This is a genomic window from Polyangiaceae bacterium, from assembly GCA_016715885.1.
Taxonomy (GTDB): Bacteria; Myxococcota_A; Polyangia; order Polyangiales; family Polyangiaceae; genus Polyangium.
Map to the genome: position 1 here is coordinate 230,686 of JADJXL010000022.1, position 95,119 is coordinate 325,804.

Annotated in this window: 72 protein-coding genes and 4 pseudogenes; 34 read left to right on the plus strand and 42 right to left on the minus strand. The window is 60.2% G+C overall.

Features of this window, described 5'->3' with window-relative positions; genetic code table 11:
• Nucleotides 1-335: 335 nt before the first annotated feature.
• Complete coding sequence (locus IPM54_33060; GenBank protein MBK9264603.1) at nucleotides 336-629, plus strand: hypothetical protein; 294 nt, start codon at nucleotides 336-338, stop codon at nucleotides 627-629.
• Nucleotides 630-647: 18 nt separating this feature from the next.
• Nucleotides 648-914 (plus strand): hypothetical protein, encoded by a 267-nt coding sequence (locus IPM54_33065; protein MBK9264604.1) that lies wholly within the window; start codon nucleotides 648-650, stop codon nucleotides 912-914.
• A 308-nt stretch (nucleotides 915-1,222) separates the two neighbouring features.
• Here IPM54_33065 and IPM54_33070 read toward each other — a convergent pair.
• Nucleotides 1,223-2,374 (minus strand): annotated as a pseudogene (locus IPM54_33070) (DUF2169 domain-containing protein).
• Here IPM54_33070 and IPM54_33075 point away from each other — a divergent pair.
• The gene (locus IPM54_33075) at nucleotides 2,344-4,074 is read left to right on the plus strand and encodes a DEAD/DEAH box helicase (protein MBK9264605.1); all 1,731 of its coding nucleotides are present in this window, start codon (nucleotides 2,344-2,346) and stop codon (nucleotides 4,072-4,074) included. The pseudogene IPM54_33070 and the gene IPM54_33075 overlap by 31 nt on opposite strands.
• Nucleotides 4,075-4,085: 11 nt before the next feature.
• Here the strand turns inward: IPM54_33075 and IPM54_33080 are convergent, their stop codons facing one another.
• A complete protein-coding gene (locus IPM54_33080; protein ID MBK9264606.1) occupies nucleotides 4,086-5,600 on the minus strand; it encodes an NAD(P)-binding domain-containing protein in 1,515 nt (504 codons plus the stop codon).
• A 180-nt stretch (nucleotides 5,601-5,780) separates the two neighbouring features.
• Here IPM54_33080 and IPM54_33085 point away from each other — a divergent pair, with 180 nt between their 5' ends.
• From IPM54_33085 to IPM54_33100, 4 genes are all read left to right on the plus strand, one after another.
• Nucleotides 5,781-8,078, plus strand: coding sequence for a VCBS repeat-containing protein (locus IPM54_33085; protein ID MBK9264607.1), 2,298 nt, complete (start codon nucleotides 5,781-5,783; stop codon nucleotides 8,076-8,078).
• A 188-nt stretch (nucleotides 8,079-8,266) separates the two neighbouring features.
• Complete coding sequence (locus IPM54_33090) at nucleotides 8,267-8,431, plus strand: hypothetical protein (GenBank protein MBK9264608.1); 165 nt, start codon at nucleotides 8,267-8,269, stop codon at nucleotides 8,429-8,431.
• 220 nt (nucleotides 8,432-8,651) lie between these two features.
• A complete protein-coding gene (locus IPM54_33095; GenBank protein MBK9264609.1) occupies nucleotides 8,652-9,668 on the plus strand; it encodes a hypothetical protein in 1,017 nt (338 codons plus the stop codon).
• A 26-nt stretch (nucleotides 9,669-9,694) separates the two neighbouring features.
• The gene (locus IPM54_33100) at nucleotides 9,695-10,540 is read left to right on the plus strand and encodes a hypothetical protein (GenBank protein ID MBK9264610.1); all 846 of its coding nucleotides are present in this window, start codon (nucleotides 9,695-9,697) and stop codon (nucleotides 10,538-10,540) included.
• Nucleotides 10,541-11,028: 488 nt separating this feature from the next.
• Here the strand turns inward: IPM54_33100 and IPM54_33105 are convergent, their stop codons facing one another.
• From IPM54_33105 to IPM54_33165, 13 genes are all read right to left on the minus strand, one after another.
• Nucleotides 11,029-13,833 (minus strand): PQQ-binding-like beta-propeller repeat protein, encoded by a 2,805-nt coding sequence (locus tag IPM54_33105; GenBank protein MBK9264611.1) that lies wholly within the window; start codon nucleotides 13,831-13,833, stop codon nucleotides 11,029-11,031.
• Nucleotides 13,830-14,954 carry a hypothetical protein gene (locus tag IPM54_33110; GenBank protein MBK9264612.1) on the minus strand — a complete coding sequence of 375 codons (1,125 nt, stop codon included), beginning with the start codon at nucleotides 14,952-14,954 and terminating at the stop codon, nucleotides 13,830-13,832. Before IPM54_33110 ends, IPM54_33105 begins: the two co-directional genes overlap by 4 nt.
• Nucleotides 14,951-16,021, minus strand: a complete 1,071-nt coding sequence (locus tag IPM54_33115) for a hypothetical protein (GenBank protein ID MBK9264613.1) — start codon at nucleotides 16,019-16,021, stop codon at nucleotides 14,951-14,953. The genes IPM54_33110 and IPM54_33115 overlap by 4 nt, the downstream gene beginning before the upstream one ends.
• A 76-nt stretch (nucleotides 16,022-16,097) precedes the next feature.
• Nucleotides 16,098-16,445 (minus strand): helix-turn-helix transcriptional regulator, encoded by a 348-nt coding sequence (locus IPM54_33120; GenBank protein MBK9264614.1) that lies wholly within the window; start codon nucleotides 16,443-16,445, stop codon nucleotides 16,098-16,100.
• Between the two features lie 256 nt (nucleotides 16,446-16,701).
• On the minus strand, nucleotides 16,702-17,256 hold the full coding sequence (locus IPM54_33125; protein MBK9264615.1) for a hypothetical protein: 555 nt from the start codon (nucleotides 17,254-17,256) through the stop codon (nucleotides 16,702-16,704).
• 73 nt (nucleotides 17,257-17,329) lie between these two features.
• Entirely contained in the window at nucleotides 17,330-17,842 is a 513-nt protein-coding gene (locus IPM54_33130) for a gamma-glutamylcyclotransferase (GenBank protein MBK9264616.1), read from the minus strand.
• 62 nt (nucleotides 17,843-17,904) lie between these two features.
• The gene (locus tag IPM54_33135) at nucleotides 17,905-18,432 is read right to left on the minus strand and encodes a hypothetical protein (protein ID MBK9264617.1); all 528 of its coding nucleotides are present in this window, start codon (nucleotides 18,430-18,432) and stop codon (nucleotides 17,905-17,907) included.
• Between the two features lie 81 nt (nucleotides 18,433-18,513).
• Nucleotides 18,514-18,858: a hypothetical protein gene (locus tag IPM54_33140; GenBank protein ID MBK9264618.1), complete on the minus strand. Its 345-nt coding sequence runs from the start codon at nucleotides 18,856-18,858 to the stop codon at nucleotides 18,514-18,516.
• Nucleotides 18,859-18,873: 15 nt separating this feature from the next.
• On the minus strand, nucleotides 18,874-19,269 hold the full coding sequence (locus IPM54_33145; GenBank protein MBK9264619.1) for a hypothetical protein: 396 nt from the start codon (nucleotides 19,267-19,269) through the stop codon (nucleotides 18,874-18,876).
• Nucleotides 19,266-20,687, minus strand: coding sequence for a hypothetical protein (locus IPM54_33150; protein ID MBK9264620.1), 1,422 nt, complete (start codon nucleotides 20,685-20,687; stop codon nucleotides 19,266-19,268). The genes IPM54_33145 and IPM54_33150 overlap by 4 nt, the downstream gene beginning before the upstream one ends.
• An 806-nt stretch (nucleotides 20,688-21,493) precedes the next feature.
• The gene (locus IPM54_33155; protein MBK9264621.1) at nucleotides 21,494-21,547 is read right to left on the minus strand and encodes a hypothetical protein; all 54 of its coding nucleotides are present in this window, start codon (nucleotides 21,545-21,547) and stop codon (nucleotides 21,494-21,496) included.
• A gap of 763 nt (nucleotides 21,548-22,310) precedes the next feature.
• Nucleotides 22,311-23,042 carry a hypothetical protein gene (locus IPM54_33160; GenBank protein MBK9264622.1) on the minus strand — a complete coding sequence of 244 codons (732 nt, stop codon included), beginning with the start codon at nucleotides 23,040-23,042 and terminating at the stop codon, nucleotides 22,311-22,313.
• Complete coding sequence (locus tag IPM54_33165; GenBank protein ID MBK9264623.1) at nucleotides 23,039-26,002, minus strand: SAM-dependent DNA methyltransferase; 2,964 nt, start codon at nucleotides 26,000-26,002, stop codon at nucleotides 23,039-23,041. The genes IPM54_33160 and IPM54_33165 overlap by 4 nt, the downstream gene beginning before the upstream one ends.
• 227 nt (nucleotides 26,003-26,229) lie before the next feature.
• Between IPM54_33165 and IPM54_33170 the strand changes: the two genes are divergently transcribed.
• A complete protein-coding gene (locus IPM54_33170; GenBank protein MBK9264624.1) occupies nucleotides 26,230-27,213 on the plus strand; it encodes a tetratricopeptide repeat protein in 984 nt (327 codons plus the stop codon).
• Between the two features lie 100 nt (nucleotides 27,214-27,313).
• Nucleotides 27,314-27,709 (plus strand): cupin domain-containing protein, encoded by a 396-nt coding sequence (locus tag IPM54_33175; protein MBK9264625.1) that lies wholly within the window; start codon nucleotides 27,314-27,316, stop codon nucleotides 27,707-27,709.
• Nucleotides 27,710-27,764: 55 nt separating this feature from the next.
• Here the strand turns inward: IPM54_33175 and IPM54_33180 are convergent, their stop codons facing one another.
• Nucleotides 27,765-27,950, minus strand: coding sequence for a hypothetical protein (locus IPM54_33180; protein ID MBK9264626.1), 186 nt, complete (start codon nucleotides 27,948-27,950; stop codon nucleotides 27,765-27,767).
• Between the two features lie 88 nt (nucleotides 27,951-28,038).
• Nucleotides 28,039-28,740: a hypothetical protein gene (locus IPM54_33185; GenBank protein ID MBK9264627.1), complete on the minus strand. Its 702-nt coding sequence runs from the start codon at nucleotides 28,738-28,740 to the stop codon at nucleotides 28,039-28,041.
• A gap of 322 nt (nucleotides 28,741-29,062) precedes the next feature.
• Here IPM54_33185 and IPM54_33190 point away from each other — a divergent pair, with 322 nt between their 5' ends.
• Together IPM54_33190 and IPM54_33195 are read left to right on the plus strand one after the other, a co-directional pair.
• A complete protein-coding gene (locus IPM54_33190; protein ID MBK9264628.1) occupies nucleotides 29,063-30,196 on the plus strand; it encodes a DUF2341 domain-containing protein in 1,134 nt (377 codons plus the stop codon).
• 600 nt (nucleotides 30,197-30,796) lie between these two features.
• Complete coding sequence (locus IPM54_33195) at nucleotides 30,797-31,366, plus strand: hypothetical protein (GenBank protein ID MBK9264629.1); 570 nt, start codon at nucleotides 30,797-30,799, stop codon at nucleotides 31,364-31,366.
• Between the two features lie 7 nt (nucleotides 31,367-31,373).
• Here IPM54_33195 and IPM54_33200 read toward each other — a convergent pair whose 3' ends face one another.
• Nucleotides 31,374-32,495, minus strand: a complete 1,122-nt coding sequence (locus IPM54_33200) for an AAA family ATPase (protein ID MBK9264630.1) — start codon at nucleotides 32,493-32,495, stop codon at nucleotides 31,374-31,376.
• A gap of 72 nt (nucleotides 32,496-32,567) precedes the next feature.
• On the opposite strand from IPM54_33200, the gene IPM54_33205 reads away from it, so the two are divergent.
• The 8 genes from IPM54_33205 to IPM54_33240 all read left to right on the plus strand — a co-directional run bounded on the left by IPM54_33205 (nucleotide 32,568) and on the right by IPM54_33240 (nucleotide 45,636).
• On the plus strand, nucleotides 32,568-33,218 hold the full coding sequence (locus tag IPM54_33205) for an RNA ligase family protein (GenBank protein ID MBK9264631.1): 651 nt from the start codon (nucleotides 32,568-32,570) through the stop codon (nucleotides 33,216-33,218).
• Between the two features lie 191 nt (nucleotides 33,219-33,409).
• Nucleotides 33,410-39,799, plus strand: coding sequence for a HAMP domain-containing protein (locus IPM54_33210; protein ID MBK9264632.1), 6,390 nt, complete (start codon nucleotides 33,410-33,412; stop codon nucleotides 39,797-39,799).
• Nucleotides 39,800-39,844: 45 nt separating this feature from the next.
• Nucleotides 39,845-41,950 (plus strand): response regulator, encoded by a 2,106-nt coding sequence (locus IPM54_33215; protein ID MBK9264633.1) that lies wholly within the window; start codon nucleotides 39,845-39,847, stop codon nucleotides 41,948-41,950.
• A gap of 28 nt (nucleotides 41,951-41,978) precedes the next feature.
• On the plus strand, nucleotides 41,979-42,428 hold the full coding sequence (locus tag IPM54_33220) for a hypothetical protein (GenBank protein MBK9264634.1): 450 nt from the start codon (nucleotides 41,979-41,981) through the stop codon (nucleotides 42,426-42,428).
• A gap of 5 nt (nucleotides 42,429-42,433) precedes the next feature.
• A complete protein-coding gene (locus IPM54_33225; GenBank protein ID MBK9264635.1) occupies nucleotides 42,434-42,694 on the plus strand; it encodes a hypothetical protein in 261 nt (86 codons plus the stop codon).
• A 26-nt stretch (nucleotides 42,695-42,720) separates the two neighbouring features.
• Nucleotides 42,721-43,011, plus strand: a complete 291-nt coding sequence (locus IPM54_33230; GenBank protein MBK9264636.1) for a hypothetical protein — start codon at nucleotides 42,721-42,723, stop codon at nucleotides 43,009-43,011.
• Between the two features lie 231 nt (nucleotides 43,012-43,242).
• The gene (locus IPM54_33235) at nucleotides 43,243-44,649 is read left to right on the plus strand and encodes a hypothetical protein (GenBank protein MBK9264637.1); all 1,407 of its coding nucleotides are present in this window, start codon (nucleotides 43,243-43,245) and stop codon (nucleotides 44,647-44,649) included.
• A 153-nt stretch (nucleotides 44,650-44,802) separates the two neighbouring features.
• A complete protein-coding gene (locus IPM54_33240; GenBank protein MBK9264638.1) occupies nucleotides 44,803-45,636 on the plus strand; it encodes a metal-dependent hydrolase in 834 nt (277 codons plus the stop codon).
• A gap of 13 nt (nucleotides 45,637-45,649) precedes the next feature.
• Here IPM54_33240 and IPM54_33245 read toward each other — a convergent pair whose 3' ends face one another.
• Nucleotides 45,650-46,267 carry a nucleotidyltransferase domain-containing protein gene (locus IPM54_33245; protein ID MBK9264639.1) on the minus strand — a complete coding sequence of 206 codons (618 nt, stop codon included), beginning with the start codon at nucleotides 46,265-46,267 and terminating at the stop codon, nucleotides 45,650-45,652.
• Nucleotides 46,268-46,381: 114 nt separating this feature from the next.
• On the opposite strand from IPM54_33245, the gene IPM54_33250 reads away from it, so the two are divergent.
• On the plus strand, nucleotides 46,382-47,893 hold the full coding sequence (locus tag IPM54_33250) for a hypothetical protein (protein ID MBK9264640.1): 1,512 nt from the start codon (nucleotides 46,382-46,384) through the stop codon (nucleotides 47,891-47,893).
• A gap of 187 nt (nucleotides 47,894-48,080) precedes the next feature.
• Entirely contained in the window at nucleotides 48,081-48,632 is a 552-nt protein-coding gene (locus tag IPM54_33255) for a hypothetical protein (GenBank protein MBK9264641.1), read from the plus strand.
• Nucleotides 48,633-48,645: 13 nt separating this feature from the next.
• On the opposite strand, the gene IPM54_33260 is transcribed toward IPM54_33255, so the two are convergent.
• The 8 genes from IPM54_33260 to IPM54_33295 all read right to left on the minus strand — a co-directional run bounded on the left by IPM54_33260 (nucleotide 48,646) and on the right by IPM54_33295 (nucleotide 55,057).
• Complete coding sequence (locus tag IPM54_33260; GenBank protein ID MBK9264642.1) at nucleotides 48,646-49,392, minus strand: hypothetical protein; 747 nt, start codon at nucleotides 49,390-49,392, stop codon at nucleotides 48,646-48,648.
• A gap of 519 nt (nucleotides 49,393-49,911) precedes the next feature.
• Nucleotides 49,912-50,340 (minus strand): DUF86 domain-containing protein, encoded by a 429-nt coding sequence (locus tag IPM54_33265; protein MBK9264643.1) that lies wholly within the window; start codon nucleotides 50,338-50,340, stop codon nucleotides 49,912-49,914.
• Entirely contained in the window at nucleotides 50,337-50,702 is a 366-nt protein-coding gene (locus IPM54_33270; protein ID MBK9264644.1) for a nucleotidyltransferase domain-containing protein, read from the minus strand. The genes IPM54_33265 and IPM54_33270 overlap by 4 nt, the downstream gene beginning before the upstream one ends.
• Before the next feature lie 182 nt (nucleotides 50,703-50,884).
• Nucleotides 50,885-51,373, minus strand: a complete 489-nt coding sequence (locus tag IPM54_33275) for a hypothetical protein (protein ID MBK9264645.1) — start codon at nucleotides 51,371-51,373, stop codon at nucleotides 50,885-50,887.
• A gap of 752 nt (nucleotides 51,374-52,125) precedes the next feature.
• Entirely contained in the window at nucleotides 52,126-52,815 is a 690-nt protein-coding gene (locus IPM54_33280; GenBank protein MBK9264646.1) for a hypothetical protein, read from the minus strand.
• Nucleotides 52,816-52,988: 173 nt separating this feature from the next.
• Complete coding sequence (locus IPM54_33285) at nucleotides 52,989-54,134, minus strand: N-acetylmuramoyl-L-alanine amidase (GenBank protein ID MBK9264647.1); 1,146 nt, start codon at nucleotides 54,132-54,134, stop codon at nucleotides 52,989-52,991.
• On the minus strand, nucleotides 54,127-54,378 hold the full coding sequence (locus IPM54_33290) for a LysM peptidoglycan-binding domain-containing protein (GenBank protein ID MBK9264648.1): 252 nt from the start codon (nucleotides 54,376-54,378) through the stop codon (nucleotides 54,127-54,129). The genes IPM54_33285 and IPM54_33290 overlap by 8 nt, the downstream gene beginning before the upstream one ends.
• Nucleotides 54,359-55,057: a hypothetical protein gene (locus tag IPM54_33295; protein ID MBK9264649.1), complete on the minus strand. Its 699-nt coding sequence runs from the start codon at nucleotides 55,055-55,057 to the stop codon at nucleotides 54,359-54,361. The genes IPM54_33290 and IPM54_33295 overlap by 20 nt, the downstream gene beginning before the upstream one ends.
• Before the next feature lie 184 nt (nucleotides 55,058-55,241).
• Between IPM54_33295 and IPM54_33300 the strand changes: the two are divergent.
• Both IPM54_33300 and IPM54_33305 read left to right on the plus strand, forming a co-directional pair.
• Nucleotides 55,242-55,850, plus strand: a pseudogene (locus IPM54_33300) (DUF938 domain-containing protein).
• A 79-nt stretch (nucleotides 55,851-55,929) separates the two neighbouring features.
• The gene (locus tag IPM54_33305) at nucleotides 55,930-56,640 is read left to right on the plus strand and encodes a hypothetical protein (protein MBK9264650.1); all 711 of its coding nucleotides are present in this window, start codon (nucleotides 55,930-55,932) and stop codon (nucleotides 56,638-56,640) included.
• A gap of 15 nt (nucleotides 56,641-56,655) precedes the next feature.
• On the opposite strand, the gene IPM54_33310 is transcribed toward IPM54_33305, so the two are convergent.
• Nucleotides 56,656-57,459: a methyltransferase domain-containing protein gene (locus tag IPM54_33310; GenBank protein ID MBK9264651.1), complete on the minus strand. Its 804-nt coding sequence runs from the start codon at nucleotides 57,457-57,459 to the stop codon at nucleotides 56,656-56,658.
• 329 nt (nucleotides 57,460-57,788) lie between these two features.
• On the opposite strand from IPM54_33310, the gene IPM54_33315 reads away from it, so the two are divergent.
• Nucleotides 57,789-62,729 carry an AAA family ATPase gene (locus tag IPM54_33315; GenBank protein MBK9264652.1) on the plus strand — a complete coding sequence of 1,647 codons (4,941 nt, stop codon included), beginning with the start codon at nucleotides 57,789-57,791 and terminating at the stop codon, nucleotides 62,727-62,729.
• Between the two features lie 21 nt (nucleotides 62,730-62,750).
• Here IPM54_33315 and IPM54_33320 read toward each other — a convergent pair whose 3' ends face one another.
• The 6 genes and pseudogenes from IPM54_33320 to IPM54_33345 all read right to left on the minus strand — a co-directional run bounded on the left by IPM54_33320 (nucleotide 62,751) and on the right by IPM54_33345 (nucleotide 78,198).
• The gene (locus IPM54_33320) at nucleotides 62,751-63,509 is read right to left on the minus strand and encodes a glucose 1-dehydrogenase (GenBank protein MBK9264653.1); all 759 of its coding nucleotides are present in this window, start codon (nucleotides 63,507-63,509) and stop codon (nucleotides 62,751-62,753) included.
• 120 nt (nucleotides 63,510-63,629) lie between these two features.
• Nucleotides 63,630-72,572, minus strand: coding sequence for an amino acid adenylation domain-containing protein (locus IPM54_33325; GenBank protein MBK9264654.1), 8,943 nt, complete (start codon nucleotides 72,570-72,572; stop codon nucleotides 63,630-63,632).
• A 492-nt stretch (nucleotides 72,573-73,064) separates the two neighbouring features.
• A pseudogene (locus IPM54_33330) lies at nucleotides 73,065-74,400 on the minus strand (cytochrome B6).
• A 323-nt stretch (nucleotides 74,401-74,723) separates the two neighbouring features.
• Complete coding sequence (locus tag IPM54_33335) at nucleotides 74,724-76,010, minus strand: hypothetical protein (GenBank protein MBK9264655.1); 1,287 nt, start codon at nucleotides 76,008-76,010, stop codon at nucleotides 74,724-74,726.
• Nucleotides 76,011-76,030: 20 nt separating this feature from the next.
• Nucleotides 76,031-76,666, minus strand: coding sequence for a hypothetical protein (locus IPM54_33340; protein MBK9264656.1), 636 nt, complete (start codon nucleotides 76,664-76,666; stop codon nucleotides 76,031-76,033).
• An 8-nt stretch (nucleotides 76,667-76,674) separates the two neighbouring features.
• Nucleotides 76,675-78,198 (minus strand): collagen-like protein, encoded by a 1,524-nt coding sequence (locus tag IPM54_33345; protein ID MBK9264657.1) that lies wholly within the window; start codon nucleotides 78,196-78,198, stop codon nucleotides 76,675-76,677.
• Between the two features lie 153 nt (nucleotides 78,199-78,351).
• Here IPM54_33345 and IPM54_33350 point away from each other — a divergent pair, with 153 nt between their 5' ends.
• The 4 genes from IPM54_33350 to IPM54_33365 all read left to right on the plus strand — a co-directional run bounded on the left by IPM54_33350 (nucleotide 78,352) and on the right by IPM54_33365 (nucleotide 82,856).
• Nucleotides 78,352-79,554, plus strand: a complete 1,203-nt coding sequence (locus IPM54_33350) for a metallophosphoesterase (GenBank protein MBK9264658.1) — start codon at nucleotides 78,352-78,354, stop codon at nucleotides 79,552-79,554.
• A gap of 254 nt (nucleotides 79,555-79,808) precedes the next feature.
• Nucleotides 79,809-81,182, plus strand: coding sequence for a serine/threonine protein kinase (locus IPM54_33355; GenBank protein ID MBK9264659.1), 1,374 nt, complete (start codon nucleotides 79,809-79,811; stop codon nucleotides 81,180-81,182).
• 10 nt (nucleotides 81,183-81,192) lie between these two features.
• Complete coding sequence (locus IPM54_33360; protein MBK9264660.1) at nucleotides 81,193-82,206, plus strand: hypothetical protein; 1,014 nt, start codon at nucleotides 81,193-81,195, stop codon at nucleotides 82,204-82,206.
• Between the two features lie 41 nt (nucleotides 82,207-82,247).
• Nucleotides 82,248-82,856 carry a hypothetical protein gene (locus IPM54_33365; protein ID MBK9264661.1) on the plus strand — a complete coding sequence of 203 codons (609 nt, stop codon included), beginning with the start codon at nucleotides 82,248-82,250 and terminating at the stop codon, nucleotides 82,854-82,856.
• A 161-nt stretch (nucleotides 82,857-83,017) separates the two neighbouring features.
• Here the strand turns inward: IPM54_33365 and IPM54_33370 are convergent, their stop codons facing one another.
• Entirely contained in the window at nucleotides 83,018-83,995 is a 978-nt protein-coding gene (locus IPM54_33370; protein ID MBK9264662.1) for an alpha/beta fold hydrolase, read from the minus strand.
• A gap of 1,404 nt (nucleotides 83,996-85,399) precedes the next feature.
• Between IPM54_33370 and IPM54_33375 the strand changes: the two genes are divergently transcribed.
• Nucleotides 85,400-85,885 (plus strand): hypothetical protein, encoded by a 486-nt coding sequence (locus IPM54_33375; GenBank protein ID MBK9264663.1) that lies wholly within the window; start codon nucleotides 85,400-85,402, stop codon nucleotides 85,883-85,885.
• An 18-nt stretch (nucleotides 85,886-85,903) separates the two neighbouring features.
• Nucleotides 85,904-87,124 (plus strand): hypothetical protein, encoded by a 1,221-nt coding sequence (locus IPM54_33380; protein ID MBK9264664.1) that lies wholly within the window; start codon nucleotides 85,904-85,906, stop codon nucleotides 87,122-87,124.
• A 152-nt stretch (nucleotides 87,125-87,276) separates the two neighbouring features.
• Here IPM54_33380 and IPM54_33385 read toward each other — a convergent pair whose 3' ends face one another.
• Both IPM54_33385 and IPM54_33390 read right to left on the minus strand, forming a co-directional pair.
• Nucleotides 87,277-87,771 (minus strand): hypothetical protein, encoded by a 495-nt coding sequence (locus IPM54_33385; GenBank protein ID MBK9264665.1) that lies wholly within the window; start codon nucleotides 87,769-87,771, stop codon nucleotides 87,277-87,279.
• Nucleotides 87,771-88,355 (minus strand): hypothetical protein, encoded by a 585-nt coding sequence (locus IPM54_33390; protein ID MBK9264666.1) that lies wholly within the window; start codon nucleotides 88,353-88,355, stop codon nucleotides 87,771-87,773. Before IPM54_33390 ends, IPM54_33385 begins: the two co-directional genes overlap by 1 nt.
• A 105-nt stretch (nucleotides 88,356-88,460) precedes the next feature.
• Between IPM54_33390 and IPM54_33395 the strand changes: the two genes are divergently transcribed.
• Entirely contained in the window at nucleotides 88,461-88,655 is a 195-nt protein-coding gene (locus IPM54_33395) for a hypothetical protein (protein MBK9264667.1), read from the plus strand.
• Nucleotides 88,656-89,100: 445 nt separating this feature from the next.
• Here IPM54_33395 and IPM54_33400 read toward each other — a convergent pair whose 3' ends face one another.
• The 3 genes from IPM54_33400 to IPM54_33410 all read right to left on the minus strand — a co-directional run bounded on the left by IPM54_33400 (nucleotide 89,101) and on the right by IPM54_33410 (nucleotide 90,664).
• Entirely contained in the window at nucleotides 89,101-89,595 is a 495-nt protein-coding gene (locus tag IPM54_33400; GenBank protein ID MBK9264668.1) for a hypothetical protein, read from the minus strand.
• Nucleotides 89,595-90,026, minus strand: a complete 432-nt coding sequence (locus IPM54_33405) for a hypothetical protein (GenBank protein MBK9264669.1) — start codon at nucleotides 90,024-90,026, stop codon at nucleotides 89,595-89,597. The genes IPM54_33400 and IPM54_33405 overlap by 1 nt, the downstream gene beginning before the upstream one ends.
• A 395-nt stretch (nucleotides 90,027-90,421) precedes the next feature.
• Complete coding sequence (locus IPM54_33410) at nucleotides 90,422-90,664, minus strand: hypothetical protein (GenBank protein ID MBK9264670.1); 243 nt, start codon at nucleotides 90,662-90,664, stop codon at nucleotides 90,422-90,424.
• A gap of 515 nt (nucleotides 90,665-91,179) precedes the next feature.
• On the opposite strand from IPM54_33410, the gene IPM54_33415 reads away from it, so the two are divergent.
• Nucleotides 91,180-92,043 carry a hypothetical protein gene (locus IPM54_33415; protein MBK9264671.1) on the plus strand — a complete coding sequence of 288 codons (864 nt, stop codon included), beginning with the start codon at nucleotides 91,180-91,182 and terminating at the stop codon, nucleotides 92,041-92,043.
• Nucleotides 92,044-92,243: 200 nt separating this feature from the next.
• Here the strand turns inward: IPM54_33415 and IPM54_33420 are convergent, their stop codons facing one another.
• Nucleotides 92,244-92,432, minus strand: a complete 189-nt coding sequence (locus IPM54_33420; protein MBK9264672.1) for a hypothetical protein — start codon at nucleotides 92,430-92,432, stop codon at nucleotides 92,244-92,246.
• Between the two features lie 4 nt (nucleotides 92,433-92,436).
• A pseudogene (locus IPM54_33425) lies at nucleotides 92,437-93,175 on the minus strand (crotonase/enoyl-CoA hydratase family protein).
• A 197-nt stretch (nucleotides 93,176-93,372) separates the two neighbouring features.
• Between IPM54_33425 and IPM54_33430 the strand changes: the two are divergent.
• Both IPM54_33430 and IPM54_33435 read left to right on the plus strand, forming a co-directional pair.
• Nucleotides 93,373-93,891, plus strand: a complete 519-nt coding sequence (locus IPM54_33430; protein ID MBK9264673.1) for a superoxide dismutase family protein — start codon at nucleotides 93,373-93,375, stop codon at nucleotides 93,889-93,891.
• Nucleotides 93,867-94,742 carry a phytanoyl-CoA dioxygenase family protein gene (locus tag IPM54_33435; protein MBK9264674.1) on the plus strand — a complete coding sequence of 292 codons (876 nt, stop codon included), beginning with the start codon at nucleotides 93,867-93,869 and terminating at the stop codon, nucleotides 94,740-94,742. Before IPM54_33430 ends, IPM54_33435 begins: the two co-directional genes overlap by 25 nt.
• The last annotated feature ends 377 nt before the right edge of the window (nucleotides 94,743-95,119 follow it).

A 95,119-nucleotide genomic window follows, 5' to 3' on the forward strand; every position in this document is an offset into this window, starting at 1 on the left:
CGGGGGGGGGGAGGGGGAGGGGGGGGGGGGGGGGGGGGGGGGGGGGGGGGGGGGGGGGGCGCGGCGCTGCCTCGGATTCATCCTGTGCCAGATGCACTTCTGCGAGGATGCGCGCCCCAAACCGCCTCCATAGTGGCATCTTCTTCGATGCGTCCGCCGGCAAATACCCCACGATCGCGTTTTGCTCCCCGGGCAGCCAAATCAAGCACCGCACGAACATCCCGCCGAATACCTCGCGCTTCTGGTAATGCCTTCCGAGCAAAAGCGCCCTCTGCATGTGCGAATCGATGTAGTTCGGCGGTAACCCCGTCTTTTCCTGGACAAACGCCTCTCGAATGCGCGCCGTCAATTCGTCGCTCACCCCCGGCGCCGCGGACAAACCCGGCGTCGTCACGAAGTCCTTGGCAACTGCAACCGCTGCTCGAAGTTGCTCATCGGTCTGCGTGATGACCGGCACCGCCGTCGACATCGCCGCCTTCAGCGCCTCGAATTCGTCAAATGGCAATTCCAATTCACCCGCCAAAAGCACCGTGGGCGGGACGAACATACCGTTTTGCTCGTATGCAGCAGCGAACGCTTCGTCGAGGCCTTTCGCATCCATGCGAGGCGCTTTCGCGAATGCTTCGTGACAATGGCTCACGCTCGTCATGGCGTCGGCGTCGTGCCACACGAGATGTAACGATTCACGTGCGTTTTCCACGTGTTCGTGCCCGGCAGAACCATTCGTACCGCGCGACGCACCATTCGGTGCTCCTCTCGCCCAGACGCTTTGCGCCGTATCCGATCCCGGCGCCATCGATACCGGTGGCGGCGGTGGCGCGTATGTCGGTGGAGGCATCGGTGACGCTTGTGGTGTCTTGATTTCCTGCATCGTCGGTGCGCTCGCCGGGCTCTGCGTCGGCAATGTCACTTGACCCATCGCGATTGGCGCAGGAGGTAGCCCCGACAAACCACCTGGCCCGAATGGCAATGCACCATCGTCGCATTTACGAAGAGCCGGCGGCGCGCAATCGACACTGCTTGCTCCGACAAACGGAATCGCCGGCCCCTTCGCTTTCGCCCCAAAGGGCGCAATCATCGTCATCGCCGCAAACTCTTCTTCGTCCACCATTCCTGGTGGAATCGTCAGCACGAGGTCATCGTCGAGCACATCGGCATCGGGTTCGTCCAGCGATACCGAAATGCGCCCCGCTTCGGTCGCGTGACGGAGGCCAATGCTACCTCGCCAAACCACACAGCAAATGCCTCGATCCGAATCGATCCACAAGGTATCCGCCACGAGCATCACGTCTTCCCGCTCGCCCGACGCCCGAAACGCGACCGCTCGCGGACAAATTCCCGGCAATCGAGTGACGAGCTGTGCATGCACCGGATGCAAGTGTTCCAGGAGAAGCTGTTCGTCGGGACGAATGCTCGGCAATTGCTGATCAAGCGGAGCTGCCTGAAAGTAGGCGAAATCGAGCCCCTCGGGGAGCGGCCGTTCTTCCCATCCTGGCTGCGAAATGTGCCCGGACAAACGATCGAGGCCTTCGGTTCGTCCAGGCCATGTCGGCGCGATGGGACCATAACCAATGGGCGCAAATGTATCCGATCGTTTGACGACGTATGTTTTGGGTGGCTGCAAGTTCGGCACGGACACGAGGCCAAATGCATCAGGTGCTGCATCGAAGCTCATGCCCACGGGGTTTGGCGTGTCCGCACCTCCCGCCGCGCGCGTCCAATCCAGCGCCATTTTTGAAAAACGCGGCCCTTCGAGCATCCGCTGTTCGGGCAACCGAAATCCTCGATCACACCACACTTCGATCGACTTTGAAAAAACGCCGACACCGAGCTTCGTCACGAGCGAGCGCACCGTCTGTTTGGCCGGTGCATACGCATGCCCCACGAGCATCACATCGGCCCGCGGCTTGTACGGCACTTTATCGCTCGGAGCCACCAGCACAGCATGCACGTCGCGTTTGACGAACTGATCCTGATCGCAGATCGCCTCTTGTTCCGGCGCGAGCTTGCATTCGCCAGGTTCGAGCATGAACGTCGCTTTGACGACCACCGTTTGCGCGTACGTCCCCGCGGCCGATTGCCAGACAAACCCCGTGACTCGCATTGGGCACGACGACACGATTTCCATGACTCGCGACGCTACATGAGCACGCATGCCCGGGGCAAACCTTTTGTTTGTCGCGGTATCGATCGCCAGCACGCACCGCCAAACGGCCGACGTGGACCATGGCTCCGCCCGCTCGCGACCACTTTTCCCGAATGAAACGTGAATTACGGTGCGACTGGAACGAAAATGGAAAAATTCGTCCAGCGTGCACGTCTCGAACGTGCTACGTCTCGCCGATGGAGCGCAAGTCAGACACTTCGGCAGCATCGAAAGCCGCTGAGACCGACGAAAACTTTTCGTCGCTCGGTCTTTCCCCTGCCACGTTGGCGATGATCGAACAGCTTGGGTTCGAAAGACCGACCCCGATTCAGGCCCAAACGATTCCGCTGCTGCTGGAGGGCCGAGATGTTGCAGCTCAGGCTCAAACGGGAACGGGTAAAACGGCGGCGTATGGCTTGCCGCTCGTGGAACTGGTTGATCCCGAACACATGCGCGTGCAGGCGTTGGTCCTTTGTCCGACGCGAGAATTAGCCGTACAGGTTTCCGAGGCCGTTTATTCGTTTGGCAAATCGCAACGCATTCGAGTGCTCCCGATTTATGGAGGACAGCCGATCGATCGCCAAATTCGAGTGCTCGCGGCGGGGACGCACATCGTTGCAGGCACGCCGGGCCGCATTCTCGACCACATTCGACGCGAAACGCTCGATTTGTCGCACGTGCGCACCGTGATTCTCGACGAAGCGGATGAAATGTTGGCGATGGGGTTCATCGAGGACATCGAAACGATCTTGGGAAAACTTCCTCCCGAGCGACAAACTGCACTGTTTTCCGCGACGATGCCCGGCCCGATTGCGCGTTTGTCGAAGCGGTATTTGCGCAATCCGCAGCGTATCAAGACATCTTCGGAAGCGAAGAACGTGCCCATCATTCGGCAGACGTTTTACCAAGTCGCGCCGGCGCAAAAAATGGATGCGCTTTTCCGAGTGCTCGATATGGAGACGCCCGGCCCGACGATCATTTTTTGCAGCACGAAACGGGCAACGGAAGAGGTCGCCGAGAATTTGCGTGGGCGGGGGTGTTTGGCCGATGGTCTGCACGGGGACCTCAATCAGCGAGACCGTGATCGCGTCATGCGGCGTTTCAAAGAGGGCCGCGTCGAGCTGCTCGTGGCGACCGACGTCGCTGCGCGAGGGCTCGATATCGAAACCGTGACGCACGTCATCAATTACGATATTCCCACGGACGTCGAGTCCTATACGCATCGTATTGGACGAACCGGGCGTGCGGGGCGCGAGGGCGACGCGATTACGCTCGTAACGCCGCGAGAAATTGGGCAGCTTCGGTTCATCGAGCGATCCACGAAGGCGCAAATTCAGGCCATGCGCTTGCCGACGGACGCGGACTTGGCGATGCGCCGTCGGGAAGTCATGAAAAAATCGCTGGTGGAGGCGATTGAAGCAGGCGGGCTCGAAGCGTATTTCGCCATTGCCGAGGACCTCGTCAAAGAGCACGGTGCGACACCGGTCGTTGCGGCGGCGCTGAAGTTGATGGGGGCGCAAGACCAAGGCAATGCCGCCGAGCCTACCATGGCCATGGCTGCGCCAGCGGCGTCTCGACCCGAAGGAGGTATGGCGCGGCTGCTTCTCACCATGGGGCGGCGTGATGGCCTTCGGCCGAGCGACCTCGTTGGGTGCATTGCGAATGAAACGGGTTTGCCCGGGCGCGAAATCGGCGCGATCGATATTTTTGAATACGAATCCTGCGTCGAAGTTCCGGAAGGGCGTGCAGAGGATGTGACCCGGGCACTTTTGGGCACGACGCTGCGCGGGCAAAAGGTGCGGGTCGAACGAGTGAGCGGCGCGGCGGTGGAAAAGCGCCGCGCATCGGACGTTCCGCCTGCGAGGCAAACGCGGCCGCCGCCGCCCAAAAAGCCTCGCCGGGCACCGAATGCTCGTTCCCGGGACTAGTCACGCGCGGGTCAATTGGCAAATGGCACGGGCCTCTGGGGGCTCGTGCGCGAGCTTCGCGCGCGCTCGTATTCGCGCACGACGTCGCGATAATCTTCTGCCGAATACGGCCCGACGATCTCGAGCAAGGCGTTTTTCTTGCGGTATGGATTCAACCCCAAATCCATCAAGAGCACGTCCAAGTATTGATGAAAGCGAGTGGCAATGCCGTACGAACGCGACGGCTCGAAAAGACCATTCTGCCTTTTCCAATCACGAACGTGCTCCATGGCCCGCTCCATTTCGTCGGCGGAAGGCAACGTCAGATCCCCGCGCAGGACGGCCGACGTCCAAAGGGTGCCGATTTCCACGCCCGGAACGTGCAAGAATCCATGATTGAATCCCGCGAAAGCGAGCCGTGGAATGCGTGGATGAACGAGGTGGCGGTACAGTTGCGTGCCGTCCGGTTCGGACTCCATCCACGTGCGATAGGGTTCGGGTAGAAATGGAAAGCCCGGGGATTTGTGCCCGATGGCGAGCGCCACGAGATCGCAAGGAATTTCGCGTCCGTCCTCGAGGAGCAATGCATTTTTCGAGAGGCCCTTGATTTCGCCGCGGCAAGGCAAAATCTTTCCTTGGATCACGAACGGGTAATAATCGTCGGGGGCGAGCGCGACGGCAGCACGCATTTGATAGGGGATCGATTCATCGGGCTCGAGCAGCCGCATGCGTTTTTGCACTTCGGGGTCTCGCCACAACGAATGCAGCCCGGTTTGCGCCCGAACGACGAGCGTAATCATTTTCCAGAAACCGGATACTGCGGGCGAAAATCGTTCGTGTAATGCGGCCTCGATGGCATTCGGGTGCACCCACGCTGGAAGCATGGCCGTGCTCATGCGTCCGAACATGACATTGGCCATGTGTACGCCGAAAATTTCGCGCGGCAAAAGCCACCTTGGTGCACGGAAAACATGATGCACCTTGGAGCCTCGTTGTGCGGCGAACGAGGCCATGTCGACGGCGCTCTTTCCAAACCCCACGACGGCGACGCGTTTGTCTCGCAAAACATCGAGATCGCGGATGTCTCGTTCGGTGAGCACTTCGCCCTGGAATTCGTCTCTACCGGGCAGTTCCAGCGCGGGTTTGTCTTGCGAATAATGGCCCACGGCGACGATGACGAAATCAAAAAGTTCGGAGTTTTTTCCATCCGGCGAGTTTGTCTCGACGGTCCATCCCTTGGGCTCTTCGCGGAGGGCCGTCACTTCGTGCTGAAGGCGGACATCGATGCCGAAGTGATCGACGGCGGCCTTCAAGTAGCGGCGAATTTGTTCACCTGTGGGATGAAGGTCGGGTTTGAAGGGCCAGGGGAAATCCGCGAATTGGTAATGCTTGTCGATGTTTTGGAGGCGGACTTCGGGGTACGCGAGGGCCCAGATGCCACCGATCGTATTCGAGCGTTCGAATACGACCACATCGAGGCCCGTTCGCATGAGAACTTGGGCAGCGGCGATGCCCGAGATGCCTGAACCGATAATGGCAATGCGCATGGAGCGCACATAACATATCGAAACGTCAACGGCATCCGTAATTTCGGATGGAGCACGAGCTCGACGTCGGAAAGTTGTTGCGTTTTCGCTTTTCTTACGCTCGCGCTTCACTTACGATGACCCTCCACCAATCTCTTTTCAGTGGGGTCAATGATGCGAACTTCGAGAGCTTTGGGTCTTGTGGCGGTCGGGTTGTTTTTGGGCGGAGCGGGATTTGCCTGCGGATCGAGCGGCAATACGTCGCTCACGTGTTCACCCGCGTGTGGTCCCGGGCAGACGTGCTCCAATGGCCAATGCGTTCCTACCGGTATGGGCGGTTCCGGAGGCACCGGAGGGGAATCCGGCGGCTTTGGCGGCTCCGGCGGTGAGCTCTTTCCCGATGCCGGATGTCCTGCTTCGCAAACGTGCCAGGATACGTGCTGCCCAGCCGGTGAAATATGCGGCCTCGGTGTCGCGTGCGTGCGCGAGCAGCCGCCCTGCACGACGAACGACGAATGCCTCTTCGATAGCTATTGCAGCGGTGGCGTGTGCATTCCTTACGGAATACCGGCCGGCCACGATAACGATGATACGTGCGTATCGAACGTGTCGATCGACTCCATCGTCCCGTCCGAGCAATGCCGCTGGACCGGCCCGCCCGATGGCGATGCGCATCCCAATCATTTCCACGTCATGGCGACGCCCGTCGTCGTGGATTTCGATTTCGACAGCGACCCGAAAACGCTAACGCCTTCGATCGTCTTTTCGTCGTTTCCTACCCAGAATTCGTATCAGAACCCCGGCGTCATGCGAATCATCAGCGGCAAAGATTGCAGCCAGCAGTATAGCTTCGATGCCCCCGAAGATGCCACGATGTCGCCGGCATCCGTTGCCGTGGGTGACCTCGATGGCGATGGCCATGCCGAGGTCGTCGCGGCTCGTCATGGTGGCGGCGTGATTGCATTCCGATTCGATCCCGCGACCAAGACGTTCGGAACTCTTTGGCGATCCGGAACGTGCGCGGGCGGCATGGGCCCACCTTCGACGCCGGATACCACGGGCGGCACGGATAAATGGAGCGGCCCGTCCATTCATGACCTCGACGACGACGGGAAACCCGAAATCATATATGGTGCCACGGTTTATCGAGCCGACGGGTGCCTCGTGTCGGATTCGCTCGGCTTTCCCGTCTACAGCAAGGGTCTCGTGCCGGTCATTGCAGACGTCGATGAAGACGGCAAAATGGAGCTCGTACGGGGCAACGCGATTCACGAGTGGAATGCTGCGATGAATGACTGGGTTGCCGAGCCCTATTTCAATGCCGGCGCGCTCAGTGCGGGGCAAGTGGCCGTCGCGGAAATGGGCAACTTCCCGGTTGCAGCGTTTGGCGGTCAGGATCGTGCGGAGGTCGTGGTCGTCGCGGGCGGGCACGTGCGAGTGCAAACGATCGAAGGGACCGTGGTTTTTGGTCCGATCACCATTCCAGGCGGCGGTACGGGAGGTTTGCCGACGGTGGCCGATTTCGATGGTGATGGGCGTCGTGAATTCGCGAGCGCTGGTGGAACGCGTTACGTCGTTTTCGACTTCGATTGCCTCGCCGGCGGTGACCCCGCAAAATGTGGTGGACAATCGATCGAAACCGGGATTTTGTGGTTACAACCGTCCCAAGATGCAAGCTCCAACGTGACGGGATCGAGCGTCTTCGATTTCGATTACGATGGCAAGGCCGAAGCCGTGTACGCCGACGAATGCTTTTTGCGCGTGTACGATGGCACGACGGGCAAGGTCATCTACAGCGTAGCTCGTTCGTCCGGAACGACCTATGAAAATCCGGTCATCGTCGACGTCGACGGCGATTACCACACCGAAATCGTTTCGGCGGTGAACAATTACGCCGGAGGGCTCGGTTGTCCCGCGACCGATCCGCTGTTCCCGAATGCGATGTTTTCGCAGAATCACGGTATCGTGGTTTTGCGCGACGAACAGGAGCGCTGGGCGGCTTCGAGGCCCGTGTGGAGTCAGCATGCTTATGCGGTGACGCACGTGGGCGACTTGGGACAAATACCGAAGACGTCGAGTGTGGCGCTCAATTGGAAAGACCCCGCGCTCAACAATTTCCGGCAAAATGTGCAAGGAGACCTCGAGGCGCTCGGAACGCCGGATCTCACGGCAGGCGGTGACGTGGGCGCCGTGAAATGCACCGGAACGGTTGCCACGATTGAAGCTCGTGTTTGCAATCGCGGGACGCTTCCCATGGTGAGCGGCACGGAGGTGAGTTTTTATGATGGCACGCTTCAAGGACCGCTCTTGTGTACGGCGCAAATCCCGGTGGCGCTCGCCGTGGCCGAATGCACCATCGTGAATTGCCAGGCGGATCTTGGCGGCAAGAAGGTCGACATTTACGTGCGCGTCGATCCGCAGGGACAAACCAAAGAATGCCACGAAATCAACAACGACGCGCTTTATCGCGGCGTGGAATGCGGAGCCATTCCGAATTAGGGCATATTCAGCAGGTCGCAGTGCGGCTGCTGCACCTCACTCCTTGACTCCTCTCCCCGGCGTAAAACGCCGCGGAGAGGGGAAAGGACGCTCACCTGGGTCGACTGCATCCGGTGAGCGAAGCAAACCTGCAACGAGTGGCGAAGCGAAAACGAAGCGTCGAAGGGTAAGCGTGGCTGCGAGTTTGCATGAATGGCAAGAGCTTGTCATTCGTTCACCGCACGATCGCAAGCTCGAACGTGGGCATTCATATTTCGATTGACGGCGTGCGAGACATGCGCATCTCGTCGATCATCGAGCGTCCTGTGACGGCTTGGTTCGTGTCGCAGAATTTGTACTCGCGGTGCCGGTGATGATACACATCGTTGGTGATGGCGAGTTCGGCTTGCTGGGTCTGCAAAACAACGGGTCTGCAATCTTGACAAACTTGCGAGTGATCATGCGCATGACGGCGACGATTCGTTGCGGCTCAAAGAATGTGGAGTCGAGCGAGTGGTCGATTGACAAGTTCGTCCACGAGTGGGATAGAACCGAGTGGCTCACATGAGGGGACGCAGAAATTACGCTTGGGTAGTGGCTTTGGGGATCGCGCTTGGGCTCTGCTCTGGCAATTCGCAGAACGTATGGGCTCAAACGAAAAAAGGTGCGAAGGCGCCGACAGGGAAAACGGCGGCGCCGGCCGATCCTGCGACGGTTGAATTCGAAAAACACTTCGCGGCGGGGCAAGCTGCGGCGAAAGCGAACCGTTGGGATGCGGCTCGTCAGGAATTTTTGCTGGCTCTCGACTTGAGGCCGGATCATGCGGGAACCGTGGCGCTGCTCGCGCAGGCCGAGATGGCGACGGGGCGGCATCGTGAGGCAGCCGAACACCTGCAGATCTTTTTGGATTACGCGGTGGGTCTCAGTCCTGCGGATCGCAAGACGGCGGAAGACTTGTTGATCGAAGCGCAGTCGAAGCTTGCCATTGTGACCATCAAGGTGGACAAACCCGGAGCGAAGATCACGGTGGATGGGCGTGTTTTGGGCACGTCGCCGCTTTCCGAACCGGTGCTCGTGGATGCTGGGGCGCAGCGGCGATTCGAAGCCGAAGGGCCGGATGGTCGCGCGAAAGTGACCGTGGATCTCGAGCCGCGCACGACGCCGACGATCAACATGGTGCTCACGCCGCCTCCCACGAAAGTCATCAAGGAGTCGCAAACGTGGCGCACGCCGGTGATTTTTGCCGGCATTGGCCTTGGTGTGGCGGGCATTGGAACAGGTGTGGGTTTTCTCGTGGCCGCGTCGGCGAAGCATGCCGATGCCGTTGATCTTGCCGGCCAAATCTCCTTCGATCGCGCGACGAACGAGACGCTTTGTCCAGCGAGTAGCACCGATGGCCGTTGCGCAGAGCTCTCAGAGCTTCAGAGTCAGCGTGACACATTTGGCAAAATCGCCATGGCGGGGTTCATCGTTGGCGGGGTTGCTGCGGTAGGCACGACGATTTTGGCCATTACCACGGCATCTGGCAAGACGTCTACGGCAGCACCGAAAAAGAAGTCGCTGCTCGTCTTGCCTGCGCCGGGTGGGGTTCTTGTGCAGGGAACGTTTTGAGTACCAAGCTTTGGTAGGAGTTTGTCATGGCACGACGTGGGCTTGCGACTTGGCTTTCGGCGGGATCGTTGCTGGTGGGATTGTCGACGGTCGTGGTGTCGTTCATGGGCTGCTACGACAACTTGGCAGCTCAATCGGGGAAGTGCGTAGGGCCGGATGACGACAATCCGTGCACGGTTCCCACGTGTTCGGAGGGATCGACGACGGCGGTACAAGTTGCCGCGCCTGATGATCCGCCGGTGGAATGCGCACGCGGAGAGAATGCAGGGGTTTGCAAAAAAGGCTTGTGCGAGCTCGATTGCGGGCAGAATTGCAAGTGCGCGTCCGATGCTGAATGTCCGCCGAGCACGGCCTGCGTGACGTGGACGTGCGACGAAAACAAGCAATGCAAACGCACGGACGCGGAGGATATGAAGCTGGTCGATACGGCCGAGCCGAACGATTGCAAGAAGACCGTTTGCATCAGTGGCGCACCACAGCTCGTGAATGATGAGAATGATACGCTTCCGGATGTTCTCGGGGATTGCAAAAGTGCCGACGTGCTTGAAATGGGATGCACTCGACAATGCCCAAAGACGACGATTTGCCTGCGGAGATCGATGGCGATTGTCGCAAGCCCGCGTGTGACATGGGTAACCCTACGACGGATCCGGATGACACGGACGAACCCATGGATACGGAATGTATCAATAACAAGTGCGCTGGCGGAGTTCCCACGGACGAGCCCGCAAAAACCGGCACAATATGTTCTACGGGCTACTGCAATCTGGCAGGTGAGTGCGTCGATTGTTTCAAGACACCCGATTGGGGTGATTGCGGTGGTGGTGATTGCCCCGCGAAATTGTGCAATGGAGAAGTCTGCGGCTCGATGAATGACCACTGCAAGAGTGGTGCATGCGTAGACGGTGTCTGTTGCAATGAGGCATGCTCGGCGGAATGTAAGGCTTGCAATGTCGCTGGGAGCGTTGGAACGTGTACCAACGTGCCAAAATTCGCAGGAGACACCTTCCAGGTTGGGGGCGTGCCAAAGGAATGTAAGAATACCAATGGCTTCGCGTGCGATGGCAATGGCGCGTGCAAGCCGAGCGGTGGCGCGTCATGCGTTGAAAACGCCGGTTGTCTCAGCGGCCAATGCGACATGATGATGTGTACGTGGCAAGTTGGCGAATTCTGCGATAGTCCGGCGGAATGTGGAGCGTTCACATGCGTCAACGGTAAATGTCAGTAGTCTTGTCGAGTTGCGTATGACGCCTGCCTCCTCGGGCTCGCAACCAGAAACACTTTCTGCAAAACGCCGTTCGCGTGCCCCGTTTCGACGAGCTTCGGAATGACGGTCAGCGTCCCATGAAATAGGCTCCCCCTATTTGCCCGGGGCGCCAGTTTTCGTCACGCGCAAAATGCCCGATGGACCGACGGCCCAAACGACGCCGCGTGAAATGCCGAGACCCGAAATCGAAGCGTGCGACCCGAGCGGATGCGGAACCGGTTGGAATGCTTTTCCATCGTAATGCAGCAGCGTTCCATCGTCTCCGCCAATCCACACGTCATTCGGCCCATTGGCGACGACCGCGCGTAGCCACGCTCCCGAGGGGACCACGTGACGTTCGACGGCATTGCCTTTCGCGTGCAGGACGAGCCCCATCGAGCCGACGGCCCACGCTTCGTCATTGCTCACGGCGGCGACGGCAAGAAGTGCAGCGGGCGCTCGATGACGTGACACTCTTTCCGTGCCCAATCGACCGCGAGCGTGGAGCAAAAATCCCTCGCCCATGGGGCCGGCATTGAGCGCACCGACGAAAAACCCGCCGCCTTCGGGCGTCACGGCAACATCGACGTAAGCGAGCGCGGGCAAACCAATGACGGGCTGAAATGGGGACTTTTCGTCGGCCCGTACGAGCGCATGCACGCCAAGCTCGTGGACCTGCGACCGTTGCAAGCTGTACGGGGAGCCAGCTTCGACCGAACCCAAAATCCACACAGCTCCGGTCGAATTCCCGGAAATGGCCACGATATCGTTTCCGCCGAGCTTCATATCGGCATCCACGGCTTTGCCGCCCTCGAATCGACGCAGTTTGTCGCGCTCGTTGTACGATTCGGTTTCGCGGTCACGGTGCGCAAAGATTCCGCGCCCTGGTCCTTCGGGGTAAAACCATCGCTCGAATCGAATGCGTTTTTCCTCGCTATCGATGACCGCGGTTTTTCCTTCCACATCCATTTCGACGAGCCGATCCCACGCTTCGAGCCACAACGTGCCGTCTCGCGCGACCTCGACACGCTTGGCCGTCGATACCGGCGCGGCATTCTTGACCACGACCGCTGTCTTGGCAACGTCATAGCCTGCTAGCGGTCCACCGAGCGTCAGGGGTTTGGGGGCATCGAGCGGCCTCGAGTCGACCGATTTTGCTTCCGGCAAATGCACGGACGTGAGCGAAGAAGGTTTGCCGCGGAAAAGCCCATCACCATTGCCCACCCACACGTCATTGGGACCGCGCACGACGATGCCCGCCGCCACCGGCGCATTGGCGACGATCGACCAACGTTTTCCATCCCAATGCACCTGGCCATCACGACTCCACACGTCATTCGGCGCTACCGCGACGACGCCTTGTTCAATTGATTGCGGGACGCTCGTTGCAGTGAACGTTTTGCCATCGTAATGGTATGCGACGGCGCCCGCACCCGTGAACCATAAATCATCGTCGCCGGTGCCGCCAATGGCGCTGATCCCGTAACGCTTGTCCTCCGGCGTGGGAATCGGTACGAGCTCGCGGCCTTGTAGCCGCTCCGCGTTGCCATAGTCGGGCACGACGTACGTGTGTTTTCCGACGACATTGACGGACGTGGTTTTCACTTTTCGTTTGATGATTTCGGGTTGCCCTCCATCATAAATGGCGCATGCATTGTTGTCCTCGAAACCAAAGCAAAAAATGCGTGCGGTGCCTGTTTCGGTTGCTCGGATGTGCGTGTCCGAATTCGTTGATACCCAATGTTCTGCGAATGCTTCGGCGAGATCATTTCGTTCACGCACGGTCGTGCCTGCAAGCTCGAGAATGATGGCTTTGGCGGGACGTGACCACCAAGGCGAACCTCCGTCGGTGACCGGGAAAATGGATCGGCCAAGGAGCCACGGATTGCCATTGGGACCCAGTGCAATCGTGTCGTACTCGATGCTCAATTTCTCCAGTTTGTCGTCCTCGCTCATTCGGTCGGCTTTTGCCGTGCGAGACGGCAAGGGAAAACGTTTCGCCTTTCCGCCCGAATACCGTAACAATTCCGCGCCCTTTTTCCCATGTGCGAGCAGCAGAAGCTCGTCCGGGCCGCTCGATACGACCGCCGAAATCTTTTCATCGAGCACCTTTTCGTAGCTCAGCAAAATCACCGGATCCGTGCTGACGATGGCCGGATGAGGATCGCTCACGCGAATGTCGAGCCCGCGGGCCGTGATGTGCCCCGACGCATCGACCGAGAATGCTTCTTTCGGGTTGGTATTGCAGCAGATTTCATCATCGAGCGTGACCGCGTGTGAAAACACCAGCGTGCCATCTGGCGAAAATGCGAGCACGCCTCGAGGACCCGCGACGTAAATGTTGTCGTCGGCTCCGATGACCGCAGGCGTCAATGCGCCCGATACCAAGTGTTTTTCCCAGAGAATCTGACCGGTCGTCGTGACGGACGCGACCACGCCACGTTGTGTCGTAATGACGACGCGCTCGTCATCAGCAAGGGTGATGCCTGTCACGCCGCCGCGAAAACCAATGGACCATTTGCGCTTGTCGTTTGCATCGAGTGCAATGAGGGTGCCGTCGCCAACGCCGACGAGGAGCGTTCCGTCGTCGAGGTATGTGGTCGCCATGGCGCCGATACCGATGAGGCCTCGTTCGCCAGCCGGTGGATGCAAAGAATCGGCATCGAGCGTGCGTTTGCCACTGGCCGTGGACTTGATCTCCACGCGGGCGCCAAACGTGACGATGGACGCGACGTCGCCATTGGGAGCTTGATTCGGCTTTCGCTTGATGCGCACCTTGGGTTGCCCTTCGGGCGCATCTTTGGGTGCTTCGGGTTTTACCGGAACGACGGGCGTTTTGGCGGTTTTTTTCGCTTCGGTGGGAGAGCTGCACGCGGCGAGCAGGAGCGCTCCGACGAAAAAAGTTTGGCGCCGCATCATCGTGCCTCTCCGGCGGGCGCGGCGAACGCAATGGACGTCGGCAAAACGAAGAAGGGCACGCCATCGGACGAAACCCACATTTGCTGCACTTCGGCGGGCGTTTTACCTTGGCGTAAGCGAGTACCGTCCCATTGATAGATGGTATCTCGCCCGCCGCTGAACCACACATCGCGAGAACTGCTTCCGTGCACCAAATGAGCCGCAAACGACCCTGGTGTTGGTAATTGCGTGAGGGCCTTTCCATCATGACGCAAAATGATGGAATTCCGGCGATCGCCCGCCGTCATCCACAGGTGGTGCTGATCATCGGCCCACATGTTGCCAATGGTCGTGCCTTGATCGAACTTCATGACCTTTGCCCACGTGACGCCATTGTATCGATACAAGACAGGCTGAAACAATTCGTCTTTCGTGACGACCCAGCCATCATCCGGCCCGTGCATCCAGAGTGCGACGTTGAGAATGCCCATGTCGATGGAATCACGGCTGGGATCGACGTGCGTCGGCGCAAACCGCGGTCCAGACGTGCAATGCCCTGCGGACGAACCAATGCGACAGGCATCGTCATCCATGTTATAAGCAGCTCGCCATGTGAGCGCGCCCGACGCATGCACGAAACTCGGGACGAGCGACCTTTGCGTACACGTCCATTTGCCATTCCGACCGAGCGAAGCGCGCCGTTCTCCGCCGATGCGCGTGTTCATGTCGCGATATTCGCCATATACGTGGACGTTGTCTCGATCCACCGCGATGCCCCACAGGCGCGTACCGACTCCATTCGATTCGCGGTTGTATTCGCCCCAGCCGCAAGGTTTGGCTTGACGAAACACGACCTTCTTGCCATCGTCCTGCAGCACGACGCCGGTATCGGTGAGCATCCAAATGTCTTTCGCGCTGCGCCCATCGATGCCAATGATGTTCGCGGGCACCGAACCTGCGGGAATCGTGTCACCCGGGGCAAAATGAGCATACCCCGTCTTGGTCACGCGAATGCTGAACGTCGATATCTTCCTCTCGATCGGGAGCAACGCTTCTTCCTTCGGGTCGGCCATGGCCGGCGATGAAAGGGCGAGGCATGTCGTACCAAATAGAAATTGCGACAATACAATGCGGAAGCTCATCGTTTCACGGTCCCTTCGAGCACCACCATTTCGTGATTGCTCATCTTCATGCCGAACTTCTGCGCCATCTCAGGCGGCAATTTTTGCCAGACGATTTCATATTTCGCGCCCGGCGCTCCTTTGGGCAGCGGCAATGCAATCTGCCTCGGCCCCATGAGACGACTGTCTGCACGCTCGATGGGCACGGTCTTCTTTGGTCCCTCGTGTGCCGGGCCAAACGTGCGACGAAGGATTTCAATGGATGGTTTTCCGAATGTTTTGCCTCGAGCGTCAAGCGGGAATGCCCGAATTTCGGCGCGCCGGTACAAATCCCCCGTCGGAAAAGCATGTCCAATCGTGCCGGGTTTCATGTCGAGGTGCAGCGTGTCGCCCTTGATCTCGGCCTTGTCGACGATGACGGCGCGCGCCATCATGTCTCGATCGCCTTGCACGCGAAAATCGTGTTTTCGATGCGGAGGCCCGTTTTGACTCGGTACGAGCGGCATGTGGCAATCTTGGCAGGGCTTGGCTGCATGAGCCGACTGCGCATGCTCGCTCAATGTTTTTTGCATTCGATCGACGTCGGGGCGACTCGATCCGGGAAATGCAAAATCGTGGCAACGAGCGCAAGCCTGGGTGGTCCCAAGGCGCGCGTCGCCGATGACTTCGTGCCCGTTTTCACGCATCGCAATGTGATGCTTTCCAACGATCCCCGCCGGCACGACATGGCACGCCGTGCAACCCACACCGACGTGACGCGCTTCGAGGGAAGGCTCGGACTTCGGGTCCGCGAGCGGCGCGTGACAACCGCGGCAAAAGGCGAGCGGCTCGACGGCGTACGCGTGCTCGAAGTATTCGTTTTCCCATGCGCGATGATGCAGCGATTGTTTCCACTCGGCGGCGATTTCCGCGTGACACCCGACGCAGCGCTCATCTTTTGGCAAACCAATGCCCGCGACCGGTTCGAGGCGCCCGCGCGGCGCGGGACCTGGAAGCGGAACGTCGAGCGTGCTGCTCGTGCTGCTCCACAGCAGCACACTGCAGACGAGTGCCGCTGCGATGGAATGGAACGCGAACCGAACATGCACGGCATGCAGGATGCCGGAGAAGGCGTGGTCGTGTCAACCGTCACCGCATCGAACCATCCACCATTGTCGCATGCTGCTACGCCGACCCCTTCGACCGCCGATATCCTCGCGACATGAGCTCACCTGCGATTCGCTGGAACTCGGTTTTCGGCATGTCCCGGTATTGCTCGAGCAGCTTGGCCATCGGGTCTTCGTCGGGACACATCAGCAGAACTGCAGGGTGGACATTGAAGGCGCGCGCGACGCGTTCCACGAGCTCGGTCGTGATTTCCTCGCGACCTTCCTGAATGACCATGACCTCCGTCGAGGAAAGGTCGGCCGCCTTGGCCAGCTCTTCGACCGACAAACCTCGGGCCACGCGAAATTCGTGGATTCGTGCGGCCACTTTCGTTGCCAACACTGCGGGGCTCGGTCGCACCTTCATCGCTCACGTCCTCTCGATGGCCCCAAAACGCGCCGGCCACCTTGCATGTGTGTGTAGCACGAGTTTGTCGGCGGAGGGAAAAAATTTCGCGAGGAAAAACCCGAGGCTTCTGGTGAGAGCGACTACTCGTCGAATTGGTAATCGCGCAACGAATCGCGCGGATACGTTGCGTCCATGAAGAATGGCGCGCGCCGCGGAGATTCGTGGACCATTGGCGTCGCGGCGTGATGATTGCACAGCAGCGAATATGCGTGCTTCAACACCCGGCCACGTTCACATCCACGTCGAAAACGACATCCGCAATGACCGTCGTCTCTTGCAGCGGCCTTTTGCCTTTCACCGACGCTGTCATGCTCATCCTCGGCGCAATCACGTAGGGCGCCAGATCCAGCGTCGCCTCGGTGACGAGCTCGATGGTCGTCTGGCCCTTGGGGACGGGATCGAGTTTCGCGACGATGGCTTTGGGTTGCCCCTCGGTTTCGACGCTGAACGAGATGGATTCGATGAAATCGAAGGTTTGTCCAGCCGGAGCCTTGATGGTGAGCGAAAAACTCTTCACGTGCACCGAATCGACGTCGTCCTTCGTGACGCCTTGATTGTCGAGCTCCTGCGTGAGGTCGATGGTATCGAGCCCCCAGAAGGCGAGAGGTCCGATCAGTTCGTCGAGAATGGTCGCAGCGGGAATTTTGGCTTCGGCGTCGATGGGGATTTCAAAGTTGTCGACGTTGTTGCATGACGCGAGCACGAAAGCTCCGAGCGCACAAAACAGCGAGCGGCGATTCATCGAGGGGAGGGTCGTGGATGAAGTCATGGCCCTACTCTAACGCAACCGAATGCAAAAACAGAGCACTCTGTGCGACAATGTGCTGCTATTCGATGCGCGATCATGTAAGATGCCGCGCGATTTCCTCGACGTGAGGGTCGTGGATATCGAGGTTCCGGAGCGCGTCGCGGAGAGCGAGAACATAATCGGCATTCGCGCCGCTCGGGCCTCGGCTGCGACGTACCCAGGCGGCAATATCGGTTTCGTCGAGCGGGCCCAAAAAGTGAGGATTGCCCGGGCGAGCCACGTACACGATGGCTTCGGCGAATGAGTTACCGTGCGGCGCATCGAAAACCGGCAAAAGGAGCCGCTCGAAGCCGGCTTGTTCGCGCACGTCGAGCTCGGCGAGGATCGCATCGGTATCGCGTGCGGCAATTTGGTACGCGCAGCCTCCGCAAAATGCGTCGGGCGCGGCGATGAGCGTCGCGACGCGCCCGGGCGCTTCGGGCACGCCGCGATGATCGGGCGATCCTTGCCAGAAGCGGCGCATGTAGCCGGGCAGAAATGCGCGCCGGCGGTCGATATGCGAAAACGATGGCCGGAAAATGAGCGAGCCGTAGGCGAAGATCCACATGCGAGCGTGCGCGGGTATAGCACGGAATCGCGAAACGGCCGTAGCAAAACCTGCGTGCGGCGTCAGGGCAATTCGAGGGGCACTTCCACGTATATGTTATTGCCTTGCGGCGAGATCGAGATTTCCGGCAAGGTGCGCGTCACGCATTGGGTCACGTCGGGGCGCGACGTTTGTCGATCTTCCGATATCCCGCGGGAGATCACTTTGCCATGGGTGTCGAACGTGAAATTCAACGTGAGCTTCACGTTTTTGGGCTCGGGCTTCGTCGCCAGCGAAGGCGCGAGGCACTTCGCGATGAGCATCTTCTTGTTTTTTTCGAGGACGGCCGCAGCTTCCTTTGCCGCAGCGGCACCATCGACGGGTCGTGACGGCGGAGTCGGTTCTGTTCGAGCTCCGGGCGATGGCTCATTGGACGAGCTTGGGGCGGCGGATTCGGGGTTAGGCGCTGGTGCTGCCGATGTTGCGGCCGGCGCAGGCGCCGCGGGGGGAACTTCGTTTCTCCCACGCAGACCGAAAAAAACGCCAATGGCAACGATGACGCTGCCAATGAGAATGGCCGTCGGGGTCGATATCTTCGATTCTTGTGCCATGAGGAAGGGAGGCTAGTGCAGTGGGAGGCTGCGCGCGCCGGAATGGTTCGTTCCTTTCCGCCGCGCGCAGCCTGACCGTTGCTATTTGCCGCTCGTCGCGCCGATCAGGCCACCGCGCATGCGGTATCCCGAGCCCGAGACGTTGGTTTGCACCGGAGACGACTGTCCCAGGGTGAAAACCATCTTGTAGCCGGAACCGCTGACCGTGTGACCCGCATTGACGAATGCATGGCTCTGTTTGCCCGAGTCGCCGGTCATGCCGCCACCCGCGCCACCCGAGCCACCCGAGCCGCCCGAACCACCGGCTCCAGCCGAGCCGCCCGAACCCGGAGGCGGGGTCGTGGTCCCGTCATCGCTGCACCCGACGGCAACCACCATGGAGACCGTCGCGGCGAGGAGCATCGTTATCCAATTTTTTCGGTACACGAATCCTCCTTTCCGTCAGTTCGTGACCTGGACCCAGCCATTGACGTAGTCGTTGTCGTTGATGGCCTGTGTCCCGATGTTTTGAACGCAATAGCCAACAACCCACGTCCCTGCGCCAGGGACGATGGATGCCGATGCGGCGTACGTCATGCGCGTCGTGTTGAACTCCACGATCGAATACGCGCCACCCACGAAGTTCGTAATCGTGCCCCCGCCTGATGGCTGATAACAGAGCCCGACATACGCTGATCCGGTGCCCGTGCTGACGCCCAGCGGTGCTTCGGCAGCACCCGTGATGCGTTGTAGGTTACCGGTTGTGGTGACGGTCACTGTGGGCCCAACGAATACGTACGCGGCTGCGCCGCCCGCGATCGAGCTGCCCGCCCAGCCGTTGAACGTGCTTGTGCTCACGATGCCGGTTGCACCTTGTGGGCCTTGTGGACCCTGCGCGCCTTGCGGGCCTTGCGGGCCTTGCGCGCCTTGTGGACCCTGCGTGCCTTGTGGACCCTGCGCACCCGTAGCGCCTTGCGGACCTTGCGGGCCTTGCGCGCCCGTCGGGCCAATCGGGCCTTGCGGACCTTGCACGCCTTGCGGGCCTTGCGCGCCTTGCGCACCGGTCGGGCCAATCGGGCCAATCGGACCTTGCGCGCCGGTGGCGCCTTGCGGGCCTTGCGGACCTTGCGCGCCGGTAGCGCCTGTCGGGCCAATCGGACCTTGCGCGCCGGTCGGGCCAATCGGACCTTGCGCGCCGGTAGCGCCTTGCGCGCCGGTGGCGGACCTTGCGCGCCTTGCGGGCCTTGCGCACCGGTAGCGCCTTGCGGACCTTGCGCGCCGGTAGCGCCTTGCGCACCGGTAGCGCCTTGCGGACCTTGCGCGCCGGTAGCGCCTTGCGGGCCTTGCGGACCCTGTGCGCCCTGCGGGCCCTGTGCGCCGGTCGGGCCGATCGGACCTACCGGGCCTTCCGGACCTTGCGGACCCTGTGCGCCCTGCGGGCCCTGTGCGCCGGTCGGGCCGATCGGACCTACCGGGCCTTCCGGACCTTGCGGACCCTGTGCGCCGGTCGGGCCGATCGGACCTACCGGGCCTTCCGGACCTTGCGGACCCATTGCGCCGTCGGCCCCGGTCGGGCCCATCGGACCTTGCGGGCCTTCCGGACCCTGCGGACCCATTGCGCCATCGGCCCCGGTGGGGCCAATCGGGCCAATCGGACCTTGCGGACCCATTGCGCCATCGGCCCCGGTCGGGCCCATCGGACCTTGCGGACCCATTGCGCCATCGGCCCCGGTCGGGCCCATCGGACCTTGCGGACCCATTGCGCCATCGGCCCCGGTCGGGCCGATCGGACCTTGCGGACCCTGCGGACCCATTGCGCCATCGGCCCCGGTGGGGCCAATCGGACCTTGCGGACCCATTGCGCCATCGGCCCCGGTCGGGCCCATCGGACCTTGCGGACCCATTGCGCCATCGGCCCCGGTCGGGCCCATCGGACCTTGCGGACCCATTGCGCCATCGGCCCCGGTCGGGCCAATCGGACCCATTGCGCCATCGGCCCCGGTCGGGCCCATCGGACCTTGCGCGCCATCTGCCCCCGTTGGACCCGTCGGACCCATTGCGCCATCGGCCCCAGCCGGACCTTCCGGACCCGTCGGCCCCACCGCGCCATCGGCTCCGGTCGGACCAATGAGCCCCGTGGGATCGCCCACCCACTGACCCATGTCGTCAATGACCGTCACGCCATTGATCGAGACGCTCGTAGGCGTGATGTCTCCGATTGCATTTCCGGCCATGAGCGCATAGGGGACGCTGTTGATGGCCACGCGCGGGCTCATCTCGGGCTCGTCAGCCACCGCGATGGCAAGATACCGCACGCTGCCGTCGAAAACGCCCTTGAAGGGCACCGTCGCCCCAAGCTCCGTCGAGAAAAACCCCTCGTCGAAAGAAACCGAGATCGTCTCCGACCAGATGGGCACAAGCGCGTCGACGGTGTCGTAGATGTTGAACGTGAGGTCCCGCGTTCCCGTTACCGCAGCGCCGTCCGCGTCGAAAAGTCGCCCCTGTTGGGTCAATGTCTGCGGGACGTCTGCGGCGAATGCGCCTGCCGTGAGCGAGATGCAAGCCGCTGCGACGCAGCCAAGCAGACCCTTCCGCAAGAAAGTTCGTCTCATGAAACCATGCCTCCATACCGAGCCAAAACGATGAGCCGATGCAGCCAAACGCGGATAAAAGCACGGTTCGACTCCGCTTTTCAACCCTTTTCCTATGTCGCGTACGTGCTGCGGGCCCAAGCAACGTTCACATGACGGATGCCCCGCTTCGTGCGAGGGCATGGTTTTGCGAGCCGCAGGGAAGGCACGTGCGTGCAAATGCTCCGATGAACGTCCCACCACGAAAAATTCGTACGGTAGTTGCCTAAGCCCGCCATCCTGTCGTACCGTTTCCCCATGTCGTACAAATCCCTTACAACGCCGACGATGGTCACCATCACCGGCGCTTGGCTCGACAAGGAACACGAGCGACCGCTCATTGCGTCGCTGCCCAAGGCGGGCGCGCTGCTTTCATCCATCGACGCGGCACATTCGGGCTTGCTCAAAACGCAAAATACGACCGCCCAAGCGGCGGCCGACATCGTCGTCATTCAAAACGAGCAAGGCGAGCTCGATGTGCTCCACGATCGCAAAGCGCGCGGCAATTACAATTTGCTCGGCGCGCTCGCCGACCTTGCCGACGACCCCGACGACGCCGCCGCATACCTCGCCCTGCGCGACAAGCTTTTTCCCCACGGCCTGAAAATCGTCCAATGGAGCTACACGGACGAAGCCGGTGAAGCCAAGCTCGTCGAAGAGCGCCTTGGCAATGAGGACACGATTCTGCTGAAGAAGATCCCCGTGCCGAACGGTACGCTTTTCGACGCACACCGAGCGCGCGTCAAGGCGGGCAAGGAAATCGGCGAGCTGGAAAAGAAAAAGGCGATGCTCGCGTCGTTCACCGAAACGCAAGCGACGTCGGCCAGCGATGTCGTCCGCGCGCGAAACCATTGGATTCGCGTGGTCAGCGCATTCATCAAGGTGCTGGAGCTCGAAGACCTGAGCGACGCCGACATGGCGCGTATTCTCAATCCGCTTCGAGATGCCGAGCGCAAGGCTGATCAGCGCAATAACAAGACGGAAAGCAAGGTGGCTCGGGGCGTCGAAGCCACGAAACCGTCTGACACACCGGACGACCCGACAAGCTCGCCAACCGATTGACGCAAAGGCTCGGCCGAGCTGACCATTTCATGCTTCCCAACCATGGCAAGGCCAGCGTCTCCGGACATCGGCGTGGTTCGAACGACCGCGGACCGTGGGGACGCTGGCATCATGGCGGCTGAATTGACGACGGTGCGCGGAAGGGCCGACCCTTGGGTGGTTGGGCGGGTGCAGAGGCCCGCCTGGCGAGGCATGGGCCAGTCGAACTTACCCGGCCCCTGCTGGTCGATCCAGCGTCTTGGCGGTGGTCGATGGGACGGTCTCGCCCGCCGCTGGCTGAAGCCTCGCATCGAGCCAGACGTGCGCCAGCTCAATGGTAACACACGGCGGATCGACCATACTTCGGTCGTGTATTGTATAGAGCAGGTCGATGTCCGTAGGGTGGGCACGAACGATGGCATTGCCGAGCAACGACTTCAAGGTTGCAAAAGGGTGCCTGCCATCGCGAACATATGCGACCATCAACCCTGATGACATGCTCTTCGCATAACGACCATCGACGAAGCGTGCGACTCCGTCGCGACAATATACGCCGGGAGAGTGATCGGACGTCGGTTCGACAATCTTGCATTCGGCAAAGAGGCCCCATTCGCCGATATGCGTCACTTCGCGCGGTGTGCTCTTCGGCTGGAAAGTTAGATCAGGTGATTGTCGGAACGAGGCTCCAGCCGATCGCTGCTGGCCGCTACGCACGACTTTGCCGAACAGACGCAGCATGTGAGCGCGGCGTCGTCCTTTGGGTTGTTGGTTGAGCAGGTCCTCGATCTCGTTGGTGATCTCCTCCTCTCCGGCGTTCATCGGGTCCACCGTGGTTTCCTCACGCAATCGCGACCACGCCCAGCGCAGCGCGTCGATCACCGCCGTTCGCAGGGTTTCAGGAATGTCTGGCTGGGGCGGAATCACTCGGACAGGGTGGGACAAAGGGGTGCGTGTGCTCACGGGATCTTCTCCGAAAGCAACGCGAGCGCGAGGATCCGCGCGCGAGTGGGCGTCCAATACCGGTAGTGCTTCAAGATCGAGACGAACGTGGTCATCGGATCGAGGCGCACCGTCACGAGCGTGGCGCCCGATTCATCGGCTTCTTCGAGGATGGACTGCCAGGGGATCTCGGCATCATCAGGATCTCGCTTGCGGTTCTTGATTCGATCGACCTGAAGTACACCCCAGGGGCCAGCTTTCACGTCGGCCCGAAGTCGGACATGAGCCCGCTGCCCGGAAGCTTCGAGGACGTTCGTCAGCTCTTCTTCGAGCGTCGCCGCAAATGTGTTCAATTCGGCTTCATTGGGCGGACGCACGCCATTGCGTCGCTGTTCTGCATAAGGAAGCGAAGTCTCGAGCGTGTCGCGAATACTGTCGCGCTCGACGTCATCTAGTTCGTAGAGGTCGAACACGAGGTCATCGATTTGCCCTTGAAGCGTTTTCGACCAGCCATGGTCCCACAGGATATCGGACAATTTCAACGCAACCTTGCGCTGCTGTCGCGTGAGGTGGTCGTACGGGATGACCGGGAAGGCTTTCAATGTTTGGAGACGATAGCGATCACGCTCGACGCCAAAGCATCCGTCGGTCATGAGCGCAAAAAAGAGAAAGGCACGCGATTGAAGCAGCAGTTGCAGCCATCGCGCTTGCTCGAGGCCGTCTTCGACAACCGCAAACGAAGCAGCAAACCATGAAGACGAGAACGTGAGGTCTTGCTCTGAAATCGACGTACGTGAGAGCGCTGGATTTGCCGGCGGGGATTCCTTCACGAGCAGTAGTGGCTCGGTGCATTCCTGTCGCGTAGGCTCTCGATGAATCAGTTTTTCCGTGAATGGCGGCAGAATGCTTGCGTTGATGCGATATCCCTGAATAGGTTGTTCCGGCGACTCTTTTGCCCGTTTCTGGTCGCTGACGAGATCTGGGAGACCAAGAAGCTTGCTCGGAAACGCGCGACTCGCAATCTCATATCCACGCCTCAACGAAGTCCCGATAGACGCCAAGTGTTTCTCTAGGGTCAGACGCCCATCGATGAGCTTCGTCAGCACACCATGATCGAAGGAGGACCCACGAAACCGCAGCTTGAGAAGCCATGGGCTGGCGAAGGCGCTCTGCACGCCGACGAGCTCCGCGTCGCTCCAGTCGATTCGCATTCGCCGTTGCTTCTTCTGCGATTCTTCGCTCAACGCAGGGCTTACGAATTGAAAGGCAGCATCGGGACCCGATGGCACCGCGTTCCGCGCAAAGACGATGGCGAATGGCGCACGGCTCCCAGGCCAAACCGAGGTTTCTCGCAACGCCGAGGCATTCAGGATCCCCGTGATTTGCACCATTTCGAGCAAGTCGCGTCGTGCTTCGTCGCGCGCCTCCCCGGGGAACAACCATCTGGCATGGGTGATCAGGGCAATCTGCGCGCCGGGTCGGGCCCATTCCATGGCACGGTAAACGAAGGGAATGTCGGGGTACGTGTCGGGGAGGGTGAACGACATGCTTCGAGCCTCTCCGAGGCGCTCCTTGACGAGCCCACGCGTGTCTTCCGTCCAGCGTTTTTTCGCTGTAGCTGTGTGCTTCGCGCTCCAAGGCGGATTGCCAATCACCAGGTCGAAGCGATTCCGGAACGCCGCCTCGACTGGAGCAAGGCTCCCTTGCTCGGAGCCTCCTTCGCGCTGGAACAGCGCATTGTCGCGTAAGGGGTGCTCGAACTTGAGCAGCGACAGGGGGCGGGGCCTTTCCTCTGGATCGAGCTCGATGGCCGTCAGATACAGCGCCAGCTCGGCGAGACGCAATGCAGAGTCGTTGATGTCGAAGCCCGTGAGTTGTTCGTGAAGGATTCGGCGAATGGTGTCGCGAGCCGGTCGTCGCTTGGTCTGCGCCCATTCCCGTGCGACCAGTGCACGAAAGACGGCGACGAGGAAGACGCCGGCACCGGCAGCCGGATCCAGCACCGTGGGGCGTTTGATGCCTTCGAGCGAGGCGAGGGCTTCATCCACCATGAATTCGGCGATGTGCCGCGGCGTGTAAAAGATGCTCTCCTGCTCGGCTGTCGCGGCATCTTCATCGTGCGCGAAAGCTTCGTATACCTCGCTCAGAAGGCCCACCGGGACATGCGCGAAGTTCACGTCCTTCCACTGCGAAGGGAGATCGAGCTGAAGTTGTCCCTCCGCCGTGGCTGCATGCGCGATATTGCCAACCACCTGTTCGTAAACCACTTCGGGGATCGACCTAGCCCGTCCCTTCGTTCGAAATCGCAGAAGGCCCCCGTTGAACGTGCGGTCGAGCCATTCGAATGTGGCGATCGCACGCGCCCTACTTGACAAACAGTCAGCGAGGCTCGTGGCGGTCGGGTCGTTGCAGACCTCGCCGGGGTCGATGCCTTCGAGGAGGTTGCGATCGATGAGGAACCGCCAGAACAGTGCCCGCCCCACGAGTGAAAGCGCATCGTGAGCGTCGACGTGTGCGCTTTGCCCAAGGGTCTTGGCGTTCTGAATGGAGTCTCGCAGCAGCTTGCGCAGCGCATTTCGTACAGGAGCTACCTCATCCGGCGGCGGGGCGTGTAGGAGCGTTGGAATACGGAGCCGGCCCTCCGGAAGATCCGCAAGCGGGGCCGGCACGGGCCCCGTACCAAGCACGGCGGGGTAAACGTCGAGGCGACCAGGGCGAACGACCGCAATGAAGTCGGCATCGCCGCGAAACGCGATGCGTCGCACCCAGGGCACGAGGTCGAGCCCGCACGGTTTTCGCTCGTCGAAGACATAAGCGCGAGGTTGGCCCTGGGACTCGAGCACCATCGCGGGACGATCGTTCGTTGGGCTGCGCAAGAGATCGACATATCGGAGAGTGCGCGGCTCAGCGCTGGCGAGCGCGAGGAGCTGTCCTTGCGCCACGCCGTACTGTTCCAGTTGCTCTACGAGTCCATCCAACACGGCGGCATCTTCCACTAGAACCTACACAGAAATCAACAGTGACGGAGAGATTGTCATCCGTTCGCGCTAGGCAACCGCTTTGGTCGGCATGCGCCCTGTCTAGCATCTCCCTCGTGATAGTGGGTTTCACGTCGTCGCAGCCAGGTCGACTTGTCGACACTGGCACGCAAATCACGGTCAACCGAATTCCCTTGCGCAATTGTGACGCTTGAACTACCCATCACGCCATGATTACGTTTCGCGGTGCGGTTTTTGCTCTGACTTTCGTCTTGGCGACGGTCATGCTTCCGGGGGCTTCGCACGCGAATGATACCAATGCAGAAGAGAAGGCGCGAGTCCTCTTCGATGCGGGGAAAACCGCGCGTGAGGCCAAGGATTACGCGACCGCGCTGCGGCTATTTCGCGAATCGCACGAGACGTTTCGATCCGCTTCGCTCGACGCGCTCGTCAATATGGCGGATTGCGAGAATGCGCTCGGAAAAACCGCAGCAGCGTACCTTCATTACAGCCAATTTTTGCGCAATGTCAAAGTGCGAGACAATCGCGTCACCGAAGTGACCGACGTCATGGCCGCGATGATGAAAGCGGGTCCGTGGATTCGCATCGCTGGACGTGACACGTTCGCGCCGAATGTCGTGGTGCGCGTCGACGGCGTGGTACTTGGGCCAATCGCAAAAGCCCCCGAGGAAATTCCTGCCGAGCCTGGTGAACACATCGTTGTGATTACGGCTCCTCATGAACCAGAACGCAAAATCGCCGTGACCGTCGAGTTGGGCAAGCACCATGACGTGGATGTTCGCTCCAAGCTTTCAGCCGGAGGAGGCAACGAGAAACAACCGACGCGTATTCCGCATTGGGTTCGTCCCGTTGGAATCATTCTTGGCGGTACGGGTGGTCTAAGCAGTTTGATGGTAGGTGCGGGTTTTGCGGGAGGAGCCGTCAGCCTGAACGACGCGCTCGAAAAGGATTGCGCCAAGGACGACGGCAATGGGGCGACCTGCGACGCGGCAAAGGTACCTGATCTGGAAGCGCGCAGGGCCGAGGGCACACGGTTGACGACGACGGCGACGGCTTTGTTCGTGGTGGGTGGAGCACTGACGACAGCGGCCGTCGTACTGATCCTCGCGGGCCGTTCGCAGCCGAATGACGTCGCATTCGCACCGCTGGTTTTGCCGGGTGGCGGCGGAGTATTGATGGGCGGGCGATTCTGAAGTTGCAATCCACGTGTCATCAGTACAAGTACATCCGTTGTCGAACGGCCGACGCAGTCATCCTGGACGCATCGCGGCCAGGGCAAGAAGGAGTGATTTTGTGAAGGGATATGTGGACAACATCGAGAAAGCGACCGAGGAAAACAACGATTTTCGCCGAGTGCTCTACACCGGTCACAACTTGCAGTTGGTGCTGATGGCGATCCAGCCCGGCGACGAGATCGGGAAGGAAGTGCATGACGACCGCGACCAATTCTTCCGCATCGAATCGGGCACCGGCGAAGTCTGGATCGACGGCGTCTGCCACAAGGTGAAGGCGGATGACGGCATCATCGTGCCGCAAGGCGCCGAGCACAACGTCGTGGCGACGGGGACCGAGCCGCTGCGACTCTACACGATCTACGGCCCGCCCGAGCACATCGACGGCACGGTGCACAAGACCTGCGCGGAAGCGAAGGCCTCGCACGAGCACTTTGACGGGCGCACGACCGAATAGCCGGGCATGAACAACCTCAATGCCCACCGCCGCCGCGATCTTCGGCGTCGATGAATCATTTCCCCATGCTCTGGTCCACGCGGTACTTCTGCTGGAACGTATATTCATACCGCCCCATGTCGTCCTGCGAGCGCCCATTACCTGTAATCGTCCACGGAGACAAACCCGAGCTATAGGTCCCCATGAGGCGCGCGGAGAGGATATGGCCCTTGTGGGCACGTACCTCGAACCTTCCGTGCATGGCGCACGCGATGGCGAATCATCGAGGTCCCGGTGGCCAATGCTCGAAGCTCCGATGGGCGATGATCGCACGATACGCGGTTCGACCTTCAGAATGAATAACCGAGGCCCGTGCTCAAGGCCCGTTCTCCGGCGGGTATGTATTCGATGAATGCGTCGAACCCCATGGGGATTGCGACGGCCAACCCCACACCGACCTGAAACTTGTACCTATCGGTGCCGACCACGTCTTTGCCGTCGATCTGCCACCAGATGGGGCCTCCGAATCCACGAACGACCGCATACGGGTTGATTCCTGGCATATACGTGATTCCTGCGACGATACTGAGACGTATGTCACCGGCGAGATAACCAACGTTCGGCGAATCATCCTTTACGCCTTGCGTATTGGCGCCGGCAAAAGCCAGCGTTCCGCCCACCAAGACAAATGGCTTCCAACCGCTGCCAGCGACGGCGCGATACGATGCCGAAATGCCCGCCGACCAGCCAGGACCAAATACATGACGATCCTGCCCGACCTTCAGCATTCCGGTGACGATTCCACCGGCGGCAGCCTGCAATGTCCATTTCTCCGACACGCGGCGCTCGATCGTAGCCAGAAGAGCGCGGCGATCGATATCGACGTTCGTTCTCCCGTCGAATCTGAGCGTCGATTCGGCGTGACCGATGACGATACTCGCGCGATATAGCTTGCTCGCAGTCGCTCGCTTCGGCTTCGTTTCGTTTTTCGGCGAAACGCCGTTGGATGGCAAAACGTCGACGGTTGTGAGATCGTCATTGCAAGAAGTCATGCCCGTCGGACCGACGGCTGCTGCGACACCTCAGGCCCGCGCGTCCCGCGTACCGACATGAAAAGAAATGGCCAATGCGGCGAATGCAACGAAGAACGATCTGTCACGCATCGAGTCTACCCACGAGATACATATCACGGAAAGTGCCTTGGGCGAACAAACATCCATTTCCGAACCCCGAACCATGCTTGTCAAGGGGTGCAGCTCACCACTGGCGCATGATCACGCAAAGCTGCGTCTCTCCACGCCGCGCCTGACGCCCCGAGCGTCGAGCGCGGGAAAACACTGGATTCGAGGAGCGGGCGTGCGGCATCATCGCTTCATGTCTTTCCACAAATTCTTGCTTGTCCTCCTCGGCGCTTGCGGCGCGTGTACGCTCGCTTCAGCGTGCACGTACCAGTTGCCCACGATGGAACAAGGGGGCGCAGGTGGAGGGATGCCCGTGGACTGGTGGGACGCAGCGTGGGCCCACCGAATCCGGATCACGTTTCAGAACGCGGGCGGCGAGGCCCTGGCCGACTTTCCCGTGATGGTCCGGCTCGACGGAATGCGCATGCCAAACGCGCAAGCATCGCCCAGCGGCGCGGACCTACGCTTCGTCGACGACGATGGGCAAACGATTCTGCATCACGAGATTGATCGCTGGAAGCCCGGGAGCGAATCGTTCGTATGGGTGCGGGTCCCGAACATCGACGCGACGAATACCGATCACATATGGCTTTATTATGGCAATCCGGAGGCGACGGGCGTGGAGGACGCGGCGGCCGTGTGGAATGGCTTCATCGGCGTGTATCACCTTTCGCCAAGCGACGGCATGCCGACGCAATTCCCCGATAGTGCCGGCGTGAAAACCGGCGGCTGGTTCAATGGTCAGGCGGGTGCGATCGTTGCCGGGCCGATCAACCACGCCATTGGCCTCGATGGAGTCCGGTTCGTGCACATCGGGACGAACAACAACGTGGCTGCCAACCCGGGTCAAGCACGTACGGTCGAAGCGTGGATGAACGCTTCGCAGTTACAGGAGCAGGCCGTCGTGTACGAGGAGGGCGAATGCGTGGGGTGGTATTTGGGTATGAACGCAAAGGGCCATTACTTGGGGAATTTCATTACCGACCCGGTCCTTCCCCTCTGCGGCGCTGGAACCAGCGATTACGCGGTGACGACACCGGCATCGGCGGGGACATGGCATTACGTGGCCCTCGTCGTTGATCGCCCCGGCCTCGAAATGCGCCTCTTCGTGGATGGGATCTTTGCGAAATCAACCCCCATCAACAATATGGAGATCGCCGATGGGAACGGTGTTTTCAGGATCGGCAGCGATTACGATGGCGGCGCGGGAACGTTCGTTGGCTCCATCGACGAAGTGCGGGTTTCGAGCAGCGCGCGTAGTGCCGGGTGGATCGCAGCTCAGCACAAATCCATGACGGATCATTTTCTCAGTTTCGAAGCTGAGTAAATCCGCGTATGCACCCAACATCCCGAAATTCTTGTGTATCCGGGCAACTCGTGAGACGCTCGGATGCACGGCGGAGCTTGCACGGCGAACGAGGAATGATGCAAACGTTTACGCGAAGGCATCTTGTTGCACTGGTCGTGTTGACGCTGTTCTGCAGCTTGGCGCTGGCCGCGATGGGCGACACGGCCGAGGCTGCGGGGGAGTCGGCGCAGGTTGACGATGCGCCCACACGGGGTACCTTCGTCGACGATCAGGACCTGGACGCTGCTGCGCTTGCGTGGATGGCGGACGCGATGCAAATGTCGATCGACCCAACCGATGCGCTCAAGGGAATCAAACCTGATTGGTCATGCGGGCGTGCACCGTACAATTGTAAATCAACCGAATTCTGTCCGTACGACGGCGGTTTTTCTCTCTGCAGGGTCACCGCGTGCGGTGAGGGAAAGTGCTCCTGGTGCCCGGTGAACCCACCCTTTCGTATCGTCAAATCGTGGTGCTCCTATGCTTGCATGAAAGAGTCGACGATTGTCGGAGGTGCGTGGGCATTCAGGCTAGCGGGGGACCTTTGGTGGGGTCCAACCTGCTTATGAGGATGGTCCAATGGCAGATTCTCCCAAATACGCGCATTTGAGTGACCAAATACCCCCGTTGCCGGAAATCTTTCGGAAGGGCGGATGGCTCCCGGATGCAACACCCATCACGCCTGAGACGTGGTACGAATTTTGGTGCGTTGCTGCCATACATGGCTGGTTCATGGTGCTGACGTCGCCCAGACTTTGGGCGAGGCTGCGTCGTATTCCGCCCAAAGCCTTTTTGCTGAAAATCGTCGACGTTTACTTGGTGTACGCCAAAAGTAGTAGGCGTTATTCGCACAATCCGCAAATCCGGCCACCCGTCGATCTGGCCCTGCGCGCGGCCTCCGTGGAGCGTCTACGCAGTCTGCTGGTCGATTGGGAACCGCCGGTGGTAACGCCCGAAATTCGCGAAGCTGCGATGGCTGCTCACCTCACCGAGATGGGGGAGCCACTCGCAGAAAATTGGGATGGACCGGAATTCGAGCCGAAGGACGCACCCCTCGAAGCCATGTTGCCTTGGCCCGAGGGGGGAGAATGGGACGAGGAGGCGTTCCTCGCGGGACGCATGAACGAAGAAGGCAATCAACCGAAATGACCATCCACTATCGCAACACCACGTCCAAGCGATGCGCTTCCATCAAGCTCGGAACCTCCCATCGTTCGCTCATGCGGCGAATGACCGCTTCGGGCACGCGTGCCGCTCGCGCGCGATTGTGCGCCAATAACGTGCCCATCGGCGCTTCGACGTACACGATGTGTATGCGGGCCCCGTAATCGGCCGCGAGCTGTATCAATGGACCGCGACGCTGCCGATTCAGATTCGTCGCATTGTAGATGAATCGTTCTCCGCGCCGAAGATGCTCGCGCACGCGCTCTTTGCCCGCTTGCACGATGGCTCCCTGATTCTCGTCGGGATCGATGTCCATCGAAGCTCGCAAGTCATCGAGCGACACGACGGGCAAATCCGAAAATCGGTCGCGCACGCACGTGTCTTTCCCAGCACCCGGCAATCCACACATCATGATCATTTCGCCACGCGTGTCGTCGTGCACCGGAACGTCCGGCGATCGATTCTCCGAACGGAAATACACCACGCGCGTATGATCGGACGGGAAAACGCGTGGTTTGTCGTAGCACCCCTCTTCGATGCAAAACGTGCGAAAGAGCTCGATGTTGTCGACGATGCGCTGCATGTCTTGGCATTCGCGCCCGCGAATGTCCGCTTCGGCCACGAGCGCCAAGAGATCGGCGCGACAAACCAGCGAAATCTCGGCGGCCAGGCGCTGCGCGTCGTCTCGCTCGATGAGGTAAAACGGGATTTGGTGATGGCGTATCAAACCGCAAACCATTTCACGTAGCGAAAATGGCGCACCAAGCTCCCACAAAAGCCGCCGCGTCAGCATTTCGCCCGCTCGCGAATGCCCCTTGGCCGTAATGCGCCCGTCCGGCTCCTCCTTCGTCGTGAAAGGCTTGGCGACATCGTGCATCAAACACGCGAGCCATACGGCAGCTCGATCGGCTTCGGATAGCGCACGCCACGCGGGCATTGCAACGAGCGTCTCGAGGACCATGCGCGTGTGTATCCACACGTTTCCTTCGGCATGATGAATGGGATCCTGCGGGCACGGCTCGAGCGCGCGGACCCAATCGAACGTTTGCAGCTCGTCCCAGGGAACGTGAAACGCAGGCGGTAGAGGCGGCTTTACGAGCAAATCGAGTGACATGGCGAGCTCGCGGAAGATGGGGGAACGGAAGTATGCACGAATGACCGTGAATGTGCTAGTGTGCGCGACACCGTGTCAGCAAAGTATCCGAGAACCTTTCATTTTCCGTGGTCTCCTGGAGGGACGTCGGACGACAAGCGTCTCGCGGACGTGTCGGCGCTGGTGGGCGTCGAGATCGTCGTGACCGAGAAATGTGACGGATCGAATTTGACGTACACGCGGAAGAATGTTTTTTCGCGCTCGCATTCGGGCCCGCCACCGCATCCGAGCTTCGACTTGGCCAAAGCGACGCACGGACGCATCGCGCATATGATTTCCGAGGGGATATCGATCTTTTGCGAGTATTGTTATGCGGTGCATTCCATTACGTATGACGCACTGCCCAATTATTCGCTGGTTTTCGGTGTGCGTGACGACGAATCGGGGCTTTTCTGGGATTGGGACATGGTCGTGGCGCAAGCCGCGGACTTGGGACTGCCCACGGTGCCGGTTTTGTTTCGAGGTGTCGTCGGGTCCGTGGACGAATTGCGAACGCTCGTCGAGCAGCTTTCGCGCGGGTCATCGGTATTCGGTGGTCCGCGCGAAGGCGTGGTGACACGGGTCGCCAGCCAATTTCCTGAAGACGCGTTCAGCCATAAGGTGGCGAAATGGGTGCGCAAGGACCACGTGCAAACGGACGAGCATTGGATGCACCAAGCCATCGTGCCTCAGAAGCTTCATTAGAAAGTTTGCCCACGTCGAGCGTCAAAAAACTGTCGAATGAAATCTTCGACGTGTTCGTCCGATTGGTTTGACCACCAACGGTATCAGGCATTTCCTGACACGTGTAGACGGTAATTACCTGGTTTACATCGCGTCACTTTTTATTGGTAGGATGAGGCCGTCATGGGCGGCGATGCGCCCAGGGGGACCTTATGCCGAAGCGGATTACGGACGGGCATTCCCGTTCGCTTGGTGCACGTCAGAAGAACAAGAAAGCTGAAAGCGGGCGAACCGTTGGATCTCGCAAGGAAGTGTCGCCGAGGAAGAAGGCGACGCGCGGCAATTCTGCGCAGGTTGGCCTCGGGTCACTCGATAGACGGCTTTTGCTCGAGGCACTGACGGCGCTCAAGAAAGGCGATTTCTCGGTGCGATTGCCCTTGGATTGGGAGGGGCTCGACGGGAAAATTGCAGATACGTTCAACGACGTGGTCGAGCTCAATGGGCGTGAAGCGAGCGAGCTGGAGCGCATGAGCCGCGTCGTCGGCAAAGAGGGGCGTATTGCGGAGCGCGCTTCGGCCGTGGGACTTGGCGGTGCGTGGGGGCAAAAGGTTGCGAGCGTCAATGCATTGATCAGCGATTTGGTGCACCCGACGAGTGAAATGGCGCGCGTGATCGGCGCCGTTGCCAAGGGTGACTTGTCTCAAGCCATGGCGCTCGAAGTGGATGGCCGGCCGCTCGAAGGGGAATTTTTGAGGACCGCGAAGACCGTCAATACGATGGTCGATCAGCTTGGTTCATTCGCATCCGAAGTGACGCGTGTCGCGCGCGAAGTCGGTACGGAAGGAAAACTCGGCGGGCAGGCGGACGTGAAAGGCGTGGCCGGTACGTGGAAGGATTTGACGGATTCCGTCAACTTCATGGCCGGCAATTTGACGGCGCAAGTGCGTAACATTGCAGCGGTTACGACGGCCGTTGCGAATGGCGATTTGTCGAAGAAAATTACAGTCGACGTGCGCGGTGAAATCTTGGAGCTCAAAGATACCATCAATACGATGGTCGATCAGCTCCGCTCCTTTGCGTCGGAAGTGACGCGCGTTGCGCGCGAAGTCGGTACGGAAGGAAAACTCGGCGGGCAGGCGGACGTGAAAGGCGTCGCCGGCACGTGGAAAGACTTGACCGATTCCGTCAATTCAATGGCGGGTAACCTGACGAGCCAGGTGCGTAACATCGCGGCCGTGACGACGGCCGTTGCGAATGGCGATTTATCGAAGAAAATCACGGTCGACGTGAAAGGCGAAATTCTGGAGCTGAAGAACACCATCAATACGATGGTCGATCAGCTCAATTCGTTTGCGTCGGAAGTGACGCGCGTTGCGCGCGAAGTCGGTACGGAAGGTAAACTCGGTGGTCAGGCCGAAGTGAAAGGCGTGGCCGGTACGTGGAAAGACTTGACCGACAACGTCAATTCGATGGCCGGTAACTTGACGGTGCAGCTTCGCGACGTGTCGAAGGTCGCGACGGCCATTGCAAACGGTGACTTGACGCAAAAAATCACCGTCGATGCGCGCGGCGAAATCTTACAAATCAAAAACGTCATCAATACGATGGTCGATCAGTTGAGCTCCTTCGCGGCCGAGGTGACGCGCGTTGCGCGCGAAGTCGGTACGGAAGGAAAACTCGGCGGTCAGGCGGACGTGAAAGGTGTCGCTGGTACGTGGAAAGACTTGACCGATTCGGTCAATTCGATGGCCGGTAACTTGACGGTGCAGCTTCGCGACGTGTCGAAGGTCGCGACGGCCATTGCAAATGGTGACTTGACGCAAAAAATCACCGTGGATGCGCGCGGCGAAATCTTACAAATCAAAAACGTCACCAATACGATGGTCGATCAATTGAGCTCCTTCGCGGCCGAAGTGACGCGCGTCGCGCGCGAAGTCGGTACGGAAGGAAAGCTCGGTGGGCAGGCCGAAGTGAAAGGCGTCGCCGGTACGTGGAAGGACCTGACGGATTCGGTCAATTCAATGGCCGGCAACCTGACGGCGCAAGTTCGTAACATCGCAGCGGTGACGACGGCGGTCGCCAATGGCGATTTGTCGAAGAAAATCACGGTCGACGTGAAAGGCGAGATTCTGGAGCTGAAAAACACGATCAATACGATGGTCGATCAGCTCAATTCGTTCGCATCCGAAGTGACGCGCGTGGCGCGCGAAGTCGGTACGGAAGGCAAATTGGGCGGTCAGGCGGACGTGAAAGGTGTTGCCGGTACGTGGAAGGACCTGACGGATTCGGTCAATTCAATGGCCGGCAACTTGACGGCGCAAGTGCGTAACATCGCAGCGGTGACGACCGCCGTCGCGAATGGCGATTTGTCGAAGAAAATCACGGTCGACGTGAAGGGCGAGATTCTGGAGCTGAAAAACACGATCAATACGATGGTCGATCAGCTATCGGGTTTCGCATCCGAAGTGACGCGCGTTGCGCGCGAAGTCGGTACGGAAGGCAAATTGGGCGGACAAGCCGACGTGAAAGGCGTGGCCGGTACGTGGAAGGACCTGACGGATTCGGTCAATTCAATGGCCGGTAACTTGACGGCGCAAGTGCGTAACATCGCAGCGGTTACGACGGCGGTCGCCAATGGCGATTTGTCGAAGAAAATCACGGTCGACGTGCGCGGTGAAATCCTGGAGCTGAAGAACACGATCAATACTATGGTGGATCAGCTACGTTCGTTCGCGTCCGAGGTGACGCGCGTGGCGCGCGAAGTCGGCACGGAAGGCAAATTGGGCGGTCAGGCAGACGTGAAAGGCGTGGCCGGTACGTGGAAAGACTTGACCGATTCCGTGAATTTCATGGCCGGCAACCTGACGAGCCAAGTGCGCAACATCGCGGCCGTGACGACAGCCGTTGCCAATGGCGATTTGTCGAAAAAAATCACGGTCGACGTGCGTGGTGAAATCTTGGAGCTGAAAAACACGATCAATACGATGGTCGATCAGCTCAATTCATTCGCGTCCGAAGTGACGCGCGTGGCGCGCGAAGTCGGTACGGAAGGCAAATTGGGCGGTCAGGCAGACGTGAAAGGCGTGGCCGGTACGTGGAAAGACCTGACCGATTCCGTGAATTTCATGGCCGGCAACTTGACGAGCCAAGTGCGCAACATCGCGGCCGTCACGACAGCCGTCGCGAATGGCGATTTATCGAAGAAAATCACGGTCGACGTGCGCGGCGAAATCCTGGAGCTGAAAAACACGATCAATACAATGGTAGATCAGCTCAATTCGTTCGCATCCGAAGTGACGCGCGTTGCGCGCGAAGTCGGTACGGAAGGCAAATTGGGCGGCCAAGCCGAAGTGAAAGGCGTGGCCGGTACGTGGAAAGACCTGACCGATAACGTCAATTCAATGGCCGGCAACTTGACGAACCAGGTGCGTGGTATTGCCAAGGTCGTGACGGCTGTTGCCAATGGCGATTTGAAGCGAAAACTATCCGTCGATGCGAAAGGCGAAATCGCGGCGCTCGCCGATACCATCAACGGCATGATCGATACGCTCGCGACATTCGCCGATCAGGTGACGACGGTTGCGCGTGAAGTCGGTGTCGAAGGAAAACTGGGCGGTCAAGCGAGCGTGCCGGGAGCCTCGGGTACGTGGAAGGACTTGACGGTCAACGTCAATCAGCTCGCGGCGAATTTGACGACGCAAGTGCGTGCCATTGCAGAAGTCGCCACCGCCGTCACGAAGGGCGATTTGACCCGCAGCATCAAGGTCGAGGCGCAAGGCGAGCTCGCGGCGCTGAAGGACACGACCAATGAAATGATCCGAAACTTGCGCGACACGACGCTGAAAAATAGCGAACAGGATTGGCTCAAGACGAACCTGGCCAAGTTTTCACGCATGCTCCAGGGGCAAAAGGATTTGCTCGCCGTCGGCAGGCTCATTCTGTCGGAGCTCGCGCCGGTCGTTTCCGCGCAGCAAGGCGTGTTTTACACGATGGATGTTTCAAAGGAAGAACCGACGCTGAAGCTTTTGGCGAGCTACGCGTACAAGCAACGCAAACATTCCGACAACAAATTCAGGCTGGGCGAGGGGCTCGTGGGTCAATGCGCGCTGGAAAAGGAGCGCATCATGCTCGTCAATGCGCCGCCCGATTACATCACGATCACGAGCGGCCTTGGCGAAGCGGTGCCGGTGAACATCGTCGTATTGCCGGTGCTCTTCGAAGGCCAGGTCAAAGCGATTCTGGAGCTTGCTTCTTTCGAGCGGTTCAGCCCGACGCACCTTGCATTCCTCGATCAGCTCACCGAATCGATTGGCATCGTGCTCAACACGATCGAGGCGAACATGCGCACGGAGGACTTGCTGAAGCAATCGCAATCGCTCGCGCGTGAGCTGCAGAGTCAGCAAGAGGAGCTGCGACAAACCAATGCGGAGCTTGGCGAAAAAGCGCGGCTTTTGGCGCAGCAAAACGTGGAAGTCGAGCAGAAGAACAGCGAAGTGGAACATGCTCGGCAGGCGCTCGAGGAGAAGGCAAAGCAGCTCGCATTGACGTCGAAGTACAAGTCCGAATTCCTCGCGAACATGTCGCACGAGCTTCGGACGCCGCTGAACAGCCTGCTGATCCTGTCCGAGCAGCTTTCGAAGAACACCGAAGGCAATTTGATGGCCAAGCAGATCGACTTTGCGAAGACGATTCATTCGTCGGGCAATGATTTGCTCGCGCTCATCAACGACATCTTGGATTTGTCGAAGATAGAGAGCGGTACGGTCGTGGTGGACGTGGGCGAGGTGTGGTTCCGCGATCTCGGCAATTACGTCGAAAGGACGTTCCGGCACGTGGCCGAGGCGAAGAAGGTGGAGTTCGAGCTGGATTTCGGGACAAACTTGCCGCGGTCGATTCATACGGATGCGAAGCGATTGCAACAGGTGCTCAAGAACCTGCTTTCCAACGCGTTCAAGTTCACGGAACGCGGCAAAGTCAGGCTCGAAGTATGCACGGTCTCCGAGGGGTACAGCCGCGAGCACGAAACGTTGAATCGCGCGGGAGCAGCGATTGCGTTCAGCGTGCACGATACGGGTATCGGCATCTCCTCGGACAAACAGCAGATCATTTTTGAAGCGTTTCAGCAGGCGGATGGATCCACGAGCCGCAAGTACGGCGGAACGGGTCTGGGCCTCGCGATCAGCCGCGGCATCGCGAACTTGCTGGGCGGGGAGCTGCGTTTGTCGAGCGTTCCCGGACGAGGCAGCACGTTCACGCTCTACATTCCGCACGTGTACATGGCTCCGCCGCGTACCCAGCGCACGCGATCACAGACGATGGAAGCGGTAGCGCTACCGCCGAGCCCATTGTTGGAGGTCATATCGCATGACACGCCGCCGGTGGTGCATCGGAGCATCGACGACGAACAGACGGAGATCGGGCCTGGAGATCGCGCGCTGCTCGTGATCGAAAACGACATCGCGTTCGCGCGGCTCGTCATGGATGTGGCGCGGGAGCGAGGGTTCAAGCCGATCGTGGCGCACCGAGGAGCCGAGGCTTTGTCGCGCGCGAGAGAGCGCAAGCCGGCTGCGATGACGCTCGATCTGCGCTTGCCGGACATGGATGGGCTGCGCGTACTCGATCGGCTGAAGCACGATCTGGGATTGCGACACGTGCCGGTGCAAGTGATCACCACGGACGAAGAACAGCGGGAGCGTGCGCTTCGAAAGGGGGCGATCGACGTGGTCTCGAAGCCGATTCGGACGCGTGAGGAGCTCGCTTCCGCGATCGACAAGCTGCGTGCGTTCATCGATGCCAAGCAGCGATCGATTTTGCTGGTGGAGCCGAACCCGCTCGAAATCGAGCACAAGAGCAAGCTTCTCTCGCACGAGTCGGTGGACATCCGCGTCGCGACCACGTTTCAGGAAGCCGTCGACGCGATCGCACAGGCGCGTCCGGATGTCGTGGTCACGGGGCTCGACCTTCCGGATGGCAATGGTCTGGATCTCGTGACGCGAGCAGGTCTTGCGAACGACATGGGTGTGCCGATCATCCTGCACGTGCCGCATGGTGCGCCGCCTGCGGAGCAAGAGCGCATCGACAAACTGCTGCATACGGCGGTGCTGAAGCAGAGTCGTTCCGAGGAGCGATTGGTCGACGAAGTTGCGCTCTTCTTGCACCTGCGTGTCGATGATTTGCCACCGCAGCGGCGCGCTTGGCTCGAGAAGATCCACGCGTCGCCCGAGGTGCTCGCGGGCAAACAGGTGCTGATCGTCGACGACGACATCCGCAACATCTTCGCGATGACGACGATCCTCGAGGAGCAGGGGATGAACACGCGTGCGGCGGAGACAGGGCGCGCAGCGATCACGGTGCTCGAGCAGCACGAGGGGATCGACGTCGTGTTGATGGACATCATGATGCCGGAGATGGATGGTTACGACACGATCCGGGCCATTCGTTCGCGGGAAGCATGGCGCTCGCTCCCGATCATCGCGGTGACCGCGAAGGCGATGAAGGGCGATCGGGAGAAGTGTTTCGAGGCAGGCGCGACCGACTACGTTGCCAAGCCTGTCGATCCTGAGCAGCTCTTCGCGCGGCTCAGATTTTGGCTGCACCGATGACGGCGAGGGTGCGTCGGGAACAACCTCGCGAGTGAGGGGTGGCAAATGGGCGAAGTGCGCGACGAACGAAACAAGGTCGGGATCCTGGTGGTGGACGACTGTCACGATCGGCTGCTGGCTGTCGAGACGATGCTCGCGGATTTGAACGAACGCGTGGTGGTTGCGCAGAGTGGGCGGGAGGCGCTGCGGTGCCTCCTGCAGGAGGACTTTGCGGTCATCCTGCTCGACGTCGACATGCCCATCATGGATGGGTTCGAGACGGCGCGACTCATCCGGCAACGCAAGCGCTCGCGACAAACGCCGATCATTTTTCTGACGGCATTTGGCGACTCTTTTCAGGCCGCGCAGGGGTACGCGCTCGGAGCTGTTGACTACATCCTCACGCCAGTCCATCCAGATATTTTGAGAGCAAAGGTATCCGTGTTTGTCGCTCTGCACCGTAAAACGGAAGAGGCCCGGCTCGCGGCGCAGTCGATCGCCGAGCGCGCCTCGCAACTGTCGGCGCTGTCGCGTGCATCGCTCCTGATCAACGCGGCGCGATCGATCGACGTGATGCTGGAGGAAGTTGCGCGGGGTGTACGCGTGGCGGTCGGTGCGAGCGCCGCGTTCGTTGGGTGCGTGAACGGCTCCAAATCTGCGCTTGCCTTTTCGCCGCGCGAAGCCTTCGACATGGCCGTCCATCGCGCTCGAGACTTGCGATCCGATTGGGTGCATCAGCGGGTCGCATCCGAGTCGCGGGTGATCATGTTGTCGCCATCGGACCGAGACAAACTGCCACCACGACCCGGGTTGCCTCGAGGTCCGCTCATGGCCGCACCGCTCATGGGCCTCGAGGGGCAGTGCGTTGGTTGGATCGAGGTCGTGGGGGCGCTGGATCGGACGTTCAGCGAGGATGACGAATCGCTTCTTTTGCTCGCCTCGCAGCTCGCGTCCGTGGCGCTCCAGAATCTTTCGAACGCGGAAGAACGTGAGGTGAGCAGGCTCAAAGACGAGTTTCTCGCGACGCTGTCGCACGAGCTTCGCACGCCGCTCACGGCGATCGTCGGGTGGACGCGGATTCTGCTCGACACGAAACCCGATGCGGCGAAGATCGCGCGGGGGCTCGAGGTGATCGAACGCAACGCGGGCGCGCAGGCCAAGCTCATCGAGGATCTGCTGGACGTCTCGCGCATCGTGACGGGCAAACTGATGCTCGACACGACGCTCGTGGGGCTCTCGTCGCTCGTCGAGACTGCGATGGAGACGCTTCGCCCCGTGGCGCAGGCGAAGAACATCACGGTGACGCTGTCGCTCGGCGATCGCCGGGACTTCGTGGACGGCGATCCCGAGAGGCTACGTCAGGTCACGACAAACCTCATCGCGAACTCGCTGAAGTTCACGCCTGTTGGCGGGCGTGTCGAGGTGCGCGTGCGCCGCGTGGAGGACGACGTCGAGCTTTCGGTGAGCGACAACGGCGAGGGGATCCGCCCAGAATTCTTGCCGTTCGTATTCGATCGATTTCGCCAGGGTGACAGTTCGAGTCGCAGGGCGCACGGGGGGCTCGGGATCGGCCTTGCGGTCGTGCGGCACATCGTCATTTCGCACGGCGGCACGGTGACGGCTCACAGCGCTGGCGTGAACCAGGGCGCTACGTTCGTCGTGCGATTGCCCCGCGTCGTGCGCGAGGGTGACGGCCCAACGCCTCCGCCCGTGAGTTGCCTCATCGCGCCGCCACCGACGCTCGCAGGGCTGCGCGTGCTCGTCGTGGACGACAACGAGGACACGCTCGAAATTCTGCGGCAGGTCCTCGCTTCGCATCGGGTGGACGTGCGCACTGCGTCGAACGTGCGTGATGCGATCGCTGCGTTCGACGCCGTGCGTCCGCATGTGCTCGTGAGTGACATTGCGATGCCTGGGGAGGATGGATACGACTTCATGGATCACATTCGGCGTCGTGGGCCGGAGCGTGGGGGGGCCGTACCAGCGCTCGCGCTCACGGCTCATGCGCGTCCGGAGGATCAAGAGCGCGCGCTTGCTGCGGGGTTTCAGAAGCACGTGTCGAAGCCGGTCGATCCGGCTGAGCTCGTGCAGGCGGTTGCGTCTCTCGTGGGTTTGTCTTGGCCACGGGGGAATCAGGCGGACGAGTGGGTGGCATCGAGGGACAGTGCTTAGGGGCGAATAGGCATGGAAAGCGGGTGAGATGGCGGGACGAGACGATGGAGGAGATGCTTCGGGACGCGGGCGGCCGTGGACGGATTCTCGGGAGAACCCGGACGAGCGGATCGTTCGGTTCATCGAGGGGAACGTGTCTGCGCTCGAGGAGCTCGAGGTCATGTTGCTCCTTCGTTCGACCGCGCCGCGTCCTTGGCGAGCCGACGAGGTTTGTCGGGAGCTTGGGTCGAGTCTTCGTTCGATTCAGATGCGTCTCGACAAACTGACGTCGATGCAGATTTTCGTTTTGGTCGGCACCGCGCAGGAGAAAGCGTACCGATACGAGCCGCTCGACGAGCAGATGCGTTCGTTGATTGATGGAGTGGCGAAGCTTTACAAAGAACGTCGGCTTTTCGTGATTGATCTGTTGTATGGGCGTCCCGAGAGTGAGATTCGAGCGTTTTCGGAGGCATTTCGGATCAAAAAGGGGAGAGGGTGATCATGATCGCTCCGGTCGTTTATCTCCTCTGCGCGCTGACGAGCTTGTTGACCATGGTATTGCTTTTTCGAGCGTACATGGCGCGGCGAGTGCGTTTGCTGCTTTGGAGTGGTCTTTGTTTCGCGGGGCTGGCGCTCAACAATGCGCTGCTTTTCGTGGATATGGTTGTCATTCCCATGGCGGATCTCTCCATGTTCAGGCAGATTCCGGCGGTCGTGGGTATGTCGCTACTGGTCTTTGGGCTCGTATACGATATTCGCGAGTAGTGTGAATGGGGTTTGGGGAGGCGAGTATGTATGAGTTCACGAGCGGTGTGCTCTTTTTCGGGTTCGCTGTCGTCGCGCTCTGTTTTCTGCGCTTTTGGCGCAAAACGGGGGATAGGCTATTCGCGATCTTCGCAGTTTCTTTTGCGCTCATGGCGGTGAGCCGCTGTTTGCTCGGTTTCATGCGGGTTCAGGAAGATGCGTACCCTTACGTCTATATGCTGCGACTTTTGGCGAACATTGTGATCATTTATGGAATCATCGACAAGAATCGCAATATCGGCCACGAGGGTCGAGCGGAGGCGCCTTCGCGTCCGTGATGCGCGTCGTTGAACGGTGGGCAATCGATCGCGATTACACATTCTCTGCGAATAGAGGTCGACGTATCCATTGATTCGGGGCCATGTAGAAGCATCAGTTGAAAAATACGAAATCGAGCGAATGAATTTTTCGAGCAGCGTATGTTGCGGCTTGCTCAGGTCGCTTCGTTGAATCACGGTCGCATTCGTTCGGGGGGATTACGTTGATGCTCCAACCAACGAAAGAGCGAAATGAACGCATTGCGTGGTTCCTTGTACATGGGTGTTCTTGGGGTATTCGTTTTGGCGGCTGGTTGCCAGGGCGAAGAAACCACTCAAACGACCGATGCAAAGGTCGCGGGTGAGAGCTGCGTCGATGGTTGCGACAATCCGGCTGCGGATGAAGGCACGACCGATGCCGAAACCGATGCTGCGGATACCGAAGCCGATGCGGCGAATGTCGAAAGCAGTGCCGACGCGACGCTCATGAGCGGCGTGGCATGCGGTAAGGGGACCGATACTTACGAGCCGAACGACAAGCGCGGCAAAGCCATCAATGCGCCGCTTGGCGTTACGACGGGACTTTCCATTTGCAGCGGAGACGAGGATTGGTTTCGCGTGGCCGTCCCGGCGAGCACCATCGTGCGCGTGGGCATCGAAATGAATCATGATGCCGGCGATTTGGACCTCGTCGTGTACGACGAAGCCGGTCGGCTCGTGGGAGGCCGTTATGGCAAGCAATATCCGTCGTCTTGGAGCGGTTTCGAGACCGATTCGGAGTTCTACGGTCTGTATTCCGAACGAGGCGATGCGGTATACCACGTTCGCGTCGTCGGTAAGAAGGGCGTGGAGAACGACTACAGCTTGCACGTAGACCATTTCCCTTACGTCGATGGTTCGAGCTGCACGGGGGCCGGTTTTTCCTTGGCCGACTGCATAGGACAAGGTGCCAATGGCAGCGGCCTCTTGCCATTCCCGTTTCCCGACCCGAATGATTCGACCGTCGGGGCTGGTTACGAATGGGAGAGCGCCGCGAATTATCGATTTGCTCGGCGCGAGCTCATCATGCTCGTCCGGCACGCTTTGGCCGAAACGATCAAGGCATTCCCCAATACGACGGCTCTTTCGCTCCTCGATGTGTGCCAGAAAGACGGCATTACGCCTGGTTACGACGTCGGGAGCCCTCGACATCCGCAAAGCACGCATGACCAGGGTGGAAACATCGACATTGCGTACTTCCAAACGGACGGCGCGAATGATGGGGAAATCGTCTGCGGCGACGGCGCCACGCATGGCGATGGCTATTGCACGAAGGGTGCGACGAAAACCAACTTCGTGGATTTCCCTCGACAAGCGTTTTTCATGGCCAAGCTTTTCGCTTCGCCAAGAACGCGCGTCGTCGGCACCGACACGGTGCTCGCTCCGCTCATCGCCGATGCAGCGAAGGCTCTTGCCGCGCTTCCCAAGGGACATCCGCAGCGGATTACATCGAACGAGCTGGCCGGATTCGAGAGCAAAATGGCATATGGCTCCGGGTGGCCGTACCACCACCACCACATTCACCTCAGCATGAATTGGTGGACGTCGAAGGGGTCTTTCGTGCCGGACAATGCGGCTCCGCTCGGCCCCACCGAGCACTCGATGGCAATGCCCGAGTGACGTGAAGCCGGTCTGATGAATGGGTAGCTCGCTTCGCGCACGGGGGGACGCGCGAAGCGAGGCTAGCCATCATGACATTCTTCACGTTTCGGCCATTGACCAAGCGCTCGACAGCCGGTATATCTTGGAGCGACTGAAAAGGAGTTACTCGCCATGACGGTCCTCCAAGATGCCCCTCGGCAGCAAAATGGTTCGGTTCCTCGTCCCCGGTCGCCGGGGGTCGATCTGGATGCCGAGTTGCCGCGGTATTGGTTGGCAGACAATGCATGGGCGACGCACATTGCCAACGGCGTCAACATGCTATTTCCGGCCGGAGAGCGTTTTTTCGTCCGTTCGGTGAACCATTACATGGATCATGTCGACGACCCGCACTTGAAAGCTCAAATCAAGGGTTTTTTCGGACAGGAGGGACGTCACGCGAAGGAGCACGAGCGGCAGCTTCGGCAGCTCGAACTGCAAGGTTATGATGTGCACCGCATCTTGGCACTTTACGAACGAATTGCGTTTGGTTTCCTCGAACGGGTATCGCCCACGTCGCTGGCGCTTGCGACGACGGCCGCTGCGGAGCATTTTACGGCAATCATGGCCGAGAATGCATTGAAGAGCAGATTGCTGGACCGTGCACATCCGGCGATGAGGCAGCTACTGTATTGGCATGCGGCGGAAGAAATCGAGCATCGGGCGGTGGCATTCGACGTGCTCCGCAAGGTGAATCCCAGTTATGGGTTGCGCATGGCGGGCCTGGCCATGGCCAGCGTGTGTTTGACGGGGTTTTGGGCGATGGCCGTCACGGTTCTCTTGACGCAGGATACGGAGCTCGAAAAGAGGCGGTTATGGGATGATTTTTTGGCCATGCGAGCGGTCAAAGAGCGGCGCGCTTTTCTTTGGAAGGGAATCCGCTCGTACATGCGGCCCGATTTTCACCCGTCGCAGGCAGACATCGATCACCTCGCGGAAGAATACTTGTCGAGCGTTGGATTGGCGTAAAACCGTAGCCCCGTCACTTTTTCCCGGCCAATTGTACGAGCTCGGTGCACATTTCTTCTCGAACTGTGCCGAATCGGTCTTCGTACCACGAAAAATCGTCATTGGGTCCGCGCTGAATATCCGCATGCCAAGCATTGGCGCACGTGAAGTCGGCGAGCTTGCCGGTCTTTGCGATTTGAAGCGCGAATGCCGGCACTCGCAAGGCGTGGAAGACTTTCTTTCGTGATGGCCCGGGCTCATCGACGAATCGCTTTTTGGCTTTTTGCCAATCGGCTTTCGACTTTTCGGTGGCCGACACCGACAATTTCCTTCGATCGAGCGTATACTTGAAGGGCGGGCGCGGGGCCATGAGCGTCGCTTCCGGCGACGCAAAGAAACATTCCAATGCGAATACGCTTTGATCGTCGAGCGCTGTTTGAAAGGTCACGGGGCCATGAATGACGATGTTGATTCCGTGCGCAAAAGCCAAGTCTTGCTTTTGTCCAGGCCGCGTCATGATCACGACGAAATCGTCGTCGGACGTGGGTTTGGCCGTGCCGTACACGCGCGATCCCACACGGTAGGCCGCGCGCACATCGCCGGCCGATGCGCGCAGAATCGAACATAACGAATCGAGGACGGCTTGGCTCATGCGTCTCTAGCGTAGGGCATCGTGGGCAAAGTGCAATGGTCCCGCGACCCTGCACGAAGGTGGACTGCACATTGAGCATGGGCATCGACCAGGATTTGCGGTAGAAAGCATTTCATGCGCGCATCCGCCCGGTCGAAGCTCGTGGTTTCCTTGATTGCCGTCACGACCATCTCGTGTGGATGCACGCCGGCACCCGCACCGACGCGACCCAACGATTCAGCGCCCACCATAGGCAAATCCTCCGGCACACCATTGGCCAGCGCGAGCATTGTGGCGGCTTCTGCGAGTGCACCTCCGGCAGCTCCACCCGCGCCGTCCGCGCCGGTGCGTCTACCCACCCTCGAGTGGGCTCGGCGCTGGGGTTCCTATGGAAGCGACAACGCTGGTAGGCTCGTCGTTGCCGATGACGGCACGTGGATCATGGCTGGCGGCTACCAATTCGAAATCGACTTCGACGGCAAGAAGCTCACGGGTACGTCGGCATTGCAGGGCAACATGGGGACGTTCATTGCCGGATTCGGCCCCGATGGGAAGCTTCGCTGGGCCACGGATTTTCACGGCAAAGCTAACGAAAATATCACCGATATGGCTTTGGGGCCCGACGGCACGGTCATCTTTGCTGGAGCGTTTCGCGAGATGAATGCTGGCTGCGGGAAAATTCGATCCGTGGAATTCGACGATATTCTCGTTGGCGCATTGTCTACCTTGGGTCGATGCGAGTGGACGCGAGGCTTCGGTAGCAAAGGCAATGATTGGGGCCAAGCCATTGCCGTGGACGATGCAGGGAACGTGACTGTTTTCGGCACGTTCCAATCCGGAACGAATTTCGGCGGTGGTCCCATGGATGCTGGCGAAAGCGCGGGCGTCTTTGCGGCAAGTTTTACGCCGGGTGGCAAATATCGATGGGCACGCTCATTGGGAAACCGTTCGCCCATCTTTGCGCAGGATGCTACCGTCGATGCAGCCGGCAACGTGTACGTAACGCTTCGTTTCGAGGGGACGGTCGATTTTGGCGATGGTCCGAAGACGAGCCGTGGGGGTGGCGACGTCGCTCTCTTGGCGCTGTCGTCCGACGGCCGATTGTCATGGTCGACATCGTTCGGCGGACCTTTTTTGGACGTTGTGAATGGACTCGTCGTCGATCCTCGATCGGGTGATTTGCTTTTGGTCGGATCGTTTGCACGATTCATCGATATTGGCACGAATCATCTCGAGAGCGCCGGGGGCGGGGAAGGATTCATTGCGCGCTTCGACAAAATGGGGAAACCTTTATGGGCCCAGAGGCTCGGGAGCTCCGAGCATGACAGCTTGGGCAGCGTGGCTCTCGACGCGCTGGGCAACATCTACGCGATTGGTCAGTTTCGCGGTTCGTTTACGTTCGGCGAATCCACCTTGCGCAGCGCGGGCGAATACGACGCACTGGCCGTCAGCATGAATCCGGACGGATCGCCACGCTGGGCCGTGTCATTCGGTGGACCGGGCTATGAGGACGCGAACGGATTGGCGGTCGAGCCGTCTGGACGCATTCTCGTCGCAGGCACATTCGCCTCGAAGGCTTCATTCGGTACGACCAACCTCGAATCGGCCGGCGCACACGACATATTTGTCATCGCAATGCGTCCGTGATTCTGTCGGCCCGATGGGCTCGTCTGGCCGCGCTGAATTGAGCGAACGTCTGCTACGGACGAGCGAGGATTCGTCGGCCAAAACGGTGCTTTCCACACAAATTTGCATTGCGGAATTTGCCATCGCGTTCAGCTTCTGAACCAGACGAGCTGGGGGGCTGAAAATGACCAGGGCGGACGTGTGCGTCATGCGCGCGGGAGTAATATTGGCATTGCTGGTTTTTTCGGGTTGCGGCGCTGCCGCGAGGGCGCCGAAGCAGCACGTCGCGGCCGTGCCATCGACGACGGAAAACCCGCTTTCCAATGCGGCGCCCGAGACGATGCCGATTGCAGCGCCCGACGCGCCGGACAAACCGCCGGTCGAGTCGTCATTGCCGACTGCCGAGGCGGCAGTGTCGCCCATTGTGTCCGCACCCGCGGATTCTCGAGGGATCAAGCGGGCGGAATTACGCGGCAGGGTGGAAAATCATGCGGGACAGCGATTGACCATCGAGCCGCTGATGATATTGAGCCCGACGTATCCCGTGCCGGCGACGACGGCGGGTCTTTGGATTGAGGGGAAGGGGGACGGGGGCGAGGCGGATTGGCTTCTTTTCGCAGAGGTCAAAGTGGCGCACAGCCTGCACTTTGGAATGCCGATGGTGGTGGACATCGTCAAGAAAGAAGCGCTGGGCGCGCAGCGGCGAGCGCTCGAGACGTTGCCGCGTGGTTCGCGGGTGCGCATTGAATGGGCGTGGTGAAGGGGGTTGTCAATTACGCGTTCGGAGGTGCCGCTTGTTGCGCAAGTGCCGCGGGCGCCGTCGCGACATACCGCTCCGCCAATTCCACGAGCGATGCGTGAAGCGCCATTGCCAATTCACGCTCGGCGCCTTCGCCACCATGTTCGACCATCCATGAAAGCGTATCGGCCGCCCATGCAAACGTCGTCGCGCATTCCATCGCCGCAGTTGCTTTTCGCCGATATGGCGTGCGATTCGTCTCGCCATGGCCAATCGCCGCGGCCAATGCATCCGTGGCCGATGCAATCTCCGCCATGATCGGCCCGAGCCCCAAGAGCGCCACGTCCGCTGCACCTTGTCCCTGCGATGTCAACGCCGCCTGCTTGCGCGCGAAATCGACTTCCTCTTGATACCGCAATTGCGTCTGCCCAGCGCCCGCACCGAGAAGCAGCATCTTTTGTAGACGCTCGGCAGCCTCCCGCTTGGCCGTGTTGTTCGATTCCGCCGCCACCCCGAGGAGCCCATTCAATTGCTTTTGGCAGGAGTCCCATTGCCGATCGCAACCCTTCGCACCCCCAGCTCCGGCAATCGCCTCGAGGAGCCCCATCACCGTCCGCTTCATACGAATTTTCACCACGGCCGTCATTGGTGCATTCCAGAGTGGCGTCGACGAATTCTCGTAGTTCGTCGTATCCACGAGCGCCCAAGCGCCCGTCGACATCGTGGACCCGAATGCAGTAAAACCCGCTTGCGGAACATGGGCAAACGATAGCTGACTCATGATGTCGCTCCTTTCCGACCCGGCTGCGTCACCAGGTGGTTATCCGCTTCGATGCAGCGCCATCGAAGATGTTCAACATTTTTTGTCGTCGATCGTCAGGCAGGAACGAAGCTGCGGGAACCCTCGTCGAGTTCGCGAAAAAACTCGACGGCACGCGGTGCGCTCGTGGAGGAAACTCGACGACGGTCAGCGCGTCGGGCGAAAAACTCGACGACGATTGCCGCGTTCGGACGACGCACGCGGTGACCGTCGGTCGTGCACGAGCAAAAAGTCGATGAGGATCCGGAAGGTTGGGCTCGAGACTCGACGGCGGTCGCCGCGTCTGCCGCAAAACTCGGCAACGAGCGCAGGCATTGAGCGAAAAGCTGAAGGACGGATGGCGCGATTGGAGCGGAAGTGGGTGACGATCGGTGCGTCAGCGGGTCACTGCGCCGGCAAAGCGGCGGACAAACCGGGCGGTAAGTGACGAGGTATTTCGATCGCGGCGCGGTCGCAACCTCGTGAAGTCATCTGCGACCGTCATGACTCTTGTTGCCGCGTATTCAGTTTCTGTCGAATCGCAGCCACGTACAGCAGCAAATCATCCACATGGTGTTGCACGACATTCTGTACGACTCGGGGGTCGACCGCTGCATAACCATGCACCAAAAGATTGCGAAAACCCACCATGTTGTGGAGTGTCAATGCGAGCGTCGCATCAATCCAGCCATGCTGTTCGAGCAGCTCGAACATGGCTCGATTCGAGCGAGGTTCGCCCATACGTTCGTCCGAAACGATGTGCGAGGCTACGTCGAGCGCTGCTTGAATGGCGATTTGCAAGGTATGCTCTGCAAACCGGCGCTCACGTAAATCCCGCACGATATCGGCGGGGCGCGACAATGTGCGCAATTCTTGGACATACGTTTCAATACAAGCAAGCTTCTTGCTGACGAGGTCCACGTCCGTCATGTCGGTCTCTCTTGTCGACGGTATCTTCGAAGCACGGGCTCCAAATCGAAATATTCATTTCGTGCTCGCACTTCGAATGCAATCCGTGCGCTGCGATCACGGTCCAGGAGAAGTTTACCGTCACGGAGAATCCGGTGCACCAGATCGATCGGCGCCGAATGCAGGTTGACGACCTGTACCGGTCGCCCAACGGCACGCTCGAGCTCCCCTTCGAGCCTGAACGGTTGAGCATCGAGCGTTGGCGCAGGGGCTTGCGCGTAGAGAACGGCAATGTCGACGTCGCTGTCCGACCGCCCTGTCCCGCGAGCAAAGCTCCCGAAAAGATACGCGGCAACGACCCCGTACTGCTGCGCCTCGAGGATCGTGCGTAGAGCTTGCTCGGATTCGGGCTCGAGATGCGCCACGCCCTGAGTTTAGACTCGAGTTCGACGCGAGTAAAGACATAGCGCATCCCATCCACCACAACTCGGGTGACCGAGAGCCCGACAATTTCGCGCTGGGCACCTTCGTGCTGCGATTCGGAAGGTTGCGCCGAACCGATCAGTCATCGATGCGGCGCTGTGCGAAGCGCATGCATGTGAGCCTCGAGCGCGGCGGCCGAGCATATCACCGCACCGCTGTCGTCGTGAAATCGCTCGAGCCATTTCGCTGCTGCTGAAACGCTGGAGAACGACTCATGAGGGTATGGGAGACGCGCAAGCATACTGAGACCGGTGGCCACAGCCCGAACCATGGACGCCCGAAAGCCCTCCCCCTCGAATACGAGAGCGGACGCGCGCACGAATCCGGCCCCTGCGGCGAGCGAGTCCGCAAGCGCCTTGCGTACATCGGGCTCCGGCGGCGGAGCTCCCGTGTCGACGACGCCAAGCAAGACTCCGGCACCATCGGATCGAGCGGCTGCGATTCGAACCGTTTGCTCCAATGCGCGAGCCGCGTCCACGGTGGTGGTGCCACGCCAGACATAAAACACGGCCCCGGGCACGTACCCAATGGCATGCAACAATTGGGCTCGTACAATGTAAAGTTGATCCACGAAGCAAGTGTAGAACGGTCGTGCGGGAACGACAAGAAGCTGTCTCACGCGCCGACCACGGCTGACAACCTCGGACGCGCGTCATGGCGGCAAGCACCAGCGCATAGGATGAAAAAAACGCCAAATTCGGCGGGCGTCAGCGCAACTTGGCGCCATTTCAATGGGCCAGCACACTCGGGGCAAACATTGACATCCACAGCAAATACGTGTCTGAGCAGCCACGCCCATGCCGCTCGGTGCATCGCCGGCGCCACGCGTTGCTCCATCGACATCGATAAGGCATCGGTCACAAGTCCGATGATTGGACCGGGGTTGGTTCCGTAGAGTAGCGTCATTTGTGGCATTCGGCGCCCACGTCGACCGCGGGTACGCGCGCGGATTGCGGTTTACATTTTCGTGCATTCTGATAACTTACGACCTGCCACGAGGAGGTGACGCATGCGGATCGAGCGTGACGACGGAGCCTTGGAGATGAGAAAGACCCGTGGACGCGGTCCCTGGTGGACGTTGGCGTTGATCGCCCTCGCCCTCCTCGGCGTGGCGTCGATGGGGTGCGCGGGCACGGCGACGGTCGTGCACAGACCCACGGTTTACGGCTACGTCGTGGCGGACGCGGGCCCGATGCCGGCGAACATTGCATCCCACCCGTACGTGTATTATCGCGGGGCGCCCGCGTATTGGGTGGACGGCAATTGGTATTATCGGAGCTCGAACGGGTGGGTGGTGTTCGTCGACGAACCCCGAGACCTCCATTATGCCCGCGTGCGCATGCCCAATCGGGCTTGGGCGACGGCTCGATATGGCGTTCGCACCGGCGGGCCCGTCGTGTATTCGAGACACACGGGCCGATACGTGAAGGCATCGCCGACGGTTCGCCGCGCTCCCCCCGTGCGTGTATCCCCGGCGCCCTCGCGTCGCCCCGCGCGACCGGTGGTCGTGAGCCCGCACGATCGCGCGCCCTCGAAGGCGAGCCGGCACGATCGACGACACTCGAAGCCGTCGAAAACCACACGCTCGAAGGCCCCTTCGAGGAAGTCCCGCCCGTCGCGGGGTCGATGAACGATGTCGATGTCGAACGTCACGACGGGCGCTCCCATCATGACGGCCGCCGTCCCCCCAACCACGATGAACTCGACGCCCGCATCCAGCAGCGCCAGCAACATCTGCTGACCTGCATCGGCACCTACCATCGCTACTTCGCCTCCCGCATTGCCTCGATGAACGCCGCTCGATGCATCGCCTGCGCCACGCGTTGCTCCATCGACATCGAGAGGGCGTCGAAAAAGCGCCCGATCCACGTCGGCAACCGCGGCGATCACTTCGGGCGCCGTCTCGGCCAATCGCCGCAAGACAGGACCCACCACCGGATCGTCCCAGGTCTCGGGAAGAAGCGGGTGGAAATACGCGGCCAGCGTTTCCGCGTCGACACTCGGCGCCGTCATGCCACCATCCTATTCGATTTCTGCACGTCGCGCCAGACCCAACCATGCAAAGCTTCTGAGAGCGCTGCGGTCGTCACCTTGTGTATGCCTGTTTGAGATACTAGCCCAACCAAGCGAACTGGCGCAGCAGCGTCGAGGAAGGCATTCATATTATGACAAAGAGTGATGTCGATTCACTCTTTCGCTGGCTCGCTGAGCTTCTTCCACCCATCCTCCACCTGCTTCCAAAGCTTTTGCGCGTCTTTTGAAAGTTGCTCCAGGATCACTCTTGCGATGACCTCGAAAATGGCATCGGTGATCGCTTCGGATGCAGCTTTGTACATCTCATCTTTGGCGAGCAGGGGTGGATCTTGGAGTGCATTTATGGCGGCGCCCATGGCGTTGCCAGCAGCCGCGCCTCCCGCAGCGGTTGCAAGAAGTCCAAGTGGTCCCAGCGATGCACCAAACGGCGCTGTAGAGGCTGCACCAATTGCGGCCCCTATTCCCTTCGCATCCACCGACACCTTGTCACCACGAACTTCGCCGATATTCGCCGCATATTCTATGGGATTCCAGGTCCGGTCCCCCGACTCGACATTGATGAAATCGCCCTCCAGATAGCAGCACGCAAACTGATGTTTCCCATATAGCCCTTGTTTTAGGAGCGGCACGTTGTTGCCTTTGGCCAATTGGTCATGCCTCGGCGCAAAGCTGCTCGTCGAGTCGAGTCTCTTGAGTGCAGCCAAAACCTTGCTCTTGACAGACGCCCCGAAAGCGTCGCTGGTAGTGTAACCGTTACCGCTGGGCATGTCTGCGCGTTTCACGAGCAGAGGTCCGCGCGGCAGTTTGTCACTGCTCGAGTACAGTTGACGGTTGTAGTGTGGTGGTTTGTTGCGTTTCTGGCCATTGATTCCTGGCGTAATGTCCAAAAAAAACGATTCTGCACCTCTGTTGAAGGCATTGAAGTGGAGAATAATGAAGAAGTCCGCCTTCGAATCGGTAACTACCTGCGCCCGCTCCGCAGCGGTTAGATTTATATTCTCGTCCGATTTGGTCAGAACAACCTCGACATCGACGGCCATCGCATTGGCACGCGCTTCAATGGTGGGTTTCAAGATATTCGCAAACCGTTGAGTCATCGTTTTTTCATACACATCACTCACCACACCAACCGCATTGTTCCAGTACGACCCGCTGACGTTGGCGGTGCCACCATGACCGGGATCGATGACCACGACCCATTTCGTTTTGCGGCAGTCTTTCTTCGCTGAGAGCGGATCCTTGGACGCCGCCGCGCAGTCGTTATTGATGGCAGCCACTTGCGCTGTCATTTTACTCATGGCTCGTTCCCTCCTCGTGTTGTATTCCACATTCTTCTGAGCGGCTTGCGACTTGTGTCAAATCAGGTACGAGCACCTTGTCGCCAGGACCCAAGCTCTTGGGATCAAAGCTCTGATTACCAGTACCCAAATCAAAAATCTTTGCGCCACGCTGCACCTGAAGATCCCGAATGTCGATGCCATATTCTCGCGCAATCCCATAAAGCGACTCTCCATGCGCAATTTCATGTACCAGATGCCCCATAAAGCCTCCTCATGATCGTGTCCGTATCACCACTCTGCATTGCCGTGACAATCCATGCCCACGCAGGCGACTGCATCCAATTCCAACCCAGAAACACGCCCAGCATCGCTGCACGTAATTGCCACGCAGCCGGAACGCCAGTTCGACCCCATCCCGAGTCCAGCAGATGCACGTAATCTGCCAAACGCTCGAGGTTCAGGTGTACGAGGCGCCGCGACATCACCGATTGCAATACAACTTCAAGTTGATGCGACTCGAGCGGCACGAGTGGACAATCGGTCGCCAGCGGGAGGTTCTCGAGACACCCGCGTTTTGTGCTAAACGTTCCGTCCCAGAGTAGCATGTCGACATGGTCGAGAACTCGCGCAAGCTTGAGGACGGGCGCCACTTGATCCCTCCAGTGGCATCGCTCGAGCATGTTTTCGTACAGTGGGCTTTCGGGGAAGCGGCTACCAAAATAGATGTACCCGATCGAGTAGCGCATGATGTCCGCCTCTGCGACGTAGCCGTACGATACAGCTTCTTCGATCACGTGCAAGCCCAGAGTCTCGCGGTCTTCCCCAATAAACTCGACGAACCATGGCAGTCGCTTGGACCACCAGCAGGACAACTCCCGCGCGAAACTCCGATGAACAGCGTCGGTGAATGCCGATACCGCCTGACGATGTAGGCTGAGCATGGAACCAGCATACCGTCAGCCACGAACCGTTTGCAATGAAAAACGTTTGCCCTCCCCACGGCCGGGATAAACGCGTCGATTTCCTTGTCCCCATCGCTCCTCCAGCGGCAAAGCGGCGCATGCAAGCCGCAGGTGCTTCTCGACTTCGCCCCTCGGCCCTTTTGCGCTATGCTTCGGTCGTCCCATGAAACTCCACGCCCCAGCCGCCGATCGCAACAAGCAGCCCATTCTCGACGTTCTGCGCCCGCTGTTGCCCAAACCTGCGCTTGTCATCACGATTGCCGAAGGTTCGGGCCAGCACGTCGTCCATTTCGCCCAATACCTTCCGCACGTCACGTTTCAGCCTACGGATCGCGACCCCGACGCGCTCGCGAGCATCGGAGCGCATCGCGCCGAAGCAGCCCTGGCAAACATCCGCCCCGCCATGACGCTCGATGCCGCAGATTCCACTTGGCCCATTGAATACGCCGATGCCGTCGTGTGCATCAACATGATCCACATTTCACCTTGGTCCGCGAGTGAAGGGCTCTTTCGTGGCGCATCACGCGTGCTTCGGCCTGAAGGGTTTCTCTTGACGTACGGCCCGTGACGATTTTCGGGAGCGTTTCACGCGTCAAGCAATCAGGCCTTCGATGAATCGCTCAGGGCGCGAAATCCAGCCTGGGGCGTGCGCGACATGGGCGACCTCGCGAAGCTCGCTGCGTCGAACGGTTTGTCGCATGAAACATCCGTGGCGATGCCCGCGAACAACCATTGCTTGATTTTTCGGAAACCGGCGAGCGGAGCCGGCTGACGCATCGAGCGCTCCGGACATCGGGGCGCACGAATACGTGCCTTGAGCGGTCTCGCCGAGCAGTCCGTCCGGCCGCCGCATGCGCACGCGGATTGCATTTCGCGTGGCCATGCGTCGCTACGTCATTGCGCTCGTGCTCGGTGTGCCGCTCGCCGCGGGATGCGGGGCGACCCGCTACTATTACGAGCCTGCCGAGCAGGCCACGGCTACCGTCATGGGGGCTCCGGCCGCGCGCTACGCCATTCCACCCGATACGCAACTCGGGGATGTCCGTATCGCATCGCTCGGCATCGATGACGTTCTGCTCGACGAAGACACCGACCCTGCGCCGGCATTGCACACACGACTCATCGTTGCCAACGAGCGCGGCGAGCGCGAGTGGAATGTCGATACGCGTAACATCCGCATTCAATTCTCGTCCCGCATGCCGCCGGTAGCCCCCGCATTCGTCAATACCAATGGGACCGGTATGCCCGTGGTCACCATACCGCGAGGCGAATCACGCACGATCGACACGTACCATCTCTTGCCCGGCAACCTGGAAGATGCCGAGGATCTGCCGCAATTCGACATCGTTTGGGAAGTTCAAACCGACGCGGAAACCATTGCCGAACGGACTCCATTCGACCGCCGCGAAGCCGAGCCACCGCCGAGCACCATGACGATGTACGGCGCTTGGGGAATGGGGCCCTATCCATACGGCCCGTGGTACGATCCTTGGCTGGCCCGTCCCATCATCATCCAGCGCATCACGCCGGCACCGCGGGTGTATTATTATCCTCGCAGATGAGCGCGCATCGCGGTGTCACCGATGCCCCACCGCGAGAAAATGGGTCATCGCCAGGAAAAACCGCCCGTTGGCGCCTCGCGTTTTCTGATCGGACAACCACGCATTGGCGGCTTCCAACGTCAGCAAGCCCATGGCCTCCGCCAATTGAGCCCATAGTTCTGGAAAAAATCCGTATTCGTCGTAGCTCGTGCACACGTGCGTGTCCGCAACGACGTGCACATTCGAAAAACCAGCGTCCTTGAGCAATCGATGATATTGGCGCCCGACTGCACCATTTGCAATGCCCCCCGCCGTGGCGCGCGCAATGCTGCGCGTCGTGGCGAGATCGTTGCTATCGAGCAGCACGCTGTCCCAATCCTGGTCCACGAGCACGATGCGCCCTCCCGGCGCAAGCACTCGGTGCGCTTCCTTCAATGCTGGTTCCGGCTGTCGTAAATGTTGATAAAGCCGCTCCGCACGGTATCCGTGTAGGCTGCCATCGGCATAGGGTAACGATTCCGCATCACCCACCTGCATCGTGGCATGGATTCCCCTGCGGGCAGCGCGCGCGCGTGCCACGTTGATCAAACTTTCGTTGATATCCACCCCAAAAACAGAACCACCCGGCGAAACCAGCTCCGCAAGCTCGAATATGGCGGTTCCCGCACCACAACCAATGTCCGCGACGCTCGATCCTCGTTCGGCGCGCAGGAGCTCGTACGAACGTCGCCTGCGTGCAATGACGTCCGGCTTTCGTTCCATGCGGTCGAGGAATGCCAAAAGCGGATTCGATGCCGCCTCTTCGGCGACGAGCTGGTTCTCATGATGGGAGTCTTGCATGTACGTCCTCTTTTCCCTATCGCTGGCCTGCCGCCATGAGCCCCGAACCAAATTCGGCGTCAATCGACGGGCACGATTCGGGCTTCGAGCCGCGACGCATCCGCTCGACGTTGGCCCGACGAAGGCCGCGCTGCCAGGTTTGCCAATACCGCAGGCACACGTTTCGACCGTGACGCAACAAAATTATGCGACCGGCACGCAAGCTCACCCAATTGTCGCAAAATGCAATGATTTCAAACGAGTAGGCGACTTCGCGGGTGGTGCTTTGGCTCGCAAAATGTCAATGTACTGCAGCTCCAGAACAAAGGGTGCTATTTGAACCGGTTACCATGCCCGCTCAATCTCGCGTCGACGGAATTTCCCCCGGAGCCTTGACCCTCGAACAGTTCCTGCGCGGCGCGCTCGCCGCTGCCGAAGCTCTCGCGAAGCTGCATCAAAGCGGCATCATCCACCAGAGCATCCGCTCCGACACGCTGCGGATCGATTTCGAGCATGTGACGGTCGAGCTGAGCGGCGTGCAGACCGTCGCGCAAGCCGAGCCCTCGGCACTCAAACTACCTCTCGAATCACTGCCCTACATCGCGCCCGAACAGACGGGACGGTTCGACTCCCCCATCGATCACCGCGTGGACCTCTATTCGCTCGGCATCGTGCTGTACGAGCGCTGGGCCGCGGCGCTTCCGTTTCACGCCGACGATGCCGTCGGGTGGGTGCACTGCCATGTCGCGCGCGCGCCACGTGCGCTCATCGAAGCTGCGTCGCAAACGCCCGTGGTCGTCTCCAGCATCGTCATGAAGCTCCTCGCGAAGTCGCCGGACGAACGCTACCAGAGCGCCCGAGGCCTCGCGCTCGACCTGGAACGCTGCTTGTCCGAGCTTTTGACGACGGCGCACATCGAGCCGTTCCCGCTCGGCACGCGCGACGTCTGGGACAAACTCCGCAGCGCCGGGCAGATGTACGGCCGCAAGGAAGAGCTCGCGGCGCTTCGCGCGGCTGTCGGTCGAGCGTCGACCACGCGCGAGGTCGTGCTCGTGACGGGGCCGTCGGGAATTGGAAAAACGGCGCTTCTGCGTGAGCTTCAAAAGAGCAGCGACGAGAAGGCGTTTTTCCTCTGGGGTAAGTTCGAGCATCAAAGGCGGGACATTCCGTACACGACGATCGGCCAGGCTTTCGGAGATCTCGTGCGTCAGCTCCTCGCGCTGCCCGACAAGGAGCTCGATGCGATACGCCAGCGACTCGTTGCAGCGCTCGGCGTGAACGCGCAGCTCGTCGTGGATCTGGTTCCGCAGATCGAATTGGTGATCGGCAAGCAGCCTCCGGCGGTGGTTCTCCCGGCTGCGGACACGCAGAGCCGGTTCAACATGACGTTCGCAAATTTCGTCGATGTGCTCGCGACGTCCGAGCGACCGATCGTGCTTCTGCTGGACGATCTTCAGTGGGCGGATTTTGGCAGCTTGGATCTTCTTCAGCACGTTCTCACGCAACCCGCGCTGCGCAATTTGCTCATGGTCGGCGTGTATCGCGAAGAAGACGTGGGGCCGTCGCATCCGCTCGACAGCATGCTCGGTGCGGTGCGAGGTGCTGGGGTGACGGTGACGCCGATTGTCGTCGGGCCGCTTTCGCAAGCGCAAGTCGTCGATCTCGTGCGGGATCTTTTCGGCTGCGAGCCTTCCGAGGCCAAACCTTTGGCGTCGCTGCTTTGGGCCAAAACCGGGGGCAACCCGTTTTTCATGGCGCAACTGCTGGGCGTCTTGCACGAGGAAAAACTCATTCGGTTCGACGCGCAGCGGTGGGGCTGGCGGTGGGACATTGCGGACATCGAGTCGAAGGAGATCACCGACGATCTCGTGGAGCTCGTGCTGGGCAAGCTGCGGCGTTTGCCCGAAGGAACGCTCGAGACGCTCGAAATCGCAGCGAGCACGGGCAATGAATTTTCGGTCGATTTGGTGGCGACTTTGTGCGGCAAGACGAGCGAGGAGGTTCGTTCGTTGCTCGAGCCTGCGCTGGCGGACGGGATTCTCTTGCAGCGGCCGAGCGGCTACAAGTTCCTCCACGACAGACTCGTTCATGCCGCGTACGGGTTGATTGGGGAAGACGAGCGCACGGCGCTGCATTTGCGGCTGGGATGGCTGCTTTTCGAGCGCACGCCCCAGGACGAGCTCGACGGCGCGATTTTCGACATCGTCAACCAGCTCAACCTGGGTGCAGCGCGAGTCGAGTCGCCGCATCAGCGACGCCGCATCGCCGAGCTCGATCTGCGCGCAGGCCGCAAGGCCAAGGCGGCTGCGGCGGCAAGAACGGCGGCCATGTACCTTGGCAAGGGTATTGGTCTTTTGCCCGAGGATGCGTGGTCGACCGAGTATGCGCTCGCGTATGCGCTGCACATCGAGCTTGCGGAGTGCGAGTTCATGACGGGGCGCTTCGAGGATGCGGAGCGGCTCTGCGCGACGGTGCTCGAACATGCGCGCACGCCGGTCGACAAGGCGGGTGCGTATCGGATTCAGCTCCTGCTTGCGACGGCGCAGATGAACAATGCGCACGCGATCGAGCTCGGGCGGACGGCGCTGCGTTTGTTCGGGATCGAGCTACCTGCCGATCCGACCGAGCAGGACGTTCGCTCCGAGGTGGCGGCGGTACGGGACAAACTCCAGGGCACGACGATCGAGTCTCTTGGTCGACTGTCCGCGATGACGGATCCGGATACGATTGCGGCGATGGACATCCTTGCCGCGCTCTATCCGGCTGCGGTGTATGTCGTTCCCAACCTCTCGCAAGTCGCTGTCGCGCACATGGTGCGTCTGAGTATTTTGCATGGCAATGCGCCCGCATCGGCGCACGGTTATGCGATCCTCGGCTTGGTTCTTTGTTCGCGGTTCAGTGAATTCCGCGATGGCTACCTCTTTGGCAAGCTTGCATGCGACCTGAGCCAAGAGCCTCGTTTTGAAAGTTATGCGAGTGAGGCCCTCGTCAATTTCGGCGCACTCACGTTGATTTGGTCACGACCCATGCGCGAGTCGCTGGAAATTTTGGCGATGGGTTTCCGTAGCGGGAAAAACGCAGGAAAAACCATTTATGCCGGCTCGAATTTGCTCCAGACGGCGATGGTGTCTTTGGCCTTGGGTGAGCCGCTCGATGCCGTCCAGGATGCGGGCGCTTTTGCGTACGAGTTTTTGACGAATGCGCGATTCGGGTTCTTGGCCGATAATGCGCGCACGCTGCAGCATTGCGCGCGGTCGCTTCGTGGTGAGACGGAACGATTCGGGTCGCTCACCGGCGATGGACTCGACGAGGTTGCATTCGAGAAACACCTGCAAGCCCAGGGAATTCCGGTCATCCATTACTTGTATGCAATCTACAAGCTGGTGGCGCGTTATCATGCAGGCGAACATGCAGATGCGCTCGCCGCAGCCGATCTAGCAGAAGGCTTGATTTGGAGCCGGCTCTATAGCGTGGCGGATGCCGAGTTTTACTTCTATGCCGCTTTGGCGGTCGCCGCCGCCTATCAAGATGCCACGGAGGAAGCGCGAGCGGGTTTCCGAAAGCGACTTACGAATTACGAGGATCAACTCCGGCAATGGAGCGAGAGTTGTCCGGACAATTTTCGATCACGGCATCATTTGGTTTCGGCAGAAATCGCGCGTATCGATGGCCGGGATCACGACGCCATCGTGCTCTACGACAAGGCGATTCGATTCGCGCGTGAATCGGGATTCGTTCACGTCGAGGGGCTCGCGTGCGAGCTGGCCGGGGTTTTCTACAACCAGCGCGGCTATGCGCTCTTGCCCGCCGCCAATCTTCGACAAGCACGCAAATGTTACGATCGGTGGGGCGCGAAAGCGAAGGTCCGGCAGCTCGATACGCTGTATCCGGACCTCGTGGAAGCGCCGCGGCGGGAAAGCTCGCCGATGCCGAGCGCGGATGCCGAGCCCATCGATTCGCTGACGGCTGCCAAGGCATCGGCCGCGATTTCGAGTGAAATGTCGCCCGACGAGCTTTTGGCAACGCTCATGCGAATTCTCACCGAACACGCGGGCGCGCAGCGAGCTTGTTTGCTTTTGCCAACGGCCGAAGGGCTCAGTTTTGCCGCGGAAATCACGGCCGATCATGATGGCGTGCGCGTCGATACCTCACGAAATAGAAATGCTCCTTCAGCGAACGAGTTTCCCATCTCCGTTGCGCAATACGTGCGGCGAACGCGCGAAAAACTCGTGCTCGACGATGTCGCATCCAACGTGACGTTTGCAAGCGATCCTTACGTGGCTGCACGTCGTCCCAAGTCGCTTCTATGCGCTCCCATCGTCCGGCGCGGCGAAGTCGCCGGCATCTTGTACTTGGAAAACCGTTTGGCCCGCGGAGCGTTCACGCCGAAACGACTCTCCTTGCTCGAATTCCTTTCGGCCATTTCACTGGAAAATGCGCTGCTCGCGGCCGATTTGGTTCGCGAGACGGCGACGCGAACCCGAGCCGAAAAGACCCTCAAAGAAAGCGAAGAGCGCCTCCAAAGGCTCGTGGAAACGGCCAACGTCGTCCCGTGGGAAGCCGATCGCATCACGGGCCGGTTCACGTACGTCGGCCCGCAGGTCGTCAAAATGCTCGGCTATCCGCAAGATGCCTGGTATTCGGACCATTTCTTGGGCACGCACGTCCATCCGGAGGACCGCGAAAGCACGCTCCTGCACCTCGTCGCTGCGTCTGGCGAAGACGATTTCGATTTTCGCATTCGAGCCGCAGACGGGCGCACGGTGTGGCTCCACAACGTGGTGAGCGTACGCGGGGGCGATGGAAGCGATACCGTCGGAGGTTTTCTCTTTGACGTCACCGAGCGCAAGGAATCCGAAAGCACCCTCAAGGACAAGCTGCGCATCATCGAAGAGCAGCAGACGGCCATTCAAAAATTGTCGACGCCCATCATCGAAGTATGGGAGGGCGTTTTGACGGTCCCGGTGCTTGGAATCGTCGACGAGCAGCGGGCCGAGCAAATGATGATGACGCTGCTCGATGCGGTGACGCGCACGGGTTGCCAATATACAATCATCGATTTGACGGGCGTCGATGCGGTCGATACCGGCACGGCCGATCACCTCATGCGCATCGTCCGCGCCGTGCAACTCCTTGGCGCGCAGAGCATCGTGGTCGGTATTCGGCCGGAGGTGGCGCAAACGATCGTGTCGATGGGCGTGGACCTATCGTCGATCAGCACGCTGGCGACATTGCGGCAAGCATTGCTGATGTGCATGGGAGGGCCGCGAGGCGCGCGCAAGCGTGGTTGAGGGAAAGCGGTGCATCCGTCATCAGGTAATGCGAAAACCACCGTCGAGCTGCAAGTTGGCTCCCGTTATGAACGCCGCTCGATCCGAACAGAGGAAGAGCACGGCATCAGCAAGCTCGGCCGGGCGGCCCATGCGTTTCATGGGCAGCCTCGCGAAGAGCGCGCCGAGCGCTTCTTGTGGCAATTGCTGCGCATATTCGGCTGCCATAGCGGTTTCGAATGCCCCGGCGACGATCGCATTGACGCGGATGTTTTTCGCGGCACTCTCCACGGCAGCCGTACGCGTGAGCGCCTCGAGCCCGGCTTTCGCCGCCGAATACGCGCCAAGGCCGGGCTGCACCGATTGGGATGCGAGCGAGGAGCAATTGACGATGGCACCTCCTCCACTTGCTGCGATGGCTGGGATTTCGTATTTCATGCAGAAAAATATCGCACGCAGAAATGCAAGATCCCGGTCGAAAGATTCTGCGGTCATCTCGACGAGGGATGACGCTCGGAGCGCTCCCCAAGCGTTGTTGTAGGCGTAATCCAAGCGGCCATGGATGGACAAGGTCCGCTCTACGAGCGCCTTGACATCGTCTTCGGATGTCACATCGGCGCGGATGAACGTGGCATCGCCGCCCGTAGCGCGAATGGAACCCTCGACTTCGCGCCCGAGCTCTTCACGGCGTGCCGTGAAGACGACCTTGGCGCCTTCACGGGCAAACGCTTCGGCCGCGGCCCTTCCCAGCCCCGCGTTTCCACCGGTTATCAGCGCAATCTTTCCCTCGAATTCACCCACGATTCACCTCCGCTCAGCAGTTTATCCGGAACGACGACGGCTGTATAGAGCCGTGTCTTGCCATGGATTGGGTGTCATGCATTGGACTGGACGTACCCACGATTGCCTTGTTCGTCAATGTTACGTTCGAGCAGATTCGCCCACGGGTAGCGAGCAGTGCATGTGAATCACGCGCCAGGCTCCTTCGTGTTTTTCCAGAACCAGGCTCAGGCGAGTATCGTGGTAAATGGCTTGTCGCTCGTCTTGTGCAGACGTTTGTTCAGAATCGAACCGTGCGGTAATGGTGGCAGCACGACCACCGGCGAATACGAGAACTTTTGCATCGCGCACGCATGCGCGCAGGTCCACGAGCGATGCCATCTTGCGCTCATAATGTGCCCTGATGCTCATTGAGCCTTCGAGAATGTCATCGGAGACGCCAATGCTCACGCACGGATGATTCGGGGCAAACATGGCCCCCAATGCAGCCCCATCGCGCATACACATCCACTCGACGAATCGATCCAGAAAAGCGCGTAGCTCCGCTTCGTCTTGGTCGAATGTTTGAATTGCTCTGCGGCTGGGGAATGGAGTTGGGATTCGAATACGTCGAGGCATCTCCGAGGGCGCTTGCAGTTGGACGTGCGAGGACGCATTGGGTTGCGTTGCAGGTTCGTGCGATACCGGGGTCATGGGCGTGGATGTCATTGCAGCCGGCGAGTCCATGAGGGTCTTGATGCCGTGGACGGTGGGATTCGCCATGAATTGAGCCATCTTGATTTTGCGTCCAGTTCGCAGGTTGAATTCAGCGAGGAAGTGAACGGCGAGGAGCGAGTCGCCTCCCAGCTCGAAGAAGTTTGCGCCTGGGGGCACTTGCGAAATGCCCAGCATACGCTTCCAAAGATGCTGTGCAATCGACGGCGCACTGTCCGCAGCGGTCGTCGACATGGGTATGCGTGACGCCACGGGAGCTTCATCCATCGTGGAAATGGACACTTCGCCATTCGATGCCGATGTCAGCGCAGCGAGGTCGTGCCACACGTTTGTTTTGAGCTCCGACGATCGCGTCGGATGCTCGGCGATGATGAGCGCACTGTCTTCGACACGCTGACGAGCGGGGTCTTTCGGAACGGTTTCGACATTCGCAAACCCGGCGCGCTTCAATTCGCGCTGCCAATCGGAGAGGGTCATCGTCAGCGCACCGCGGGCGCGAACGACGTCCCAATAACCTGGCGCCAAACCCCAAACGAGATGGCCCCACGTACCGACGCGCGTCGTTTCGACGCAAACGAGCGCGCCGCCGGGAATGAGCAATTCACGCAATTTCACGAGGCTCGAAGGGAGGTCGAGCGCCACGTGCACGGAATCGAGTCCGAGGATGATGTCATAACCTTCGTGGAACCCTTGTTCACTCGGGGCCCGATTCAGGTCGAAGCGAAGGAATTTCATCCAAGGAATGCGGCGTTTCTTTGCCTCGCGTTCTGCGACGTGAAGGAACGAACGTCCGATGTCGGTGAAATGGTATTCCACATTTTCACCACGAAGCCGCTCCACCAGGGGCCATGTGAGCCGACCATGTCCCGCGCCGACTTCGAGAATGCGGACTTTCTTGTCCCGGTGCCGCTTCATGATGTCGACCACGACGTCGCGTGCCAACGCCATGTAGACATGGTAATAAAACGCGGCATTTTCGCGCATGCACTCCTCGTAGAATGCATCCGTGCCGTCGGGGTACAAAACGCCGATCGGCTCGATTTCGCCCGTCAGCGCTTCGTCGTAATGCGCGACGCAGTGTTCGAGGAAAAGGGATAGTCCCAAAAACTTGGGTTCGTCTCGTCGAAACGATACGGCGAGCCCGGCGGATCGCCCCACGCCCTCGCTACGGATCGAAATTGCGTCGGAACCTTGGCGAGTTGCCATGCCGGCACGTTCGAGCACGCGCACGAGGGAATTGAACATGGGGGTATATTTGGGCAGAATGCCCGTGTCTTTTTGCAGCGCCTCCATGGAACGCGGTCGTTCGAGGGTATCGCCCAATCGTCGTGCAAAAAAATCGAGCACGAGATGGGCGCAGAGGTTCTCCATTCGAGCCAACAACCCCGGAGCTTCGTCGATGGATGTGGCTCCGAGCTCGCGGGTAATTTCGACGGCGCGCACGTCGAGCGGCGCGGGCTCCAAGGGCGGCGCGGCCGCTTGTTCATTGGGTTTGGGCACTTTGGGCGGCGCAGCTTCGAGGTTGTAACGCCGCCTTTCGAATGGATACGTGGGCAATGGAATGCGCCGGCGCTTCTCGTGCGCGTAAAACGCTTGCCAATCGACGTCCAGCCCGAGCTCCCACAATCGCCCCAATCCGCGAAACAGAGCGGCACACGAAGACTCGGCACGCTTGCGAGCGCTCGGCAATGTGCCCACGATTTCGCACGTTTCTCCGTCGAACCGCGGATGCGCCTTGAGCAGCGAGCCGAGCGCGCTGCCCGGACCAACCTCGATGCAAATGGGCGATTCGAGGTCGAATAGCGTATCGAAAGCATCGGTCAAGCGCACGGGATTGCAAAGATGATCCGCCCAAGCATCCGCATGGGTCGCCTGGTCGACATTCATGTATTTCCCCGTGACGTTTGAAATGATGGGAATGCCGGGTGCGTTCCGCTCGGTGCGGGCCACGTGTGCACGAAAATCGGCGCGGATTCCGTGCATCATGGGTGAATGCGATGCACGTGAAACACGCACATCGCTGGTTTCGATGCCAGCATTCGTGAGACGAACGCGCACCTTGTCAATGAGCTCGGTGGCTCCGGATAGGACGACGCAATCGGGAGCATAGGTGGCAATGGCGATGCCGTCACCAAGGAATTGTGTAATCGTTCGCACGTCGGTAAATGCGGTGAGCATGCTGCCGGCGGGGGTGGAGTCCATCAATTGGCCACGAGCGACGACGAGGCTGAGCGCGTCACGAAGCGAAAAGACGCCGGCAATGCAGGCTGCGACGTATTCGCCTAGGCTATGGCCGAGCATGGCCGCGGGCTTTATGCCCCACGCCATGAGCTGCTTGGCCAACGCGTATTCGATGGCGAACAAGAATGGCTGCGCCCAGCCCATTTCGTCGAGTAGACGTTCGTTTTCGGCGCCGCCCGCTAACAATGGCCGGAGATCGAGCCGCGCGTCTTCCCGGACGATGTCGAAACAGCGATCGATCTCGATTCGGAATACCGGCTCGGCATCGTACAAGTCGCGACCCATTTGGAGATATTGCGCCCCATGGCCGGGAAACAAGAATACCACGGGGCGCGTCGTCGTGGGGACTGCCGGAGCACTTGGGCTTGGCGGGACCGAAATCAAGGCGCCAATAGCCCCCATGACGTTGCGACAAACGACCGTCGTTCGATGACGCATGGGCGCTCGGCCCACGGCAAGTGTATACGCGACGTCCGCCAATTGGGCCGAAGCGTGCGTTCCGAGATAGCCGCGAAGCTTTTGCGAAACGGCTGATAACGTTTCGGGTGTACGTGCCGAGAGGCATAAGAGTTGGTAGGGCCGGCTTTCGGTAGATGCTTCCAAGGCAGGCGGCTCTTCCAAAACGACGTGTACGTTTGTCCCGCCAATCCCGAGAGCACTCACGCCAGCTCGTCGTGGACCGTTTGCGCGCGGCCATGGCCGGGCACGATCGCTCATGAAGAAGGGCGAGGTTTCCAGATTGAGCAATGGATTGGGATTGCGGTAACCTGGGACCGGTGGAATGGTTGCATGCTCGAGCGCAAGGGCTGCTTTGATGAGGCCGGCAGCTCCAGCGGCAGCGTCCATGTGACCGAGGTTTGCTTTGAGGGCGCCGAGCGCACAATAACCGCGCCGATCCGTCGATTTGCGATAAGCGCGCGTCAATGCGCGGACTTCGGTCGGATCTCCGAGGCGCGTGCCGGTACCGTGCGTTTCGACGAATTCGATGGTAGCAGGATCCACGCGCGCCGTTTCACAGGCTTTGGCGACGACTGCGGCCACGCCGTCCTCGCTTGGCGCCGTGAAGCCAATTTTGTCCGATCCATCGTTGTTCATGGCCGAACCGAGGATGACGGCATGAATGGTGTCACGATCGGCAATGGCGTCCGCAAGTCGTTTCAGCACGACGATGGCAATGCCGCTCGATTTGACCATTCCGCTCGCATCGGCATCGAAGGGCCGGCAATGGCCATCCGCGGACTCGATACCTCCTTCGACGTGGAGATGTCCAAAGTCTCGCGGGCTCAATGCGGACAACGACACGCCGCCTGCAATGGCCATGTTGCAATCGCCCGCCAGCAGGCTTTGGCGAGCCATGTGAATGGCGGAGAGCGATGTGGAGCAAGCCGTTTGGACGACGACCGCGGGACCTTTCAGACCCAGTTTGAACGCCACCCGCGTCGCCAAAAAGTCCGTGGCATTCAGCGTTTGCGCACGGTATCGCTCTTGGTCGCTCGATGCAGCGCCGAGCGCCTTCATGACGGGCCCCAGCCAATATCGAGGAATGGCTGCGCCGGCAAAGACGCCTATTTGGCTCGGATAACGGCCAGGGTCGACGCCCGCATGTTCGAGTGATTCATAGGCACATTCCAGGAAAAGCCGCTGCTGCGGGTCGAGCCACGTGGCGTCGGCGTCATTGAAACCGAAAAAGGCTGCATCGAAATGATCCGCATCCTCCAAGACGCCTTCCGCGGGAATGAAATTCGCTTGGCGCACGCGTGCCGGATCGGCGCCTGCGGCAATGAGGTCCTCGGGATCCATTCTTTGGATCGTTTCGCGCCCTGTACGGACGACCTCCCACAAGTCGTCGGGTCCACGTACGCCGGGAGCTCGAATGGCCATACCGACGATGGCAATGGCATCTGCGCGCGCGGGTGCCGGTGCTTTCGCAGGGGCAGCGTCGGTGCTCGGCTTTGGCGTGGGCTGAAGCTTCAGATTGGGCAACGTCGACAGATGTGTCGCAAGCTTCCGGATCGTGGGCAATCGGAGCATAGTCATCATGTCGATGTCGACGCCGAGTTGCGTTTGCAATTTTGCCTGCACGCGCGCCATGGCCAAAGAATGGCCACCCAACTCGAAGAACGGCGAATCGATACCGACATCGGATTGCCCCAAAACTTCCTTCCAAATCGAGGTGACAGCATGTTCCAGCGAGTTTGCGGTCGGAGCAATCACAGGGGCGCGCTCCACCGGCATCGGCAACGATGCTCGATCGATTTTACCGCTCGAATTGACGGGCATTCGATCCAACACGACAAACGTAGCCGGTACCATGTATTCCGGCAATCGTTCGCGAAGGTGTTTCTTGAGCGCATCCACGAGGTCGGAAGGTGCTGGTCGACGTGGTAAGACATATCCTACGAGGCGTGGATCACCTGCAAAGCTCACGACCTGGACGGCAGCCATTTCAATGGCAGGATGAAGACCGAGCTCCACTTCGATCTCCCCGAGCTCGACACGATAGCCGCGGAGTTTGATCTGACGATCGGTGCGTCCGAGGTAATCGATTTGGCCATCACCGCGCCACTTTACGCGATCGCCCGTCTTGTAGAATCGCGTCTCGGCGGCGTTGGGAATGAGGTTTTCTAGGAAGCGATCCCTGGTGAGCTCGGGTCGATTCAAATATCCTCGCGCGACAACCGGACCACCAATGTAGAGCTCACCGGGTATGCCAATGGGCACGGGATGCATGTGATCATCCAAAATGTAGACGGGAATGTGATCGAAAGGTCGCCCAATGGAGGGTTTTCCCTCGCCGCGCCGGCAGTCTCCCAGGACGGATACCACCGTCGTTTCGGTTGGTCCATATGCATTGACGAAGCGTCGACCATGGGCCCACTTGTTCACGAGGGATTCAGGGAGCGCCTCGCCAGCGGTGATGATCGTATGCAGCCGAGGAAGCTCGTCGTGAGGCGTCACGGCGAGCGCCGATGGCGTCATCGCTACGACATCGATATGCTTTTCCTGAAGCGTTTTCGTGAGATTCGCACCGGGCGCTATCGCATTCGAATCCGTCACGACGAGCGTGGCTCCCACGGGCCAGGTCATGGCGAGCTCCCATATCGAGACGTCGAAGGTGAGGGAGAAAAATTGCAGCACGCGTGTTCCTACGCCGAGGCCAAACATGGTCTCGAGACCACGGGCCAGGTAATAAAGTCCCCGCCTTTCGACCATGACGCCTTTGGGACGGCCCGTCGATCCGGACGTGTAAATGACGTACGCAAGGTGCTCGTGCCCTGCATTGGAAACCGGCCGCGATTCCGCCTGCGCGGCGATCGCCGCAGCTTCGTCGTCGAGCACAATGGTGCGTCCGCCGTATTCCGGTAAAACGCCCGCATTCTTCCGATTCGTCAGCAAAATCGAAATGGACGCGTCTTCCAGCATGAAACGAAGCCGCTCGCTCGGGTAGCTCGGATCCAGCGGCACGAACGCTCCGCCCGCTTTGAGCACCCCCAATATCGCCACCATCGCATCGATCGACCGCTCGATGCACAGGCCCACCAATGTATCAGGCTGCACCCCGAGCGCGCGCAGGTAATGCGCAAGGCGATTGGCACGGACGTCGAGCTCAGCATACGTCAATCGCGTATCACCCTGTTCCACGGCAATCGCCAATGGTGACCTATCGACCTGCGCCTCGAACAGCCCCTCGAGCGACACGAATTCTTCTTCGGGCTTCGCCTTGACCCGCGGCCCTTGCCACTCTGCAAGCTGCTGCTCTTCCGCGCGAGTCAAAATCGCCAAATCCTCGAGGCGCGCCGCCGGATCGCGCACGATGCTCTCCAAGAGAACGCCGAAATGGCCCACCATCCGTTCAATGGTTTCTTTGGCAAAAAGTTCCGTCTGGTATTCGATATGGCCTACCAATCCAGACGATCGCTGATGCAGCTCCAGATACAAGTCGACCTTGGCCACACCAATGTCGATTCGACCAGCATTCCAATTCGGCGTGGCGGCGAGGGGCGCGATGGGCGGCATGAGAATGAAGGTATTGTTGTACAGGGGATTTTCATTTGGGTCACGCCTGCCGCCCAGCTCGTTCACGAGCCTATCGAACGGGACGTCCTGATGTTCGCGCGCTGCTTTCAACACGTCGCCCACTTTGGGAAGCAAATCGATGAACGACATGGCTGCATCGAGCTGCGTGCGCAAAACGAGGTTGTTGTTGAAAAAGCCGATCAGCCCCTCGAATTCGGGACGCGGACGACCCGCCGCGGCGGACCCCACGATGATGTCGCTTTGCCCCGAATAGCGGAAGAGCAGCGTTTTCCATGCCGCGAGGAGCGTCGTGAAAAGCGTGACGCCCGTGCGTTGCGCGATCGCGCGGAGTTTGGTGACGAGCTCGGAAGAAACCGCCACGGCCGCGCGTGCGCCTCGCCCCGTCGGCGACTGCGGACGTGGGAAATCGGTGGGCAAAGGCAGATCGGAAAAACCCGCCATGTGCGACTTCCAATAAGCCAACTTCGGCGCGAGTGCCGCTTCGCTCAGCCACATTCGTTGCCACGCGGCAAAATCCGCATAATGAAGCGATGGCTCGGGCAAGGGAGACGGTTTGCCCAGGGAAAACGCCGCATAAAGCGCCGAGAGCTCGGGGAGAAATACATTGAAAAAGGATACGCCATCGACGACGATGTGGTGCGCCGTGATGACGAGGCGCGCTTCGGCGTCGCCAAATCGAATGAGCAGCGCACGCACGAGCGGACCTTGCTCGAGATGAAATGGTCTCCGCGCATGCTCGACGGCAGCGCGTGCGGCTTCCGATTCCCGAATGTCCTCGGGCCACGTGCCGGCATCGACCGAATCCAAATGAAATGGCCGCGGCGGCAAGATTTTTTGCTTGGGTGCTCCGTCGATAACGGCAAATACCGTACGCCATGCTTCGTGACGGCGTACGATTTCCGTGAGCGCCCGCTCGAGCACCGTGGCATCCACGGCGCCATCCATTCGAATGATGATGGGCTCGTTGTAAACGATCGTGCCCGGAAAAAGCCGATGGACGAACCACAAGCGCTCTTGCGCGAACGATACATCCAGCTTCTCATCGCGACGCGCAGGCATGACGGGCGGACCAGGTAGCACTTTCGTGCTCGCCTTCGTGACGGGGGCGATGACGCTTGGCGCCGCATTTTCTGCAACGGTTGGTCCTACAAATGGCGCCAGCGCAATGTGACGTGTTGGAACGGGGGGAATCGTTATCCTTCGTAGGCTTGGCGGCGGCTCCTGCCATTCACATTGCGCGATGAACTCGACGACCGTTTTACAGAGCACGCTCTCCGCGTCCACCAGACCCTCGATGGCGTCGAAATGGTTTCTGCCTCGTTGAATGAATAGGCGCCCGGGGAGCCCATTGCGTTGCCAAAGGGTGAGGTATTCGTTCGATTGTCGTTTGAATTCGGCAGACTCGTCGTCACCGACGCTGACGAGCAGGGGCGGACCCATATCGGGCACGTGGAAAATGGGACTTTGATCGAGGACGACTTCGTGATTGAGCCCGAGGTTTTTTTGCATCGACGTGTGTCGAAGTGGACGCAAGTCAAAAATGCCGCTGATGGGAATCGCGCCCTTGATGATGTCTTGCGGCAAACCATAATCCTCGTGCCATCGCGTGGACAAAAGCATGGCGACCTGATGGCCGCCCGCTGAATGACCAACCACGAAGATGCGGTCCGGATCTCCGTGAAATGCGCGAATGTTTTCGTAAATCCATTTCATCGCCGAGCGGCTTTGACGCGTGATGTCGGCTATGGTGACCGCCGGGCAGAGCGAATGGTTCGTGAGGACGACCGTCAGGCCATTGGCCCGCAATCCGCGCGCCACGAAGCTGAATTCCTTGCTGCTGAAGGACTGCCAATAGCCGCCGTGAATGAATACCACCACCGGCGCATTGGGCTGAGGTGCCGGCGAAATGTCGACTGTTTCGTCAGCTCCGGCACCAAACCGTATATCGAGTGACCAAGGAAGGTCATGACGCGCCTTGACGCTTTCGTCTGCATACCAGCGAAGATATCGCTGTGCGTCATGCACGAGGTGCGTCGGGTCGTATTCTTTATCAAGTGTAGTCGACGTTTCGAACTGGCGGGATCTGATCATGTCGTCCTCCCTCGCGAGTTACCATCGAATACATGGTACCATGACAGACCAGTCCTTTTGTGGACGGAAATGCGTCGAAATCGTGTTGAGAGCACGTGAATGCGAATACTGCTTTGACATCCAACGATGCCTGCAGGTGGTTTGGCTGTCCAATGCTGTCTACGTTTTGAGCACAAACGATCGAGGCAGCAGTTTTCCGACAATGGATGAGAGCGCCAATGTTTTGACGATCTGCGCTTGGGTGACCTCATTGACCCGAGGTTTAACGCAAAGTGGCAAAGACGCAGGGACGCAAAGACGTGGTCTATGCGCTGACCACGAGCAGTACTCCGCCACTTCGTTGATTGAGCTTCGGGAGCTGCTTGATTTCTCGGCACCGCGGCACCCCGAACTCGCCGCCTTCGGCGGCTCGGACAGCGGGGCCCCCGCCGCAGCGCCGAGAAATCAAGCAGCTCCCAAAGCCTCGCTTGATACGATTTGGGAGAGTCGTGTTCAGAGCACGCGCATGAATGCGACGAGGTCGCTCTTTTCCTGATCGGAGAGTTTCAGCTCGAGCACCAAATTGAAGAATTCCACGGTGTCTTCGAGCGTGAGGAGGCGGCCGTCGTGCAGATACGGTGGCGAATCCTTGATGCCTCGGAGCGGGAAGCTTTTCGTCGGGCCTTCGGCAACAGTGAGACGCCCATTGATGAGCGTTGGTTGGTAGAACCGTTCCACATGGAGATCGTGCATGAAATTATCCGAATAGATCGGCGGTGGATGGCAATTGGCGCATTGCCCTTTGCCAAAGAAAACCTCCTGACCTCGAAGCTCTTCGGGCGTGGCGAGGCGTGGATCGAGTCGTTTGTCGGTGATGCGAAGCTTCGGCGCGGGCGGGAAGTCGAGTATCTCTTGGAATTCGGCCATCGCATGGACTTCGCTTCCTCGTTCGAGGAAATTGACACCCTTCTTCTGAGCGATCACGATATCCCCATCGAAATACGCCGCACGTTGCTCGAATTCAGTGAAATCCTCGATGGTGCGGAGTGCCCGTTGTGAACCAAAGAGCCGCTGCTGGTTCACGCCTCTTAGCGATGGCGTATCGATGCGGCGCCGATGCGATTGGGGGCGTTTGTCGCCGACGAGGTGAAATGCTGCATTCGTATGACCATTCGCATGGCAATCGAAGCAGCTCACGCCGGGGCTGGGCTTTTCGGACCTACGATCGTCGGTCAGATTGAATTGCTGCTGCGCGAATTGCGATACCAAGAGGCGCAGCCCTTCGAGTTGTTTCCGGATTCAGGATTCCGTCGAACAACGCAAAAAAGTTTTGCCGCGTGACGAGCTGGCCGCGGGACACGTCCCCGAGGTCCGGCCTGGTCGTGAGAAAGATGGGCGGAGGAAACTCCGCAATGAAATGCTCGGGGAAGTCGAATTCCACGTCGAATCGTTCGAGGTTCAGGTTTTCCTGACGCTTGATCTCCGCGATGTGCGTCTTTGGGAAAACCATTCCGCCCTCGCCGTGTTTTGCGTGAGGCAATGGCATAAATCCCGCTGGAAAAAGGTTCTTGTCGCGAATCTCCGCCGGCGTCATACCGGCGAGCGACGTCCACGTCATTCCTTGCGGCAGCTTCACGCGCACGCCTTGTTGTACGGCCTTGCCTCGCGACATCGTGACGCCACGTGCCGGCTTGTTGGCGAGGTCGTACCTCGAGGCGAGCAAATCCAATTGCCTTTTCATCACGGCGGGTTTTTCCGCGGATAGACGCGCCATGATCGCGGCAAAAGGTTCTTCGATGGCGACGGGGGCATAACTCGTCTTCGAGTCTCCCGGCGCAAGCAAACCCAGGCGCGGATCGGAAACGATACCTCCAGCAGGCGCCGCTGCCGCCGACGTACCTCGCGCCGGCTGCGGTTCAGCGGCGGCATTGGGACTGAGTCCTGCGGAACAAGCTCCCACGGCGCCCACCGTCAGGGCGAGCCACAACGTATTCAGATGCAATCGCATCGAGCCTCCTCTCGTGAATGACGAGACGAAAGCTTATTGCTTAACAGCGAGGTCGTGGCGCGGATGAATCGGTCATTCGATACGCGACAAACCCGCCGCGCGTAGGTCGTTTTACCGAGGACCCATGGGGAAACGAAGGAAGTGTTTGTCTGGAACGTTTGCCGTCAATTCGGAATCGTCAACGCTTCGCGCAATTCGCCCTCGAGCTCGTTCAGGGCTGGTTCTCCCAATCCAGGCGGCGCAAATAATTGAAGATGAATCCGCCCTCGCAATCCAAATGCGACCATGGTCGGCACCGGAATCCCTTTGACGTTCGGCCCGACCGCGCGCATGTCGACGATATCGTCGACGAGCGGCCCGAGGCCTTGATCGAGTTTTCCCACGTTGGTGAAAATGAATCCGCGGCTGATGGGCAAATCGACGAGCACCTGTTGGAATGCCGGCGCGAGCCGTCGCAGGATTCCATGCGGCAATGGCCCCGCGAGCAGCGTTGGCAAAAGCAAAAACGCCGGCCCAACGAGGCTCCGCCGGTGCTGTGCCGTGATGGCGCTCACGGCCTTCACGGCATCGACGATGTTTTGCGTGGCCGAGCGTGGAACGATCGTGGTCAAGATGGATGATGCATTCGTGGTGGATAGGTGTGCCGAGCGTGAGTATCGCCGAAGGTCCATCGTGTAAAGCACGGCGACGGGCCCTTTGCTGGATCGCTTTGCCGCAATCATGGCAATGGCGGCCATGAGCAAATCATTGACCCGCACATGCATGCCGCAGCGGGCCTCGAGCGCTTCGATGGTCGACGCTTCGAGCACGATTTGTCTCGACAATGGTCTGGCCGAGCCACTCTGCGGATAAGGCCGTTCGCGCGGGGCTGCGGACAAAACGCGAAGCGGCTGGAGCAGGACGGTGAACATATCGCGGCCGAGAATGGGCAATTGGCGCAGGGAAAGCCCATTCAGCGCGCGCCGCAAATGACGCCTGGGCTCCACGGGCAAAGCCGGGCGCACTCCATAAAGATGAGCGCCCAGCACGTGCCCGACGGCCGCCATGCCCGCACCATCCATGGCCAAATGCGATAAACTCACGATGAGCCGACAGCCAAAGGGCGCCGGCAACACGACGACTCGAAGAGGCCGCACGCGTGTTGGATCGAGCGAGCGTTCGGTCCACATTTGCGTGTCGCTCTCCAAGTCGGCCGCGGCACCCACGTGAACCATGTCGGAAATGGGGCCATGCACGCGAACCCAGCGATCCCGAAAAAAGTGGGGTTCATAGACGCATCCGAGCACGGGAAAAGCCGCGACGGTCGCTTGCACCGCCCGCTCGATGTCGTCGCGCGAAAAGCAGCGGCGAAGATCGATGACTCCGTGCACGCACAGATCGCCATAACGATCCGCCGACCCATGAAGGCCCACGTCCGCGATGCGGGCGCGAAATTGTTCGTTTCGACGCAAGATACAGCTACCCTCGGTCGCTATTGATTCACTTGTCCTGCGAGCGCATTCATCAATGCTTTTTCTTCTTCGATCAATCGTTCGATTTTCTGGCGTGTGGAGGCCACTACCTGCTCGACGGGCGGATCTTCATCCGGGTTGTGGTACGCGCTCAGAATGCCGAGCGACGTGATCCATTCCAGTTCGTCGAAGCCCGCGCCCACTTTGCGTAAAAAGTCGGCGAGGACGAGTGTCAAGAGCTTGTAATGACCTTTGTAAGGCAATCCGAGCGAGCGGATGGGGGCGTCGCTGCTGAGCCATAACGACGACGTCACGGCGAGCGCCGTCGCGGCGGCCGCGGGCTCTTCCGCAAGGATTTCGACGACATCGGCGATCATGGTCAGGGCGCTCGGATCACGCAGCGCAACCATTCCTTTGCCCTCGAAGTGCCGACCTTCGATGACATTCGGCACGACGGTTGCGCGCAGTGCTGCTTGTCCTTCGTGGTTTTCCCAGATGGGTGCGATCTGGATGCCGGACGATTGCGTTTCCGTTCGCAGGTTCAGCGTGTGAAGCAGGATCGCTCGCGCGTCGTGCATCAAGTCGTCGGTGTCCGGGAGCGCGTAGTCATCGGGAAGCTCGAGAAACGCGCGGCCGCTGGTCGTGTCGAAGTCCATGGCGCCCTCTAACATGGATTTGGCGGGAACGGAAGCGCAAAGTTGGGCGAGGAGTTGAGCGCTTGGGGCGAGTTGTTGGAGGGCGCTCGAAGCATTGCGCGAGGGCGTTCAATAACAGCAAGCCACGGGCGGGAGGCTTGGCATATGCTGCCGCCATAAATGACTTCACCATTCGCTCCGACGTACGTGCCGTAATTGCCGGTGCTCGTGCTGGTGAAGCTGACACAAGAATAATTGGTATTTCGCCCAAAGCTCGGGGCTCCCTCGATGGTGATGGAATCGCCATCGTCTACGCTGGCGTCGAGCCACGCACCGGACGCGGGAATGGGCGTTGCAGAATTCGTCCGGATGTATTCGGCGGCATGGCAGAGGTGCGCGCCCGGAAATTCCGCATTGCAAATGGCATGGACGGCCGGGCGCCCGCCCATGTTGCCGGTAGACGTCGATGCCGTGAAGCCAGCGAAGACGGTCTTTGGTGCGCCATTACAACAAGCAAGCGGCCGCGCAGTTTGGCATGTGCTTCCGCCGTAGATGCCTTCGCCATTCGCTCCGACGTACGTGCCGTAATTACCGGTGCTCGTGCTGGTGAAGCTCACGCATGAATAATTGGTGTTTCGGCCAAACCGGTAGGATCCCTCGATGGTCACGCTGTCAGCCGGATCGACGCTCGCATCGAGCCACGCACCCGTGGCCGGAACGGTCGTCGCGGAATTGGAAAGAATGTATTCGGAAATATGGCAAAGGTGAGCGCCTGCGAATTCAGACGCGCAAATCGCATGCGCCGCTGGCCGACCTCCTATGTTGCCGGTATGCGTTGACGTGGTGAAACCAGCGAACGACGCGACATCCTCCATGTATGCGCCTGCTCCAGGCGGTCCCGCGGGCCCCTGAGGCCCCGGATTCCCCGCCGGCCCCGTCGCACCCGCGGGTCCCGCCGGCCCCATTGCCCCCGTCGGTCCCACCGGTCCCATTGCGCCCGTTGCGCCATCCGCCCCAGCGGGCCCCATGGCTCCCGTCGGCCCCATTGCGCCTGTCGCACCCGTAGCTCCCGCTGCCCCGGTCGCTCCCGTCGGCCCCATTGCGCCTGTCGCGCCTGTCGCGCCCGTAGCTCCCGCTGCCCCGGTCGCTCCCGTCGCGCCTGCCGCCCCAGTTGCCCCAGTTGCTCCCGCCGCACCTGGCGCCCCCGTGGCTCCCGTTGGCCCCGCAGGCCCAGCCGGCCCCATCAGCCCTTGCGGACCCATCGGCCCAGCCGGACCCATTGCACCTTCGAGGCCCATCGGTCCCATGGGTCCTTCTGGTCCTGTGGGTCCGGTTACGCCTGGCAGACCCATGGGTCCCTCGGGACCTGTTGGCCCTGTTACGCCGATGGGACCTTCGGGTCCTGTGGGTCCTGTCGCTCCAGGTGGTCCTGCTGGACCTTGACCAGGCTCGCCGGCTTGTTCGCCGCTGCTGCATCCCAGGACAAACCCTGGCATCGTGCCGCAAAGAACGAGCGTGAGCAGCGAGATCGAAGACAGACGTTGCAGAACCATGGCGAAGACCTCCGAGCGGTACGGCATCGCCCTTTACGCTCGTGTCCGAGCGGCTGCAAGGGTTACGTGCGGTTCGAGCGAAAGAGGCTTTGGAGCACGTGGGCTCGCCTGTAAAGTTTTGCAAAACCCCTCGCGCAGTGTGGGCGACGTGTTATTTGTACCCTCGTGCTGGCACTATTTCCCTGGTTTTCCGCGGGTCTTGCGGTCCTCGTCGTCCTCTTCGCACGGATCGTCCGTGGTCGTTTGTATGCCACCTTCGTCGGCGTGCTTCTGACGATTCATACGCTCATTGCCATTGCAATGGCGAAGGTATTCGAGCCCATCCTTCCCATTTACGCATTTCTTCATGCCGCCGTGTACGTGCACTTTGCGCTCCTCGCCGTGCCCAAAATGCGGCCCGTTTGGTACCGAGCGCTCGTCAGCGTGCCTGCCTCGTATTTCGCAGCGGCGACGTTTCTCGCGCTCCCATGGGCCATCGTCTCGGCCGTGGGATTCACGCCCCATGGCTTTTTCATTCCTTATTTGATTGCGCTGTTCGGGCTCGTGCAAAGCCTGCGGCATCGTTTCGAAGAAACCGATATCGTGCTCGATGACCAGCATGCTCCGATGCTACAGCGGTATTCTCTGGGATCGGGCAGGCAGGAGCGTCCTTTGCGTATCGTGCAAATCACCGATCCGCATCTCGGGCCGTTCATGTCGGAAAAACGTCTTCGTTCGATTGCACAGCGAGCGGTCGAAGCCGAGCCTGATCTCGTATTGCTCACCGGGGACTTTTTGACCATGGAGTCCCACGAAGCTCGCGCGTCGCTTGCAAGGGCGCTCGAACCTCTGGCGCAGCTTCCGGGGCGAGTATTTGCGTGTCGCGGCAATCACGATCACGAAGCTCCCGAAACCGTCGCGGGAGCGATGCACGACATTGGCGCCACGCTGCTCATCGACGAAGAGCGCACGGTGGAAACACCCGCCGGGCCGGTCCAAATACTCGGTATCGATTTTCATTTCCGCGACCGAGCACAACGGATGAAACGAGTTTTCGCTCGGCACCCGCGCATTGAAGGAATGAAGCGCCTCGTGCTCTTGCATGATCCGGGTGCATTTCGGCACGTGCCCGACGGAGAAGCCGACTTGGTCTTCGGCGGGCATACCCACGGTGGTCAGCTCGGTCTTTTGGTGCTCGGATTGCCCCATACGTTCGTCAGCACGTTCACGCAGATTCCAGATCATGGCCTATGGGCTCTCGGTCGTAATCGATTGTACGTGCATCGAGGGACCGGCCATTATGGATTTCCTCTTCGCGTCGGCGTGCCGTCCGAAGAGAGCCTTCTCCGCGTGCATTGGACATCGGACGAGCGGTAGTAGAGCGCCTCTGAATTGGGGAAAGGCAATTCGGGGGGTATGGGGGGCAGAGCAGTCGGCTCGTCTTTTGGGTCGTAGACCCAAAAGACTCAAAGAGCCGCCTGCGAGCCCCCCATCGTGACCAATCTCGCGAAGCGCGCGTCCCACGCGCGCGTAGCGAGCATACAAATCCTGCCCCGGTCCCGGGTCGATCCCGACCCAGCCTCGAACCCGCTTCCTTGCGCGACGAACCCGTAGTAAGCTCTGCCCGGGCAATGTTGGGTGCTCAGCCTGGCACACTCCTGGTGGGGAAATACCGCATCGAGCGGCAGCTCGGTAGCGGCGGCATGGGCGTCGTCCTCGAAGCGACGCATGTTGCGCTGGGCCAAACCGTCGCCGTCAAGCTGCTCAACGCCGAGCATGCTCGGTCGCCCGATGTCGTCGCGCGGTTCCTCCGCGAAGCGCGGATCGCAGCGACTTTGCCGTCGGAACACATCGCGCGCGTCAGCGATGTCGGCATGACCGAAACCGGCGAGCCGTACATCGTGATGGAGCGTCTCGTCGGTCGTGACCTCGATGCCGAGCTTCACATGCGCGGCAAGCTTCCCATCGCGGAGGCCGTGGATCTCATGCTCGAAGCGTGCGAAGGCGTCGCCATGGCGCACGCATACAACCTCGTGCATCGCGACCTCAAGCCGGCAAATCTTTTTCTCGCCGAAAGGCCGCTGCGCCCGCGCGTGCTCAAAGTGCTCGATTTTGGTTTGTCGAAGGAAGACACCGGAAATCACGCAGGACTCACCGGCTCCGAGACCGTCTTCGGCACCCCGCAGTACATGTCGCCCGAGCAGATCCAAAGTGCAAGAAACGTCGATGCGCGCAGTGATCAACACGCCCTCGGCATGATTCTCTACGAAATGATCGCGGGCCAGCCGGCGTTCTCGGCACCCTCCGTCACGCAGCTCATCGTCGTCATCGCGACCCATCCTCCTCCGCATGTTCGAGTGGTTCGTCCTGACGTACCTGCCAAGCTCGACGAAGCCCTCGTGCGCGCGATGGCGAAACGCCCGGCGGATCGTTTTCCGGATTTGGCAGCATTCGCCGCAGCCATTGCCCCCTTTGGTGGATCCGACGCTCGCACGCGCGCCGAGCTCGTTGCTCGAGCGCTTGTCACGCCAAACGCTCATGTGGATCCCGAGCCGAGCCGGACGTCGCGCGCGCCGACGGACGAAGCACCCACGTTGCCGCGGGATTTGCCGCGACCCGCGATGGAGACCCACTCGGCCCTGACCAGCTCCACGCGCAGCCTCGACGCGCACCGCGCTCGAAACAAACGCACGGCGATCATCGTTGCAGCGAGCGCCGTGGTGGCCGCAATCATCGTCGTCGCCCTCGTATTCGGCATGGGCGACGATGAACCGACGGTCGTTGCGGATAGCTCGTCGAGCTCGGCTGTCGCTGCAGCGCCCATCGTCGAAGCAGCGCCTCAAAAGACCGCCGCAGCGCCCACGGAAAGCGCGACTCCGGCGGCATCAGCGTCTGCTACGAGCGCGGCAAAAACGTCCAAGACTCCGGCTGGCACCAGGCCTGTGCGACAACCCAAAGACTCGGTCAAAACTTCCGTGGAGATGTTTGGTGGTAAAAGGAAATAGCCTCGCCATCGTGCTCGCGTCGATGCTTGCGCTCGTGCCCCATGCAGCTCGCGCCGACGAGCCGCCTGCGGAAACGCCTCCCGTGGAAACGCCTGCGGAAACGCCTCCTCCGGAGATGTCCCGTGCGGATGCGTTGTTCCAAGAGGGCAAACAACTTTTGGAGCAAGGAAAGTTCCTCGAAGCGTGCGACAAACTCGCAGAGAGCGACGCGCTCGATCCTGCGATCGGCACGCTTGGATTGCTCGCGGCGTGTCACGAGCAGCAGGGGCGCACGGCGACGGCATGGCGCGAATACGGCGAGACGGCGGCGCGCGCCGAGGCCGTGGGCGATGAACGCGCAGCGTTTGCCCGGGAACGCGTGAAGGCGCTCGAGCCCGAATTGCCGCGGCTGCTCGTGCGTTTGGCCAAACCTCATCCCAACGTGATGATCTATCGAAATGGCATCCGCCTGATGCCCGAAGATCTCGGCATCGTCGTGCCCGTTGATCCGGGTACGTACGAAATCGTCGTTCGATGGCCGGATAAACCGGAATTCCGTGCGACGCTCATCGCCACGTCGCGCAAGACCGCCGAGCTCGAAGTCCCCGATCCCGATCGAGTTGCGACGGCATCGACGGCGCCCTTTCGCCCCGACAAACCGGTGATACCGACTGCGCCTTCGCCGCAACGTATCGGCGCGATTGTGGCCGGTGGCGTGGGGCTCGTTGGTTTTGGCATGAGCGCCGCGTTCGCCATCTCGGCGGCCAGCAAAAACAGCGCATCCATCCCGATTGAACAGTCCTGCGGTTCGGCGGCTACGTGTCAAAAGGGCAAGGAACTGCGCGAGCAAGCGTTTGCGGCGGCGACGGTGGCCAACGTTGGCTTTGGCATCGGCGTGGTCGGCGCCGGCACCGCGCTCGTGCTGGCACTCTTGCCGAATCGATCGCCCACCCTGGCGCGAGAAAAGACCCAAGCCCAGCATGTTCAGTTCGTTCCATGGGCGGGGCGGGACGTTGCGGGAGCGCAGTTCGTCGGGCGCTTCTAAAAGTCTTGCCAAACGCCCCAATACGGGGAAGAATACTGAACATGCGTTCCATATTTTGCGTTGGCTGGGCGTTCGTGGCCCTTGCTGCAATGGCGGGGTGCGAGCAAGTTCTCGGAGTCGAACCGTGGGAGGATCACAATCGCGTAGACGAACCCGATACAGACGACACGCCGGCGAGTAGTAGCAGCAGCAGTAGCAGCAGTTCTGGGGCGGCGATGACGTGCCTCAATGGCGTGCAAGACGGCACGGAAACCGGTGTCGATTGCGGCGGGGATTCATGTGACGTTTGTTCTGACGGACGTGGTTGCAGCATGGACTCCGATTGTCTGAGTAGCTACTGTCCGGTTTCGCGCGGGTATTGTATCTCGCTGAATGGTCGAGACATGTGCGAAGGCGCAGACCCGGACAATCCCCATTGCGCCGACTGCACACAGAATGCGGCGGAATCCGACGTCGATTGTGGTGGAGATTGCTTGCCATGCCGCGCAGGTAAGGGCTGCACCAATGACGGTGAATGTTGGAGCGGCGTTTGCACGAATGGTGCGTGCGTTGCGGGAGCCAAGGGGACGCGATGCTTCTCGAATGCCGATTGCGCGAGCGGCTCGTGCGGCACGTTGGGATGCCCCATCGACGGCGCGTGCTGTCAATGACCAGTCACCGCCTTCTTTCCGCAAGCCACGCGAGGCCCGCATTGTAAATGATGTCGTGACCTCCTTGAAAAATGGTCACCGTCGACCCAAGGCTCGACCTTTCGAGAAGCACCTTGGCCCCCGCTTGCTCATAAAGCGGTCGTTTCCCTGAAAATACAAGCTCATGGGGGCACGCGACGTGTTCGGTCGAGCTCCCTCAGTTGACCCTCCGGAATACGTTCGTTCGGTGATGCGAGATCATTGAATGCTCGAAGTGCATGGTTTGGCGGAACCAGATGATCCCAAATGCCCAAGCCCAAATAAATGGGAACTCGTCCGCGTGCATTCGACAAATATTGGCTCGGGCTTCGCCGCCGGCATTCCTTTTCGGCCGGGCTTCCCGGAACGGGGCGGCCACCGCAAGCTGCCGCGATCTCGCCCGCATAATGCCGTTCGGGCGACGTTTTTTGCATCCATTCGTACCAATCCACCAAATCATAAATCGGCACCCACGAAACCACACCTGCCCATATATCGGGATGTTTGCCCGCCAGCACGAGCGACGTCATGGCGCTGCCCGAATAACCCACCAAATAAATGCGTGATGAATCGATCCGAGCGCGTTTTTTGGCGTATTCCACCGCATCGAGCACGTCTCCGAGGGAAAGCTCGGAGGCCACCGCTTCGGGTTTGCGATAAGGACCGCGATGATCCGGGTGAATGAGCGCCCAGCCATTTCGTTCGGCAAAAATGGCATAAGGAATGCCAATATTTTGCAAATAGTTTTCGCTCCAGCTATGCAGCACGACGAGCAGCGGCTTTGGCGAATCGCCCGTTGGCGTATAAAACAGAGCTTTTTGTATTGTTTTATCGAGGCTCGAACGAATGTCGACCTCTTCGATTCGGGGGACCCGTGTACGCCATACCGACAGATCCTGCGCGCCAAATGGAAAGGGCCCACCCACGGCACGCGGATATTCCGGGACCAGCATCAGCAAAGGTTGCCCGGTCGTTATGGTTTCGCCACGAGCGGACGCCGGAAAAAGCACCGCAAATGTCAAAATACGCTCACCAGGACGAACTTGATGGCCAGCATTCCACCATGCGCACGCAAAGGCTGTACCGACGAACCGAGCCACCGACCTGGGGCGTGTATTCATGGTGCCGCTCGTATGGCAAGGGCCATCCATTTTGCTAACGTCGCGGCAAAGAGGTTTATCGAATGAAACGTTCCTTGTTTGTCGTGGCACTCCTCACGTGTGCGGTTCTTTTGACGCTCATTTCGGGCCGCGTTGCATCTCGAGCCTACGCAAAGCCCAAGCCCAAAGGACTCGAAGCGAAAGCCATGAGCGTTAAAAGTCATACGCTTGCGTCGCGATTTCCGGGCGGCGAGGGCGCCATGAGCGCCAAAGCATGGAAACGTCTCGTTCCAGGGGCGCGCGATGTCACGCTTCCATCTTCGTCGGATGGATCGGCGCAACGTGCGATGTTTTTCGATTCGGGATCGTCCGCGGAAAAACCGCTTCTCGTCGTCTTGCACAGTTGGAGCACGGATTATCGTCAGAACATCGGCATTCCTTATGCTCTGCACGCGGCAAAAAAAGATTGGGTCTTCATTCATCCGAATTTCCGCGGTCCAAACAGAAACGCCGCCGCTGGCGTATCGGACCTCGTGACGAGCGACATTCTGGATGCCGTGGAATACGCCAAGCGGCATGCGCGTGTGGACACGAATCGCATCTATTTGGCGGGTTTTTCCGGCGGCGGCCTCGCGGCGCTCGCCATGGCGGGCCGGCATCCGGACATGTGGGCCGGCGTCGTGGCATGGTGTCCCATTCACGATATCGTGGATTGGTATCGCGAAAATGTCGCACATGTGCCTCGCCGGCATTACGTGGGCAACATCGAAGCCGTTTGCGGAGGCGCGCCGCGTGCTGGTACGAAAGCTTTTACCGAATGCAAAAGACGTAGCCCGAGCGCCGTTTTGGAGCGAGCTCGGCAAGCCGGCGTGCCCATGTACATTGCCGCGGGTGTTCGTGACGACATCGTGTATCCGCGGCACGCCATTGCCGCGTTCAATCAGCTAGCCATTGCCGCCGACCAATTGGCAGACGATTTTCTGCCGAAGCTGAAATCGTCCACGCGCCCTGCATCCCTACGAAGTCCCGCGGGCGAGCCGACCCATATGCGCTTGCGGGCACGCCCGTGCGCGCGTCGCGCACGTCTGGCAATACGACGCTCGTGCTTTCGATGGCGGACACGACGTCGTCTACGATGCGGGGTTTGCCTGGCTCGAAGGAAAGCGGCGCATTGCGCAGAAGCGCGTCGCTCCCTGACCCAGGGTTCGCGGGTAAGGTGCGCGAAGCTCTTGCTTGACGGTTCCGTTTTGCACGCGCATCGCGGTACAGTCCGCTCGATGTCCAAGCGCGCCTCTGCTCCTCCCTCGCACTCTGGCCCTCCCACAGCGCTCGATCCCATGGCGCCCACGGTCGAATCAGTACCGCAAAGGCCGCTCGACGCCACCATTGCCGCGCTCCCCGACCTACCCATCGTGACGCTCGTCGATGCGACCAGCCACGATCCGTTTTCCCTTGCGAGCGGCGAGGTCAGTGCCGGCGCCGTCGACGTCGGACCCGGCGAGCTCGGCGCGCTCGCATCGCGCTCGTTACGACGCAGGCCCCGTCCTCGGTGTCGGCGGCATGGGCGAAGTGCGCCTGAGCGGCGATACTCGAATTGGCAGGCGCGTCGCGAAAAAAACGCTCCTCGCCGATACCGATTCGCCGACGGCGCGAGCTCGTTTTTTGCGTGAAGCGCGCGTGCAAGGGCAGCTCGAACATCCTTCGATCGTGCCCGTGTACGACCTCGATTTGGACCCCCAAGGTCGCCCATTTTTCACGATGAAACGCGTGCGTGGCGATACCCTCGAACGCGTCATCGAGCACCTTCGGCGCAAGCACGAAGTCTTCAGGTGGACGAAGCTCGGCCTGCTCCGCCCAAATGGGGAAGCTCCGTTCGGTCCCGAGGGCTCACGTCGGACAACGCGGCGCTGACGGTCGAGGGCGCGCTTTTTGGGCACGCCGGCGTACATGGCGCCCGAGCAGATCCCGGGGCACGACGCGGTGGATGCGCGCGCCGATGTGTATGCGCTTGGCGCAATACTATTTGAAATATTGACGTTATCGCGACTTCGTCCGGGGACGCGCGTCGATGAAATCATGCGCGCGGCGCTTTCGGGCGTTCCGACGCAGCCGAGCGAGCATGTTCCATCGATTGCTCCGGAGCTCGACGCGCTGTGCATGCGAGCGCTCGCGCAGGAGCCCGAGGATCGCCTTTCGTCGGCGCGCGAGCTTGCGGAGGGCGTGGAGCGATATCTCGATGGAGATCGGGATCTCAAGCTGCGGCAGGACTTGGCGCGGACGCATGTCGAGCGTGCCAAAGCATTCAAGGAATCGGAGGCGCATGCGGGCGGTCTGGTGAAAGCCGAAGCGAGCGTGGATGTGGCGAATGCACTCGACCAGTCGCCTCGCGTCATGGCGGTGCGCGAAGTGATTCAGGGGCTGGCGCTCGATCCGGAGGATCGCGCGGCGCAGCGGCTCTTTGTGGAGCTCATCGTGAACACGACGGAGGTGCCGCCCGAGGCCATGCCGGAGCTCGAGCGGGCGCGGGACAAGGCGCGAGCCGAGACGTTGCGGAGCGCAGTTTATGGGCTCAGGGCGTGGCTTGCGGTGCTTCCGCTCGCATTCGTCATTGGCGTGCATAGCAAGCTCGCCGTCGGCGCGACGGCGGCCGTGGATGTGATGGCAGCGTTATTTGCATTGTTTTATTCGCGGCGGCAACGTATTGGTGCTGGCGTGCCGATTGCATTGTCCGTGCTCGTGGCGGCGACCGTGGCGTTATCGAGCTGTTATCTTGGGCCGTTTGCGCTCGTGCCCACGTGTGCGGTGTCCGCGATGCTGATTTATGCGATGCATGCGACGCCCTACGAGCGGCGTGTGGGCGTCGTCGTCTTCGTCGCGTTTACGTCGCTGCCCTTCGTTGGCGAATTGACGGGGGTACTTGGTCGGTCGTACGTGTTCGAGGCGGACAGGCTGATCATATTGGCGCGGGCGGTGGCATTGCCGGAGACGGCGACGCTCTTGGCGATGCTGTATTCGACGCTGTCGTTCATCGTGTTTTCGGCGTGGATCGTGGGCCGCATGCGTGACGCGCTTTCGGCGAGCGAGCAGCAGAAGCTGGTGCAATCGTGGCTGTTGCGCAGGCTCTTTCCGGACGCGATGGCGGAGAGGTGAGGTTTTCACGCGGACGTCGTTTTCTTCGCCACGATGAAGCGCCGCCCGCACGCCACGGGACGTATCGAGTGCACTGGTTGCGCGGCGCGGGCGATGTAGAGCGGCGATTGCGTATATGACGACTGCACTTTTGGGCTTTTACCCATGCGCGGTCACCGCGCTGATTCCGCGCATAATTCCAAGAGCTCTGCTTTTGATCGCACCTGAAGCGTCCATGATACAGAGTCATCGGGCACATGCTGCAAGTCGGCACGCGCTTCGGCTTTTCGGCCCAACTGAAAGTACGCTTCCGCTCGCAGGAAGTGGAGCCCCTCGCGGTCGTAATCGTCATTCAGTTCATCACAGAGAACGAGTCCTTGCGTGAAGTCCGCAACGGCAAGATCGTAGTCGCGTGCCATGAGCGCATAGCGACCTCGATTGAAAAACACCGATGGCTTGCGACGTGCAAGTGCCATCACCCGCGTCATGGCTGCAATGGCGGCGACGTAATTGTCATTCCGTGCGTAGCCGTACGCCAGCGCGTTCCAGACGTCCGGCTCATCAGGATATCGGTGGGTAAGTTCTACGGCGGCTTCCAAAGCGGTCGGCTCCTCCGCTCTAATCCGCTCTTTGATGTCCATGATCACGGCTTTCAACCCGTCGTCCATCACGTCCTCCTTCCAGGTCGGCCTGCTCGACCCCAATCGATTTTGTTGCCACCGCATCGCTCATCAACATGGCCGCGCGCGCAATCCTCGCGGTTCTTGTAGCCTCCGGTCAGGTTGCGAGGAGGATTGGGCGAAGATAGCAACTCATCGCATTTCTCGCGCGCGTCTTCCCATTGTTTCTGGCACTCCTTCGACATGTGCCCCGCGACGGCTGCAGCAAGCACGACAACGCCGACGCCCACGACGATCGTCACGCCCGACCCACCAACGACGACCGGAATCAACTCGTACACATGAGGCAGCAGCATCGTGGTGTCACCGATGAGGCTGCGCGAATGCGGTAGGATGCTTTCAGAATTCGTCGATGATAACGATTCATCCTCTGGCAGCACGTCGAGCACCGACATCTGCTCCAGCGCCTCGATCATGCATGCCTCGAGCTCCGCGTCGTCCAGCCGGTTCCCGTTCGGCTCGACGTCCCGGACCACACCATGTGCTGTCACCTGGACCTTGAAGGCGATATCGTACGAGTGGCGCGAAAGTCGGGAAACCCGCCCGTTCGTGCATGCTTGAAGGGCAGCCATGATGCTTGGAGGAAGAGACCGCTCCGATGCCTGAGATAGATCCGATGGCTGCGGGGGCGTCATCGCATGCTCGCCGTTCGCCGCGCATCCTGCCGGCACCACACCATGACCAACGTTGCAGCGAACGACGTCGCCCAGGCAAACCGCCGGCGGCTCGAAACCTTATGGCGCTGGTTGCGTGCGTTTACCATACTTTCCTTTGGTGAAGGGAGTCATGCGGATGAGGTCGAAGTCTTGTTACGCGCTTGGTTCCGCTCGTCGCCGGTAACTCCATTCGGATTCTCGGCGATGCTCGAATAGGTCAGCGATAACGTCGGTGCCATGCCCGCTTTCGAGACGGCGGAACGTCGAGCGGAATATCGATTTGGTATTCGCCTGCCAGAGAAACGCAGACGATTGCAACAACCTCCCCACCGTGAATGCTGCGGGCAGAATGGGAGCTGCAGGCAGCTTTGGCAACACGGCATTGCTTTTCATCACGACCGCAGTTTCAATGTAGGACCGTGCGACGAATCGCCACACGCAACCGTTACGAACACGACGAGCATGGTGAGAGAAGGAAGCGGTAAAGCATGTCCCCTCCGTTGTGCGATGCGTTGTGAGGCTACAAGGAGCGGTAGGATAGTGTCAACGGGCATGCGGCGCCCAACCCGAGAATCTCAGGTAGACACCGTCACCGCGCGGGCGGCGCCATCGTGCCCCGCGCACGCCGCCGATGCGAAGCTGGGCTTTCACCCATGCGCGGTCACCGCGCTGATTCCGCGCACAATGCCAAAAGTTCGGCCTTCGATCGCACCTGGATCGTCCAAAAGACGCAGTCATCCTTTACATGCTCCAAATCGGACCGCGCTTCGGCTTTTCGACCCAATTGGAAGAACGCTTCCGCTCGCAGAAAGTGGAGTACCTCTCGGTAGGGCTCATGCTCCATCTGGTCGCCCAAAACGAGTCCTTTGGTAAAGTCGGCAACCGCACCTTCATAATCCGCTGTCATGAGCAAATATCCACCTCGCGTGAAGTACAGCGCAGGCCTTTCAGGCCGGAGGTCCATTTCCCGCGTAATGGCTGCAATCGCGGCGGTGTAATCGTCCCTCACTTCATAGGCATAAGCGAGTGCACGCCAGACGTCTGGCTCATCTGGATATTGCTCGGCAAGCGCTGCCATGTCGTCGAAAGCAGCCGGATCCTCCGCGCCAAGACGCACTTTGATCTTATTGATCAGGGATTTCAGCGTGTCACTCATCACGTTCTCCTTCCAGGGCGGGCTCCGTGGCCTTCGTTATCGATACGGTTGCCACCGCAACGCACGGAAACAAGGCCGCGAGCACATTCTTTCGTGTCCAGATAACCTCCAGTCACGTTGCGTGGTGGATCATTAGAATCCAGGAGGTCAAGGCATTTCTGCTTCGCATCTTTCCACTCTTTTTGACACTCCTTCGACATGTGCCCCGCGACGGCTGCAGCAAGCACGACAACGCCGACGCCCACGACGATCGTCACGCCCGACCCACCAACGACGACCGGAATCAACTCGTACACATGAGGCAGCAGCATCGTGGTGTCACCGATGAGGCTGCGCGAATGCGGTAGGATGCTTTCAGAATTCGTCGATGATAACGATTCATCCTCTGGCAGCACGTCGAGCACCGACATCTGCTCCAGCGCCTCGATCATGCATGCCTCGAGCTCCGCGTCGTCCAGCCGGTTCCCGTTCGGCTCGACGTCCCGGACCACACCATGTGCTGCTGTCACCTGGACCTGAAGGCGATATCGTACGAGTGGCGCGAAAGTCGGAAACCCGCCCGTTCGTGCATGCTTGAAGGGCAGCCATGATGCTTGGAGGAAGAGACCGCTCCGATGCCTGAGATAGATCCGATGGCTGCGGGGGCGTCATCGCATGCTCGCCGTTCGCCGCGCATCCTGCCGGCACCACACCCATGACCAACGTTGTAGCGAACGACGTCGCCCAGGCAAACCGCCGGCGGCTCGAAACCTTATGGCGCTGGTTGCGTGCGTTTACCATACTTTCCTTTGGTGAAGGAGTCATGCGGATGAGGGTCGAAGTCTTGTTACGCGCTTGGTTCCGCTCGTCGCCGGTAACTCCATTCGGATTCTCGGCGATGCTCGAATAGGTCAGCGATAACGTCGGTGCCATGCCCGCTTCGAGACGGCGGAACGTCGAGCGGAATATCGATTTGGTATTCGCCTGCCAGAGAAACACCAGACGATTGCAACAACCTCCCCACCGTGAATGCTGCGGGCAGAATGGGAGCTGCAGGCAGCTTTGGCAACACGGCATTGCTTTTCATCACGACCGCAGTTTCAATGTAGGACCGTGCGACGAATCGCCACACGCAACCGTTACGAACACGACGAGCATGGTGAGAGAGAGGAAGCGGTAAAGCATGTCCCCCTCCGTTGTGCGATGCGTTGTGAGGCTACAAGGAGCGGTAGGATAGTGTCAACGGGCATGCGGCGCCCAACCCGAGAATCTCAGGTAGACACCGTCACCGCGCGGGCGGCGCCATCGTGCCCCGCGCACGCCGCCGATGCGAAGCTGGGCTTTCACCCATGCGCGGTCACCGCGCTGGTGACGACGTGCGCCTGTTGACCCTTTCGTGGTCACCGCGCTGGCGACGACGATCGCATGTCGACCCTTCCGTGGTCGCCGTGCTGGTAACGACAGGCAGATGTCCAACCTTGCGTTGTGACCACGCGGGTGACGGGCCTCGATGGTGGACCCTTTCTGCGTCACCAACTTGGTGACGTTCGGCGGTCGAGCAGTTTGGACTTGCCATCGTGGTCGTCTTCCGGTGTAATGCGCATCATGTCCAATCCCACTCCCGAGATCGTGGGCTCGCAAAAAGCCTACGAGGAATTTCTTTCTGAGGCCGAAGCGCTGGCCGATGCCGACGTGCGCCCATTTCGCGCGGATGGATCGCTGGCGTTGCACAACGTCGAGATGGGCCTCGACGCGATTTCGCCCCACGCTGATCGGATCAAAGCGGAGCTGCCGACCGTGGATGTCGTTGCGCTGCAAGAGCTCCCCGACTTGGCGCTTGCGGTCATTTACGCGGCTGCGCAGGTGGATCGCACGAGCGACGGGTCGACCGGCGCGTTGATCGAGAAGGCCCGAGCATCGCGCACGTTGCTGCTTGCATCCTCGGAAGCATTGGCCGTCGCCGGAATTTTGCCGGCGCATGAAGCCGAGCGAATTCGAGCGGGCACTGGGCCCATCGATTTGGCGCAAGACAACGTCGATCTCGCGGCGCTCTTGACCAAACACGCGACGGCGATAGCCGGAAAACGGCGGTCACGCCGGAGCAGATCACGGAAGCAGCCAACGTGGGTACCGAGCTGCTCAAACGCCTCAAGCCCAAGGGTACGCGGAGCAAGGATCCGGCGATCGAGGCTGTGGCGTTACGTGATCGATTCTGGACGCTGCTTGCGATGCGCCACAAGGAGCTGCGTCGTGTGGGAATGTGGTTGTGGATGGACGAGGTGGATCGATTCGTTCCTGCGCTGCAATCACGGTCGGTGCGTCGGAAAAAGCCGGAAAACGGTTGAGGGGGTTGGCGCGGGGAATGGGCCACGACGTTACGCGTGCCTGCAGCAAAAAGGTTGCGGCACGCATATGCAAGGGAAGCGCCAGTTGAGCGTCTTGTCGCAACGAGGAAAACAGGGTGCATAGCCGCAGGCAAGTTTTTGGCGCGCTGGAAAGGCTCTGTCATGGTGGGGAGATTCTAGTAACGCTACCGGATGACGTTTGACCAACGGCGATTCGCGTCGCTCGCCGCATCATTCACCGGCGCAAGCCCAATTCTCGACGTCGTTCGTCGAACCAGCGGCGTGCCGGCGCCATATCGTCGAAAAAGCGGACAGGAAAATCGCTTACCCGTCAGGAGCTTTGCCGCGCGGAAAAACATCGTCCCCATCACGCGAAGATGGAAACTTGCGCCAACCCTTCTGAACAGCCAACATACGTCGAATGTCCGCTTCGGTGACTTCGCCGATGTAATGCCCGATCAAGACGTCGGGCTCTTCGGTTGTTGCATACGATCGATCGCTGGACTCGGACATGGTCTTACGCCGACCCCGTCTTCTTTGCCGCGATGAATCGGCGTACGCCCGTGACGACCGCATCGCCCAAATCGAGCGGTATCGATCGACGAATCGTTTTCAGTGCATCTTCCCGAATACGCAATTTCGTCACCCGATGCGCGTGCCTGTCGAGCTCGCCGAATTGCGCGGCCCGTTCATACGCGCGCTCGAGCAGTTTGTCGGGTGACACCACTTCATCGAGCATCCCTGCTGCGACGGCTTCTTCGGGCGTGTACATCGTGGACAGCGTCGCCGCGCGCTGGAAATGCGCCGGCGGCAATCGCAATCGCATCACCTCCACCGCAACCCGCGGCATGGGCAATCCAATGGCAACCTCGTTGGCAACGTATTTGTAGTCGCCAGCAGCGCCGATGCGGTAATCCGCACACAGCAAACCAAAAGACCCATCGCCATCGCGTGACCACTGCTCGCCGCAATGACCGGCCGAGGAAACGACAAAGGCCGCGCCGTCATGGCAAACCCACCGTTGAGCATCCCCACCGCGGCCGGGCCGCCAGACGCATCACCTTGAGGTCGAAGCCTGCCGAGAATGCATCGACCCGACCCGTCAGCACGATCATCGCATCGTCTCGCTCGGCGCGATCGATGGCCTCGTTCAATGCTTTGAACATCTGCGGCGAAAGCGCATTACGCTTGCCGTCGTCCATCGTGATCGTGGCGACTTCGCCGTCGCGATGATAATCGACCGGTGACTGGCTCATGAAACGCTCCTCTTGGGAAGAGCCGCGAGCATAATCCAACATTCATGCTCATGGCTACCAAAAGAATGTCGACGTGAGCGCTTGTGTTCGATCGCGCAGCCGAGGTCTTCGGTCATGCGACCCCTTGCCGTTGCCAGGGACGTCTCCAGACATGACAGTGGGGCGCGCAGGGCGCCTGCCATTGGAGGGGAGGTACCATGACCCGGTTGTGCTCCGTATTTTCTGCGATGTTCGCGACTGTTGCACTTGCCGCACCGGCCGTCGCCGCCGACGGTGCGGTCGCCAAAATGGTGGATCCATCCGGCAAGACCCTGGGCACGCTCGACCTTCGAAGCACGCCCAACGGGGTCCTCATTACGGGTGAGCTATCCGGCTTGCCGCCAGGGCCTCATGGTTTCCACATTCACGAAAAGGGCGCATGCACGCCCAATTTCGATGCGGCCGGCGGACACTTCAATCCGACCGGCGCCGAGCACGGCTTTCGCGATCCCGCGGGCCCACACGCAGGCGATTTACCCAATATCGTCGTTCCGCAAAACGGTCGGATAAAGATCGAAGTGTACGCGCCGGGCGCCATGCTCGACCAAGGAAAAAATAGCCTGCTCGCAGACGATGGCACGGCCATCGTGGTGCATGCACAACCGGACGATTATACGACCGATCCCGCGGGGGCAGCGGGCGCGCGCATTGCGTGTGGCGTCATACAGAAGAAATAGACCTTGCGGCGGTCTTGTCGCTGACCATCGACCCATCGAAGGCGAAGTCGAGGCGGACGGCGCCCGCACCTTGCAATTCATGCAAATCTGGTTTTAGTTCGCCCTACCCGGAGCTTTTGCATGAACACCGCCGTCGAGTTGCCCGATCCAAGCCACGAAGCACCGCACGCCGCGCTTTCCCCCGAAGAGGCGGCCAAGGTCGCCGCGGCGCTTCCATTGAACCACCGCTTCCGCCTCGGCGCCGAAATCACACCAGTCCAGCGCGCCTACCTCGACAAAAACGGCTACCTCGTGTTTGCCCGGGTCGCATCGCCCGACGAGGTCGCACGCATCGTCGCCGAAGTCGACCGCGTGCAGGCAAGTTCCTCGCCGAAGGGCGGCGCAAAGGTCCACGGCATTCCCATTTGGTTCGGTCGCGACGAACAGGGAAAACCTTACTTGCAGCGCACGGGCTTTCTGTCGGTCCATTCCGACTACGTCCGCCAATTCGTCACCGATGCTCGCTTCGAGCCCATCCGGAAGCTCGTCGGCAAAGACGCTCGCATTGGCCACGAGGAAAAGATGGCGTCGTGTTCAACCGATACATCCGCACGAAAGGCAGCCTCCGCCCGGGCCTTGCGTGGCACACCGACTGGCCTGCGCGACGCCTTTATGGACAGCTCCCCGGCCCGATGCTCAACGTGGGCCTGCACTTCGAGCGGATTACCCCGGAAGACGGCGGCCTACGCATCATTCCGGGCAGCCACAATCAGGATGGCGCGATTTCTTGTTTCGCAAGCTTTACTTCGTCGACAATCGGCCCGACCCGGCAGTCATGGTGGAAACATGGCCGGGCGACCTCACCGTGCTGACGGCCGCACGTGGCATCGCGTCGCCGCGTCCCAATACCGGCGCTTCGCAGCCATATGCCGCAGGCATGTACGTGCGTCGTGACCGGGGCGTACCAGCCCAGATCCGGGCAAAGCGACACCGCGTCCGTACCTCAAGCCTGCGAACTCATCACACGACGCCAAAACCTGGCTCCGGGCGCTGACGCGAACCACGGTCACGGCACGCGCATTCGTCGTCGCCCACGCGGACGAGCAAAACGCGGCTGGTGTGCTTGGCCCATTCGGCGCAGTTGTCATTCCACGACGTTGCGGTGAACGGGCGGCCTGGGATTGCGCGCTCTTGCTCCGGGGCGGAAACAGTTATGTCGACAACAGAGGATGCTCCGAGGTCGGCGAGA

Coding starts and splice junctions, on each gene's coding strand:
- IPM54_33060 (MBK9264603.1), top strand. CDS start 336: ATGCGCGCCGTCAATTCGTCGCTCACCCCCGGCGCCGCGGACAAACCC.
- IPM54_33065 (MBK9264604.1), top strand. CDS start 648: ATGGCGTCGGCGTCGTGCCACACGAGATGTAACGATTCACGTGCGTTT.
- IPM54_33075 (MBK9264605.1), top strand. CDS start 2,344: ATGGAGCGCAAGTCAGACACTTCGGCAGCATCGAAAGCCGCTGAGACC.
- IPM54_33080 (MBK9264606.1), bottom strand. CDS start 5,600: ATGCGCATTGCCATTATCGGTTCAGGCATCTCGGGCATCGCCGCTGCC.
- IPM54_33090 (MBK9264608.1), top strand. CDS start 8,267: ATGAATGGCAAGAGCTTGTCATTCGTTCACCGCACGATCGCAAGCTCG.
- IPM54_33100 (MBK9264610.1), top strand. CDS start 9,695: ATGGCACGACGTGGGCTTGCGACTTGGCTTTCGGCGGGATCGTTGCTG.
- IPM54_33105 (MBK9264611.1), bottom strand. CDS start 13,833: ATGATGCGGCGCCAAACTTTTTTCGTCGGAGCGCTCCTGCTCGCCGCG.
- IPM54_33110 (MBK9264612.1), bottom strand. CDS start 14,954: ATGAGCTTCCGCATTGTATTGTCGCAATTTCTATTTGGTACGACATGC.
- IPM54_33120 (MBK9264614.1), bottom strand. CDS start 16,445: ATGAAGGTGCGACCGAGCCCCGCAGTGTTGGCAACGAAAGTGGCCGCA.
- IPM54_33125 (MBK9264615.1), bottom strand. CDS start 17,256: ATGACTTCATCCACGACCCTCCCCTCGATGAATCGCCGCTCGCTGTTT.
- IPM54_33130 (MBK9264616.1), bottom strand. CDS start 17,842: ATGTGGATCTTCGCCTACGGCTCGCTCATTTTCCGGCCATCGTTTTCG.
- IPM54_33135 (MBK9264617.1), bottom strand. CDS start 18,432: ATGGCACAAGAATCGAAGATATCGACCCCGACGGCCATTCTCATTGGC.
- IPM54_33150 (MBK9264620.1), bottom strand. CDS start 20,687: ATGAGCCCGCGCGTGGCCATCAACAGCGTCCCCTATGCGCTCATGGCC.
- IPM54_33170 (MBK9264624.1), top strand. CDS start 26,230: ATGATTACGTTTCGCGGTGCGGTTTTTGCTCTGACTTTCGTCTTGGCG.
- IPM54_33180 (MBK9264626.1), bottom strand. CDS start 27,950: ATGCACGGAAGGTTCGAGGTACGTGCCCACAAGGGCCATATCCTCTCC.
- IPM54_33185 (MBK9264627.1), bottom strand. CDS start 28,740: ATGACTTCTTGCAATGACGATCTCACAACCGTCGACGTTTTGCCATCC.
- IPM54_33190 (MBK9264628.1), top strand. CDS start 29,063: ATGTCTTTCCACAAATTCTTGCTTGTCCTCCTCGGCGCTTGCGGCGCG.
- IPM54_33195 (MBK9264629.1), top strand. CDS start 30,797: ATGGCAGATTCTCCCAAATACGCGCATTTGAGTGACCAAATACCCCCG.
- IPM54_33200 (MBK9264630.1), bottom strand. CDS start 32,495: ATGTCACTCGATTTGCTCGTAAAGCCGCCTCTACCGCCTGCGTTTCAC.
- IPM54_33210 (MBK9264632.1), top strand. CDS start 33,410: ATGCCGAAGCGGATTACGGACGGGCATTCCCGTTCGCTTGGTGCACGT.
- IPM54_33215 (MBK9264633.1), top strand. CDS start 39,845: ATGGGCGAAGTGCGCGACGAACGAAACAAGGTCGGGATCCTGGTGGTG.
- IPM54_33220 (MBK9264634.1), top strand. CDS start 41,979: ATGGCGGGACGAGACGATGGAGGAGATGCTTCGGGACGCGGGCGGCCG.
- IPM54_33230 (MBK9264636.1), top strand. CDS start 42,721: ATGTATGAGTTCACGAGCGGTGTGCTCTTTTTCGGGTTCGCTGTCGTC.
- IPM54_33235 (MBK9264637.1), top strand. CDS start 43,243: ATGAACGCATTGCGTGGTTCCTTGTACATGGGTGTTCTTGGGGTATTC.
- IPM54_33240 (MBK9264638.1), top strand. CDS start 44,803: ATGACGGTCCTCCAAGATGCCCCTCGGCAGCAAAATGGTTCGGTTCCT.
- IPM54_33245 (MBK9264639.1), bottom strand. CDS start 46,267: ATGAGCCAAGCCGTCCTCGATTCGTTATGTTCGATTCTGCGCGCATCG.
- IPM54_33250 (MBK9264640.1), top strand. CDS start 46,382: ATGCGCGCATCCGCCCGGTCGAAGCTCGTGGTTTCCTTGATTGCCGTC.
- IPM54_33255 (MBK9264641.1), top strand. CDS start 48,081: ATGCGCGCGGGAGTAATATTGGCATTGCTGGTTTTTTCGGGTTGCGGC.
- IPM54_33260 (MBK9264642.1), bottom strand. CDS start 49,392: ATGAGTCAGCTATCGTTTGCCCATGTTCCGCAAGCGGGTTTTACTGCA.
- IPM54_33265 (MBK9264643.1), bottom strand. CDS start 50,340: ATGACGGACGTGGACCTCGTCAGCAAGAAGCTTGCTTGTATTGAAACG.
- IPM54_33280 (MBK9264646.1), bottom strand. CDS start 52,815: ATGACGGCGCCGAGTGTCGACGCGGAAACGCTGGCCGCGTATTTCCAC.
- IPM54_33285 (MBK9264647.1), bottom strand. CDS start 54,134: ATGAGTAAAATGACAGCGCAAGTGGCTGCCATCAATAACGACTGCGCG.
- IPM54_33290 (MBK9264648.1), bottom strand. CDS start 54,378: ATGGGGCATCTGGTACATGAAATTGCGCATGGAGAGTCGCTTTATGGG.
- IPM54_33295 (MBK9264649.1), bottom strand. CDS start 55,057: ATGCTCAGCCTACATCGTCAGGCGGTATCGGCATTCACCGACGCTGTT.
- IPM54_33305 (MBK9264650.1), top strand. CDS start 55,930: ATGCGCACGCGGATTGCATTTCGCGTGGCCATGCGTCGCTACGTCATT.
- IPM54_33310 (MBK9264651.1), bottom strand. CDS start 57,459: ATGCAAGACTCCCATCATGAGAACCAGCTCGTCGCCGAAGAGGCGGCA.
- IPM54_33315 (MBK9264652.1), top strand. CDS start 57,789: ATGCCCGCTCAATCTCGCGTCGACGGAATTTCCCCCGGAGCCTTGACC.
- IPM54_33325 (MBK9264654.1), bottom strand. CDS start 72,572: ATGATCAGATCCCGCCAGTTCGAAACGTCGACTACACTTGATAAAGAA.
- IPM54_33340 (MBK9264656.1), bottom strand. CDS start 76,666: ATGGACTTCGACACGACCAGCGGCCGCGCGTTTCTCGAGCTTCCCGAT.
- IPM54_33345 (MBK9264657.1), bottom strand. CDS start 78,198: ATGGTTCTGCAACGTCTGTCTTCGATCTCGCTGCTCACGCTCGTTCTT.
- IPM54_33355 (MBK9264659.1), top strand. CDS start 79,809: ATGTTGGGTGCTCAGCCTGGCACACTCCTGGTGGGGAAATACCGCATC.
- IPM54_33365 (MBK9264661.1), top strand. CDS start 82,248: ATGCGTTCCATATTTTGCGTTGGCTGGGCGTTCGTGGCCCTTGCTGCA.
- IPM54_33370 (MBK9264662.1), bottom strand. CDS start 83,995: ATGAATACACGCCCCAGGTCGGTGGCTCGGTTCGTCGGTACAGCCTTT.
- IPM54_33375 (MBK9264663.1), top strand. CDS start 85,400: ATGCGACCAGCCACGATCCGTTTTCCCTTGCGAGCGGCGAGGTCAGTG.
- IPM54_33385 (MBK9264665.1), bottom strand. CDS start 87,771: ATGGACGACGGGTTGAAAGCCGTGATCATGGACATCAAAGAGCGGATT.
- IPM54_33390 (MBK9264666.1), bottom strand. CDS start 88,355: ATGGCTGCCCTTCAAGCATGCACGAACGGGCGGGTTTCCCGACTTTCG.
- IPM54_33395 (MBK9264667.1), top strand. CDS start 88,461: ATGACCAACGTTGCAGCGAACGACGTCGCCCAGGCAAACCGCCGGCGG.
- IPM54_33400 (MBK9264668.1), bottom strand. CDS start 89,595: ATGAGTGACACGCTGAAATCCCTGATCAATAAGATCAAAGTGCGTCTT.
- IPM54_33405 (MBK9264669.1), bottom strand. CDS start 90,026: ATGATCGAGGCGCTGGAGCAGATGTCGGTGCTCGACGTGCTGCCAGAG.
- IPM54_33415 (MBK9264671.1), top strand. CDS start 91,180: ATGTCCAATCCCACTCCCGAGATCGTGGGCTCGCAAAAAGCCTACGAG.
- IPM54_33420 (MBK9264672.1), bottom strand. CDS start 92,432: ATGTCCGAGTCCAGCGATCGATCGTATGCAACAACCGAAGAGCCCGAC.
- IPM54_33430 (MBK9264673.1), top strand. CDS start 93,373: ATGACCCGGTTGTGCTCCGTATTTTCTGCGATGTTCGCGACTGTTGCA.